Origin of the sequence: Streptomyces sp. NPDC048664, assembly GCF_040650555.1 — a bacterium.
Lineage (GTDB): Bacteria > Actinomycetota > Actinomycetes > Streptomycetales > Streptomycetaceae > Streptomyces.
Window position 1 is genome coordinate 1 of sequence record NZ_JBEZHK010000030.1, and the last position, 95,339, is coordinate 95,339.

General features: G+C 72.1%; 88 protein-coding genes and 4 pseudogenes. 53 read left to right on the plus strand and 39 right to left on the minus strand.

Annotation, left to right across the window (positions count from 1 at the left end):
- Positions 1–145 precede the first annotated feature (145 nt).
- Positions 146–421, minus strand: a complete 276-nt coding sequence (locus AB0C59_RS27330; protein ID WP_363009109.1) for a hypothetical protein — start codon at positions 419–421, stop codon at positions 146–148.
- Between the two features lie 36 nt (positions 422–457).
- On the opposite strand from AB0C59_RS27330, the gene AB0C59_RS27335 reads away from it, so the two are divergent.
- Positions 458–580, plus strand: coding sequence for a hypothetical protein (locus AB0C59_RS27335; protein ID WP_363009111.1), 123 nt, complete (start codon positions 458–460; stop codon positions 578–580).
- Positions 581–607: 27 nt separating this feature from the next.
- A complete protein-coding gene (locus AB0C59_RS27340; protein WP_363009113.1) occupies positions 608–1,069 on the plus strand; it encodes a GNAT family N-acetyltransferase in 462 nt (153 codons plus the stop codon).
- Here AB0C59_RS27340 and AB0C59_RS27345 read toward each other — a convergent pair.
- The 3 genes from AB0C59_RS27345 to AB0C59_RS27355 are packed head-to-tail and all read right to left on the minus strand — an operon-like array spanning position 1,057 to position 4,251.
- A complete protein-coding gene (locus AB0C59_RS27345; RefSeq protein WP_363009115.1) occupies positions 1,057–2,076 on the minus strand; it encodes a TolB-like translocation protein in 1,020 nt (339 codons plus the stop codon). The genes AB0C59_RS27340 and AB0C59_RS27345 overlap by 13 nt on opposite strands.
- On the minus strand, positions 2,073–3,359 hold the full coding sequence (locus AB0C59_RS27350; protein ID WP_363009117.1) for an MFS transporter: 1,287 nt from the start codon (positions 3,357–3,359) through the stop codon (positions 2,073–2,075). The genes AB0C59_RS27345 and AB0C59_RS27350 overlap by 4 nt, the downstream gene beginning before the upstream one ends.
- A gap of 1 nt (position 3,360) precedes the next feature.
- A complete protein-coding gene (locus AB0C59_RS27355) occupies positions 3,361–4,251 on the minus strand; it encodes an alkaline phosphatase family protein (RefSeq protein ID WP_363009119.1) in 891 nt (296 codons plus the stop codon).
- Positions 4,252–4,488: 237 nt separating this feature from the next.
- Between AB0C59_RS27355 and AB0C59_RS27360 the strand changes: the two genes are divergently transcribed.
- On the plus strand, positions 4,489–7,500 hold the full coding sequence (locus AB0C59_RS27360; RefSeq protein WP_363009121.1) for a bifunctional [glutamine synthetase] adenylyltransferase/[glutamine synthetase]-adenylyl-L-tyrosine phosphorylase: 3,012 nt from the start codon (positions 4,489–4,491) through the stop codon (positions 7,498–7,500).
- On the opposite strand, the gene AB0C59_RS27365 is transcribed toward AB0C59_RS27360, so the two are convergent.
- Complete coding sequence (locus AB0C59_RS27365; RefSeq protein ID WP_363009123.1) at positions 7,488–8,342, minus strand: phosphatase PAP2 family protein; 855 nt, start codon at positions 8,340–8,342, stop codon at positions 7,488–7,490. The two genes, AB0C59_RS27360 and AB0C59_RS27365, sit on opposite strands and share 13 nt — an antisense overlap.
- Before the next feature lie 403 nt (positions 8,343–8,745).
- Positions 8,746–9,765, minus strand: a complete 1,020-nt coding sequence (locus tag AB0C59_RS27370) for a LacI family DNA-binding transcriptional regulator (RefSeq protein WP_363009125.1) — start codon at positions 9,763–9,765, stop codon at positions 8,746–8,748.
- 368 nt (positions 9,766–10,133) lie between these two features.
- Between AB0C59_RS27370 and AB0C59_RS27375 the strand changes: the two genes are divergently transcribed.
- The 6 genes from AB0C59_RS27375 (at position 10,134) to pulA (ending at position 22,477) form a co-directional block, all read left to right on the plus strand.
- Positions 10,134–11,408 (plus strand): extracellular solute-binding protein, encoded by a 1,275-nt coding sequence (locus tag AB0C59_RS27375; protein ID WP_363009127.1) that lies wholly within the window; start codon positions 10,134–10,136, stop codon positions 11,406–11,408.
- A 126-nt stretch (positions 11,409–11,534) separates the two neighbouring features.
- Entirely contained in the window at positions 11,535–12,539 is a 1,005-nt protein-coding gene (locus tag AB0C59_RS27380) for a sugar ABC transporter permease (protein ID WP_363009129.1), read from the plus strand.
- 19 nt (positions 12,540–12,558) lie between these two features.
- Entirely contained in the window at positions 12,559–13,482 is a 924-nt protein-coding gene (locus AB0C59_RS27385) for a carbohydrate ABC transporter permease (protein WP_363009131.1), read from the plus strand.
- A gap of 211 nt (positions 13,483–13,693) precedes the next feature.
- Positions 13,694–15,367: a glycoside hydrolase family 13 protein gene (locus AB0C59_RS27390; RefSeq protein WP_363009133.1), complete on the plus strand. Its 1,674-nt coding sequence runs from the start codon at positions 13,694–13,696 to the stop codon at positions 15,365–15,367.
- 174 nt (positions 15,368–15,541) lie between these two features.
- Complete coding sequence (locus AB0C59_RS27395; RefSeq protein ID WP_363009135.1) at positions 15,542–16,927, plus strand: alpha-amylase family protein; 1,386 nt, start codon at positions 15,542–15,544, stop codon at positions 16,925–16,927.
- A 138-nt stretch (positions 16,928–17,065) separates the two neighbouring features.
- Positions 17,066–22,477: a pullulanase-type alpha-1,6-glucosidase gene (gene pulA / locus AB0C59_RS27400; RefSeq protein WP_363009137.1), complete on the plus strand. Its 5,412-nt coding sequence runs from the start codon at positions 17,066–17,068 to the stop codon at positions 22,475–22,477.
- 84 nt (positions 22,478–22,561) lie between these two features.
- Here the strand turns inward: pulA and AB0C59_RS27405 are convergent, their stop codons facing one another.
- Entirely contained in the window at positions 22,562–23,254 is a 693-nt protein-coding gene (locus tag AB0C59_RS27405; RefSeq protein WP_363009139.1) for a TetR/AcrR family transcriptional regulator, read from the minus strand.
- Between the two features lie 88 nt (positions 23,255–23,342).
- On the minus strand, positions 23,343–25,286 hold the full coding sequence (locus AB0C59_RS27410) for a hypothetical protein (protein ID WP_363009141.1): 1,944 nt from the start codon (positions 25,284–25,286) through the stop codon (positions 23,343–23,345).
- A gap of 166 nt (positions 25,287–25,452) precedes the next feature.
- On the opposite strand from AB0C59_RS27410, the gene AB0C59_RS27415 reads away from it, so the two are divergent.
- The gene (locus AB0C59_RS27415) at positions 25,453–25,866 is read left to right on the plus strand and encodes a hypothetical protein (protein ID WP_363009143.1); all 414 of its coding nucleotides are present in this window, start codon (positions 25,453–25,455) and stop codon (positions 25,864–25,866) included.
- 74 nt (positions 25,867–25,940) lie between these two features.
- Here AB0C59_RS27415 and AB0C59_RS27420 read toward each other — a convergent pair whose 3' ends face one another.
- The 5 genes from AB0C59_RS27420 to AB0C59_RS27440 form a co-directional block, all read right to left on the minus strand.
- Entirely contained in the window at positions 25,941–27,461 is a 1,521-nt protein-coding gene (locus AB0C59_RS27420; RefSeq protein ID WP_363009145.1) for a DUF1996 domain-containing protein, read from the minus strand.
- A gap of 194 nt (positions 27,462–27,655) precedes the next feature.
- Positions 27,656–28,675 carry an NAD-dependent epimerase/dehydratase family protein gene (locus AB0C59_RS27425; protein ID WP_363009147.1) on the minus strand — a complete coding sequence of 340 codons (1,020 nt, stop codon included), beginning with the start codon at positions 28,673–28,675 and terminating at the stop codon, positions 27,656–27,658.
- Between the two features lie 72 nt (positions 28,676–28,747).
- Positions 28,748–29,320, minus strand: a complete 573-nt coding sequence (locus tag AB0C59_RS27430) for a winged helix-turn-helix domain-containing protein (protein WP_363009149.1) — start codon at positions 29,318–29,320, stop codon at positions 28,748–28,750.
- A 385-nt stretch (positions 29,321–29,705) separates the two neighbouring features.
- Positions 29,706–30,446: a hypothetical protein gene (locus tag AB0C59_RS27435; protein ID WP_363009151.1), complete on the minus strand. Its 741-nt coding sequence runs from the start codon at positions 30,444–30,446 to the stop codon at positions 29,706–29,708.
- 158 nt (positions 30,447–30,604) lie between these two features.
- Positions 30,605–30,964, minus strand: coding sequence for an ArsC/Spx/MgsR family protein (locus tag AB0C59_RS27440; protein ID WP_363009153.1), 360 nt, complete (start codon positions 30,962–30,964; stop codon positions 30,605–30,607).
- A gap of 192 nt (positions 30,965–31,156) precedes the next feature.
- Here AB0C59_RS27440 and AB0C59_RS27445 point away from each other — a divergent pair, with 192 nt between their 5' ends.
- The 3 genes from AB0C59_RS27445 (at position 31,157) to AB0C59_RS27455 (ending at position 33,152) form a co-directional block, all read left to right on the plus strand.
- Complete coding sequence (locus tag AB0C59_RS27445; RefSeq protein ID WP_363009155.1) at positions 31,157–31,471, plus strand: hypothetical protein; 315 nt, start codon at positions 31,157–31,159, stop codon at positions 31,469–31,471.
- A 166-nt stretch (positions 31,472–31,637) separates the two neighbouring features.
- Positions 31,638–32,561, plus strand: coding sequence for a zinc metalloprotease HtpX (gene htpX / locus AB0C59_RS27450; RefSeq protein ID WP_363009157.1), 924 nt, complete (start codon positions 31,638–31,640; stop codon positions 32,559–32,561).
- A 6-nt stretch (positions 32,562–32,567) separates the two neighbouring features.
- On the plus strand, positions 32,568–33,152 hold the full coding sequence (locus tag AB0C59_RS27455; RefSeq protein WP_363009159.1) for a hypothetical protein: 585 nt from the start codon (positions 32,568–32,570) through the stop codon (positions 33,150–33,152).
- Between the two features lie 16 nt (positions 33,153–33,168).
- On the opposite strand, the gene AB0C59_RS27460 is transcribed toward AB0C59_RS27455, so the two are convergent.
- Both AB0C59_RS27460 and AB0C59_RS27465 read right to left on the minus strand, forming a co-directional pair.
- Positions 33,169–33,441 (minus strand): hypothetical protein, encoded by a 273-nt coding sequence (locus tag AB0C59_RS27460; RefSeq protein ID WP_363009161.1) that lies wholly within the window; start codon positions 33,439–33,441, stop codon positions 33,169–33,171.
- A 269-nt stretch (positions 33,442–33,710) separates the two neighbouring features.
- Positions 33,711–34,202, minus strand: a complete 492-nt coding sequence (locus tag AB0C59_RS27465; protein WP_363009163.1) for a hypothetical protein — start codon at positions 34,200–34,202, stop codon at positions 33,711–33,713.
- Between the two features lie 514 nt (positions 34,203–34,716).
- On the opposite strand from AB0C59_RS27465, the gene AB0C59_RS27470 reads away from it, so the two are divergent.
- Complete coding sequence (locus AB0C59_RS27470; protein ID WP_363009165.1) at positions 34,717–35,952, plus strand: helix-turn-helix domain-containing protein; 1,236 nt, start codon at positions 34,717–34,719, stop codon at positions 35,950–35,952.
- 50 nt (positions 35,953–36,002) lie between these two features.
- A complete protein-coding gene (locus AB0C59_RS27475) occupies positions 36,003–36,512 on the plus strand; it encodes a flavoprotein (RefSeq protein ID WP_363009167.1) in 510 nt (169 codons plus the stop codon).
- Between the two features lie 216 nt (positions 36,513–36,728).
- On the opposite strand, the gene AB0C59_RS27480 is transcribed toward AB0C59_RS27475, so the two are convergent.
- Positions 36,729–37,124, minus strand: coding sequence for a winged helix-turn-helix domain-containing protein (locus AB0C59_RS27480; protein ID WP_270084190.1), 396 nt, complete (start codon positions 37,122–37,124; stop codon positions 36,729–36,731).
- Positions 37,125–37,823: 699 nt separating this feature from the next.
- Between AB0C59_RS27480 and AB0C59_RS27485 the strand changes: the two genes are divergently transcribed.
- The 25 genes and pseudogenes from AB0C59_RS27485 (at position 37,824) to AB0C59_RS27605 (ending at position 52,360) form a co-directional block, all read left to right on the plus strand.
- Entirely contained in the window at positions 37,824–38,273 is a 450-nt protein-coding gene (locus AB0C59_RS27485; RefSeq protein ID WP_363009275.1) for a transcriptional regulator, read from the plus strand.
- A gap of 168 nt (positions 38,274–38,441) precedes the next feature.
- Positions 38,442–38,735 carry a hypothetical protein gene (locus AB0C59_RS27490; protein ID WP_363009169.1) on the plus strand — a complete coding sequence of 98 codons (294 nt, stop codon included), beginning with the start codon at positions 38,442–38,444 and terminating at the stop codon, positions 38,733–38,735.
- Positions 38,732–38,878, plus strand: a complete 147-nt coding sequence (locus AB0C59_RS27495) for a hypothetical protein (RefSeq protein WP_363009171.1) — start codon at positions 38,732–38,734, stop codon at positions 38,876–38,878. Before AB0C59_RS27490 ends, AB0C59_RS27495 begins: the two co-directional genes overlap by 4 nt.
- Entirely contained in the window at positions 38,875–39,888 is a 1,014-nt protein-coding gene (locus AB0C59_RS27500) for a DUF2637 domain-containing protein (protein WP_363009173.1), read from the plus strand. The genes AB0C59_RS27495 and AB0C59_RS27500 overlap by 4 nt, the downstream gene beginning before the upstream one ends.
- Positions 39,885–40,535, plus strand: coding sequence for a GGDEF domain-containing protein (locus AB0C59_RS27505; protein ID WP_363009175.1), 651 nt, complete (start codon positions 39,885–39,887; stop codon positions 40,533–40,535). Before AB0C59_RS27500 ends, AB0C59_RS27505 begins: the two co-directional genes overlap by 4 nt.
- A pseudogene (locus AB0C59_RS27510) lies at positions 40,532–40,999 on the plus strand (DNA cytosine methyltransferase); the annotation flags it as partial. The gene AB0C59_RS27505 and the pseudogene AB0C59_RS27510, both read left to right, overlap by 4 nt.
- A gap of 73 nt (positions 41,000–41,072) precedes the next feature.
- Positions 41,073–41,570, plus strand: coding sequence for a hypothetical protein (locus AB0C59_RS27515; RefSeq protein WP_363009279.1), 498 nt, complete (start codon positions 41,073–41,075; stop codon positions 41,568–41,570).
- A gap of 23 nt (positions 41,571–41,593) precedes the next feature.
- Positions 41,594–41,755 (plus strand): hypothetical protein, encoded by a 162-nt coding sequence (locus AB0C59_RS27520; RefSeq protein WP_363009281.1) that lies wholly within the window; start codon positions 41,594–41,596, stop codon positions 41,753–41,755.
- Positions 41,752–42,081: a hypothetical protein gene (locus tag AB0C59_RS27525; RefSeq protein ID WP_363009177.1), complete on the plus strand. Its 330-nt coding sequence runs from the start codon at positions 41,752–41,754 to the stop codon at positions 42,079–42,081. Before AB0C59_RS27520 ends, AB0C59_RS27525 begins: the two co-directional genes overlap by 4 nt.
- A gap of 65 nt (positions 42,082–42,146) precedes the next feature.
- Entirely contained in the window at positions 42,147–42,464 is a 318-nt protein-coding gene (locus AB0C59_RS27530) for a hypothetical protein (protein ID WP_363009179.1), read from the plus strand.
- Positions 42,455–42,637, plus strand: coding sequence for a pRL2-8 (locus AB0C59_RS27535; protein WP_363009181.1), 183 nt, complete (start codon positions 42,455–42,457; stop codon positions 42,635–42,637). Before AB0C59_RS27530 ends, AB0C59_RS27535 begins: the two co-directional genes overlap by 10 nt.
- Positions 42,634–42,963: a hypothetical protein gene (locus tag AB0C59_RS27540; protein WP_363009183.1), complete on the plus strand. Its 330-nt coding sequence runs from the start codon at positions 42,634–42,636 to the stop codon at positions 42,961–42,963. The genes AB0C59_RS27535 and AB0C59_RS27540 overlap by 4 nt, the downstream gene beginning before the upstream one ends.
- Before the next feature lie 77 nt (positions 42,964–43,040).
- A complete protein-coding gene (locus AB0C59_RS27545; protein ID WP_363009184.1) occupies positions 43,041–43,379 on the plus strand; it encodes a hypothetical protein in 339 nt (112 codons plus the stop codon).
- 73 nt (positions 43,380–43,452) lie between these two features.
- Positions 43,453–43,647, plus strand: a complete 195-nt coding sequence (locus tag AB0C59_RS27550; RefSeq protein WP_363009186.1) for a hypothetical protein — start codon at positions 43,453–43,455, stop codon at positions 43,645–43,647.
- Between the two features lie 213 nt (positions 43,648–43,860).
- Positions 43,861–46,098 (plus strand): cell division protein FtsK, encoded by a 2,238-nt coding sequence (locus tag AB0C59_RS27555; RefSeq protein ID WP_363009188.1) that lies wholly within the window; start codon positions 43,861–43,863, stop codon positions 46,096–46,098.
- A 141-nt stretch (positions 46,099–46,239) separates the two neighbouring features.
- Positions 46,240–46,512, plus strand: coding sequence for a hypothetical protein (locus AB0C59_RS27560; protein ID WP_363009190.1), 273 nt, complete (start codon positions 46,240–46,242; stop codon positions 46,510–46,512).
- Positions 46,509–46,703 (plus strand): hypothetical protein, encoded by a 195-nt coding sequence (locus AB0C59_RS27565; RefSeq protein WP_363009192.1) that lies wholly within the window; start codon positions 46,509–46,511, stop codon positions 46,701–46,703. The genes AB0C59_RS27560 and AB0C59_RS27565 overlap by 4 nt, the downstream gene beginning before the upstream one ends.
- 13 nt (positions 46,704–46,716) lie before the next feature.
- Positions 46,717–47,310 (plus strand): hypothetical protein, encoded by a 594-nt coding sequence (locus tag AB0C59_RS27570; protein WP_363009194.1) that lies wholly within the window; start codon positions 46,717–46,719, stop codon positions 47,308–47,310.
- Between the two features lies 1 nt (position 47,311).
- Entirely contained in the window at positions 47,312–47,473 is a 162-nt protein-coding gene (locus AB0C59_RS27575) for a hypothetical protein (protein ID WP_363009196.1), read from the plus strand.
- On the plus strand, positions 47,470–47,781 hold the full coding sequence (locus tag AB0C59_RS27580; protein ID WP_363009198.1) for a DUF4326 domain-containing protein: 312 nt from the start codon (positions 47,470–47,472) through the stop codon (positions 47,779–47,781). Before AB0C59_RS27575 ends, AB0C59_RS27580 begins: the two co-directional genes overlap by 4 nt.
- A 5-nt stretch (positions 47,782–47,786) precedes the next feature.
- Positions 47,787–48,245, plus strand: a complete 459-nt coding sequence (locus AB0C59_RS27585; protein WP_363009200.1) for a single-stranded DNA-binding protein — start codon at positions 47,787–47,789, stop codon at positions 48,243–48,245.
- 88 nt (positions 48,246–48,333) lie between these two features.
- Complete coding sequence (locus AB0C59_RS27590) at positions 48,334–49,287, plus strand: bifunctional DNA primase/polymerase (RefSeq protein WP_363009202.1); 954 nt, start codon at positions 48,334–48,336, stop codon at positions 49,285–49,287.
- Positions 49,284–50,726: a phage/plasmid primase, P4 family gene (locus AB0C59_RS27595; protein ID WP_363009204.1), complete on the plus strand. Its 1,443-nt coding sequence runs from the start codon at positions 49,284–49,286 to the stop codon at positions 50,724–50,726. The genes AB0C59_RS27590 and AB0C59_RS27595 overlap by 4 nt, the downstream gene beginning before the upstream one ends.
- 26 nt (positions 50,727–50,752) lie before the next feature.
- Positions 50,753–51,025 (plus strand): helix-turn-helix domain-containing protein, encoded by a 273-nt coding sequence (locus AB0C59_RS27600; RefSeq protein WP_363009206.1) that lies wholly within the window; start codon positions 50,753–50,755, stop codon positions 51,023–51,025.
- A gap of 75 nt (positions 51,026–51,100) precedes the next feature.
- On the plus strand, positions 51,101–52,360 hold the full coding sequence (locus AB0C59_RS27605; protein ID WP_363009208.1) for a tyrosine-type recombinase/integrase: 1,260 nt from the start codon (positions 51,101–51,103) through the stop codon (positions 52,358–52,360).
- A gap of 155 nt (positions 52,361–52,515) precedes the next feature.
- Here AB0C59_RS27605 and glnA read toward each other — a convergent pair whose 3' ends face one another.
- Entirely contained in the window at positions 52,516–53,925 is a 1,410-nt protein-coding gene (glnA, locus tag AB0C59_RS27610) for a type I glutamate--ammonia ligase (RefSeq protein ID WP_363009210.1), read from the minus strand.
- Between the two features lie 198 nt (positions 53,926–54,123).
- Here glnA and AB0C59_RS27615 point away from each other — a divergent pair, with 198 nt between their 5' ends.
- Positions 54,124–54,591, plus strand: coding sequence for an RDD family protein (locus AB0C59_RS27615; protein ID WP_363009212.1), 468 nt, complete (start codon positions 54,124–54,126; stop codon positions 54,589–54,591).
- 123 nt (positions 54,592–54,714) lie between these two features.
- Here the strand turns inward: AB0C59_RS27615 and AB0C59_RS27620 are convergent, their stop codons facing one another.
- The 4 genes from AB0C59_RS27620 to lipB all read right to left on the minus strand — a co-directional run bounded on the left by AB0C59_RS27620 (position 54,715) and on the right by lipB (position 57,922).
- Entirely contained in the window at positions 54,715–55,419 is a 705-nt protein-coding gene (locus tag AB0C59_RS27620) for a DUF4191 domain-containing protein (RefSeq protein ID WP_363009214.1), read from the minus strand.
- 119 nt (positions 55,420–55,538) lie between these two features.
- Positions 55,539–55,736, minus strand: a complete 198-nt coding sequence (locus AB0C59_RS27625; protein ID WP_363009216.1) for a hypothetical protein — start codon at positions 55,734–55,736, stop codon at positions 55,539–55,541.
- Between the two features lie 273 nt (positions 55,737–56,009).
- Positions 56,010–56,975: a lipoyl synthase gene (lipA, locus tag AB0C59_RS27630; RefSeq protein WP_363009218.1), complete on the minus strand. Its 966-nt coding sequence runs from the start codon at positions 56,973–56,975 to the stop codon at positions 56,010–56,012.
- Between the two features lie 122 nt (positions 56,976–57,097).
- Positions 57,098–57,922, minus strand: a complete 825-nt coding sequence (gene lipB / locus AB0C59_RS27635) for a lipoyl(octanoyl) transferase LipB (RefSeq protein ID WP_363009220.1) — start codon at positions 57,920–57,922, stop codon at positions 57,098–57,100.
- A gap of 197 nt (positions 57,923–58,119) precedes the next feature.
- On the opposite strand from lipB, the gene AB0C59_RS27640 reads away from it, so the two are divergent.
- Positions 58,120–59,556 (plus strand): regulator, encoded by a 1,437-nt coding sequence (locus tag AB0C59_RS27640; protein ID WP_363009222.1) that lies wholly within the window; start codon positions 58,120–58,122, stop codon positions 59,554–59,556.
- A 12-nt stretch (positions 59,557–59,568) separates the two neighbouring features.
- Here AB0C59_RS27640 and AB0C59_RS27645 read toward each other — a convergent pair whose 3' ends face one another.
- A complete protein-coding gene (locus AB0C59_RS27645; RefSeq protein WP_363009224.1) occupies positions 59,569–60,984 on the minus strand; it encodes an NAD(P)/FAD-dependent oxidoreductase in 1,416 nt (471 codons plus the stop codon).
- A gap of 224 nt (positions 60,985–61,208) precedes the next feature.
- Positions 61,209–62,111, minus strand: coding sequence for a TIGR01777 family oxidoreductase (locus tag AB0C59_RS27650; RefSeq protein ID WP_363009226.1), 903 nt, complete (start codon positions 62,109–62,111; stop codon positions 61,209–61,211).
- A gap of 109 nt (positions 62,112–62,220) precedes the next feature.
- Here AB0C59_RS27650 and AB0C59_RS27655 point away from each other — a divergent pair, with 109 nt between their 5' ends.
- Entirely contained in the window at positions 62,221–62,709 is a 489-nt protein-coding gene (locus AB0C59_RS27655; RefSeq protein ID WP_363009228.1) for a GNAT family N-acetyltransferase, read from the plus strand.
- 16 nt (positions 62,710–62,725) lie between these two features.
- On the opposite strand, the gene AB0C59_RS27660 is transcribed toward AB0C59_RS27655, so the two are convergent.
- On the minus strand, positions 62,726–63,910 hold the full coding sequence (locus AB0C59_RS27660) for a MarP family serine protease (protein WP_363009230.1): 1,185 nt from the start codon (positions 63,908–63,910) through the stop codon (positions 62,726–62,728).
- A 241-nt stretch (positions 63,911–64,151) separates the two neighbouring features.
- On the opposite strand from AB0C59_RS27660, the gene AB0C59_RS27665 reads away from it, so the two are divergent.
- Positions 64,152–64,994, plus strand: a complete 843-nt coding sequence (locus AB0C59_RS27665; RefSeq protein ID WP_363009232.1) for a peptidoglycan recognition protein — start codon at positions 64,152–64,154, stop codon at positions 64,992–64,994.
- Between the two features lie 26 nt (positions 64,995–65,020).
- On the opposite strand, the gene AB0C59_RS27670 is transcribed toward AB0C59_RS27665, so the two are convergent.
- The 7 genes from AB0C59_RS27670 to AB0C59_RS27700 form a co-directional block, all read right to left on the minus strand.
- Positions 65,021–65,539 (minus strand): DUF4240 domain-containing protein, encoded by a 519-nt coding sequence (locus tag AB0C59_RS27670; protein WP_363009277.1) that lies wholly within the window; start codon positions 65,537–65,539, stop codon positions 65,021–65,023.
- Positions 65,540–65,665: 126 nt separating this feature from the next.
- Positions 65,666–68,368 (minus strand): pyruvate dehydrogenase (acetyl-transferring), homodimeric type, encoded by a 2,703-nt coding sequence (aceE, locus tag AB0C59_RS27675; RefSeq protein WP_363009234.1) that lies wholly within the window; start codon positions 68,366–68,368, stop codon positions 65,666–65,668.
- Between the two features lie 425 nt (positions 68,369–68,793).
- Positions 68,794–69,417: a GntR family transcriptional regulator gene (locus AB0C59_RS27680; protein WP_363009236.1), complete on the minus strand. Its 624-nt coding sequence runs from the start codon at positions 69,415–69,417 to the stop codon at positions 68,794–68,796.
- 229 nt (positions 69,418–69,646) lie between these two features.
- Positions 69,647–71,449, minus strand: a complete 1,803-nt coding sequence (sucB, locus tag AB0C59_RS27685) for a 2-oxoglutarate dehydrogenase, E2 component, dihydrolipoamide succinyltransferase (RefSeq protein WP_363009238.1) — start codon at positions 71,447–71,449, stop codon at positions 69,647–69,649.
- 61 nt (positions 71,450–71,510) lie between these two features.
- Positions 71,511–72,899 (minus strand): dihydrolipoyl dehydrogenase, encoded by a 1,389-nt coding sequence (gene lpdA, locus AB0C59_RS27690; protein ID WP_363009240.1) that lies wholly within the window; start codon positions 72,897–72,899, stop codon positions 71,511–71,513.
- Between the two features lie 326 nt (positions 72,900–73,225).
- A complete protein-coding gene (locus AB0C59_RS27695) occupies positions 73,226–74,779 on the minus strand; it encodes a leucyl aminopeptidase (RefSeq protein ID WP_363009242.1) in 1,554 nt (517 codons plus the stop codon).
- A gap of 218 nt (positions 74,780–74,997) precedes the next feature.
- A complete protein-coding gene (locus tag AB0C59_RS27700; protein ID WP_363009244.1) occupies positions 74,998–75,813 on the minus strand; it encodes an adenosylcobinamide-GDP ribazoletransferase in 816 nt (271 codons plus the stop codon).
- Positions 75,814–75,913: 100 nt separating this feature from the next.
- Between AB0C59_RS27700 and AB0C59_RS27705 the strand changes: the two are divergent.
- A pseudogene (locus AB0C59_RS27705) lies at positions 75,914–76,642 on the plus strand (hypothetical protein); the annotation flags it as partial.
- A gap of 686 nt (positions 76,643–77,328) precedes the next feature.
- On the opposite strand, the pseudogene AB0C59_RS27710 reads toward AB0C59_RS27705, so the two are convergent.
- From AB0C59_RS27710 to cobT, 3 genes and pseudogenes are all read right to left on the minus strand, one after another.
- Positions 77,329–77,955: pseudogene (locus AB0C59_RS27710) on the minus strand (hypothetical protein); the annotation flags it as partial.
- A gap of 39 nt (positions 77,956–77,994) precedes the next feature.
- Positions 77,995–79,788 (minus strand): phosphatidylglycerol lysyltransferase domain-containing protein, encoded by a 1,794-nt coding sequence (locus AB0C59_RS27715; RefSeq protein ID WP_363009246.1) that lies wholly within the window; start codon positions 79,786–79,788, stop codon positions 77,995–77,997.
- A gap of 115 nt (positions 79,789–79,903) precedes the next feature.
- Positions 79,904–80,971, minus strand: a complete 1,068-nt coding sequence (cobT, locus tag AB0C59_RS27720) for a nicotinate-nucleotide--dimethylbenzimidazole phosphoribosyltransferase (protein WP_363009249.1) — start codon at positions 80,969–80,971, stop codon at positions 79,904–79,906.
- A 136-nt stretch (positions 80,972–81,107) separates the two neighbouring features.
- Here cobT and AB0C59_RS27725 point away from each other — a divergent pair, with 136 nt between their 5' ends.
- Positions 81,108–81,665 (plus strand): class I SAM-dependent methyltransferase, encoded by a 558-nt coding sequence (locus tag AB0C59_RS27725; RefSeq protein ID WP_363009251.1) that lies wholly within the window; start codon positions 81,108–81,110, stop codon positions 81,663–81,665.
- On the opposite strand, the gene AB0C59_RS27730 is transcribed toward AB0C59_RS27725, so the two are convergent.
- Positions 81,654–82,853 (minus strand): bifunctional adenosylcobinamide kinase/adenosylcobinamide-phosphate guanylyltransferase, encoded by a 1,200-nt coding sequence (locus AB0C59_RS27730; protein ID WP_363009253.1) that lies wholly within the window; start codon positions 82,851–82,853, stop codon positions 81,654–81,656. The two genes, AB0C59_RS27725 and AB0C59_RS27730, sit on opposite strands and share 12 nt — an antisense overlap.
- 543 nt (positions 82,854–83,396) lie before the next feature.
- Here AB0C59_RS27730 and AB0C59_RS27735 point away from each other — a divergent pair.
- Positions 83,397–83,609, plus strand: a complete 213-nt coding sequence (locus AB0C59_RS27735) for a hypothetical protein (protein ID WP_363009255.1) — start codon at positions 83,397–83,399, stop codon at positions 83,607–83,609.
- A gap of 59 nt (positions 83,610–83,668) precedes the next feature.
- Here the strand turns inward: AB0C59_RS27735 and AB0C59_RS27740 are convergent, their stop codons facing one another.
- From AB0C59_RS27740 to AB0C59_RS27750, 3 genes are all read right to left on the minus strand, one after another.
- Positions 83,669–84,748: a trypsin-like peptidase domain-containing protein gene (locus tag AB0C59_RS27740; RefSeq protein WP_363009257.1), complete on the minus strand. Its 1,080-nt coding sequence runs from the start codon at positions 84,746–84,748 to the stop codon at positions 83,669–83,671.
- Between the two features lie 84 nt (positions 84,749–84,832).
- The gene (locus tag AB0C59_RS27745; RefSeq protein ID WP_363009259.1) at positions 84,833–85,534 is read right to left on the minus strand and encodes a methyltransferase domain-containing protein; all 702 of its coding nucleotides are present in this window, start codon (positions 85,532–85,534) and stop codon (positions 84,833–84,835) included.
- A 119-nt stretch (positions 85,535–85,653) separates the two neighbouring features.
- A complete protein-coding gene (locus tag AB0C59_RS27750) occupies positions 85,654–86,253 on the minus strand; it encodes a DUF3043 domain-containing protein (RefSeq protein ID WP_363009261.1) in 600 nt (199 codons plus the stop codon).
- A gap of 295 nt (positions 86,254–86,548) precedes the next feature.
- Here AB0C59_RS27750 and AB0C59_RS27755 point away from each other — a divergent pair, with 295 nt between their 5' ends.
- The 5 genes and pseudogenes from AB0C59_RS27755 (at position 86,549) to AB0C59_RS27775 (ending at position 93,110) form a co-directional block, all read left to right on the plus strand.
- A complete protein-coding gene (locus AB0C59_RS27755) occupies positions 86,549–87,346 on the plus strand; it encodes a PspA/IM30 family protein (protein WP_363009263.1) in 798 nt (265 codons plus the stop codon).
- Between the two features lie 48 nt (positions 87,347–87,394).
- A pseudogene (locus AB0C59_RS27760) lies at positions 87,395–87,672 on the plus strand (hypothetical protein).
- A gap of 64 nt (positions 87,673–87,736) precedes the next feature.
- Entirely contained in the window at positions 87,737–89,002 is a 1,266-nt protein-coding gene (locus tag AB0C59_RS27765; RefSeq protein ID WP_363009265.1) for a histidine kinase, read from the plus strand.
- Between the two features lie 65 nt (positions 89,003–89,067).
- Positions 89,068–89,748, plus strand: coding sequence for a response regulator transcription factor (locus tag AB0C59_RS27770; RefSeq protein ID WP_363009267.1), 681 nt, complete (start codon positions 89,068–89,070; stop codon positions 89,746–89,748).
- 224 nt (positions 89,749–89,972) lie between these two features.
- Positions 89,973–93,110, plus strand: a complete 3,138-nt coding sequence (locus AB0C59_RS27775; RefSeq protein WP_363009269.1) for an efflux RND transporter permease subunit — start codon at positions 89,973–89,975, stop codon at positions 93,108–93,110.
- A 269-nt stretch (positions 93,111–93,379) separates the two neighbouring features.
- Here the strand turns inward: AB0C59_RS27775 and nadA are convergent, their stop codons facing one another.
- Positions 93,380–94,564, minus strand: a complete 1,185-nt coding sequence (nadA, locus tag AB0C59_RS27780) for a quinolinate synthase NadA (protein ID WP_363009271.1) — start codon at positions 94,562–94,564, stop codon at positions 93,380–93,382.
- Between the two features lie 336 nt (positions 94,565–94,900).
- On the opposite strand from nadA, the gene erpA reads away from it, so the two are divergent.
- Positions 94,901–95,257 carry an iron-sulfur cluster insertion protein ErpA gene (erpA, locus tag AB0C59_RS27785; protein WP_363009273.1) on the plus strand — a complete coding sequence of 119 codons (357 nt, stop codon included), beginning with the start codon at positions 94,901–94,903 and terminating at the stop codon, positions 95,255–95,257.
- Positions 95,258–95,339 lie beyond the last annotated feature (82 nt).

Genomic DNA, 95,339 nt, shown 5'->3' on the forward strand with positions numbered 1-95,339 from the left:
CCCCCCAGGTCATGCCATCGACAGGGGGCAAAAGTCATACCGGGCCCGGAGGCCAGCGGTCCTCTTGCAGGACCGCGGAAAACATAACGGGGCAGCCCGTCGACCGTGTCAGGGTCGCGGCCGACGCCTCGACGGCCGCTCGGCGTCACTCGCCCGCGCCCCCGTCGCGCACCGCGGCGAGCCTGGCGGGCATCTCCCGGATGATCTCCGCGATCCGTTCTCGGTGGTCGGCGGTCAGCCGATCTCGCTCAATCAGCACTGGTTCCCGTTCCTCCCGCAGAGCCCGTGCCTCCTGCGGGTTCGGCGCGGTGCCGACTCGGGCGCTGTAGGCGGCGATCACCGCGTTCAACATCGCTCGTGCATGCTCATAGGCGTCCATCTCGGCCGGCGTCCACCGTTGCAGGCGTGCCCTGTCCGACATGCGGACCTCCCTCCTTCGTCACTCGATCGTTGCGGGGTGCGCACCTCGGTCCGTGGCGAGGTGGTCGAAGGCTACGCGCACCTCGCCCAGTCGGGCGTCGGCGGTGGCTGCCCCGGGGTCGGCGGTGTCCGGTCGGTCGTGTGCCGGGAGGGGGAGTGAATGTGACGGTATGTCACACTGTGCGGCATGGCGCATGAGGGCACCGGTGGGACGTTGAGCGTCGGGCACCACGACAAGAAGCTGAACCGGCGGCTGTCCAAGGGGCTGGACGAGTTCAACCAGCGCGCGACCGGCACCACGGACGCCGACCAGGGCGAGCTGTCGGTGAAGGCCGTGGACGACGCCGGAGAGCTGATCGGGGGCCTGTCCGGGTCGACGTGGGGCGGGCTGCTCGACATCGACATGCTCTGGGTCCGCGAGGAGAGCCGAGGGGACGGTTGGGGGAGCCGGCTGCTGCTGGCCGCCGAGGAGGAGGCGCGGCGGCGCGGCTGCGACCGGGCCTGCCTGTCGTCGTTCACTTTCCAGGCCCCGGAGTTCTACCGCCAGCACGGCTATGTCGAGACCGGCAGGACCCCCGGCATCCCCGGGGGCGCGGAGGACGTCCACCTGTACAAGAGCCTCGCCGCCGAGGCCGCTCAGCGGAGGTAGGCCGGGGACACCGCCGCCGTGGTGAGGCGGCGCGGGGTGCCGGTGCCGTCGGCCGGGACCTCGTACAGGTCCGCCCCGTAGTCGCCCGGCAGGGCGTAGACCAGGGTGCGGGTGTCGCGCCACACCGCCTGGTCGTCCACGCTGCGCGGCTCCGCGAGGGGCGTCTCGCGGCCCGTGCGCGGGTTCAGGACGTACAGCCGCCAGGGGGCGTCCGCGGGCAGGCCCGCGACGCGCTTCTTGAACGCGATCCGGGTGCCGTCGGGAGACAGCGAGGGGCACTCGACGTTCGTCCGCAGCGCGGTGACCGTGCGGCTGCCCAGGTCGCCGCGCACAAGGTAGGTCGTGCCGTGCGTCGCGAGGGTCGCGTAGAAGGTGCGGTCGTCCGCCGCGAAGGTCACGCCCCAGAAGTTCATGTCCGGCGCACGGTAGGTCCTGCCGTCCTTGACGACGCGGTAGGACTCCAGCGACGGCGTCAGCTCGCCCGTGCGGACGTCGACGATCGCCGTCCGGGTCGAGAAGTCGGTGCCCGCGTACGAGTCCCCGCCGACGAACGCCGTCCACGCGGCGTAGTGCCCGCTGGGGGAGACCCGGGCGCGGGAGGGGATGCCCGGGACGTCGTAGTGCGCCCGCTCGTGCAGGCGGGCGTCCAGGATCACCGCGCGGTAGGTGTCCGAGACCGGGCCGTGCACGGCCCGCAGGCACACGCCGGTGCCCGAGGCGGCGTAGAAGCGCAGGCAGGTGACGGCGGCGGCGGTGCGCGCGCCCGACGGGTCCTGGGCCGGCACCGAGACCAGCTCGTCGCGGTGCGGCCCCCAGGCCATGTTCCGGAACACCAGCCGGCCCGGCTCCGCCAGTCCCACCCGGCCGGAGGAGATGGGCGGCCCGCCCGCCCGGGGCCGGTCCCTGCGCTCGGCGCGCGCCGAGGCGTGCAGCACCGACGCCGCCGCGGCCCCGGTGAGCAGCAGCAGGGCGAGGAGCAGGACCAGGACGCGGACGCGGAACGTCATACCGTGCCTTTCGGGCGAAGGACCAGACAGAGCATGGCGCACAGCGCGAGCACGGCCGTCGACGCCGTCAGCGCCGCGCGGTCGCCCCACACGGTCCAGGCGGCGCCGAACCCCAGTGAGCAGACGAAGCGGGCGCCCGCCTGGCCCGTCTGCACCAGGGCCAGACCGGAGGAGCGCAGTTCCTCGGGCACGCTGTCCGAGGCCGCCGCCATCAGGACGCCGTCGGTCGCCGCGTAGAAGCAGCCGTGCAGGGCGAGCACGGCGAACGGCAGCGCCGCCGGGTGCCAGGAGCCGAGCAGCAGGCCGTACGCCGACAGCAGGGCCGCGTGGCCCGCCAGGAAGACGCGCCAGCGGCCCACCCGGTCCGCGAGCCGGCCCAGCGGCACGGCCAGCAGCAGGAAGGCGGCCGCGGTGCCCAGCGGCAGCAGCGGGAAACAGCGTTCGGGGACGCCGAGGCCTCGCTGCAGCAGGAGGTACACGAACGAGTCGCTGACCGTCGCGAGGCCCAGGAGCAGCGCGCAGAGCGCGATGCGGCGCAGATCGGGGCGGCGCAGCAGGGCGAGGGCCGCGCGCAGCGTCGGCCGCGCGCTCCCGTCCGAGGGGGCGCCCGCCGCACCCGGCACGAACAGCGCCAGGACCAGTACGCCCGCCACGGCCACGCAGAAGCTGACCGTGAACACCGCGTCGTACCCGTCGACCGTCGCCCGCAGGATCCAGAACGCCACGAGCGGGCCGAGCAGGGCGCCCGCCGTGTCCATCGCGCGATGCACCCCGAAGGCGCGGCCGCGGTTCTCCGGTGTGCTGGAGAGGGAGATCAGCGCGTCGCGGGGCGCCGTGCGCAGGCCCTTGCCGGTGCGGTCGGCGGCCAGGACCAGGCCGATCAGGGGCAGGGAGTGGGCGAGCAGCAGCAGCGGCTTGCACAGCGCCGACAGGCCGTAGCCGATGCCGGCCACCCACTTGTGGCGTCCTTCGCCCCGGTCGGCGAGATGGCCCCCGGCCAGGCGCACCAGCGCCGAGAAGCCGTTGTAGATCCCGTCCAGGAGCCCGAAGCCCAGCGGGGTCAGGCCCAGGCCCGCCACCAGGTACAGCGGGAGCACCGCCGTGACCATCTCGGAGGAGACGTCGGTGACCAGGCTGACCGTGCCGAGGGCGAACACGGTCGGCGCGATCGCGGACAGGCGCCGCCCGGCGGGATGCCGGACGACGCGGTCCGCGGACCGGGATGCCGGTGCCGATGGCGGTGCCGGTGGCTGGGAGGTGGCACGGCTGTCCGCGACGTACATCTCAGGAGGCCCAGATGCCGGTGATGTCCTTGGCCGAGGCGGCGTTGCCCGCGTGCGAGGTCAGGCCCTGGGTGTCCTCCAGGGTGCGCAGCAGGTCGTAGTGGTCGTAGGTGGTGGCGCTGCTCGAACCGGCGGCGACGGGCTGGCCGTAGAGCACCGTCGGGATGCGGTTGCCGCTGAGCCTGTTGTCCTCGTCGAAGGTGACGACCAGCAGGCTGTTGTGGGATTTGGCCCAGGTGGCGTACGCGCCGAGCTTGTTCTTCAGCCAGGTGTCACCGGTCGACACCGAGCAGTCGTGCATGTCGCTGCACAGGTTGGGGGTCACGAACGACAGCTGGGGCAGCGTCGCGTAGTCGCCGGGGAACTGCGTGAACGTCCTGGCGCTCGACGTCGGTACGTTGCTGAAACCGAACCAGGGGTTGTGCTTGCGCGCGTAGTCGCCGGTGCCGCACGTGGTCGAGCCCTGGCTGGGCAGGGTCTCGTTGTAGCTCGCCCAGGTGCGGCCCGCCGCGATCTGCTCGGAGGCCAGGTTCTTCGCCGAGGAGAAGCCGGGCGTGTAGCAGCTGTCGTCCGTGATGCCCTGGGTGGAGCCGGAGAACAGCGCGAAGTAGTTGGGCTGGCTGGGGTGGGTCTGCGCGTACGACTGGGTGAGGACCGCGCCGCCGGACCGCAGCGAGTTGAGGTACGGGGCGCCGGAGGCGCCGATCACCTGGCTGTACGCGTGGTTCTCCATGACCACGACGACCACGTGGTCCGGGGACGGGACGGCGCTCGCGGCGTGCGCGGGCGTCTCGCCGCCGAGGCCGGTCCACAGCCCGACCGCCGTGGCGGCGAGGGCCGCGGCGGCGGTCACGGTGGCACGGGTGCGGCGGACGACGGAACTGCCGGACACTTCTACCTCCGGTTGGGGGAGCGGGGGATGACCGTGCGACATGGAGCATGGACACGCCAATGTTCCGGAGGGTCACGCCACCCGGCCCGGCGGGTGAAGAACGGATGAAATGCTGCGCCGCACGGCCCGTTCCCGTACCCGACGCGCACCGCGCGGGCGCTGTGCGCGGGCACGGAGGCTAATCTCGAAAGCCAGTGCCGCAGCCGGTGCCGTGATCGATGGTCGGGAGGCCGAGGGATGACCGTGCCCCAAGGGCGCAGGAGCAGTACGTTCACGCGGCTGTTGCGGCACGGCTTCACCGACCCCTCCGCCGCCGACCGCCTGCTGCAGAGCCCGGAACTGACGCCCATAAGGTCCGATCCGTTCCTCCTGGAGGCCCTGGGCGCGACCGCCGACCCCGACCAGGCCCTGCACGGGCTCGCCCGGCTGCTGGAGGCGCAGCCCGCGCCCACCGCCCGGCGTGAACTGCTCGACACCCTGATCGCCGCCAAACCGCTGCGGGACCGGCTCCTCGGGGTCCTCGGCGCCTCCACCGCGCTCGCCGACCACCTCGCCCGCCACCCCGGCGACTGGCACGAACTGGTCACCTACGAGGCCCAGGACCTGCACCCCGGCGTCGCGGAGTTCGAACGGCGGCTGACCGAGGCCACCGACCCCGTCTCGCTGCGTGTCGCCTACCGCCGCTGCCTGCTGTCGATCGCCGCCCGCGACGTGTGCGGCACCACCGACCTCGCCCAGACCGCCGCCGAACTCGCCGACCTCGCCACCGCCACCCTGCGCTCCGCCCTCGCCCTCGCCGCCGCCGCGGCACCCGAGGACGCCGCGCGCTGCCGTCTCGCGGTGATCGCGATGGGCAAGTGCGGCGGCCACGAACTCAACTACGTCTCCGACGTGGACGTCATCTTCGTCGGCGAGCCCGCGGCCGGCGCCGAGGAGGCCAAGGCGCTCCAGGCCGCGACCCGGCTCGCCTCGCACATGATGCGGATCTGCTCCGAGACCACCGTCGAGGGCAGCATCTGGCCCGTCGACGCCAACCTGCGCCCCGAGGGCAGGAACGGCCCCCTGGTGCGCACCCTCAGCAGCCATCTCGCCTACTACCAGCGCTGGGCCAAGACCTGGGAGTTCCAGGCACTGCTCAAGGCCCGCCCGGTGGCGGGCGACATGGACCTGGGCGAGGAGTACACGGCCGCTCTCGCCCCGCTGGTCTGGCAGGCCGCCGAGCGCGAGAACTTCGTCGCCGACGTGCAGCGGATGCGCCGCCGGGTCATCGACAACATCCCCGCCGGCGAGGTCGAGCGGGAGCTCAAACTGGGGCCCGGAGGCCTGAGGGACGTCGAATTCGCCGTCCAGCTGCTTCAGTTGGTGCACGGCCGCGCCGACTCCTCGCTGCGCAGCGGCACGACCCTGGACGCGCTCAAGGCCCTCGCGAACGGCGGCTACGTGGGCCGCTCGGACGCCGTCCAGCTCGACGAGGCGTACCGCTTCCTGCGCTCCATGGAGCACCGCATCCAGCTCCACCGGCTGCGCCGCACCCACCTCGTCCCCGAGGACGAGGCCGACCTGCGGCGCCTGGGCCGCTCGCTGGGCCTGCGCACCGACCCCGTCACCTCCCTGCGCCGCGAGTGGAAACGGCACTCCGGCGTCGTACGGCGTCTGCACGAGAAGCTCTTCTACCGGCCGCTGCTCGACGCCGTCGCCCAACTCGCGCCCGGCGAGACCCGGCTGAGCGCCGACGCGGCCCGGGAACGGCTCGTCGCCCTCGGCTACGCCGACCCGGCGGCCGCCCTGCGCCACCTGGAGGCGCTGGCCTCCGGCGTCACCCGCAAGTCCGCCATCCAGCGCACCCTGCTGCCCGTGCTGCTCGGCTGGTTCGCCGACTCCGCCGACCCGGACGCGGGCCTGCTGAACTTCCGCAAGGTCTCCGACGCGCTCGGCAAGACGCCCTGGTACCTCAGGCTGCTGCGCGACGAGGGCGCCGCCGCCGAGAACCTCGCCCGCGTCCTGTCCGCCGGACGCCTCGCCCCCGACCTGCTGATGCGGGCCCCCGAGGCGGTCGCCCTGCTCGGCGACGGCGACGGCGGCGGGTACGGCGGCGGACTCGAACCCCGCTCCCGCGCCCACCTCGACCAGGAGATCCTCGCCGCCGTCGGCCGTGCCTCCAGCGCCGAACAGGCCGTCACCTTCGCGCGCGGAGTACGGCGGCGCGAACTGTTCCGCACGGCCGCCGCCGACATCGTCGGCTCCTACGGCACCGAGGAGACCACCGCCGCCCCGGACCAGGGCGCCCTCATCGACCTGGTCGGCGGCGCCGTCTCCGACCTGACGGCGGCGACCCTCGCGGGCACGCTGCGCGCCGTCGTGCGCGCCGGCTGGGGGGACACCCTGCCCACCCGGTTCGCCGTCATCGGCATGGGCCGCTTCGGCGGACACGAACTCGGCTACGGCTCCGACGCCGACGTCCTGTTCGTGCACGAGCCGCAGGAGGGCGTCGACGAGCGGGAGGCGTCCGAGGCGGCCAACCGCGTGGTCTCCGAGATGCGCCGACTGCTCCAGATCCCCAGCAGCGACCCGCCGCTGCTGGTCGACGCCGACCTGCGGCCCGAGGGCAAGTCGGGGCCGCTGGTGCGCACCCTGCCCTCGTACCGGGCCTACTACCAGCGCTGGTCCCTGGTCTGGGAGTCGCACGCGCTGCTGCGCGCCGAGCCGGTCGCCGGGGACGAGGACCTCGGGCGCCGCTTCATCGAGCTGATCGACCCGCTGCGCTACCCGGCGGAGGGGCTCGGCGACGAGGCGGTGCGCGAGATCCGGCGCCTGAAGGCCCGCATGGAGTCCGAGCGGCTGCCCCGGGGCGCCGACAAGACCCTGCACACCAAGCTCGGGCGCGGCGGCCTCTCGGACGTGGAGTGGACGGTCCAGCTGCTCCAGCTCCGCCACGGCTGGGCCGAGCCCGGGCTGCGCACCACCCGCACCCGTGAGGCCCTCGCCGCCGCGTGCGCCGCGGGGCTGATCCCGGGCGAGGAGGCCGCCATCCTGGACGAGGCCTGGGTGCTCGCCTCCCGGGTGCGCAACGCGGTGATGCTCGTCCGGGGACGGGCCGGCGACACGTTCCCCTCCGAGGCGCGGGAGCTGGCCGCGGTGGGGCGCTACCTGGGGTACGGGCCGGGTCATGTCGGGGACATGCTGGACGAGTACCGGCGCACGACCCGCAGGGCCCGGGCCGTGGTCGAGGAACTCTTCTACGGAGCGTGAGCCCCGGCGCCGCCGCTCTCGGCGCCGGCCACGGCGACCGGCGGTGTGTGCGGCGGCGCGCCGTACCAGAGCCTGGCCACCGCGAACCCGAAGCCCAGGCAGAGGGCGCCGCCCGCCGCGTCCAGCCAGAAGTGGTTCGCCGTGGCGACGATCACCACGAGGGTGGTCGCGGGGTAGAGCAGGCCCAGTACCCGGGCCCAGGGCAGCGACGCCAGCGTGAAGATCGTCAGGCCGCACCACAGGGACCAGCCGATGTGCATCGACGGCATCGCCGCGTACTGGTTCGACATGTGCTTCAGGTCGCCCGACGCCATCGAGCCCCACGTGTGGTGCACCGTCACCGTGTCGACGAAGTGGCCGCCCGTCATCAGGCGCGGCGGCGCCAGCGGGAAGAAGTAGTAGCCGAGCAACGCCGCGCCCGTGGTGGCGAACAGGGTGAGCCGGGTTGCCGCGTACCGGCCCGGATGGCGCCGGTACAACCAGACCAGCACACTCAGCGTGACGATGAAGTGCAGCGTCGCGTAGTAGTAGTTCATCCCCACGATCAGCCATGTCACCGCGTTCACGGCGTGGTTGACGGTGCCCTCCACGGCGATCCCGAGCCGCTGCTCCACCTGCCAGAGCCAGTCGGCGTCGGCGAGCGCCTTGGTCCGCTGCTCCGGGACCGCGTTGCGGATGAGGGAGTAGACCCAGTAACTCATCGCGACGAGGAGGACTTCGAACCAGAGGCGGGGGCGGCGGGGGGTGCGGATCCTGCGCGGCAGGGCCTGCCCTGCGCGGTCCTCGGTCTCGTCCGCGACGGCCTGGCGGCCGGCCAGTGCGGTCACGGTGTCGTTACCCATAGCAACAGAGTCTGCCAGATCCGTGTTCCCCCACGATCATCTCGTGGAACCCCGGGGGTCGCATGTCCGCGGGGCGCCTGGCGGCTGGGCGCCTGGCGGCTGGGCGGGGGTATGGAGCTCGGGCGCGGGCCGGTGGGGGGTTTTGCGCAGTTCCCCGCGCCCCTGAAGGGCTGGGCCTGGGGGCCGGTGGTCGGCTGCGAGCCGGTGGGGGGTTTGCGCAGTTCCCCGCGCCCCTGAAGGGCTGGGGGTGGGAGGCATGGTCTGCGCCAGTTCCCCGCGCGTCTTTCAGGGGGGCGTCCGGGGGCCCGGGGTGCGCGGAGCGTGGCTTTTCAGGGGCGCGGGGAACTGCGCGATCAGCCACGACGGGCCCGCAGGGGACGACGTGCCGCAAGGCCCCGCGGGGCTACGGCCGCAGGGACGCCGTCGAGCCGCGTACGACCAGTTCCGGCATGAACACGAACTCGCTGTGCGGAGCCGGCGTGCCCCCGATCTCCTCCAGCAGCGCCCGCACCGCCGCCTGCCCCATGGCCGGCACCGGCTTCCGTACCGTCGTCAGCGGTGGATCCGTGAACGCGATCAGCGGCGAGTCGTCGAACCCCACCACCGAGACGTCGGTGGGAACCTCCAGCCCCCGCTGCCGTGCGGCGCGTATCGCCCCGAGCGCCATCATGTCGCTCGCGCACACCACCGCCGTGCACCCCCGGTCCATGAGCGCGGACGCCGCCGCCTGCCCGCCCTCCAGCGTGTACAGCGAGTGCTGGATCAGCCGCGTCTCTATGTCGTCGGGGGCCAGCCCGAGCCGCTCGTGCATCGTGCGCACGAACCCCTCGATCTTGCGCTGCACCGGCACGAAGCGCCGGGGCCCGAGGGCCAGGCCGATGCGGGTGTGGCCGAGCGAGACCAGGTGCGTGACCGCCAGGGTCGTCGCGGCCCGGTCGTCGGGGGAGATGAACGGCGCCTGCACCTTCGGCGAGAAGCCGTCCACCAGCACGAACGGCACGCCCTGCGCGCGCAGCCGCTCGTAGCGCTCCATGTCGGCGGTGGTGTCGGCGTGCAGCCCGGAGACGTAGATGATGCCCGCGACCCCGCGGTCCACCAGCATCTCGGTGAGCTCGTCCTCCGTGGACCCGCCCGGCGTCTGCGTGGCCAGCACCGGTGTGTACCCCTGGCGTGTCAGCGCCTGGCCGATGACCTGGGCGAGCGCGGGGAAGATCGGGTTCTCCAGCTCCGGGGTGATCAGCCCGACCAGGCCCTCGCTGCGCTGCCGCAGCCGCACCGGACGCTCGTACCCGAGGACGTCGAGCGCGGCCAGCACCGACTGGCGCGTGGTCGCGGCGACGCCCGGCTTGCCGTTCAGCACCCGGCTGACGGTCGCCTCGCTGACGCCCGCCTGGGCTGCGATGTCGGCAAGGCGTGTGGTCACAGGAGTGGACTGTACCGGTCGTCCCTGTGCTTGCCCACCGATCGGACGCCGGGCCCGATCCGTGGAGCGGCCCCCTGCCGGTCGCTGCGCCATCGCGCCCCCTCGTCGTCGTGTGATCCGTGCGGCACGCGCTTCGTGGGCCCGTGCGGCAAGAGCTTGCAGAGTCTTGCACACCTGTCCACCCTCCAGCTGTGTGGGCGTACAACTGCGGAAACGCAAGACATACGGTCCTCACGGCAGGGTCACGTTCCGGTAACCGAAGGCCGATCTTTCGCTTTTTTGCAGCAAGACCTTTCGTCGCGCTTACATCGCTGTTACGTTCACGTCGCCCGGCGGCGTCCTCGGGCTTTCACCCTCAAGGAGAACTCATGCGGCGTGGCATAGCGGTCACCGCACTGGTGGCGTCCGTCGCCCTGACGGCGGCGGCCTGCGGCAGCAGCGGCAGCGACAGCGGCAAGTCGGACGGGCCGGTCACCATCACCTGGTGGGACACCTCCAACGCCACGAACGAGGCGCCGACGTACCAGGCCCTGGTGGACGGCTTCGAGAAGGCCAACCCGAAGATCAAGGTCAAGTACGTCAACGTGCCCTTCGACCAGGCGCAGAACAAGTTCGACACCGCCGCCGGCTCCCAGGGCGCTCCCGACGTGCTGCGCTCGGAGGTCGGCTGGACGCCCGCCTTCGCCAAGAAGGGCTACTTCCTGCCGCTGGACGGCACCGAGGCCCTCGCCGACCAGGGCAAGTTCCAGCCGAGCCTGATCAAGCAGGCCCAGTACGAGGGCAAGACCTACGGCGTGCCGCTGGTCACCGACACCCTCGCCCTCGTCTACAACAAGGCCCTGTTCAAGAAGGCCGGGATCACCGAGGCGCCGAAGACCTGGGACGAGCTGAAGTCCGACGCCGCCAAGGTCAAGGACAAGACCGGCGTCGACGGCTACTGGGGCTCCACGGCCGGCTACTACGCCCAGACCTTCCTCTACGGCGAGGGCACCGACACCGTCGACGCCAGCGCCAAGAAGGTCACCGTCGCCTCGCCCGCCGCGAAGAAGGCGTACGGCACCTGGCTGGGCATGTTCGACGGCAAGGGCCTGCACAAGGCCGACACGACCGCGGACGCCTACGCCCACATCCAGGACGCGTTCGTGAACGGCAAGGTCGCCGCGATCGTCCAGGGCCCCTGGGAGATCACGAACTTCTACAAGGGGTCGGCCTTCACCGACAAGTCCAACCTGGGCATCGCCACCGTCCCGGCCGGCTCCACCGGCAAGGCGGGCGCCCCCACCGGCGGCCACAACCTCGCCGTGTACGCCGGTTCCGACAAGGCGCACCAGGCGGCGGCCCTGACGTTCCTGAAGTTCATGACCTCGGCGGCGTCCCAGGAGACGATCGCCCGGAAGAACTCCACCCTGCCCACCCGCGAGGACGCCTACACCGCCGCGGTCAAGGCCGACCCCGGGATCGCCGGCTACCAGGGCGTCCTCGCCGCCGCCCAGCCGCGCCCGGCACTGCCCGAGTACAGCTCGCTGTGGGGCCCGCTCGACACCGAGCTGCCCAGGATCGCGGGCGGCAAGGAGTCCCTGGACAAGGGCCTGAGCAACGTGGAGCTCGCGATCGACAAGCTCGTCCCGGACTTCAGCAAGTAGGTGAAGCGCGGGGCCGCCGGATCCTCCGTGCACCGGGGGAGGGATCCGGCGGCCACCGGCCGCACCGGGCCGGGCAAGGCCCAGGCCAGTCGCCCCTGATCCGCAGACCCCGAAGGTTGTCGAACCATGACAGTCGCCATCGACCGCGCGACCGGCAAGCGCCGAGGTGACCGCGCGCCGCGTCCTGGCCTCGGCCGGCGCCTGAGGCACGGCTACGAGAAGCACTGGTACGCGTACGTGATGATCGCGCCCGTGGCCGTCGTGCTCGGCGCCCTCGTGCTCTACCCCCTGGTGTACGGCCTCTACCTCACCCTCACCGACGCCGACAGCCTCAACACGGCCCGCACCATCGGCGTCAACCACATCGACGCCACCTACCGGTTCGTCGGGCTCGACAACTACCGGGACATCCTGTTCGGTCCGACGTCCTACGACCGGTTCTGGTCGCACTTCGTGTGGACCGTCGTCTGGACGGTGCTCTGCGTCGCCCTGCACTACGGCATCGGCCTCGCGCTCGCGCTGCTGCTGAACCAGAAGTTCCGCGGCCGCACCTTCTACCGCATGGTGCTGGTACTGCCCTGGGCCGTCCCCACCTTCGTCACCGTCTTCGGCTGGCGCTTCATGCTCGCCGACGGCGGTGTCGTCAACGCCGCCCTGCACGCCCTGCACCTGCCCGAGCCGCAGTGGCTGGAGGACACCTTCTGGCAGCGGTTCGCCGCGATCATGGTCAACACCTGGTGCGGTGTGCCGTTCATGATGCTCTCCCTGCTCGGCGGGCTCCAGGCCATCGACGGCTCGCTCTACGAGGCCGCCGAGATGGACGGCGCCAACGCCTGGCAGCGCTTTCGCCATGTCACCCTGCCGGGCCTGCGGTCGGTGAGCGCCACCGTCGTGCTCCTCGGCGTCATCTGGACCTTCAACCAGTTCGCGATCGTCTTCCTGCTGTTCGGCAAGACGGCCCCCGACGCCCAGATCCTGGTCACCTGGGCCTACCAACTGGGCTTCGGGCAGCAGCCGCGTGACTTCGCCCAGTCCGCCGCCTACGGCATCCTGCTGCTGGCCGTCCTGATCGTCTTCACGTCCTTCTACCGCCGCTGGCTGAGCCGCAACGACCAGCAGTCCGCGATCTGAGGCAGGAGCAGGAGATCCCATGAGTACGACCACCGCCCAGACCTCCGTCGCGACGCCCGAACCCGCGCCCGGCCCCGCCCCGACGGCCACCGCGCGCCGCCGGGCCCGCGGCCGCGGCAGCCGGGGGCCCCTGGCGAGGGCCGCCTCCCACGCCGCCCTGACCGTGGCGAGCCTGATCGCGTTCTTCCCCGTCGCCTGGCTGATCTTCCTGTCGCTGGGCCCGGACAAGGACGACTACCTGCACCCCGGCCACATCCTGCACACGATGTCGCTGGCCAACTACGCGTTCGTCCTGAACCACACGGGCTTCTTCGACTGGCTGAAGAGCTCGCTCATCGTCACCCTGGGCGCCACGTTCATCGGCGTGCTGCTCGCCGCGACCAGCGGCTACGCCGTCTCCCGCATGCGCTTCCCCGGCTACCGGAAGTTCATGTGGGTGCTGCTGGTCACCCAGATGTTCCCGATCGCCGTCCTGATCGTGCCGATGTACCAGATCCTGTCGGACCTCGGACTCATCGACACCTACCTCGGCCTGATCCTCGTCTACTGCACGACCGTCGTGCCCTACAGCGCCTGGCTGCTCAAGGGCTACTTCGACACGATCCCGTTCGAGATCGACGAGGCGGGACGGGTCGACGGGCTCAGCCCCTTCGGCACCTTCTTCCGGCTGATCCTGCCGCTCGCCAAGCCCGGCCTGGCGGTCGCCGCCTTCTACAACTTCCTCACCGCCTTCGGCGAGGTCGCCTTCGCCTCCACCTTCATGCTGAGCGAGGACAAGTACACCTTCGCCGTGGGCCTGCAGAGCTTCGTCAGCGAACACGACGCGCAGCGCAACCTCATGGCCGCCACCGCGGTGCTGATCGCGATACCCGCGTCGGTGTTCTTCTACCTCGTGCAGAGGAACCTGGTGACCGGCCTCACCGCGGGCGGAACCAAGGGCTGACCGCCGCCCCTTCCAGGGCTCCCGCGCGCCCGGCGCGCGGGTGGCGGCCGCGGTTCCCTCCAGACCCCGCTGGAACCGCGGCCGCCGCACCACTTCGCCCCGTCTCTTCTTCCCCCTCGTTCCTCCCCCAGTCCTCCGACGACCTGACGACCTCGGCTCCGCCCGCCCGGCCCCGCCCGGGCGCCCGGACCCCCACCGCACCAAGGACGCCATGAGCCAGTACTCCGCCGACCCGGCCCCGCACTCCGCCCTCGCCACCGTCGCCGCGGCACACCGCGACTGGTGGCGGCACGCGGTGATCTACCAGGTCTATCCGCGCAGCTTCGCCGACGGCGACGGCGACGGCATGGGCGACCTGCAGGGCGTGCGCTCCCGACTCCCGTATCTGCGCGACCTCGGCGTGGACGCCGTGTGGCTCAGCCCGTTCTACGCCTCTCCGCAGGCCGACGCCGGCTACGACGTCGCCGACTACCGTGCCGTCGACCCCATGTTCGGCACCCTCCTGGACGCCGACGCGCTCGTCCGCGACGCGCACGCGCTCGGGCTCAGGATCATCGTGGACCTCGTCCCCAACCACTCCTCCGACCAGCACGAGTGGTTCAAACGCGCCCTCGCCGAAGGCCCCGGCTCCCCGCTGCGGGACCGCTACCACTTCCGCCCCGGCAAGGGCGAGGACGGCGAACTCCCGCCCAACGACTGGGAGTCCATCTTCGGCGGGCCGGCCTGGACGCGGGTGCCGGACGGCGAGTGGTACCTCCACCTGTTCGCGCCCGAGCAGCCCGACTTCAACTGGGACCACCCGGCCGTCGGCGACGAGTTCCGCTCCATCCTGCGGTTCTGGCTCGACATCGGCGTGGACGGCTTCCGCGTCGACGTCGCCCACGGCCTGGTGAAGGCCGAGGGACTGCCCGACCTCGGCGGCCGGGACCAGCTCAAGCTGCTGGGCAACGACGTCATGCCGTTCTTCGACCAGGACGGCGTCCACGCCATCTACCGCCAGTGGCGCACTATCCTGGACGAGTACTCCGGCGACCGGATCTTCGTCGCCGAGGCCTGGACCCCGACCATCGAGCGCACCGCCCACTACGTGCGCCCCGACGAACTCCACCAGGCCTTCAACTTCCAGTACCTGAGCAGCGCCTGGGACGCGGCCGAACTGCGCGAGGTCATCGCACGCACCCTCGACGCCATGCGCCCGGTCGGCGCCCCCGCCACCTGGGTGCTGTCCAACCACGACGTCACCCGCCACGCCACCCGCTTCGCCAACCCGCCCGGTCTCGGCACCCAGATCCGCACGGCGGGCGACCGCGCCCTCGGGCTGCGCCGGGCTCGGGCCGCCACCCTGCTCATGCTGGCGCTGCCCGGCTCGGCCTACCTCTACCAGGGCGAGGAACTCGGCCTGCCGGACGTGGTCGACCTCCCCGACGAGGTGCGGCAGGACCCCGCCTACTTCCGGGGCGCGGGCCAGGACGGCTTCCGCGACGGCTGCCGGGTCCCGATCCCGTGGACGCGGGACGGGTCCTCGTACGGCTTCGGCGGCGGGGGGAGCTGGCTGCCGCAGCCGCCGGAGTGGGGCGGGTTGAGCGTCCAGGCGCAGACCGGGACGCCCGGCTCGACCCTGGAGCTGTACCGTGCGGCGCTGGCCGTCCGCCGCGCCCAGGCCGACCTGGGCGCGGGCGAGAGCGTCGAGTGGCTGAAGGCGCCGGACGGCGTCCTCGCCTTCCGACGGGGGGAGTTCGTGTGTGTCGCCAACACCACGGGCGAGTCGGTGACGACACCGGCGCACGGGCGGCTGCTGCTCGCCAGCGATGAGATCGCCGAGACCGGCGGCGAGGCCAAGCTCCCGGCGGACACCACCGTGTGGTGGACGACGGCGGGGGCCTGACGGCGGGGGCCTGACGGCGGGGGCCTGACGGCGGGGACCTGACGGCGCGTCCGCAAGTCCTCGCACCACCTTCACACCGGCCCGCTGCCTTTTCGGCAGCGGGCCCTTAACATCTGCGTCACCGCAAGTTTGCTGAAAGATTTCAGCAAGCTCCTTCAAGGACGAAGGACCCCCATGGCACGCAGATCCCTCCGCGCGGTGCCGGCCCTCGCCGCCGCCCTCTCCGCGCTCGCATTTGGCATGTACCCGACTTCCGCGCAGGCCTCCCCGCCCGGCGCCAAGGACGTCACCGCCGTCCTCTTCGAGTGGAAGTACGCCTCGGTGGCCACGGAGTGCACCCGCACCCTCGGTCCCGCCGGCTACGGATACGTCCAGGTCTCCCCGCCCGCCGAGCACATACAGGGCCCGCAGTGGTGGACGTCGTACCAGCCCGTCTCGTACCGGATCGCCGGCCGGCTCGGTGACCGCGCCGCCTTCCAGGCCATGGTGAACACCTGCCACGCGGCGGGGGTGAAGGTCGTGGTCGACTCCGTCGTCAACCACATGTCGGCGGGCAGCGGCACCGGCACCGGCGGCAGCCCCTACACCAAGTACGACTACCCGGGCCTGTACTCCTCCCCCGACTTCGACGACTGCACCGCCCAGGTCACCGACTACCAGGACCGCTGGAACGTCCAGCACTGCGAACTGGTCGGCCTCGCCGACCTGGACACCGGCGAGGAGTACGTCCGCAAGGCCATCGCCGGATACCTGAACGACCTGCTGGGCCTCGGGGTCGACGGCTTCCGCATCGACGCGGCCAAGCACATCCCGGCCGAGGACCTGGCGAACATCAAGTCCCGGCTGACCAGGCCCGACGCCTACTGGAAGCAGGAGGTCGTCTACGGCGCCGGCGAGGCCGCCCAGCCCACCGAGTACACCGGGAACGGGGACGTCCAGGAGTTCCGGTACGCCTACGACCTCAAGCGCGTCCTCACCCGCGAGAAGCTCGCCTACCTCAAGAACTTCGGCGAGGGCTGGGGCTATCTGAACGGCTCGGTGGCGGGCGTGTTCGTGGACAACCACGACACCGAGCGCAACGGCAGCACGCTGAGCTACAAGGACGGCGCCGACTACACGCTCGCCAACGTGTTCATGCTGGCCTACCCCTACGGCGCCCCGGACATCGACTCCGGCTACGAGTGGACCGATCCGGATGCGGGCCCGCCGGACGGCGGTACGGTCGGCGCCTGCTGGCAGGACGGCTGGAAGTGCCAGCACGCCTGGCCGGAGATCGTCCGCATGGTCGCCTTCCGCAACGCCACGCGCGGGCAGGCCGTCACGAACTGGTGGGACGACGGGAACAACGCCATCGCGTTCGGACGGGGCGACAGGGGCTATGTGGCCCTCAACCACGAGACCTCCGCCCTGACCCGCACCTACCAGACCTCGCTGGCCGCCGGCACGTACTGCGACGTGCAGCACGAGACCACGGTGAGCGTCGACTCCGGCGGCCGGTTCAGCGCCACCCTCGGACCGGACACGGCCCTCGCCCTCTACGCGGGCAAGTCGAGCTGCTGAAAAATCTTTCCGCATGTTTCACGCCTCTTGCTGTACGCCTTGCGGCGGCGATACGGTCACGCGGGCGCCCGGCACCGTAGCCGTGCCGTGGGCGTGGGGTCGGTCCAATTGAGCCGTATTCGCTAGGAGTTCACGCCTGTGATACCGAGATGGCCGGCGCCGCGGACGCGCCGCAGCCCGCGTCGGGGCAGGGTCGCGGCGGTCGCCGTCGCCGCCCTCGCCGCAGTCCTCGCCCCGCCCCTCGCCGCGCGGGCGGCCGCACCGCCGCCCGCACCGCCCTCCGACGCCCGCCTCGCCGCCGAACCCGCCCGGCACGACGACACCCGAGAACAGTTCTACTTCGTCATGCCGGACCGGTTCGCCAACGGTGACAGGAGCAACGACCGCGGCGGACTGACCGGTTCACGCCTGGCCACCGGCTACGACCCCACCGACAAGGGCTTCTACCAGGGCGGCGACCTCAAGGGCCTCACCCGGCGCCTCGACTACATCAAGGGGCTCGGCACCACCGCCATCTGGATGGCCCCGATCTTCAAGAACCAGCCCGTGCAGGGAAGCGGGAGCGACGCGAGCGCCGGGTACCACGGCTACTGGATCACCGACTTCACCCGGGTCGACCCGCACTTCGGGACCGCCGCGGACCTCAGGACCCTCATCTCCACGGCCCACGCCAAGGGCATGAAGGTCTTCTTCGACGTCATCACCAACCACACCGCCGACGTCGTCGACTACAAGGGCCAGTCCCACGACTACCTCTCCAAGGGCGCCTTCCCCTATCTGACCAGGGACGGGCGGCCCTTCGACGACGCCGACCACGCGGACGGCGGGAGCGGGTTCCCGCCCGTGGACGCCGCCTCCTTCCCGCGCACCCCGAGCGTCCCGGCGGCGAAGCGGAACACCAAGGTCCCGGCCTGGCTCAACGACCCGACGATGTACCACAACCGCGGCGACTCCACCTACACCGGGGAGAACGCGACCTACGGCGACTTCTCGGGCCTGGACGACCTGTGGACCGAGCGCCCCGAGGTCGTCAGCGGCATGGAGAGGATCTACCAGCGCTGGGTGCGGGACTTCGACATCGACGGCTTCCGCATCGACACCGTCAAGCACGTCGACATGCCGTTCTGGACCCAGTGGGCGACCGCCCTCGACCGCTACGCCGCCGCGCACGGCCGCAAGCACTTCTTCATGTTCGGCGAGGTGTACTCCGCCGACCCGGCCGTCACCTCCCCCTACGTCACCCAGGGCCGCCTGGACGCGACACTCGACTTCCCCTTCCAGGACGCGGCCCGCGCCTACGCCTCCCAGGGCGGCAGCGCCCGCCGGCTGGCGAGCGTGTTCGCCGACGACTACCGGTACACGACGGACAAGGCCAACGCGTACGAGCAGGTCACCTTCCTCGGCAACCACGACATGGGCCGCATCGGCTCCTTCCTGAAGCAGGACAACCCCGCCGCGTCCGACGCGCAGCTGCTGCGCAAGGACGAGTTCGCCAACGAGCTGATGTTCCTCAGCCGGGGCAACCCGGTCGTCTACTACGGCGACGAGCAGGGCTTCACCGGCGCCGGCGGCGACAAGGACGCCCGCCAGACGATGTTCGCCTCAAAGGTGCCCGACTACCTCGACGACGACGAGATCGGCACCGACCGGACGCACGCGAGCGACTCCTACGACACCAGAGCGCCGCTCTACGAGCAGATCAGCGCTCTCGCGAAGCTGCGGCGGGACAACCCCGCCCTGACCGACGGCGTCCAGACCGAGCGCTACGCGGCCGACGGCCCCGGGATCTACGCGTTCTCCCGGACGGACGCGGCCTCCGGCGCCGACTACGTGGTGGCCCTGAACAACGCCGGTGACACCCGGCGGGCGACGTTCGAGACCAGCTCGGCGGGCATGGTGTACCGGGGGATCCACGGCACCGGCGCCACCGTCACCTCCGGCCCCGACACCAAGGTCACCGTCACCGTCCCGGCCTACTCCGCCGTCGTCCTCAAGGCCGCCCGCCCGCCGGCCGCACCGGCCACCAGGCCGGAGATCACCCTGAAGGCCCCAGACGCGGGCGCCACCGGCACCGTGCAGGTCTCCGCCGACGCCGACGGCGGCCGGCTCGACCGCGTGGTCTTCGCCGCCCAGACCGGCGACGGCCCCTGGCGCGTCCTCGGCTCCGCCGACCACGCCCCGTACAAGGTCACCCAGACCATCGCCGCGAACGTCCCGGCCGGCACCGCCCTGCGCTACAAGGCGGTGGTGGTCGACTCGGCGGGCCGCACGGCGAGCGCCCTGGCCCAGAGCACCACCGGCACCCCGCCCGCCCCGCCGATCCCCACGGCCTCCACCCGCGACCACGCGATCGTCCACTACAAGCGCCCCGACGGCGACTACGCCGACTGGAGCCTGTACGCCTGGGGCGACCTCGCGGACGGCGAGGCCACCACCTGGCCCGCCGGCCACCCCTTCATCGGCCGCGACGCGTACGGAGCCTTCGCCTACGTCAAGCTGAAGCCCGGCGCCGCCGGCGTCGGCTTCCTCGTCGTCGACAAGAACGGCGACAAGGACGTCTCGGCCGACCGCAACATCGACGTCACCAGGACCGGTGAGGTGTGGATCGAGCAGGGCAGGCCCGACGTCCTGACCCAGCGGCCCGACCTCCCCGCCCCGGACCCCGCGAAGGCGGTCCTGCACTACCACCGGGCCGACGGCGACTACGACGGCTGGGGCCTGCACGTGTGGACCGGCGCCGCACACCCCACCGACTGGTCCAGCCCGCTGAAGCCGGTACGGACCGACGCGTACGGCGCGGTCTTCGAGGTGCCGCTGGCCGCCGGCGCCACCAGCCTCGACTACATCGTCCACCGCGGGGACACCAAGGACCTCCCCACCGACCAGTCCCTCGACCTGGCCGCGGACGGCCATGAGGTGTGGCTGCTCGACGGCCAGGACGAACACCTGCTGCCGCAGCCGGCGGGCGGCGCCGCGGCCCTGGACCTGAGCACGTCCAAGGCGATCTGGATCGACCGGGACACCGTGGCCTGGAACGGCGTCGACGGTGCCGCCTCCACCCAGCTCCTCGCGTCCCGCGACGGCTCGATCGCCGTCCGGGCCGGGACACTGACGAGCGACGACGAGCGCTGGCTCCGGCTGACCAGGACCACGCTCACCGACGCCCAGAAGGCGAAGTTCCCGCACCTCAAGGACTACACCGCCTGGTCCGTCGACCCGCGCGACCGCACCCGGGTGCGCGAGGCGCTGCGCGGCCAACTCGTCGCGAGCCAGCGGGCCGAGAACGGCGCCGTGCTCGCCGCGACCGGCGTCCAGAGCGCCGGGGTGCTCGACGACCTCTACGCCGGCGCGCGAACGGCCCGGCTGGGCCCGACGTTCGACCACGGCCGCCCCACCCTCGCCGTGTGGGCGCCCACCGCGCGGTCGGTGCGGCTGGAACTCGGCGGCACCACCGCCGCCATGCACCGCGACGCCGCCACCGGCGTCTGGTCCGTGACGGGCCCCGCGTCCTGGAAGAACAAGCCCTACCGCTACGTCGTCCAGGTGTGGGCGCCCACCGTCCACAAGATCGTCACCAACAAGGTCACCGATCCCTACTCCCTGGCGCTGAGCGCCGACTCCACGCGCAGCCTGGCCGTCGACCTGGACGACAGGACCCTGGCCCCCGGCGGCTGGTCCGCCCTGCGCAAGCCCAAGGCGGTGCCGCTCAGGAGCGCCCAGATCCAGGAACTGCACATCCGTGACTTCTCCGTCGCGGACGGCACCGTACCGGCGGGGGAGCGGGGCACCTACCTCGCGTTCACCGCCAAGGACAGCGACGGCTCCCGGCACCTGCGCGAACTGGCCCGCGCGGGAACGTCGTACGTCCATCTGCTGCCCGCGTTCGACTTCTCGACCGTCCCCGAGAGGAGGTCCGCGCAGACCGGTCCCGCCTGCGACCTCGCGGCCTACCCCGCCGACTCCGACCGGCAGCAGGCGTGCGTCACCGCGACCGCCGCGAAGGACGCCTACAACTGGGGCTACGACCCCTACCACTTCACGGTCCCCGAGGGCTCCTACGCCACCGACCCGGACGGCACCGCCCGGACGGTCCAGTTCCGCAGGATGGTCCAGTCGCTCAACCAGGACGGGCTGCGGGTCGTGATGGACGTCGTCTACAACCACACCGCCGCCGCGGGTCAGGCCGACACCTCCGTACTGGACCGGATCGTGCCCGGCTACTACCAGCGGCTGCTCGCCGACGGATCCGTGGCCGACTCCAGCTGCTGCGCCGACACCGCGCCCGAGAACGCCATGATGGGCAAGCTCGTCGTGGACTCGATCGTCACCTGGGCCAAGGAGTACAAGGTCGACGGCTTCCGCTTCGACCTCATGGGCCACCACCCGAAGGCGAACATCCTCGCGGTCAGAAAGGCCCTGGACGGGCTCACCCCGAAGAAGGACGGCGTCGACGGCAAGAAGATCATCCTGTACGGGGAGGGCTGGAACTTCGGGGAGGTCGCCGACGGCGCCCGCTTCACCCAGGCCACCCAGGCGAACATGGCCGGGACGGGCGTCGCGACCTTCTCCGACCGGGCCCGGGACGCCGTACGCGGCGGAAGCCCCTTCGACTCCGACCCCGGCCTTCAGGGCTTCGCGTCCGGGCTGTACACCGACCCCAACTCCGCCACCGGCAACGGGACGACGGCCGAGCAGAAGGCGCGCCTCCTGCACCAGCAGGACCTCATCAAGGTCGGGCTGACCGGCGATCTCGCCGCCTACCGCTTCACCGACAGCGCCGGCAAGCAGGTCACCGGGGCCGGCGTCGACTACAACGGGGCGCCCGCCGGATACGCCGACGCGCCCGGCGACGCCCTCGCCTACGTGGACGCCCACGACAACGAGACGCTGTTCGACGCGCTCACCTACAAGCTGCCCGCCTCCACCAGCGCCCCCGACCGGGCCCGCGCACAGGTGCTGGCCATGGCCACGGCCACCCTCTCCCAGGGCCCGTCGCTCTCCCAGGCGGGCACCGACCTGCTGCGGTCCAAGTCCCTGGACCGCAACTCCTTCGACAGCGGCGACTGGTTCAACGCGATCCACTGGGACTGCCGCGACGGCAACGGCTTCGGGCGCGGGCTGCCTCCCGCCGCCGACAACCGGTCCGCGTGGCCGTACGCCACCCCGTTGCTGCGCTCGGTCAGGGTCGGCTGCGACCAGATCCGCTCGGCCTCGGCCGCCTACCGGGACCTGCTGAGGATCCGTACCACCGAACCCGCCTTCTCCCTCGCCACCGCCGACCAGGTGCAGTCGACGCTGTCCTTCCCGCTGTCCGGCAGGGACGAGACCCCCGGCGTGATCACGATGAAGCTCGGTGATCTGGTCGTGGTCCTCAACGCGAGCCCCCAGCGGCAGACCCAGACGGTCGCTGCCCTCGCCGGTGAACGGTACGCGCTGCACACCGTCCAGGCCCGGGGCGCGGACCCGGTCGTCAAGCGGTCGTCGTACGCGGTGGGATCCGGCACGTTCTCCGTGCCCGGCCGCACGGTGGCGGTCTTCGCCCGGCGGTAGGGAGCCGCACGCGGAGAAGCGGGACCGGTTCGGGGCCACCCCGGGCCGGTCCCCCCCCGGTGCGGCCGGTGCGGTCGGTCGCGGTTACGAGGCCAGTGAGAGCAGCCGGGCCATCAGCTCGGTGAACGGGCCGTCCACCGGCTCGTTCTTGAGCGCGTGGCGCAGCAGCGTCTTCATCTCGTCGTCGTACACCGCGCTCACCGCGGCCAGCGCCGCGAAGTCGTGCACGAGCTGCCGCTCCAGCTCACGGCGCGGGATGCGCCGCCCGTCGAGCCAGAGCAGGGCCGTGGACTCGCAGAGCGAGATCCAGGAGCGGATCACCAGTTCGAGCCGCACGGGTGGCGGGTCCTGGATGTCCAGATGCACCAGCATCTGGACGTACGCGGCCTGCCGGACCGAGCTGATCAGCGCGTTCGTCCGGGACGAGCCCACGGCCGGCCCCCCGCGCATCAACGCCGAGAAACCCGGCCCGTGTTCGTCCACGAAGTCGAAGAACCGGCCCATCACCCGCAGCAGCCGCTGCCCCAGCGGCCCCTGGCACGGCTCCACGAACCGGTCCGCCAGATCCTGCGAGGCACGCTTCAGCGCGGCTTCGTACAGGCTGCGTTTGCCGGGGAAGTAGTGGTAGACCAGCGGGCGCGAGATGCCCGCCGCGGACGCTATCTCATCGATGGAGACCTCGTCGGGGGAGCGCTGGCTGAACAGTTCGAGCGCGACGCCGATCAACTGCTGCCGCCGCTCCTCGACTCCCAGCCTGCGGCGTACCCCGGTAGTCATACGAACACCTTACCGATCGAATCCAGCCTCGGACCGGCCGGATCGCCGGCCGTCGTTCACAGGGCCGCGCGCGACGGTCGCCATCGCGCTACCGCAGCCCGCTGATCGTCCTCCCGTCCACCAGCGTCGCCTTCAGTCCCGCCTTCGCCCCTCGGCTCGTACGCAGCGCGAGCAGGTTGCCCCGCCCCGAGCCGTCGACCGCGCCGCTCGCACGGATCGACGCGGTGTCCTCGCTGCCCGCGGCGAGCAGATACCAGCTGCCCCCCGCCGACTTCCACAGCACGCCCGCCAGCACATGGGGATCCTTCGCGCCGCACGCGGCCACCCCCTCCGCCTTCGCCGCCACCGCGCCGAACCGGCCGCCCGGCGTGTGGAACTCGGCGAGGACCCGGGGCTCGTCCCCCCGCCAGGTCTCCGCCCGCGCGCACATCCAGTCCGCGGCCCCGGACCCGTCCGGCAGGGTCTGGCGCGCGTACCCCCACGCGTTCACGGACCGCACGCCCTGCCCCCGCACCGCCGCGAGCGAGCAGGCGAACGGCGCCCAGGTGCGCAGTGCCTCGTCACCGGTCACCTCCTTGGGCGCGGCGGGCCGCCCCACGGTGAGATGCGCCGGGACCAGTTCCCCGAGGTCGGTCAGCAGCCGGGTGCTTCCGGAGCCGTCCGTGACCTGGAGCGCGTTCCACGCGGTGCAGGGGGCGTCCGGGCGGGAGGGGCCGGCCAGCGGCGCCGTCACCCCGTCCTCGGGGCCCAGGCCCAGGGTGGCCGGCACGGGCCGGAGCAGGTCCCGCGCGGCGGCCTTGGTCACCCAGGGCGCGGTGAGATAGCGGACGCCGCCGTCCGCGCGGTACAGGACCACGGCCTCCGCCTCGGCGCCGGCGGCCGAGTCGACCCGGGCGAAGTCGAGCGCGGCCCCGACGCGTCCGCCCGTCGGCTCGGCGTACCGGGCGATGCGCAGGCCGTCGTAGAAGACGGCCACCCGGGCGGTGTCGACCTGCCCGGCGTACAGCAGATGCGGCGGGCCGGCCGGGGGACCGGAGGGGGTGCCGGGGGTGGCGGAGAACCGGACGGACGGCCCGGGGTCCGCCCACGCGGCCAGCGCCCGGCCGAGGAAGGCCCGGTCCCCGGTCAGCTCGCCGCGCGCGGGCCACACGGAGAAGTCGGTGCGCGCGGACGTCTTCCACGCGCCTGCCGGCACCCTGGTCAGCAGGGCCGGATCCAGGGCGGCCTCGACGGCGGGATTGCCCGCCGAGGAGGAGGCGCCCGCACCCCACCCGCCGTCCGGCCGCACGAGCAGCGCCGCGCACACCACGACGGCCGCCGCGGCTGCCAGGACGGCCTTGGTGTGGTGCCTGCGCCGCATCAGGTCGGTCGGCAGCGCCTGGAGCGCGCAGGGGTCGAACTCGGGGGAGGCGAGCAGGGCGTCCTGCGCCGGGACCCGCGCGGCCTCGCGGATCGCCGCCGCCGGGTCCGGCGCGCCCGCCGACCGCAGCACCTTGCGCACCGCGTCCTCGGGCAGGCGCTCCAGACCCCGCAGCACATACGCCGCGCGCGCCGGGCCGGAGAGCGCCGAAAGGCGCTGCTCCAGGGCGAGTTCACCGGCGCCGCCGGAACGCGGGAACAGCCGCAGACCCCACACCTGGGGCAGCAGCGGCGGCAGCTGCGAGCGCTTCGGCCAGGCCGCGCGCCGCAGCGGGCGGCTCGCCTCCAGCGCCGCGCGCACCACCTTCAGGCGCAGCAGCGCGTACCCGGGGCCGGGATCGCGCCCGGCGCCGCCCGGAGCCTGTGCGCCGCCTCCCCTTCCGCCCTGGGTCGGGATCGCGGGCAGCGCGGCCCGCCCGCGCGGCAGCGCGCGCTGGACGAGGGAGTGCGCGGTCAGGACCCGGCGGCGCCGGCCGAGATCGCCCGGCAGCATCAGATAGGCGAGCCGCACGAGCCGGGGGTAGTGCTCGACGAGCGCGGCCTCGGCCTGCTCGACATCGACGGCGGGTCCGGCGGAGCGGGGTGCGCGGTGGGCGACATGCTGTGGCTGCACGCAGGACAAACGAGCGCGGCCCCGGTTTGGTCACCTGGCGCCCCTCGCCCGGCGCGGCACCTGGGTCTTTCGTTCCGTTGAGCGCGGGGCGCCCCGCAGCCGTAGGGAAGGGCGGAGCCTTCGCGAGGGCTTCCAGCGGCGTGGGCCGAAGCGAGTGGAGGACGACATGACGTGGACGCGCGAGAAGCTGGCGGCCGGTGCGGCCGCCGCCCTGATGGTGCTGACCGGGTGCGCCGGCGCGGACGGTGCGGACAAGGCCCGGCAGAAGGTCCCGCCGGCGGCGACCGGCAGCCTGGAGGACCTGGCGGCGGACGTCAGGTGCAAGCCGCAGATCCAGACGGACGCGGACACGATCCGCCAGGCCATCTGCAGGAACTCCGACGGCAGGTTCGTGCTCGCCACCTTCGCCACCGACCGCGGCCAGCGCGAGTGGATCAACGACGCCAAGGACTACGGCGGTTTCTACCTGGTGGGCCGCAAGTGGGTGGCTGTCGGCGACGACGGGGTGGTCAACGCGCTGCGCGGCACGCTCGGCGGCGACGTCGAGATCGGGACCGACCACCACGCGCACACCGGCTGAACCGCCCCGCCCAGAGGCGAAGGCCGGTGGCGGGAACTCCCGCCACCGGCCTTCGCGGTGGAGCACTCAGCGGGTCACTGGCACTGCCGGCCGGTGTTCACGCAGTTCGCGATCTTGTTCGCGAGGCCGCCCGTCGTGACGCTGATGAAGTCGTCGTGGTCGGTGGCCGGCTTGTGGAGCTGCTCCGGGAAGCCGTCCACGGCGTAGGCGTTCTTCACCTGGCCGTTCTGCAGGGTCGGCGGGTTGATCTTGTAGACCAGGCGCATCGTGAGCTGCGGGATCGCCTTGAAGCCGTTCTGGCAGTTGCCGCCCGCGTCGGCGAACGCCACATGCGTGCGGTGGTTGGCGCTGTCGATGTTCTGGCCGTCCCAGCAGCTCTGGAAGGCGAACGTGCGCACCACGTTGCTGCCCTGCGGGCAGATCGGGTACTTGTCCGTCAGCTGGACCGAGTTCTCGAAGCCGGTGCAGCTCCAGTGCGCGTTGGCGTTCGCCAGGCCGTTGGTGGTGGTCTTGGCGTCACCGGTGATGATGCGCAGGAACTGAGGCATCGCCACGACCTTGCTGCGCGGGTTGCCCACGTACTTGATCTGGGCCTGCACCGGGGTCAGGATCCGGCCGACGTTGCCTTCCTTGCCGCCGCCGTCCGCGTTCTGGTCGAAGTCCTGCGTGCCGTCCTGGACCCGGACCACCGGCCAGTAGTACGACGACAGGTCGTTCCGGTTCCGGCAGCTGGTGCCGCCCTGGAGGAACGTGTCGTTGCTGGCGAACGCGTTGATCTTCTGGTTGCCGACGTAGTCGTGCAGGTGGTGGGCGCCGTTGGTCACGCCGGGTGCCACGATCACGTTGTCGGTGTTGTGGTTCTTGTTGGCGTTCACGCCGCACTGGGTGAGGAAGGTCCCCGTGGAGCCGCCCCGGCCGGCCCGCACCTTCGCGGCGACGTTGCGCTGGACCTTGGTGATGTCCACGAAGTCGGCCGCGGCCGGGCCGTTGCCGGCCTGTCCGCCGTTGTTCTGCTGCTGCCCGGCGTTCTGGCCGCCGTTCTGCTGGCCCGCGCCGTTGTTCTGCTGGCCGCCGCCGTTCTGCTGCTGCCCCCCGCCGTTGTTCTGCTGGCCGGTGTTCGGCTGGTTGGCCGGGATGCCGGTGCAGGACGCCATCGCGTCCAGGTTGCGGGGTGTCTGGCCCCCGACCCGGGTGATCTCCAGCCTGATACGGCCGATGATCACCGTCCGCCGGTCCTTGAGCGGCTGGAGGATCGAGTTCTGCACGTAGTTCGCGTCCTGAGCCTGCGCGGACCGCGTGGTCGCCAGACGCTGGTAGGCGTCCGTGATCTGGCTGTCGAGGTTGCCCAGCTCGCCGTCGACCTCGGTGCGGGCCTGCCCCGGCACGTTGGAGAGCTGCTGGCCCACGTCCGGGCAGGAGATCGTGGCGACCTGGCCCCACGACGCCTTCGTGCTGTTCTGCGCCGAGTTCGTCTCGTGCGCCGACGCGTAGAAGTTGGCCCAGATCAGCCCGCCCCCGCCGAGCGCTAGGGCAGCCGAGGCGGCCATGGCCTTGGTGGCCAGCGGCGTACGGCGTTTGCGTGTATTGCGTCCCATGGAACTCCTCTGACTTCCTTCCGGGGCCAAAGCGCCCGACAGGGGGTGTGCGGCGCCATCCCATACGCGAGGGGCTCGTGGGGCGTTCAGAAGCCGCCGAAAAAACTTCCCCGCGCGCAGGGGCATTTCGGGCGCAAGAGCCACAGAAGGCTTTGTTTCAGGGGTAGTTGAGACGGGTAGCGCGTGTGGCTCGGTTATCGGCCGGATCGCCCGCCGTCGAGCAGCACCCGCGCCTCGGTCGCGGGATCGAGGCCCACCGGCGGCCTGCCCGGCCGCGGGGGTACGGTGCCGCCGACGCTCCGCAGCCACCGCCAGGTGTCGGCGACGGTCTCGTGGACCGGACGGCAGTCCAACCCGGTGGCCACGGCCCGGGACACGTCGGCGCGGTGCAGGGCGTCATGACCCTCGGTGCCCGGCGGCACCCACACCGGCAGCTGCGTCCACGGCTGGACACCGGCGTCGAGGATCACCTCCGGTTCGGTCCACCGCAGGTCGGCCGCGCCCCCCGTGACCGCCGCGCACGCGTCGAGCAGCGTCCCCGTCGTGGCGTGGCCCTGCGGGCTGATCAGGTTGTAGGGGCCGTGCAGTTCCCGCTCCACCGCCCCCAGGGCCCACGCGGCGAGGTCGCGGGCGTCGACGTACTGCAGGGGCAGTTCACGCGGGCCCGGGGCCAGGACGGGGCCGCCCCGGGCCATCCGGTTCAGCCACCACGGCAGCCGTCCGATGTTCTCGTGCGGTCCGAGGATGAGCCCCGCCCGTACGAACACCGAACGGTCCGCGCCGAAGGCCTCCAGGGCCGCCAGCTCACCGCCCCGCTTGTCCCGGACGTAGTCGGTCTCCCCGGCCCCCGCGTCGGCGCCCGTCACGAGCGGCGCGTCCTCGGTGTAGTCGGCGGGCGGGGCCCAGGCGTACACCGAGCAGCTGGACACGTACACATACCGGCCGGCCCGCCCGGCGAGCAGCCGGGCGGCCTCGCGCACCGCGCGGGGTGCCCCCGACCAGGTGTCCACCACGGCGTCCCATTCCGCCCCCGGGCCGCGCTCCAGCTCCGCGAGGCCGCCGGGCGCCGTGCGGTCGCCGTGCAGCGCCTCCACGCCGGGCGGGGGCGGGCGGTGCCCCCGGTTCAGGACGGTCACCCGCCAGCCCCGCCGCAGCGCCGCGTCCACCACGGCCCGCCCCACGAACTCCGTACCGCCCAGCACCAGAAGTCTCATGCCGACCACTGTGCCCGCCCGGGCGGCGCCGTGGCACGCGGCTCTGCCGACAGCAGAGGCGGGGCGCCCGGCTCAGGGCACGTACTTGTAGCCCACGCGCCGCACGGTCTGGATCGTCCCGCGGTGCCCGGCGCCGAGCTTGCGCCGCAGCCGGGCGACATGGACGTCCACCGTGCGGCCGTCGCCGACATGGCCGTAGCCCCAGACCGTGGCCACGAGCTGGTCCCGGCTGTGCACCCGGCCCGGATGCGCCACCAGATGCGCGAGCAGCTCGAACTCCAGGTAGGTCAGGTCGAGTTCGCGGCCGTCCACCTGGGCGGTGCGCTGCACGGTGTCGACGCGGACGGCCCGTTCGCCGCCGCCGGGGCTCGCGCCCTCGACCTCGGTGGGCAGGGCGGTGGGCGCCGGTGCGGGTGCCACCGTCGCGGTGGGCACGGCCTGGTCACCGGCCGGCACCAGCACCAGGTAGCCGATCATGGGCGGGCGGCCCGGCAGGCTGGGCAGGGCGTGCGGGGGTGCCGGCAGCCAGGTGGCGCCGGGCGGCAGGAAGTCCGGTGCCGCGGCGGTCTCGTCCTGGCCCACGGCACGCAGCCGGACGGCGGGGGAGAGGGGGGCGGCGGACGGGAGGGAACGAGTGGTCGCCATGAGAGGTCAGCTCTTTCGCGCGAGGAGGTCGTCAGGAGGGACGTACGTCGTGCGCGCTGGCCGATGGCCGGGTGCTACGGCTCTGGCTGTGCAGAGCCGTACGGCGTCAGAGGGCCGGCGCGTGCGTCGCGCGACAACACACCCGGTCGAAGTCGTGGTGCTGACGGGAGGGCCAGAAGGGCTCGAGGTCATGGCGACCCGTCGCGGTGCACGCGGTGAGCTTCCGGAAGTCGGCCATGCGTCCATTGAAGCAGACGCGGGCCGCCCGCAGGAGTCCTGTCCCAGACCATCGGGCGCCCCGCGCACAAGCCAAGGGTCCTGCTGTTCGTGGCCGCGAACAGCAGGACCCAGGACGCGCTCCCTGCGGCGTCTCGCGCCGCCGGGGTCAGCCCACCTTCTCGATGAGGGCGTGACGGATCAGGAACTTGCCCGGCTCGCGGACCTGTTCGAAGGCCGCGTTGTTGAGCAGGGCGCAGCTCCCGGAGGGGCCGGTGACCGTCACCGTCGTGGACTTGTTGTTGTCCAGGTTGGTGACCTTCAGCTTCGTGCCCGTCGGGAACTGACCGCTGGACGCCGCAGGCGCGCCGGCCTCGCCGGAGAGCGTCACCGTCGAGCCCTTGCAGACCTGCTGGCCCGAGGCGGCGCCGGCGTCACCCGCGGTGCCGGCGTTGCCGTTGTTCCCCTTGTCGCCGTTGCCGCCCGTGTTCGAGCCGGGGGCGTTCATCGTCGGCGCGGCGGAGGCGGAGCCCGAGGCTTGGGGGTCCTGAGCCGACCCCCCGGCCTGCGCGGCACCGCCCGGCAGCGCCGGGTCGTCCGGCTGCGCGGCCTCACCGACCTGGCAGCCCGCGTCCTGCTGCTGCACCTTGATCAGCTTGACGACCGCGTCGCGGTTGGCGATCCGCGCGGCGGACTGCGCGTCCGGATGCGCCTTCTGGGCGGCGATGAACGCCTCGTTGTTGCCGAGCGCGGTGGCGAATCCCTTGCAGGTCGTCGAGGTCGCCGCGGTCTGCACGTTCGCCGCGTTCGAGGTGGCCGCGAGGGCGAACGCCCCGCCTCCGGCCACCGCGAGAGCGGTCACGGCCAGCGCGACCTTCTTCCTGGTACTGACAGTTCTCCTACGCGACATGCGCGCCTCCTGTTCCCGGCCGTCGAGACCGGCCGGTCGCCATGGGGTACGCAGCTAGGTACGAAGAACCGGCCGCCGTTGCTCAGCGGCGCACAGGATTCCCCTGAGTGGCCTGGGTCACACGGCAGTCGGCCTCGTTCGAAGCGCGCCGGAAACCCTCACCGGGACAGGGCGTCGCGCACCGCCTCCTCCGTGCGGCCGACCACCGCCGTACCGTCCTCGGCGGTGATGATCGGCCGCTGGATGAGCCGGGGACGCTCGGCCAGCGCGCGCACCCAGCGGTCCCGGGCGCCGGCGTCCCTCGCCCAGCCCTTCATGCCGAGCTCCTCGGCCTCCGGCTCCTGGGTGCGGGTGATGTCCCAGGGCTCCAGACCGAGCCGGCCCAGGACGTCGCGGATCTCGTCCTCGGTGGGCACGTCCTCCAGATAGCGGCGCACCGTGTACGCGGCGCCCTCGGCGTCGAGCAGGGTGAGCGCGCCGCGGCACTTCGAGCAGGCGGGGTTGATCCAGATCTCCATGGCACCACCGTAGTGGGGCGTCCGGGCCCCGCCCGGCACCTCCTCCCACCCCCTGCCACCGCTGTCACCACCAGGCCCAAAGCCCCTTTGGCCAGCGGCTTTTGTCAGTGGGCGGCAGTAGAATAGAAGCAGTGTTCGAGGGAGGTTCCGGGGCGTCCGGACCGCTTCCCCGACCGCGACAGGAGGATGCTCGTGCCCGCTGCCGCAACCACGACCCAGCCGAAGCCCACCCGGTCCACCGCCCGCCGCCAGGTCCCGCTGGACCTGCCCTACGCCCCGGTGGCCAAACGGCCGCTGCCGCCCGGACGGCCCCGCGAGTGGTACGTCACGCACAACCGGCGTCTGAAGGCGATGCGTCTGGCGATCGCCCTGCTCGACTCCGGGGTGTATCTGCCGACCCAGGCGAAGGACGAGCGGATACGCGGCACGGCCGAGCAGATCGGCGTGCACCCGCCGTCGGCCACGACCTGCCACATGGTGCGCGCCCTGATCCGCTACAGCCGCTGACCCCCGCGTCCCGCGCCGGGTGCCCCTCGTGCGGGGGCACCCGGCGTCGCGTCCCGGCAGTCTTTGCCTTCCGCGGGGATGTTCGGAACCGGTTCATGGGCCGGCTCGGGCGCACAATGGGGGTGGGACGAGTGCCTTACCACCGGGTACCGCGGGGTGATGCGATATGCGGAGCCGTTTCCAGAGCGACCGGCGCCTGACCGTACGGATGTCGGTCACGCTCTTCCTGCTCGGGCTGCTGTACGTGGCCTTCGTCGCCGCGCTGATCGCGCTGCTCAGATCCTGGGTGCTGGTCGTCGTGATCGCGGCGCTGGTGCTCGGCGCCCAGTACTGGTTCTCGGACCGCATCGCGCTGTACGCCATGCACGGGCGCGTCGTGGAGCGCGAGGAGTATCCGCAGCTCCACGGTGTGGTGGACCGGCTGTGCGCGGTCGCCGACATGCCCAGACCGCTCGTCGCCGTGTCCGGTATGGACATGCCGAACGCGTTCGCGACCGGCCGCGACCCCGACCACGCCGTGCTGTGCGTGACCAGCGGACTGCTGCGCCGGCTGGAACCCGAGGAACTCGAGGGCGTGCTGGCGCACGAGCTGTCGCACGTCGCGCACAAGGACGTCGCCGTGATCACGGTGGCGTCGTTCCTCGGGGTGATCGCCGGCCTCGTCGTACGGTTCGCCTTCTACTCGGAGGTCTTCGGCGGACGGGGCCGCAAGGACCAGAACACCGTCGCCGTCCTCGGCGCCGTCATGGTGGTCTCGGCACTCGTCTACGCCCTCAGCTTCCTGCTGATCAGGGCCCTGTCCCGGTACCGGGAGCTGGCCGCCGACCGCGCGGCGGCCCATCTCACCGGGCGCCCCTCGGCCCTGGCGTCCGCGCTGACCAAGGTCAGCGGCGACATCGCCCGCATCCCGACCGAGGACCTGCGCACGGCCCAGGCCTTCAACGCCTTCTACTTCACGCCCGCGTTCGGCGCCCAGCCGGGACTGTCCCGGCTCTTCTCGACCCACCCGACACTGGAGCAGCGGCTGGAGCAGCTCGCCCGGATCTCCGCCGAACTGGGCGAGGCCGCGATGCCGGGAAGGACGGGCTGAGGGCCGATGGGTCTCCTGGACATCCTGCTCGGCCGCACGAAACCGGTCGCACCCGACCTGGACCAGCTCTTCGCCCTGCCCTCGGCGGCGGTCACGCTCGAGGCCGCCGCCGGGTTCACCCCGACCGGGACCGGGGCGGTCTGCTTCGCCTCGGTCGAGGGTGGCGCCTTCGCCCAGACCAACCGCGAGATCCAGGCGCTCCTGGACGCGGACGCGGAGCGCGGCGGACCGCCCGTGGAGCTGCGGCAGGACGCGTACGGCTACTCCTGGCTGGTGTCGTGCCGGACGCCCGCCGAACTGCCCGCCCTGGTCAACGATCTGCACGCGGTCAACAGCGCGATGGAGGTCAACGGCTTCGGACCGCAGCTGCTGTGCTCCGTGGCCGCCTTCCAGGACGCGCGCGGGCGGCGCCTCGGCCTGGTCTACCTGTACAAGCGCGGGACGTTCTACCCGTTCGCGCCGCTCGCCGGGGCGGGCGAGCGGCGCGACACCGCACGGGAACTCCAGGTCAGGGCGATGCTCGCCGACGACCTGCGCGTCGAGCAGGACCTCGGCCGCTGGTTCCCGATCTGGGGCGCGCCCGGTCTGTGACCGGGCGCCCCGACCGCTACCCGCCCTTTTGCTGGCGGCGGTACTCGAAGGGACGCTCGCGGCGGTAGCGGCGCTCCCACCTGGCCTGCTGGTCACGACGTGCGCGGTACTGCTGGTAGGTGGCCGCGGCTCCCGGGGCACCGCCCGCTCCCGGCGAGGACCCGGAGGACGGGCGCCGCACGTACCGGACGTGGACGAGGAGCAGGGCCGCGGCGGCGATCCACCAGGTGTGGTCGCCGAACCCGAGGATGACGAGGACGACTGTTGCGGCGATGAGAATGGTGCCCATGACGGGCCTCCGAGGCGTGGTGAACGGTTGTGCCGACGAGAGCCGGCGGCCTGCCGGGGTGGGCGAGCCGCCGGGGTACGCGTCCTCAGCGTAGAAAAGCGGTCACTCGCCGTGCATCCGATTTTCCGTTCAGGGCACGGGCAGCGGGCGGGCGGGACTCGGCCCCGGGCGCGGCGGGCGGCGGCCCGGAGGGCGCGGACCGGACCGGGGCGCGCGCGGTCCCGGGGGCCGCGCGCCGCATCGCGCCCGCTTGAGGTGCGCCACCGCGATCAGTACCGCACCGCGCGGGCGACGTCGGCCTTGACGTCACCGGAGAGCTTGCGGTTGCTGAGCGCCGTCCCGCTCTTCGACCCGTGCGGGGGGACCGAGCCGATGGTCACGACCACCGCGTCCAGGAGATCGCCGCCCGCGCCCCTGAAGTCGATCTGCACGGCGTAGGTGCGGGCCTTGGAGGTCGGGTTCGAGGCGGTCACCTCGACCGCCTTGCGCCCCTCGGAGGCACCGCCGGTCGCGCCGACCCGGGCCTCGCCCCTGGCCTCGGTGCCGCCTTTGATCCCGTCCAGCGTGCGGCCCGCCGCGGCGGTGGCCGACGCCAGCGCGGACGCGGCCTGCGAGGCGAGCGAGGAGCCGACGGAGGCCGCGGCGGACGCGGCCCGGGACGCCGTGCCGGAGGGCCCGCCGCCGTCGGAGCATCCGCCGAGCACGGCGCCCACCAGGACCGCCGCCGACGCCCACACCCCCCGCATCCGCCGCCGCGCCATCGTCCCGCCACCTCTCCGTCCCGCGTGGACCACGCCTCCCAGTCAAGACCGAGAGGCGCCCGCCCCGCATGCCGGGTACGGCGTCCGGGTGACACGGCGGGCCCGGCCCGCGGGCCGGGGGACACATGACGAGGGCCCCGCCGCTCACCGAGGTGAGAGACGGGGCCGAAGAGGGTCGGGCGGTCGCCGGACCGCCCACCGGTCACACGTCGAAGAAGTGATGTTGTAGCGGCGCTACCTCGGAGCCCTGTTCTCAGGGTCCCTCTGACCAGTCAGAACGTCGTCGTTGTCTGTCGTTGTTGGTCGTCGCCGGTCCCCCTCGGACGGCCCACGGACGGCCCGGCCCCATCCACAAAGCACGAGATCAGAGACTCGGACAGAGTGTCCGGGCCGCGCCGCTCCAGGGCCGTCACGCTCGTACTTGGTCGGGTAGCGGAGAAGGCCCGCTACCCGCCCCACCACTGGCTCTGTACCGTGAAACCGGCCCCTCACAAGCAGCAGGAGGCAGCACGCAATGCGTGGTCTCGGAGATCACCTCAGCATCGGCGAGCGGATCGCGTTTTACCGCAAGCGTCGCGGCTACACGCAAGAGGTCTTGGCCGGCCTGGTCGGCCGGAGCACCGATTGGTTGGCGAAGATCGAAACGGGGCGCCGGAAGCCGCCGCGTATCGACATGCTTGCCGAGCTGTCGCGCATCCTGCGCGTGCCCCTCGGGGACCTGCTCGGTCAGACCGTGCTCATGGAGGACGAGAGGCGCCAGGACGACGTTCCGGCCGTACGCGACGCGCTGATGAGCCCGCGGCGCCTGTCGCGTTTGCTCTTCGGCCCCGAGGCCGATGTACAGCTCCCGACGCCGGCCCCCGTGGCCGTGCGCGTGGAGCAGGCGTGGAACGACTACCAGGGCGGGCGACTCGGCAGCGTCATTGCGGCTCTCCCGACGCTTTTGCAGACCGCTCAGGAGCTGGAGGAGCGAGCGGCACGCCGCGGCGACGACCGAAGCGACTGCTGGGCTGTGTCGGCTCGCACACACCACCTCGCAGCTACGACGCTCGCAAAGATCGGTGAGTCAGACATCTCATGGCTTGCCGCCGAGCGTGCGATGCGGGCCGCTGACGAGTCAGACGATCCCCTGGTACTGGCATCGGCCGCACGTTCCGGCACACACGCCCTACTGGCAAACGGCCGGTATGACGACGCGCTGGAGCTGGGCAACACGGCCGCCGCATGGCTGTCCTCCCGGGTCACCGAGAGCGACCCCGCGGCGCTGAGCCTGCTGGGCATGATCCACCTACGCGCCGCCGTAGCGGCAGCACGTCACCAGGACCGACCCACCGCGACCGGCTTGCTGAACCGGGCCGAAGAACTCGCGGACGATCTCGGGTCGGATGAGAACTACTGGCAGACCGGCTTTGGGCCGACGAACGTATTGCTTCACCGTCTGTCCGTTGAGCTGGACCTCGACAACGTTTCGTACGTGGTGGAGCACGGACGGATCAACGTCGACCACATGCCGCAGGAACGCAGCGTCTCGCACCGGATCGACTACGCGCGCGCCCTTTCGCTCGTCGGACAGGGCGATGAGGCGTTCACGGAGCTTCGGACGGCTGAGCGCACCTCGCCACAGCTCGTGCGCAACAATCCCAGGGTGCGCGAGACGCTGCGGGACCTGATCAAACAGTCTCCGGTCACTGGTGGCTCGCGCTCATCCGAAGTGTTCGTGATGGCTCAGCGGTGCAGGGCGGTGCAGTGAGTTCAGTCAAGCGTGGAGTGCTCGGGGTCGTCGGGTCCGCAGCTGGAGGCGTGGAGGCCCTGCGCACCGGCCTGGTGGAGCCCGCCATGGAACGCGGCTGGCAGGTGGCCATCACGCTCACGCCGACCGCGGCTCAGTGGCTGAGGCTCAGTGGCGAGGCGGAGCGGCTGGAGAAACTGACCGGCCTGCCCGTTCGCGATGAGCCGCGGTTGCCCGGCGAGGCCCGCCCGCACCCGCCGGTTGACTGCTATGTCGTCGCTCCCGCGTCGGCGAACATGGTCGCCAAACTCGCGACCGGCCTGATGGACAACCAGGCCCTTACACAGGTGGGCGAGGCCATCGGCACCCTAGGCCTGCCGGTCGTCGTCTTCCCCCGGGTGAACGCGGCGCACGCTCGCCATCCGGCGTGGCAGCACCACATCGACACCCTCCGGGCTGGGGGCGTGCATGTCGTCTACGGCCCGGATGTATGGCCGCTGTACGAGCCTCGGGAGGCGCCGGCGGGTCGCCCGCTCCCCTGGTCGGCAGTGCTCGACACAGTGGATGCGGCCACCCGATGACGATTCGTCAACACGTCTGACCTGCAAGGAAAGAGGACCCGGACAGTCTGTCCGGGTCCTCTGCCGTTCCGGGCCACATGCTCATTGGCATGTCAGGGATCAATGAGCAAAGCGGCGAGCTGGAAGGCATGACTCCCGCCGAACTCGCTTTGATCAAAGCGAGTTTGAGCGAGGCCCGCGCCAAGGTCGAACGACTGCTGAGGCGCGCGGACGAACTCACGGCGACGGTGGAGTCTCGCTACCGACAAGCCGCTCAAGGCGATCAAGCCGCTCGCCAAGTTGGCGCAGGGCGTCATGAATCGTGCTGAGTTCCGTGGCCAGGGCAGTGAACGCCGGGCTACTGCCCGGCTCGCTACCGAGGGGCACAGAAGGATCGCGGACGAACGTCCCGCGGCCCTGCTGCGTGAGAACCAACCCCTCGTCACGGAGCTGACCGAACGCGCTCTGAACGGTCATGAGCTGCACGCCAAGTTCCTTGGCGAGCTTGCGAGCGGCTGGCAGCTGATCGCCCGGCTCGTACTCGCGGTCGGGGCCCGTGATCTTCTCGCGGAACTGCGCCGCAATCTCCTTGGCCGTGGGCGTCTGCTTGGGCGCTTCGGGGCTCTGGTCCATGGCATCGAGAGTAGCCGGACCTAGGTCAATCTCTGATCCTTCGGTGGACCCGCTTGACAGCCAGATTGACCTAGGTCAATCTGTAATCACGCCGGAACGAGAGGCCCGAAAGGACTTCCTCGCCGTGCCTGCAAGTGCTTGACCTGCAAGAACGCACCACGAAGGACCCCGCCGGACCCGCTTACACGCGGTTCGAGCGGCAGGGGAGACGTAGAAGTCCGTCGTCTTCACGGATTGATCGGTGTCATCGGCTAAGCCGTTGGTCTGACCCTCGGGCGTGGACCCAGGGACCGGATCGGCGGGGATCCCGGTGATTGGGCTGCACCCGGTCCATGACAGGTAGCCATTCCAGGGAGATCGACTCAGCGAGTGACGACTGAGTGACGCGGTGACCGCGCGCCGTCCAAGGGAGGCGGAGCAAGGCGCATACGGGAGCCGCGAAACGACAGTGACGGGCTTTCCCGTCACTCGTCATGCGGGCAGGGCGCCGGCATCACGTCGGTGGCCTGCCCGTTTGATGAGAAACCAGAGCGGTCCCCCGGGTGGCACCCCGGAGGACCGCGTACAGGCACCTACTGAGGAGGCACCTGTGGTCACCAGTCTGACAGAGGCGGAACGGGCGGAACTGGCCCGGAAGGCCGCTGAGGCGAACAAGCGCAGCGAGGACAACGCCCGTGCCCGGGGCGGCCGGTGATGGCCGTGGACGCTGCCAACTTCGCCGCTGTGTTCGTTGCCCTGTACGTCGCTCACAGTGTGGGCGACCACTGGGTGCAGACCTCCCACCAGTCTGCGCACAAGGGCCGTCCCGGATGGGTCGGTCGGCTCGCCGACGCCCGGCACGTCGCCACTCTGACCGCTACCAAGGGCGCGGTTCTGCTGCCGGTCGCCTGGCTGCTGGATCTGCACCTGTCCGCGCTCGGCATCGTGGCCGGGCTCGGCATCGACGCGGTCACGCACTGGTGGGCCGACCGCCGCAGCACGCTGGCGTGGCTGGCCAGGGTGACCGGCAAGGGTGAGTTCTACCGGCTCGGTGCCCCGCGCGCCGGCCGGGACGACAACCCGCACATCGGGACCGGCGCCTACGCCCTTGACCAGTCCTTCCACCACCTGTGGCTGCTGGTCGCCGCACTGATCATCGCCACCGTCTGACCCTGTACCACCGCCCCGGCATCTTGCCGTGAGGGCGCCGGATCGAATCCGGCCCGGGGCACTCTCCCCGCCGCGCTCGCGGCAGGGGACTCCGGAGCGGTCGCCGTCTCACCAACACGCCTGCGGCCCCTCCGGCTCTTCCAGTCCCTCCGAATCAGGAGCGCTGTCATGCGCACGTACATCGGCGGTCATCAGGCCGTCTCCGTGAACGACTTCATCGAACTGGCCCTGGGCACCCCGGCTGAGCTGTGGCTCGGGGTGGAGGGCGAGACCGACGAGGAGCGCGCGGCCCGGCTGGACGCGGCCCGCGACATCCTCGCCGACAACCCGGAGCTCCCGGACGACGTGTCCCACGTCGTCGCCGAGGTGATCGAGGCGCACGCCCCGGAGCTGTTCAACGTCGTCCCGCTGACCCGCCCGGCCCGGCGCCGGCGGCCCTCCCGGAAGGGAGCGGCGGCATGAGCGAGGGCGTGAACTTCGAGGACCGCATGTTCCTGGAGAGCGAGGCGGTCTATCAGCGCATCTGCGACGGAGCGGTCACCGACGTGCAGGCGGAGCTGATGGACGCCCAGCTTCGGGCCTCTGAGGCGGATGACGCGTCATGACCGCCACCGAGACGACCGCCGTGGAACGTCCGGCCGTGCCGCCGCTGACGTTCCCCGAGGTGTGGCTTGCTGCGGTCGGGGCGTTCGCCGCCGCCGCTGTCGGTGCCCTGGGACTGATCTCGTCTTTCGATGCGGTGTCCCTGGCCGCTGCCCGTTGGGGTTTCACTCAGCCTCAGATCCTGCCCGTCGCCGTTGACGTGGCCATTCCGGTGTTCACGCTGGCCAACCTGCTGCTGATCCGGCTGGACATGGCGTTGGCGTGGGTGCGCTTCGTGCCCTGGGTGCTCACCCTGGTCACGTGCGGCCTGAACGTCGCCGCCGGGCACTCGCTGTCGGCGAAGGTGGCGCACGGCACGATGCCGCTGCTGTGGGTGGTCTTTTCCGAGATCGGCGCGCACGTCTACGCCGTCCGCATTGGCGCCGTCACCGGTCGGCGTATGGAGAAGATCCGGTTCTCTCGCTGGCTGCTGGCCCCGGCGTCCACGTTCGCTCTGTGGCGTCGGATGACGCTGTGGGAGGTCACCTCCTACGCCGACGCCCTCGCGCTGGAGAAGGAACGGCTGCTGGCCCGCGCGGATCTGCGGGAGCGCTACGGCCGCACGTGGCGTCGCCAGACCCCGCGCCGCGAACGCGTCCTGCTGCGACTGGGAGAACTCGCCCCGGCCGCCGCCGACATCAAGCCCGCCCCGACGCCGGAGCCGGAACAGGTCCCGGAGGAGCCGGAGCAGGTGGCGCCGAAGCCGCCCCGCAAGCGGCCCGCCAGGGGCAAGGCCAAGACGCCACAGCGCACGGCGGCCGAACTGCTCGCCGAGGCACGCACGATCACGGCCGACTGGACGAACGCCGAGGTCAACGCCGAAGCACTCCGCAAGGCACTGCACTGCGGCGCCCGTCCCGCCCGGCAGGTGCGTGACGACCTGCTCGACGAGCGGGCCGCGAGCTACCCCCTGCACGCCACCCTCGCACCAGCCGACGAGGCTGAGAGCGCCGCTGAGGGGGTGGCCGCGTGAACACCCTGGCCACGGTCCTGCTGTCCGTACTGCCCCTGGCCGCCGGTTGGGCGGTTCACGTGTGGTGGCTGCGAGGCTGCCTGAACACCGCCCGGCGTGACCCGCTCACCGGGTTACGCACCCGCGACGGCTTCACCCGCCGCGCCACAACCCTGCTCAAGGACCCGCGCGCGGTCGTTGTGCTCGCCGACGTCGACAAGTTCAAGCACATCAACGACACCCACGGGCACGCGGCCGGGGACGCCCTGTTGAAGGCGACGGCCGACCGGCTCGCCCACCACGTCGGCCGTACCGGGGTCGCCGGGCGGCTCGGAGGCGATGAGTTCGCCGCCGTCCTCATCGACGACCACGGCACCGCCGCCGACCTGCTCGCCGTGCTGCACGGCGTGCTGGCCCGGCCGGTCGACGGCCAGGACTCCGCCGTGCGCACCACGGTCTCTCTCGGCTGGGTGCGCGCTGCGGACTTCCCCGGCGACGACCTGTCCGGGCTGCTGCGGCGGGCGGATGAGGCGATGTACGCGGCCAAGCAGGCCCGCGCCGGGACCCGGCGTGCCGGGCTCGGCCGGCTGTTCGCCACCGTCACCGGCCGCCGCGCCGGCCGGACCGGCGCCCGCACGGACGCCCCGGTCGTGGGGGTGGCTGCATGAGCGCCCCGCGGATCGGCTCGGTGTGCACCGGATACGGCGGCCTGGACGAAGCCGTACAGCAGGTGTTCGGCGGGGAGCTGGCGTGGGTGGCGGACAACGACCCCGGCGCCGCGCTCATCCTCGCCCACCACCACCCCAAGGTGCCCAACCTCGGGGACATCACCGCCCTGGACTGGCACGGCGTCGAACCGGTCGACATCTACATCGGCGGCTATCCGTGCCAGCCGTTCAGCACCGCGGGCAAACGGAAGGGAACCAAGGATGCCCGGCACCTCTGGCCGCACATCGCCCGCGCCCTTGGGGTTCTACGACCCCGGCTCGCGGTCTTTGAAAACGTCGCAGGCCACCTTTCACTCGGCTTCGACACCGTCCTTGGAGACCTTGCCGCCCTCGGGTTCGATGCGGACTGGTGCTGTGTACGCGCGTCGGACATCGGTGCCGCCCACCGGCGCAACCGCCTGTTCTTCTACGCCTGGCCTGCCGACTCCGGCGGCCCGGGACTGGCGCGGCGGTGGGCAGAGAGGGCAACTGCCCACCGTGGTCGGCTCGCTGCTGCCGACCCCGTCGACCTCGGAGAGCACCGGGGCCGGGCACGCGGCACAGGGCGGGATGAACCTGCGGCACGTCGTCTCCCTGCTGCCGACGCCGTTGGTCGGGGACTCCAAGGGTTCCCGTCAGGCGACGGCCCGGAACCCCCGCAGCAGCTCACCGACGCTGACGGACCTGACGTTCAGTGGGGCACTGCTGCCCACCCCGCGGGCGTCGGCGAACGAGAACCGGCAGACCAAGCGCAGCCCGTCGCAGGAAGCCGGGACGCACGGCAAGAGCCTGGCCGCCGAGGTGGGCTCGCTGCTGCCGACCCCGCGCGCAACGGACGGGGAGAAGGGCGGACCGAACCAGCGCGGCAGCAAGGGGGACCTCACGCTGCCGTCGGCGGCCCACCGGATTGGGGCGAGTACGCCGCCGCGATCGAAAGGTGGGCGCAGGTCATCGGCCGCCCCGCCCCCGGGCCAACTGACGATCTGGGACGGCTGAACCCGTCCTTCGTGGAATGGCTGATGGCCCTGGACGACGGCCACGTCACGGCCGTGCCCGGCCTGTCCCGCACCGCGCAGCTCAAGGCGCTCGGCAACGGCGTGGTGCCTCCCCAGGCCGTTGCCGCCCTGCGCCTGCTGCTCAGCCGGTCCGAACCTCCGGTGTGGGGGAGGGCAGCGGCGTGAAGTCACAGCCCATCGTCGGCGCCGCGCTCTTCCGCACGGTGATGGAAGCGGCCGGCTACCGCTGCCAGTGCGCGGGTGAGTGCGGCAACCCCCACGCCAAGGGCGAGGGCCGGTGCCCGCACGAGCACGACCACTACACCAGCAAGCACGGGCGCCTGGTGCGGCTCATGGCCGCGCCCGCCGACCCGCTCGCCTCCGACGTCGCCGCCGCCCGCGTCCCTGCGGGCGCGCTGCGCGCCTGGTGCCCGGACTGCCACACCGCCGCCGCCCGCCGTGCTCGCACCACGGCCCCGGTAGGCGACGCGCCGGGCCTGTTCGACCTGTGACCCCATCTGCTCACGGCGGGCTGCGAGCCCGCCGGACGACTCATCGCCCCGAGGAGGGGTTGACCATGGCCAAGCCCGACACCCGACGCCTGGACCGCGAGATCCAGAACACCACCCGCAAGCTCAAGGCCGTCCAACAGCGCGAGATGTGGCCGCTGAACGGCCGCGAGCGCCGCGCCGTCCTCGCCGCACTGGCCGGCGGCTCCTACAAGGTCGTACGCGGGAACAGCCCCGCGCGCGCCGAACGGAAGCTGGAGACCGCGTGGGGCTCGGCCGAGACCCGGCTGTCCGCCGAGATCTCCGCGCTTCAGGCCGAGCGGCAGCGGATCGTCACCGAGGCCGCCACCGCCAAGGCCGCGAAGAAGTCTTCGGGATGGTGGTGACCGTGGCCGCACGGGAGACGCCTCCGGGCGAGTGCCCGCAGTGCTGGCAGCACGCCCACGACCGCAGCATTCACCGCAAGCTGCGGCCCCGCGAGGACTGCCCGCAGTGTGTGGACCACATGCGCAACGGCCACCCCTTCATCGTGCCCAAGAGGGAGTCGAGCTGGTGGTGACCGCCCTCAAATGGATCACTGATCTGTTCCGCGGCCCGGGGGGCTCGCGCCGTCAGCCGCTCCCCGCCGACTCGGCGCGGTTCGTCTGTCTGTCGCGCAGCAACTTCGGCATCCACGGGGCGATCCCGGCGTCAAGGGCCCGCTTCACGGTCAGCCGACGCCGGGCGTGGGGACACGACGTCCGCGCTTATCCGACCACCGGCCGCGACGGCACCCCGTTCACGGTCGTCTACACCCGCGTTGCCTACGCCGACGACCCCGGCCTTGAAGTCCTGATCACGGTCTTCGAGTTCCCCGCCGGCAGCGCACTCCCGCCCGGCATGTAACCCAACGGGCCCGGCCGCTCACCTCCTACAGCGTCGGCCGGGCCCCACCCTCCCGCCGATTTCGGAAGGAACATCGCATGACCGTCCAGACCGTCCGGGAGCAAGGCCCCGCCATCCGCGCGCTGTCCCGGCTCCTGTCCGAGCACCCCGACCTGATCAGCCACGACTTCGAGGTAGGCCGCATCATCACCTCCCGCGGCGCGGCCCTGGGCATCGCGGTCTCCCTGCACGAGGCGATGGGCCACACGCGGGCCGACCTCGACGCCTGGCGGGCGGCCCTGGCCATCCCCGCCCACGAGGTGATCTCCCGCCGGGCCGTCACCCCCGGCCTTGAGGTCATCGACGCCTACGGCTCCTACGCCGGTGTCACCGTCCTCATCCGCCTCTTCGACGCCGCGCACGCCAAAGCCGTCTGACACGCCCTGCGGGGCCCGACCGCCCACAGCGTACGGCCGGGCCCCGCGCTCCTGCCCGAGACAAGGAATCCTCATGGGACCCCGCATCTTCTACCTCGAACTGTCGATCGGTGACGAACTCGGGCACGACACCGCGCCCGACTGCTGCGTCAACGAGATGACCGCCAAGGACGCCGACGACGACGGCTACCGCGAGTTCGTGTGCGGCTGCTGCGGCACGGTCGTCGAGATCGACGACTTGGGCCTCGTCTACGACATCCGCGCCTAGAGCGCGGTCGTTCCATCAGCCCCGGCTTCAGCGTGATGCCGCCGGATCGAATCCGGCCCGGGGCACGCACCACCAGCCCGGCCGCACAAGGCGAACACATCGTTCGTCTTCCTGCGCCCCTCCAGGGCTGACCCTTCTGTGCACGGGCCCGGCCGCCCACCTCCTACAGCGTCGGCCGGGCCTTCCCTCCCGCCATTCCGGAAGGAAGTCTCAGTGAACCACCCCGACGACAACGAACTCTTCAACCGGCTCGAAGCCGAAATGGCCGCCGGCCCCCGGCCCGACTCGGGCGGTGAGGTGGTCGACCTCGACAAGGCCCGATCCGCGCGCGCCGAGTCGACCGACCCGAGCACCCGACCGGATGCCGACCGGTCGCCCGACCCGGAGCCCGGTCGGTCGGGTGCCGAGTCGGCCGACCCGACCGTCCGCGTGATGGTCGACCAGCCGACCCCGAGGGCCACCGGTCCGGGCTACCTCGGTCGGCTGGCCGGGGCGCACCGCCGGGCGGTCGTTCCCGAGTGGCTGCGGTCGGTGGCGGAACTGCGGACCGCCGCGGCGTGGGTGGCCCGCCACTACGCACACGCCACCGGCTACCACGCACTGCGCGCCCCGGTCTACGCCGCCCGCCTCACCCTCCAGGCCCCGACCGGCGCCGCCCGGTTCATCGGCGGCACCATGCGGTGGGCGGCCGACCGCGAGGGTGAGCCGGTCCGGCTCTCCGCCGTGCGCCGCGAGGACGCAGCCGAGTACCTGAAGCTGTCGCGGCAGCGTGACGGCCGGGTACGGTTGCGCACCCTCGTGACGGTGCTCGCGATGTTCTTCGGAATCGGTGCCGCGCTCGCCCTGTACGTGCTCGCCCCCGAGTGGCTTCAAGCGGTGTCGGTGAGTGCGGTCGTGATGGCGCTCGGGTTCGCCGGCCGCCGCCCGGACGCCCCGGTTATCCACAGGGCTGTGGAACTGCCCAAGGCGGTCAAGCTCACCAGTGACATCGTGCTGCGGGCGCTCGGGGCCCTGGGCATCCCGGCGATCAACCAGGCGCAGGGCAAGGGACGGGACGGGTTCGAGTTCACGGCGCCGATCACCCGCGACGGGCCCGGCTGGAGGGCGGAGGGCAACCTCCCCTTCGGCGTCACGGTGACCGACGTCATCGAGCGCCGCGACCGGCTCGCCTCCGGCCTGCGCCGCCCGCTGGGCTGCGTGTGGCCCGAAGCGGTCCCGGACGAGCACACCGGGCACTTGGTGCTGTGGGTGGGCGACCAGGACATGAACAAGGCCAAGAAGCCCGCTTGGCCGCTGGCCAAGTCCGGGACGGTGGATCTGTTCAAGCCCGTCGCCTACGGCACCGACCAGCGCGGACGCTGGGTCGAAGTCACGCTCATGTACATCGCGGGGATCATCGGCGCCATCCCGCGCATGGGCAAGACGTTCCTGCTGCGTCTGCTGCTGCTCATCGCGGCCTTGGACCCGCGCGCCGAACTGCACACCTACGACATGAAGGGCACCGGCGACCTGGACCCGGTCGGCAACGCCGTCTCCCACCGGCACGCCGCCGGCGACGACGACGAAGCCATCGGCTACGTGCTCAACGACTTCCGCGCCCTGCGTGAGGAACTGCGGCGCCGCACCAAGGTGATCCGCTCCCTGCCCCGCGACATCTGCCCCGAGTCGAAGGTGACCAGCCAGCTTGCCGACAAGCGCTCACTCGGGCTGCACCCGATCGTGATCGGGGTGGATGAGTGCCAGGTGCTGTTCGAGCACCCCGACCACTCCAAGGAGTTCGAGGAGATCGCCACCGACCTGGTCAAGCGCGGCCCTGCCACCGGCATCGTGCTGCTGCTCGCCACGCAGCGCCCGGACGCCAAGGCACTCCCGACCGGGATCAGCGCGAACGCGTCGGCCCGCTGGTGCCTGAAGGTCATGGGCCAGCTGGAGAACGACATGGTGCTGGGCACGTCCGCGTACAAGCGCGGGGTGCGGGCGACCATGTTCGCCTGGGGCGACAAGGGCATTCACTACTTCGTCGGTGAAGGCTCGGACGCCCGTATCGTCTCCTCCGTCTACGTGGACGCCCCCGGCGCCGACGCCATCGGCGCCCGCGCCCGCAGGGTCCGTGAGAAGGCCGGACTCCTGTCCGGCTACGCGGCCGGGGAGGCACCGGAAGCGGTGACGGGCCCGGCCTACGACTTGCTCGCCGACATCCTCGCCGTCGTGCCCGCCGCGCAGGCCAAGGAATGGTCCGAGACGGTCGTGACCCGGCTCGCCGAACTACGCCCCGAGGTGTACACGGGCTGGGAGCCCGAGACCCTCGCCGCCGCGCTGAAGCCGCTCGGCATCTCCACGATCCAGGTGGGGCGCCGCATCGACGGCAAGGTCGTCAACCGGCGCGGTGTCGACCGCTCCCACATCACCGCTGCGATTGCGGAGCGTGACGGAAAGCGGGACGCGAGCTGAAGCCCGGGGGCTGCTATCGATAGCGGTACGCCCCGCTATCGTTAGCGGCCCCCTTAGCGGCCCAAACCCATTCTGATCAGGCCGCTAGTACATAGCGGCCCACCTGCGGAAACCCCCGGAAACCGCCTGGAAGGGCCCCTCATGACCCTCATCCTCCTTGCTATCGCCTGCCTGTCCATAGTCACGCTGAGTTACGGCGGGCTGTGTGCGGCCTCGCCGTTCGGCAACTGCCGCAAGTGCCGCGGCATGGGCCACCAGCTCAAGACCGACCGCAAGGGACGGCTCAAGCGCGGCAAGGACTGCCGCCGCTGCCACGCGACCGGCAAGCGCATCCGCGTCGGTCGCTGGCTCTACAACCGCTGGGCCCGCATCTACCGCGCAGGCACCGACACCCGCCCGGAGGTGTCGCGGTGACCCTCACCGTCTCGGCCGTGCTGCTGTTCGGCCTCGCCTCGTTCTTCGCCATCAAGACCAGGTCAACCGGTGGAGGCGCCGCGGTGCTGCTGTTCCTGTTCGGGTTCTTCACCGCCGGGACCGGCGCTTACGGCCCGATTCACGACCTGGTGGCGTCCTTCGCCCGGTTCCTGTCCCAGCTCGGCCACTGACCGGAGGCATCCCGTGAACGAACCCATCGTCGTGCGGCACTGGCTGACCACCGCCGCGCCAAAGGCCGCGCCCGCCGTCGCCACCACGACCGTGCTCGCCCTCGCCCGGATCTGGAACGCCAACGGCGCCGAACACTCCGTCGGCAACGCCGCCCTCATGGCGGTCCTCGCGGCCGGAGCGGCGGCCGGCGGCGCCTCCCTGGCCCGAGCCGGAGAGCCCGTGCTCGCCGCCACCGGCTACGCCGTATCCGGCAGCCTCGCCCTCGCGGGCATCGCCGGATACTCCGACGGCCTGTCCCTGCCGGTGCTGCTGTGGGCGCTGGCCACCGTGCTCGCCTACTGCTTCGCCGCCCGCCACTGGCGTCAGGACCGGCGCGACGCCCTGGACCACGAGCGGCACGTGAGCGAGCGGCGCGAGGAACACGCCCACGTCGAGCGTGTGGAGACCATCCGCGCCACTGCTCAGATCGAGGTGGCCCGAGCGGGCACCGCTTACGCCGAACAGCTCGCCCAGGCGCTCATCACCCGCGCCGCACTGCCCGGCTTCGACCCCACCGCCTTGGAGTCCGCCGGGCTGCCCGCCCTCGACATGAGCAAGGAGCACTGACGTGGACATCGACCCGGACGAGATCGTCACCGTCGAACTGCGCTGGGACAACGGCGGATGGCTGCCGGAGACCTACAGCCGCGACATCACCCGGCGCCAACTCGGAGACCTGCTCTTGCAGATCGACGACATGGCGGGCGAGACCGAGGAGAGCGCCGCATGACCGACGCCGACCCGCCCCGCCGGATCCAGCGCCGACGCACCGCCGGATGGCGCGCCCCGCAGAGCGCGGTCTACGTCGGCCGTCCCTCCCGGTGGGGCAACCCGTACGCCGTAAGGGACCACGACGCGGAACAGGCCGTGTGCCTCTTCCGCACCCACATCGAGGCCAGCCCGGACCTGCGTGCAGCCGTCCGCGCACACCTGGCCGGACGCGACCTCATGTGCTGGTGCCCGCCCGGGACACCGTGCCACGCCGACGTCCTACTGACCATCGCCAACGACCCCGAACTGAACACCGAGAGCGAGTGATCCCCATGGCCGTGGGAGAGACCCCCATCACCGTCGTCGGCAACCTCACCGACGACCCCGAACTCCGCTTCACCCCGTCCGGCGCCGCGCTGGCCAAGTTCTCCGTCGCCTCCACCCCGCGCACCTACGACAAGGCCTCGGGCCAGTGGCAGGACGGGACCGCGATGTTCCTGCGCTGCACCGCATGGCGCGACCTCGCCGAGCATGTCGCCGACAGTCTGACCAAGGGAATGCGGGTGGTCGTCGCGGGCCGTCTGCGTCAGCACAACTGGCAGAACGAGCAGGGGGAGAACCGCTCGATGCTCGCCCTGGAAGTGGACGACATCGGCCCCTCGCTTCAGTTCGCCACGGCCAAGGTCGAACGCGTCCAGCGCAAGGGCGCCGCCTCCACCCCGGCCGCCGACCCGTGGAACACCGCCGCCCCCGCCGGCGACCGGCGGCAGGGCGACGAGCCGCCGTTCTAGATACGCCCGGGGCGGGCGCCGTCTCACCACAAGCCTGCGCCCGCCCCGGTTCTCCAGTCCCTCCGCAGAGAATCAGGAGACCCCCAGCATGACCCAACACGCGGCATTCGGCGAGGGCCCATCGGCCCGAACCACCCAGACGAGCCGCGCCCCCCTCCGCGTCCCGCTCGGCGCCCGTGGCCACCTGCGGACCGCCCTGGCCCTGGCAGAAGCGGGCGTTCCGGTGCTGCCCCTGCGGGAGGGCAAGGGACCGTTCGGCAACTGCCGCGCCTGCACCCACGGGGCCTGCGGCGGCCGACCCAACATGAAGAGCGCAGGGACCTGCTGCTGCCCCGCCCCGTGCCACGCCTGGGCCGCCGCGACCACCGACCCCCGCGTGATCACCTCCCCCGCGTGGGCTGCGGCATGGCGTGCGGCCGGGGTGGTCGGCTACCACCCCGGCGGATGCGGGCTCACTGTCGTGGACCTGGACAACGCCCGCGCCGTGGCCTGGGCACGCCAGACGCTCCCGGCCACCCGGACCGTGCCCACCACGCGCGGCGAGCACTGGCTCTACCTGGGGACCATGCAGTCCGCCAACGCCGTCCGGCCAGGTGTGGACATCAAATCGCGCATGGTCTACGCACGCTGGCTGGGTCGCGGCACCGGCACCATGACCGTCCTGCCGTCCGCCGTCCGCGCCCTGGTGGTGAAGGAAGAAGCCACCCCCGCCCGCGCCGGGGTGGCCTCTTCCCTCACCCCGCGCGCCACCTGGGACCGGTCCGTGGCCCACGGATGCCGCCACACCGAGCGCTACATCCGCACCGGCCTGGAACGCGGCCTCGCCATGGTCACCGCCCACACCGAATCCGGCGCCGGATCACAGGCGTTCGGCGTGGCCCGGTTCCTGGCAGCCCAGCACGCGCAGTGTCCCGGACCGTGCGGCCTGGACCTGATCGGGCAGCAGATCGTGGCCGCGGCCGTCGCCGTCGGCGTCCCCGAGCCGTACGCCCGGCGAGCCGTCGCCAACGGCTTCGCCACTGGCAAGGAGCACGCCGCATGACCGCCGAGGAACTGCCCGGACCCTCCAACCCTCTCGCCGTGGCCCGCCGCATCCTGCCGGACTGGCAGACCGAGGACGGACAGCTTGCCTACCGGCGCTGGCGCGGCTCGTGGATGCGCTGGACGGGTACCTGCTGGCGGGAGCTGGACGAAGCCCAGGTACGCAAGAGCATGTACGAGCGCCTCGAACACGCCGTCTACCAGGCACCCGGCAAGGACGGACAGCCCGAGGAACGCGACTGGGCACCGACCAAGCCGAAAATCAGCAACCTCCTCGACGCGCTCGGATCCATCACTCTCCTGCCCACCGACCTGGACGCGCCCACGTGGTTCGACGCCAACGGCAACGCGAGCGACCAGGACCACGGGCCCATCGTGGCGTGTGAGAACGGGCTGCTGAGGATCCGCGACCGGGCGCTACTGCCGCACGGGCCGGGGTTCTTCAACTTCGTCTCCGTCCCCTTCGCCTACGACCCGGGCGCTACCGCACCGACGTGGGAATGGTTCCTGCGGGAGGTCTGGCCCAACGACCCGGACGCCATCCAGGCGGTACAGGACTGGTTCGGCTACATCCTGTCCGGGCGCACCGACCAACAAAAGATCCTGCTCATGGTCGGCCCGTCCCGCTCCGGCAAAGGCACCATCGCCCGCGTGCTGAAAGAGCTGGTCGGCAAGGACAACCTCGCCGGCCCCACCCTCGCCGGACTCGGCACGAACTTCGGGCTGTCCACCCTGATCGGCAAGCCACTGGCGGTCATCGCCGATGCCCGGCTGTCCGGCAATGACAACAGCCAGGTCGTGGAACGGCTCCTGACGATCTCCGGTGAGGACACCATCGACGTCGACCGCAAGTACCGCCAGGTGTGGACCGGCAAGCTCCCCACACGGCTGATGATCCTGTCCAACGAACTGCCACACTTTGGCGACTCCTCCGGGGTCATCGCCCGCCGGTTCGTGCTGCTCAACATGACCGTGTCGTGGCTGGGCAGGGAGGACCCCACCCTGTTCGACCGGCTCAGGGCAGAGATGCCCGGGATCCTGAACTGGGCCCTCGACGGCCTCGCCCGCCTCCAGCGAACCGGCCGGATCACCGAACCGGCATCCAGCCGCGAGGCGATCACCACCATGCAGGACACCGCCTCACCCACGTCCGCATTCATCCGCGAACGCTGCACCACTGGACCCACGTGCAGCGTCCCCGTGGACGCACTGTGGGCGGTCTGGCGGGAGTGGGCCGAGGACAATGGCGTCCGCCCCGGCACGAAGCAAGTCTTCGGCCGCAACCTGCTCTCCGTGGTCCCCCAGCTCAGCCGCTCGCGGCCCCGCGACGCGTACGGCCGGCAGGTGGTCACCTACACCGGGATCACGCTGAACGTGTCCGAACCACATTTGCCTGAGTCGCGACTCATCGCGTCTCAAGAGCCCTCTGAGAGCCGCTGAGTGCCGATGAGTCGCGACTCAGAGCAATGTATTTCCAAATCGTGGAGGAGACCGTGAGCGCGCCCGCCTCCGTCCGAGACGACCCCCGCGCCACCCTTCGCGGCGGACTCCCGGACCGCTACCTCACCCCCGACGACATCGCCGACATGTTCGGCGTGCCGCTCGAAACCGTCTACCAGTGGCGCAGGAAGCGCACCGGACCGCCCGGCTTCCGCATCGGCAAGCACCTCCGTTACGACCCGGCCGACGTGCGCGCCTATGTCATTCAGCGCAAGAACGCCTGCCAGGGCGCCGCGTAGCCAACCACCCCCAGACAGCAGGGAGAGCCGCCATGTGCGGCTCTCCCTGCTGCATGTCGAGAGGACCGCCGCCGTATGGCTGGCCATATCCAAGACCGTTGGTACAAGACCGAGACGGCATCCAACGGCAAGACGAGCAGGGCAAAGACCGACCGATACGGGACTGGCTTGCGCTACCGAGCGCGCTACGTAGCGCCGGATGGGACGGAACGCAGCAAGTCTTTCCCGGACAAGCAGAAGCGACTTGCGGAAGCCTGGCTGACTCAGATCGCGGCTGACATGACCCGTGGCCAGTACGTTGACCCGTCGGCCGGCAAGGAGACGTTCAGGGAGTTCGCCACTCAGTGGCTGGCATCCCAGACCACGGACCCTTCCACCATCGTGAACATGGAGCTGAGGTTCCGGCTGCACGCCTTCCCCTACATCGGTTCTCGCTCCCTGAGCGCGTTCCAACCTGCCCATATCCGCACGTGGGCACGGGCCCTGGCAGACTCCGGGATGGCAGCGTCGTATCAGCGGACGGTCTTCGCGAACGTCTCCGCTGTGTTCGGCGCTGCCGTGGACGACGGCATTCTGACCCGGAACCCCTGCCGTGCAGGGTCAGTGCGGGCACCCAAACTGGATCGGCGGAAGATCAAGCCGTGGACGCGTGACCGGGTGGTCGCCGTCCGGGATGGACTCCCGATCCAGTACGCGACGACCGCCGACATCGGTGCCGGGTGCGGCTTGCGGCAAGGAGAGATCTTCGGGCTTGCCGTGGACGAAGTTGACTTCGTCGGGGGAGTGGTGCACGTCGTGCGACAGGTCAAGCTGGTCGGCCCGCACATGGTGTTCGCCCCACCCAAGGGCGGCAAGCTGCGAGACGTGCCGCTGCCCGACGTGGTGTCGGGTGCGCTCGCCGCGCACATCACCCGACGGCCCCCCATCGACGTCACTCTGCCGTGGAAGACCCCGGACGGACCGCCGGTCACGGCGAAACTGCTTTTCTACTCGCGGGAGCGGAAGGCGCTGAACAGGAACTACTTCAACATGTACCTGTGGAAGCCGGCCCTGATCGCCGCCGGCGTCATTCCGGAACGGGCTCCAGGGGAGCGGTTCAAACAGTCGCGCGAACACGGTATGCACGCGTTGCGGCACTACTACGCGTCGGTCTTGCTGGACTCGGGGGAGAACATCAAGGCCCTGGCCGAGTACCTCGGTCACTCCGACCCGGGATTCACGCTCCGGACGTACACGCACCTCATGCCGAACAGCCAGGACCGTGCCCGCAGGGCCATTGATGCCGCATTCGGCGTGCCGAGTGCGGGCGCGGCCCCGGCCAAGCCGCTGCACTGACCTGAGCGGCAGCGCGGTCGGAAGCTCTCGACACCGGCCCGCGGTGCTGGGCCCGAAACAGGCCGTCGGCCGGGCTCTTCCAGCGGAGGAAGAACACGGCCGACGGCCCAGAGACGGCCCAGGGGAGCGGATACTCGCTCTGACCTGGGGCGATATCACACGTCGAAGTACAGCTCGAACTCGTGCGGGTGCGGGCGGAGCTGGAGCGGGGCGATCTCGTTGGTGCGCTTGAAGTCGATCCACGTCTCGATCAGGTCGGACGTGAAGACGTCGCCCTGGAGGAGGAACTCGTGGTCGCGCTCCAGCGAGTCGAGGACGGCCGGGAGCGAGGTCGGGACCTGCGCGACGTTGGCGTGCTCCTCGGGAGCCAGCTCGTAGAGGTCCTTGTCGATCGGCTCGGCCGGCTCGATCTTGTTCTTGATGCCGTCCAGGCCCGCCATCAGCAGGGCCGAGAAGGCCAGGTACGGGTTGCCGGAGGAGTCGGGCGCGCGGAACTCGACGCGCTTGGCCTTCGGGTTCGAGCCCGTGATCGGGATACGCATGGCCGCGGAGCGGTTGCGCTGCGAGTACACCAGGTTGATCGGCGCCTCGAAGCCCGGGACCAGGCGGTGGTAGGAGTTCACCGTCGGGTTGGTGAAGGCCAGCAGCGACGGGGCGTGCTTGAGGATGCCGCCGATGTAGTAGCGGGCCATGTCCGACAGGCCCGCGTACCCGGCCTCGTCGTAGAACAGCGGGTCGCCGTTGCTCCACAGCGACTGGTGGACGTGCATGCCCGAGCCGTTGTCGCCGAAGATCGGCTTCGGCATGAAGGTCGCGGTCTTGCCGTTGCGCCAGGCGACGTTCTTCACGATGTACTTGAAGAGCTGGAGGTCGTCGGCGGCGGCGAGCAGCGTGTTGAACTTGTAGTTGATCTCGGCCTGGCCGGCGGTGCCCACCTCGTGGTGCTGGCGCTCGACCTTCAGGCCGTTCTTCTCCAGCTCGAGGGAGATCTCGGCGCGCAGGTCGGCGAAGTGGTCGACCGGCGGGACCGGGAAGTAGCCGCCCTTGTAGCGGACCTTGTAACCACGGTTGTCCTCGACGGCGCCGGTGTTCCAGGCACCCGCCTCGGAGTCGATGTGGTAGAACGACTCGTTCGCGGTGGTCGCGAAGCGGACGCTGTCGAAGACGTAGAACTCGGCCTCGGGACCGAAGAACGCGGTGTCGGCGATCCCGGTGGAGGCCAGGTACGCCTCCGCCTTCTTGGCCACGTTGCGCGGGTCGCGGGAGTACTGCTCGCCCGTGATCGGGTCGTGGATGAAGAAGTTGATGTTCAGCGTCTTGTCGCGGCGGAAGGGGTCGACCCGGGCGGTCGACAGGTCCGCGCGCAGCGCCATGTCGGACTCGTGGATGGCCTGGAACCCGCGGATCGAGGATCCGTCGAAGGCCAGCTCCTCGTCCGGGTCGAACGCCTCGACGGGCACCGTGAAGTGCTGCATGACGCCCGGCAGGTCGCAGAACCGGACATCGACGAACTTGACGTCCTCGTCAGCGATGAACTTCTTGGCTTCGTCGGCGTTCTGGAACATCCAGCTCCTCCTACTCCCGACGGGCTTCGCCGGGGTGGTAGTTCGTTCGTGCGGCCAGTGCGGTGGCACACTCTGCGGCTGACCTTAGGGACGGGGGATTTCCCGGGCGTGACCCGATTGTTTCTCCCAGGTTAACCAGCCCGGCTCCCGGCCACCCCACCTCCGGGTGCGGCATATGGGGCGCAGTACCGTGGACGGGTGGACAACAGGCAAGCAATCGGATCGTGGCTCTCCGGTCCCCGCGCGGCGATGGAGGATGCCGGGGCGGACCTCGGATACCGGGGGGAGCAGCTCGGTCTGCCGCAGGAGGGGCCGGGCTCCATCGCCCGCCCGGGCCGGCGCCTCGGCGCCCTGGCCGTCGACTGGGGCCTGTGCGTCCTGATCGCATACGGCCTGCTCACCGACGGCTACGACCAGTCGACGGGGAACTGGGCCCTGCTCATCTTCTTCGTGCTCGGCGTCGTGACGGTCGGCACGCTCGGCTTCACCCCGGGCAAGCGGATCTTCGGCCTGCGCGTGGTCTCGGTGGACACCGGCCGGGTGGCCCCGCTGCGCGCCCTGGTCCGCACGCTCCTGCTGTGCCTGGCGATCCCGGCCCTCATCTGGGACCGCGACGGCAGGGGCCTGCACGACCGCCTGGCGAGGACGGTGGAGGTCCGCGCGTAGCCCCGCCGCGCCGCCCCCCGACGACGCGAAAGACGAACCGCCGCGGGAAACGAACCGGGCCCGGAAGACCGTGAGGTCTTCCGGGCCCGGTGTGCTTCGTGTGGGCGCGGTCCGGCGGAAGCGTCAGCGCGTCCGGCCGCCGCCGCCCTTCGGCATGCGCATGCCCTTGGGCAGGGGGCCCTTCGGGAGGGGCATGTTGCTCATCAGGTCCCCGAGCGCGCGCAGCCGGTCGTTGGTGGCCGTCACCTGGGGGCCGGTCAGGACGCGCGGGAACTTCAGCATCGTGGTGCGGAGCTTCTTCAGCTCCACCTGGTCCTCGCCCGTGCCCACGATCAGGTCGTGCACCGGGACGTCCGCGACGATGCGGGCCATCTTCTTCTTCTCGGCGGCCAGCAGGCTCTTGACCCGGTTCGGGTTGCCCTCGGCGACCAGCACGATCCCGGCCTTGCCGACCGCGCGGTGCACCACGTCCTGGCTGCGGTTCATCGCGACCGCCGGTGTGGTGGTCCAGCCCCGGCCGATGTTGTCGAGCACCGCCGCGGCGGCGCCGGGCTGGCCCTCCATCTGCCCGAAGGCGGCCCGCTCGGCCCGGCGTCCGAAGACGATCGCCATCGCGAGGAAGGCGAGCAGGAAGCCCAGGATCCCCAGATAGACGGGGTGGCCGATCAAGAAGCCGATCGCGAGGAAGACACCCAGGGTGACGATTCCGACTGCCGCGAGTACAAGACCGATCTTGGGGTCGGCCTTGCTGGTCATCTTGTAAGTCAGGGCGATCTGCTTCAGTCGCCCGGCATTCGCAGCGTCCGCTGCGGGTTCCTTCCTCGCCATGCCACGAAGTCTACGTGGCGCGGGAAGCGGCGACGACGCCAGTGGGGTCGGAGCGGTGGGGACGCTCCACGACGGACTCCACGGCGGAGGGGAACGCGCGCGAGGAGTGCGCGCGACGCCTACGGGTGGGGCACGGTCGCGTCCAGGACGCGCTGCGCCTCGACGCGGTCCTTCGCGCGGCGGCGGTCCTCCAGGACGGAGGTCCAGGCGTTCTGGCGGGCCGTCCGCTGACCGCTGCTCATGAGCAGCGATTCGATGGCACGCAGTGCATCGGTGAAGGACGGGATGGCGGTGGCGCGAACGGGCGCGGCCTGCATGGTGGAGGACCCCCCTCGGGTCGTCGGCTCGGGGCCGGGGTGTACGTGGCGTAAGTCCAGGGTCACTGTTTGGTGTTACCAGGGCGTGACGGAGCGGTCAAACGCCGATGAAACCTTGATACGGAGCGCCCAAAGCCTGACGCGGCCCTGACGCGCCCCCCAGCTGCGGGGACGGTCGGGACCGCGCCAATCGGCCATACCGGTCGGTAGTTCCTTGTGTGCGGATTCACACGCGGGAAGTGGCACCCGGTGCCGCCCGCAGGGGGGATCGGGTCAGACGGCCTGCGTGGCGATGTACTCGCCCCGCTTCTCCACCGCCATCCGGTACAGCCGCCCGGCGCGGTACGACGAGCGCACCAGCGGTCCGGACATGACCCCGGAGAAGCCGATCTGCTCGGCCTCCTCCTTCAGCTCCACGAACTCCTGCGGCTTCACCCAGCGCTCGACCGGGTGGTGGCGCACGCTCGGCCGCAGGTACTGCGTGATCGTGATCAGCTCGCAGCCCGCGTCGTGCAGCTGGCGCAGCGCCTCGCCGACCTCCTCGCGGGTCTCGCCCATGCCGAGGATCAGGTTCGACTTCGTCACCAGGCCGACGTCGCGGGCCTCGGTGATGACCTTCAGCGAGCGCTCGTAGCGGAAGCCGGGGCGGATGCGCTTGAAGATCCGCGGGACGGTCTCCACGTTGTGCGCGAACACCTCGGGCCGGGCCGAGAAGACCTCGGCGAGCTGCTCCGGGTCCGCGTTGAAGTCGGGGGCGAGGAGTTCCACCTTGGTCCGGCCGTCCTCGCGGTCGGCGGTCTGCCGGTGGATCTGGCGGACCGTCTCCGCGTACAGCCAGGCGCCGCCGTCCTCCAGGTCGTCGCGTGCGACGCCCGTGATCGTGGCGTAGTTCAGGTCCATCGTGACGACGGACTCACCGACCCGGCGCGGCTCGTCGCGGTCGAGCGCCTCGGGCTTGCCGGTGTCGATCTGGCAGAAGTCGCAGCGGCGGGTGCACTGGTCGCCGCCGATGAGGAAGGTGGCCTCGCGGTCCTCCCAGCACTCGTAGATGTTCGGGCAGCCGGCTTCCTGGCAGACCGTGTGCAGGCCCTCGCTCTTCACGAGGTTCTGCATCTTCGTGTACTCGGGGCCCATTTTCGCCCGGGTCTTGATCCACTCGGGCTTGCGCTCGATGGGGGTCTGACTGTTACGGACCTCCAGGCGCAGCATCTTGCGTCCGTCGGGTGCGACTGCGGACACGGCCGGCTCCCTAGTGTTGATTCTTCGGCGTTCCCCAGGGTACGCCCGTTGATTCTATGGCTGAGGGCTGCCGGGGGCTGTCGCCTCCGGATCCCTGCTGCGGCCCTGGACGGGCCCGGTCCTCACCCGCCGGACGGTGCCGGGGCGAGTGCCGCCGGAGCCTGTTCGACGACGCGCGGCTTCAGCTCCGCGTGCTCCAGGATCTCCCGCAGATGCCGCTCCACCACCGGCAGCACCTGGGCGATGGTCACGTCGCGGCCCAGCTCGTAGGCCAGGGACGTGACGCCCGCGTCGCGGATGCCGCAGGGGATGATGCGGTCGAACCAGGCGTTGTCCGGGTTCACGTTCAGCGCGAAGCCGTGCATGGTGACGCCCTTGGCGACGCGGATGCCGATGGCCGCGATCTTGCGGTCCTCGCGGCGCTGGCCCGCGTTGGAGGGGGCGTACTCCGGGCCGTTGAGCCGGGGGTCGAACTCCTCGTCGGTCAGCCGCGGGTCGAAGTCCAGGGAGAGGCCGCCGAGCGCCGGGCGCTGCTCCACCGGGTCGCCGAGCACCCAGACCCCGCTGCGGCCCTCGACCCGGGTGGTCTCCAGACCGAACTCCGCGCAGGTGCGGATCAGGGCCTCCTCCAGGCGGCGCACATGGGCGACGACGTCGACCGGGCGCGGGAGCTTCTGGATCGGGTAGCCGACGAGCTGGCCCGGGCCGTGCCAGGTGATCTTGCCGCCGCGGTCCACGTCGATCACCGGAGTGCCGTCCAGGGGGCGCTCGTCCTGGGTCGTGCGCCGGCCGGCGGTGTAGACCGGCGGGTGCTCCAGGAGCAGGCAGGTGTCGGGGATCTCGTCGGTGAAGCGGGCGGCGTGCACGCGGCGCTGCTCGTCCCACGCCTCCTGGTACTCGACGGCCTCGGCCCCGAACCCCATCCGGACGAACCGCAGCTCACTCACGGCAACCGCCTCCTAGCAGCTTCGTAAGGCGCGAAAGGCGCCCACGCCACTGTACGTCCACCGCCGCGCGCCCCTTCCGTCAGCCCGATGGTCAATCCTCACACGATCGGATGAACGGTCTCCAATCTCCGCAATCGGGCGCTCACTCTCAGCTACATTCACGCCGTTGACAAGGCCTTAAGGAGACCGCACCGCAGATGACGGAACGACCCGCGCAGCGCACCCCCAACCGACAGCTCGCCGCGCTCATCGCAGAAGCGGGGTTCTCCAACGCCGGTCTGGCCCGTCGCGTCGACCAGCTGGGCCTCGAACACGGGCTTGACCTCAGATACGACAAGACCTCGGTCACCCGGTGGCTGCGCGGCCAGCAGCCGCGCGGCACCACCCCCGCGCTCATCGCCGAGGTGTTCACCCGGCGGCTCGGGCGCCGGCTGACGGCGCAGGACCTCGGGCTCGACGCCTGTGCCCCCGTGTACGCGGGGCTGGAGTTCGCCGCGACCCCCGAGGAGGCCGTCGACATCGTCAGCGGCCTGTGGCGCAAGGACTCGGGCAGCCACGCCGAACTGCGCAAGATCGCGTTCACCCCGGCCGGGCTCGTCGTGCCCAGCCGCGACTGGCTGATCGGCCGCGCGGACGACCGGGTGGGCCACGGTGAGGCGATCCCGCGCATCCCGGCCCAGGGCCGGCCCGCCGTGCCCCGCCAGCGCACCCAGTCCGAGCGCGGCCCCGGCCAGAAGGTCAGCGGGGGCGACATCGCCGCGCTGCGCTCGGTCGGCGAGCTCTTCCGCGCCCTCGACAACGCCTACGGCGGCGGTCACGCCCGCCAGGCGCTCGTGCGGTATCTGGAGCACGAGGCCGAGCCGATGCTGCGCGGCACCTACGGCGAGCAGACGGGACGCCGGCTGTTCGCGGCGGCCGCCGACCTGACCCGGCTCGCGGGCTGGACGTCGTACGACATCGGCGCGCACGGCCTGGCCCAGCGGTACTTCGTCCAGGCGCTGCGCCTCACGCAGGCGGCCGGGGACCGGCTGTACGGGGCGTACGTCCTGCTCACCATGAGCCGCCAGGCCGTCTACCTCGGCCACGGCCGGGAGGCCGTGCAGCTGGCGCGCGTGGCCCAGCAGGGCGTCGGCACCGCGGCGCCGCCCGCCGTCCAGGCGATGCTGCACGCCGTCGAGGCGCGCGGCCACGGCGTCCTCGGGGAGGTGCGCGCGTGCACGGCCTCGCTCGTACGGGCCGAGCGCGCCCTGGAGACCGCCCGGCCCGGCGACGAGGTGCCGCCCTGGGCGCGCTTCTTCGACGAGGCCCAGATCGCCGACGAGTTCGGGCACTGCCACCGCGACCTCCAGCAGTACCGGGCGGCGGCCCAGCACGCCGAGCGCTCGCTCCAGCTGCGGGCGCCCGGCTACGCCCGCAGCCGGCTGTTCTGCCGGGTGGTGCTCGCCACGGCACGCCTCGGCCTCGGCGAGCTGGACCAGGCCTGCCAGCTCGGGGCCGAGGCGGCGGGGCAGGCCGCCGAGATGCGGTCGCTGCGGGCGACGGAGTACGTACGGGACTTCGAGCGCCGCCTGGAGCCGTACAAGGACGCGGCACCGGTGCGCGGCTACCGGGACAAGGTCGCCGCGCTCCAGTGACCGCGCGGGGTGCTACGCCGCTCTGGACAGCCGCTGCGTGCCGTGCACCGGGCCCATGCCGAGGTCGGTGAGCAGAGCGGTGGCGGCCCGGTGGCCCGAGTGCAGGGCCCCCTGCACCGTGCTCGTCTCCCGGTGGTCGCCGCACACGTACAGCCCGGCCAGCAGGCGTACCGGACGGCGCAGGTCGTGCGGCGGCCGCATCGACGGGACGGCGCGCGCCGTGTGCCGGACGGCGAGCGTCTCCCAGCGCCTGGTGGACGTGCCGAACAGGTGCGCGAGGTGGGCGCGTACGGCGTCGTCCACGTCGTCCGGGGGTGTGCCGAGCACCGTGGAGGAGACCAGGGCCCGGCCCGCGGGGGCGCGGGTCGGGTCCACCAGGCTGACGACCGCCGTGTGCGTCACCGGGCCGGCGCGGTCCGCGTCCAGCAGCAGGGAGGCGCCGGTCGAGGGCGGCTCGTCCATCGTGTGGTGCACGACGGTGACCGGATGGAAGTCCGGTACGCGCAGGCCGGGAAGCAGCCGGGCGGCCTGGTGCGCGTCGGTCGCCACGAGGACGGCCCGGCAGCGCAGTTCCCCGTGGTCCGCGGTGGTCACCGAGGTCGTGGAGACCGCGGTGACCTTGACCCCGGTGTGCACGGTGCCCGGCGGCAGCGTCCGCGCCAGCAGTTCGGGCAGCGCGTCGGCGCCGCCTTCGGGCAGGCACAGCCGTCCGCTCGCGTAGGCGCGCAGCGCGAGATCGGCGCATCTGCTGGACGTGGTCAGCTCCGGGTCGCACAGCAGGGCCGCCAGGAGAGGGCGCAGGAACCCCTCGACCGTACGGGCGGGCAGCCCGCGGGCCGACAGGGCGCTCCGCGCGCTCGACTCCGGTCGCGCCAGCAGCCGTTCCACCGGGGTGGTGGCCAGTCGGGTGAGCGCGGCGCCGAGCCGGGCCTGGTCCATGGGGCTGCCGAGCGGGGCGGCGGGCCGCGGCACGGTCCCGCGCGCCCCCGCCGCGCGGCCGGCTCCCTGCAGGGGCAGGGGGCCGGGGCGGACGACACGGGGAGTGCGAGGGGCGCTCGCCAGGGCGCGTACGACATTGAGCGCGCTGCGTGCGCCCCCCGCGCCCCCACCGCCGCCGAGCGGCGGCACGCTCGCGCGATGGTGGTGCCCCTCGCTGTGCACGAGGACGCCCGGGGCGAACGGGCGCAGGGCGAGCCCGTCGAGCCCCGGGGTCAGGCGCAGTTCCGGGTACGCGGTGGACAGCAGCTGTCCGATCCGGTCCAGCCGGAAACCGTCGATCTTCTCCGTCGACATGCGTCCGCCGACGCCATGGGCGGCCTCCAGGACCGCTGTCGTCACTCCTGCGCTGGTCAGCCGGTGGGCCGCCGCCAGCCCGGCGACCCCCGCCCCCACGATGACGACGTCCGCCTGATTCACGGGCTCTGGCACGTGCCCCTCCTAGAGGTTGTGCGGCCGGTGGAGACGTGATGCCCCCAACAGGCGTCCGGGATACCCGGGTTCGGGACGAGCGTAGGACCGCTCCCGATCGGGAGAAGTCGCGCATGGACAGAGCACGGTCGCACAGCGGTCGCATACGGTCGATCTCGGGCAGCATCGGTCTCGGTGGTCGCCCGCTCGTCCCCCTCACCCCTCTCCCCGCGCGCGCCCGCGCCCTACTCCTTCAGCGCCGCCCGCAACGCCTCCTCGATTCCCGGGAAGGCGAAGGAGAAACCGGACTCGAGCAGCCGCTTCGGCAGCACCCGGGCGCTGCCCAGCACCTCGTCCGCCATCTCGCCGAGCGCCAGACGCAGGGCGGGCGCGGGAGCCGGCACGACCGCGGGCCGGTGCAGCACACGCCCCATGGCGGCGGTGATCTCGCCGTTGGTCAGCGGCTGGGGAGCCGTCAGGTTGAACGGCCCCGACAGGCCGTCGGAGTCGATGAGATGCCGGATCGCCGCCACCTCGTCGTGCAGCGAGATGTACGACCAGTACTGGCGCCCGTCGCCCATCCGTCCGCCGAGACCCGCCCTGAACACCGGGAACAGCCGGCCCCAGGCCCCGCCGCCCCGCGCCACCACCAGTCCCGTCCGCGTGAACACCGTGCGCACGCCCGCCTCCCGCGCCGCGGCCGCCGCCTCCTCCCACTCCACGCACAGCGAGGACAGGAACCCGTCGCCGGGCGGGGCCTGTTCGTCCACCGCCCGGTCCCCGGTGTCGCCGTAGTAGCCGATCGCGCTGCCGCAGACGAAGACGCGCGGGGCATCCGGCAGCGAGGCGACGGCCTCCGCGAGCGCCGCCGTGCCCAGCACCCGGCTGTCGCGCAGCGACTTCTTGTACGCGTCCGTCCAGCGGTGGTCGCCGATGCCCGCCCCCGCGAGGTTCACCACGGCGTCGCACCCGACCAGCCCGGCCGCGTCCACGAACCGCCCCTCCGGGTCCCAGCAGACCTCGTCCGCCCCACGGGCCGCACGCCGCACCAGGCGCACCACCTCGTGCCCGTCCGCGGTGAGCGATCGCACCAGTGCGCTGCCGATGAGGCCGGACGCACCGGCCACGGCGATTCGGGAACGTTCCATGATCCCATCCTGCCCGCCCCGCCCGCACCGACGCGTGGCGACGGCGCCGGAACGCCCCGACGGATCGCCGCACCCGACCCGCCCGGACCCGCGCCGTACAGTGACCGGTATGACCTCTGTGCTCATACGCCCGGCCACGCCCGGCGACGAGGAGGCGCTCGGGCGGCTCGACCGCGCGACCTGGTCCGCGCTGCACTCCGTGCAGCCGCGCCCCCGGGAGCCCTACGCGCCCTTCTTCGGCGAGCGGTCCGGTCCGGGCGACCACCTGGTCGCCGAGATCGACGGCGCCGTCGTCGGATACATCAGGCTGGCGTTCGCGACCCCGCTCGCGGCCAACTCCCATGTCCGGCAGATCCAGGGGCTCGCCGTCGCCGGCGAGGCGCGGGGCGCCGGGGTGGCGCGGGCACTGCTGCGGTCCGCCCGGCAGGAGGCGCGGCGACGCGGAGCACGGCGCCTGACCCTGCGGGTGCTCGGGCACAACACCCCCGCACGGACGCTGTACGCGTCCGAGGGGTTCGTGGTGGAGGGGGTTCTGCCGGAGGAGTTCCTGATCGAGGGGGAGTATGTGGACGACGTGCTCATGGGGCGCTCCCTCTGAGGCGCCGCCCCACGGCTCACGACGTGATCAGGTCGCCCGTGTCCACCGCCTGCGTGGCCCCGGCCCCGCGTCGCGCGTCCCCCGCCACCTCGTCCGCCGTCAGGACGTAGCCCGTCTCGTGGTCCGAGGTGGAACGGGCGAACACCACGCCGTACACCCGGCCGTCCGTGGTGAGCAGGGGGCCGCCCGAGTTGCCCGGCAGCACGGTCGAGCGGATCGAGTAGATCTCCCGGGTCACCGTGTCCGAGCTGTAGATGTTCTGCCCCGTGGCGTCGATCCGGTTCGCGACGGTCGCGGCCCGCAGCGTCAGGTCGCCGTCCTGCGGATAGCCCGCGACCACGGCCGCGTTGCCGCGCTTGGCGCCGGTGTCGAAGGGCAGGACCGGCGCGCGCAGCCCCGGCACGTACAGCACCGCCACATCGCGGTCGGGGTCGAACAGCACCACCCGCGCCGGATACACGGTGCCGACACCGCCCACCCGGACCGACGGGTGGGATATGCCCGCCACCACGTGCGCGTTGGTCATCACATGCCGCTCGGCGTACACGAACCCGCTGCCCTCGCGGCCCTCCGTGCCCGAGGCGCCCTCGATCTTCACCGTGCTGAGCTTGGCGGCGCGCGCCGCGCTCGCCGTGACACTGTCCCCCGAGGGTTTGGCGACCCCGGCCGAGGGCTCGTTCTCGAACGGGTTGAAGACCTGCGGGAAGCCCGCCTGGGTGAGCGCGGAGGTCGCGCGCGAGAACCAGGTGGGGGTGGTGTCCGGCATCGCGTTCTGCACGGAGCCCAGCAGCCGGGAGTCCCGGATCGCCTCGGTGACCACCGGGGACGAGGAGGCGCCCAGGACGCTCGCGGCCACCCAGGCCACGATCAGCACGGCCACCGTGTTGGCCGCGGCACCGCCGATCCCGTCGGCCACCCGCAGCGGCCCCCGGTCCAGTTCCCGGCGCAGTTTCAGCGCGAGCCGCCCCGCCATCTCGTGCACCACCACGGCCGGGACGAGCACCGTGCACACCGCGGTCACCGTCGCCGCGGTCGTCCCCGGGGTCACCAGGCGCATCACCCACGGCAGGATCCACACGCCGATCGCCGCGCCGCCCACGAAGCCGGCCAGCGAGACACACCCGGCCACCAGGCCGCGCCGGTAGCCGGAGGCCGCGTAGGCGAGGATCACCACCATGAGCAGGATGTCGAGAACGTCCACGGAGCCGCCTTTCTCTCGGACCCCTTAGTACGCGCGAGGGGAGGCCAGTGATCAGCCACGCGCACCCGGTGTCCTCACACGGGACCGTGCGCGTCGACCTGTAGAAACGTCCCCGACCCTGCCGATGGTTCCACCAGGTGGCACACCACACATCGCGAGGGCCGTGCGGGGGGCGGACAGTGGCTCCATGCGTGTCGTGCGAAGCATGCGGTGTACGAGAAGTGTGCGCAGTATGCGCAGAATGCTGCGTTCGTGGGGCGACCGCGGCGGACGCGCGGCACGGTTGCGCGGCGTGGCCGTGCTGCTGCTCGGCTGTGTGCCCGGAACCGCCGCCGTCCTCGCGCTGGTGCTGTGCGCCGCCGGCGTCGAGCGCCCGGCGGTTGCGCGGCCCGCGGCCCCGCGGCCGATGGTGGCCAGGGCCCCGGTCCGCTACGAGGCGGCCAAGCCGCACATCGTGCCCCGCTCGGTCTGGGCGTCGGACGCCGGCACCCGCGACCAGCCGCCGCCCCGCTACGACGACAAGGTCATCGCCGTCTTCGTCCACCACACCGACTCGCCCAACGCCTATCGGTGCGCCGAGGCCCCGCGGATCATCCGGTACCTGTACACCGGTCAGAGGGGATACCGCCATTGGGATGACATCGGCTACAACTTCCTCGTCGACCGCTGCGGCAACGTCTACGAGGGCCGCGCGGGCGGCGTCGACCGCCCCGTCACCGGCGCGCACACCCAGGGCTTCAACCACCGCACGGCCGGTATCGCCGCCATCGGCACCTTCACCGCGGGCGTGCCCGTGCCGAAGGCGATGACCGAGGCGATCGCCCGGGTCGCCGCCTGGAAGCTGGGCCTGGCCGGCATCGACCCGCGCAGCCGGGTACGGCTCGTCTCCAGCAACAACCTCAGCCGCTACAAGGTCGGTGCCGCCGCCCTGCTGCCCGCCCTCGCGGGCCACGACGACGGCTATATGACGAGCTGCCCCGGAGCGGCCCTCAGCGCCCTCCTCCCGTCGATCCGGCAGGAGGCGGCGCGCCTTCAGGGGCGCCTGCACCGCGGCCTCCAGGGCCCCTTGGAGAGCAGGCGCTGACAGCGGCGCGGAGCGCCCCGGCCCCGTCAGCCCCTGAACCGGGACCACAGCCGGGGATAGCGGGCCGCGAGCGCGGACTCGTCCTCCAGGTCCAGCGCCGTCCCCTCCGGCTCCGAACGCCCGGGCGGGATGCCGAGGTCGGGCGCCACGGTCCCGGTGAGCTGCTCGTACGCCTCGTCGGCCGCGTAACCGAGCTCCTCGCCGTCCCCGTCGACATCCTCGTCGAACTCCTCCAGCAGGTCGGCCAGCGAGTCCGGGTCGGCGAGGGCCCCCTCGAAGACCGACCGGCCCTGGCCGATCAGCCAGCACCGGAAGAAGTCGAACGCGTCGTCGCTTGCCCCGTCGAGCAGAACCCAGCAGGCGCCCCACAGGTCCCAGCGGTAGGCGCGGTTGTAGCGGGCCTCGAAGTGCCGGGCGAAGTCCAGGACGGACTCGGGGTCCAGCCGCAGCAACCGCGCGAGGAGCTGGTCCGCCTGTTCGTCGGGGTCGCCCTCGGCGACCTCACGACTCGCGTCCACCAGCTCCCAGAACCGCGTCTCGTCCATCACCCGACCAGCATCGGCCCTCGGCGAGGGGGACGCACGCGGAGTGCGCGGGGCGCACCGGAACAGCGGAGCAGGGGGCACGGCGAGCGCCGTACCCCCTGCTCCGCGTGCTTCACCGCGTGCGGCTCACAGGCCGTACCGCTCGCGGGCCTCCTTCACCGAGGTCGCCTTGACCTCGCCGCGCCCGGCGAGCTGGGCGAGCGCCGCGACCACGATCGAGTGCGCGTCGACCCCGAAGTGGCGGCGGGCCGCGTCACGGGTGTCCGACAGGCCGAAACCGTCGGCGCCCAGCGAGGACCAGTCCTGCTGGACCCACTGCGCGATCTGGTCCGGGACCTGGCGCATGTAGTCGGAGACCGCGAGCACCGGGCCCTCGGCGCCCTGGAGCGCGCGGCGCACGAACGGGATGCGCTCCTCGCCCCGCAGCAGCGCCGCGTCCGCCTCCATGGCGTCACGCCGCAGCTCGGTCCACGACGTCGCCGACCACACGTCCGCCGCGACACCCCAGTCCTCCGCGAGCAGCTTCTGCGCGTCCAGCGCCCAGTGGATCGCGGTGCCGGAGCCCAGCAGCTGGATGCGGGGGGCGTTGGCGACGGGCGTGAGGCCCGCCGACTCGGCCGTGTTGAAGCGGTACAGGCCCTTGACGATGCCCTCGTCCACGCCGGGCGCCGCGGGCTTCGCGGGCTGCGGCAGCGGCTCGTTGTAGACCGTCAGGTAGTAGAAGACGTTCTGGTCCTCGTCCGGCAGCGCCTGGCCGAACATCCGGCGCAGACCCTCCTTCACGATGACCGCGACCTCGTACGCGAACGCCGGGTCGTACGTCAGCGCCGCCGGGTTGGTCGCGGCGATGACGGGGGAGTGGCCGTCGGCGTGCTGGAGCCCCTCACCGGTCAGCGTGGTGCGGCCGGCGGTGGCGCCCACCAGGAAGCCGCGCCCGAGCTGGTCGGCCAGCTGCCACATCTGGTCGGCCGTGCGCTGCCAGCCGAACATCGAGTAGAAGATGTAGAAGGGGATCATCGCCTCGCCGTGCGTCGAGTACGCGGTCGACGCGGCGATGAAGTCGGCCATCGAACCGGCCTCGGTGATCCCCTCGTTGAGGATCTGGCCGTTCGTGGCCTCCTTGTAGTACATCAGCTGGTCGCGGTCGACCGGCTCGTACGTCTGGCCCTTGGGCGAGTAGATGCCGAGCGAGGGGAAGAGCGACTCCATGCCGAAGGTGCGCGCCTCGTCGGGGACGATCGGCACCCAGCGCGGGCCGGTCTCCTTGTCGCGGACCAGGTCCTTGACCAGGCGCACGAAGGCCATCGTGGTGGCCACGTTCTGCGTGCCCGAGCCCTTGTCGAACGACGTGAACGCCTTGTCGGCCGGCGCGGGCAGCGGGGCGAGCGGGTGGACGCGGCGGGCCGGGGCCGGGCCGCCGAGCGCCGCGCGGCGCTCCTGGAGGTAGCGGACCTCGGGGGAGTCGGCGCCGGGGTGGCCGTAGGGCACCACGCCGTCCTCGAACCGGCTGTCGGGGATGGGCAGGTCGAGCAGGTCGCGCATCGCCTTGAACTCGTCCACCGACAGCTTCTTCATCTGGTGGTTGGCGTTCTTCGAGGCGAAGCCCGTGCCGAGCGTGAAGCCCTTGACCGTCTGGGCCAGGATCACCGTCGGCGCGCCCTTGTGCTCCACGGCCGCCTTGTACGCGGCGTAGACCTTGCGGGACTCGTGGCCGCCGCGCGAGAGGTGGAAGCACTCGAGGATCTTGTCGTCGCTCAGCAGCTTCGCCATCTCGGCGAGCGCCGGGTCCTTGCCGAAGAAGTCCTGGCGGATGTAGGCGGCGTCGCGCGTCTGGTACGTCTGCACCTGCGCGTCCGGTACCTCGCGCAGCCGCCGTACGAGGGCGCCCGTGGTGTCGAGCGCGAACAGCTCGTCCCAGGCGGAGCCCCACAGGGACTTCACCACGTTCCAGCCGGCGCCGCGGAACTGGGCCTCCAGCTCCTGCACGATCTTGAAGTTGGCGCGGACCGGGCCGTCGAGGCGCTGCAGGTTGCAGTTGATCACGAAGGTGAGGTTGTCCAGCTCCTCGCGGGCGGCCAGCGCGAGCGCCGCCGTCGACTCGGGCTCGTCCATCTCGCCGTCGCCGAGGAACGCCCACACGTGCGAGGACGAGACGTCCTTGATGCCGCGGTTGGTGAGGTAGCGGTTGAAGCGCGCCTGGTAGATCGCGGAGAGCGGGCCGAGGCCCATGGAGACGGTGGGGAACTCCCACAGCCAGGGCAGTCGGCGCGGGTGCGGATAGGAGGGCAGGCCGGCCCCGCCGGACTCCTGGCGGAAGTTGTCCAGGTGGGACTCGTCCAGGCGGCCGTCGAGGAACGCGCGGGCGTAGATGCCGGGGGCGGCGTGGCCCTGGATGTAGAGCTGGTCGCCGCTGCCGTCACCCTCCTTGCCCTGGAAGAAGTGGTTGAACCCGGTCTCGTAGAGCCAGGCGGCGGAGGCGAAGGTGGCGATGTGGCCGCCCACGCCGTGCTTGCTGCCCCGGGTCACCATCGCCGCCGCGTTCCAGCGGTTCCAGGCGGTGATCCGGCTCTCCATCTCCTCGTCACCGGGCCGGGACGGCTCGGCGGCGGTGGGGATGGTGTTGACGTAGTCCGTCTCCAGGAGCTTGGGCAGGGCGACGCCGTTGCCCTCGGCGCGCTCCAGCGTGCGCCGCATCAGATACGCGGCCCGGTGCGGACCCGCCGCCTTGGCTACGGCGTCCAGGGAGGCCTGCCATTCGGCGGTCTCCTCGGGGTCACGGTCCGGGAGCTGGTCGAGCTCGCTCGGCTGGATGGCGTTGGGGTCGGTCATGTCGCCGCCTTCCTCAGTCGAAGGGGGTGCCCTCATCGGTAAGGGTCAGGGGGTGCCCTTGGTCTTTGGCAGGACAGGGCGTGAGCCTCTGGTGGAAGCCCGTCCGGACTCTAACCCCCTGATCGATGATCGATCAAAGGTTTCTAGGCCAAAAGCTCTTGATATCGAGAAAGTCGGCACGCGGTGCCTTCGATTGAGACACCGGGTGCCGCTTCCGCCCCCACTTTCCGCAGGTGCCCCCCCGAACGAGCAACCCCCCGCTCGACTGCACGCGCCCCTGGAGGGGGCGCGGGGAACGACGCAAACCCCCACAACCCACCCACAGCCGACAACCGGCCCCGAGCACGAGCGATCAGGGGCGCGGGGAACTGCGCAAAAACCCACGACGCACCCGCAGGGGCAGCGCGCCCCGGCCCCCCGGATGCTCAGGCCTGCGGGGCGCAGCCCAGAACGTGGGCCTTCACCAGGTCCGCGATCCGCGGATCCCGCCGACGGAACGCGGCCACCAGCTCCTCGTGCTCCTCGGCATACGACTGCTGCACCGTCCCGAGCCACCGGATCGACAACGCGGTGAACACCTCGATGCCGAGCCCCTCCCAGGTGTGCAGCAGCACCGAGTTCCCGGCCGCCCGCACCAGCTCCCGGTGGAACCCCACGGTGTGCCGCACCTGACCCGTACCGTCCGCCGCGCGGTCCGCCTCGTACAGCGCCGCGACATGCGGCTCCAGCGCCGAGCAGTCGTCCGCGAGGCGCTCGGCCGCGAGTTCCGCCGCGATGGCCTCCAGGCCCGCCCGCACGGGGTAGGACTCCTCCAGGTCCGCGGCGGTCAGGTTCCTGACCCGCACGCCCTTGTTGGGCGCCGACTCGATCAGCCGCAGCGACTCCAGCTCGCGCAGCGCCTCGCGCACCGGAGTCTGGCTGACCTCCAGCTCGGTGGCGATCCGCCGCTCCACGATCCGCTCGCCCGGCTTCCAGCGCCCGCTGACGATCCCCTCCACGATGTGCTCGCGGATCTGCTCGCGCAGCGAGTGGACGACGGGCGCGGTCATGGACGCTCCTTAGGCGGGGGCCGCCACGGCCCCAGGGCTTCGACGGTTAGACGATACGGCTGAATGCACCTGCCGTAAGGGTGCACGGGGGAGCTTTCGCGCAGGTGAGACGAGGCTTACACGCGTCCCGTAACAGCGGTCACCGCCGCCGCAGCACGACGCCCCCGCCCGGAGGACTCCGGACGGGGGCGTCGTGGCGTTCAGACCGACTGGCGGTCGCGGCACCTGGTCACAGGCCGAGCTCGACCTCGAACTCGCCGGCCTCCAGGATCTCCTTGACCGCGCCCAGGTAGCGGGCGGCGTCGGCGCCGTCCACCAGGCGGTGGTCGTAGGACAGGGTCAGGTAGGTCATGTCGCGGACGGCGATGACCGTGCCCTCCTCCGTCTCGAGGACGGCCGGACGCTTGACCGTGGCGCCGAGACCGAGGATCGCGACCTGACCCGGCGGCACGATGATCGTGTCGAACAGCGCGCCACGCGAACCGGTGTTGGAGATGGTGAAGGTCGCGCCGGACAGCTCGTCGGGCGTGATCTTGTTGGCGCGGACCTTGCCCGCGAGCTCCGCCGTGGCCTTGGCGATACCGGCGATGTTCAGGTCGCCCGCACGCTTGATGACCGGGGTCATCAGGCCCTTCTCGGAGTCCACCGCGATACCGACGTTCTCGGTGTCGAAGTAGGTGATCGTGCCCTCGGCCTCGTTGATCTTGGCGTTGATGACCGGGTGGGCCTTCAGCGCCTGGGCCGCCGCCTTCACGAAGAACGGCATCGGGGAGAGCTTGACGCCCTCGCGGGCCGCGAACGCGTCCTTGGCCTGGGCGCGCAGGCGCATCAGGCGGGTCACGTCGACCTCGACCACGGTGGACAGCTGCGCCTGCTCGTGCAGCGCCTTGACCATGTTGTCGCCGATGACCTTGCGGATGCGCGGCATCTTGACGGTCTGCCCGCGCAGCGGGGAGGCCTCCAGGACCGGGGCCTTGCGGCCGGCCGGAGCGGCTGCCGCGGCCGGAGCCGGGGCGGGAGCCTTCGCGGCCTCGGCGGCGGCGACGACGTCCTGCTTGCGGATCCGGCCACCGACGCCGGTGCCCTTGACGGTGGCGAGGTCGACGCCGTTCTCGGCGGCCAGCTTGCGCACCAGCGGGGTGACGTACGCACCCTCGTCGGTGGCCTGCGCGGCGGGAGCCGGGGCGGCGGCCGGAGCCGGAGCCGGGGCGGCCGGAGCGGGCGCGGGGGCCGCGGGCCGGGCCGGAGCCGGAGTGGCGGCCGGGGCCGGGGCCGGAGCGGCGGCGGGCGCCGGAGCCGGAGCCGCGGGCTCGGCCGGGGCAGCCGGAGCCGGAGCCGGAGCCGGAGCGGCGGGGGCGGGAGCGGCGGCGGGCGCCGGGGCGGCGGGGGCCGGGGCGGCGGCGGGCGCGGCGCCCGGCTGACCGATGACGGCCAGCTTGGCGCCGACCTCGGCCGTCTCGTCCTCGCCGACCACGATCTCCAGCAGCACACCGGCCGTGGGGGCCGGGATCTCGGTGTCGACCTTGTCGGTCGAGACCTCGAGCAGCGGCTCGTCCTCGTCGACGCTGTCGCCCACCGACTTCAGCCAGCGGGTGACGGTGCCCTCGGTGACGGACTCACCGAGCGCGGGCAGGACCACGTCCGTGCCCTCGGCGCCACCGGCCGGAGCGGCGGGGGCGGCCTGCTCGGCCTGAGCCGGGGCGGCCGGGGCCTCGGCGGCGGGCGCCGGAGCCGGCTCGGCGGCCGGGGCGGGCTGCTCGGCCGCGGCGGGGGCCTCGGCGGCGGGCGCACCCGTGCCGTCGTCGATGACGGCGAGCTCGGCGCCGACCTCGACCGTCTCGTCCTCGGCGACCTTGATCGAGGTCAGCACGCCCGCGGCGGGGGCCGGGATCTCGGTGTCGACCTTGTCGGTCGAGACCTCGAGCAGCGGCTCGTCGGCCTCGACGCGCTCGCCCTCGGCCTTCAGCCAGCGGGTGACAGTGCCCTCGGTGACGCTCTCGCCGAGCGCCGGAAGGGTTACGGAAACCGCCATGGTTTCGGTTGCTCCTAACGAATTGCGGAAGTCTGTGTCGTCGTGCCCGAAGCTGAAGGCGTCAGTCGTGGGCGTGCAGCGGCTTGCCGGCCAGGGCCAGGTGGGCCTCGCCGAGAGCCTCGTTCTGCGTCGGGTGGGCGTGGATCAGCTGCGCGACCTCGGCCGGCAGCGCCTCCCAGTTGTAGATCAGCTGGGCCTCGCCGACCTGCTCGCCCATGCGGTCGCCGACCATGTGGACGCCGACGACGGCACCGTCCTTGACCTGGACGAGCTTGATCTCGCCCGCGGTCTTGAGGATCTTGCTCTTGCCGTTGCCCGCCAGGCTGTACTTGAGAGCGACGACCTTGTCCGCGCCGTAGAGCTCCTTGGCCTTGGCCTCGGTGATGCCCACGGAGGCGACCTCGGGGTGGCAGTAGGTGACCCGCGGCACACCGTCGTAGTCGATCGGCACGGTCTTCAGACCGGCCAGGCGCTCCGCCACCAGGATGCCCTCGGCGAAGCCGACGTGCGCGAGCTGGAGGGTGGGGACCAGGTCGCCGACGGCGGAGATGGTCGGGACGTTCGTGCGCATGTACTCGTCGACCAGGACGTAGCCGCGCTCCATGGCGACCCCGGCCTCCTCGTAGCCGAGCCCCTGCGAGACCGGTCCGCGGCCCACGGCCACGAGCAGGACCTCGGCCTCGTACTCCTTGCCGTCGGCGAGGGTGACCTTGACGCCGTTCTGGGTGTACTCCGCCTTCTGGAAGAAGGTGCCCAGGTTGAACTTGATGCCGCGCTTGCGGAAGGCGCGCTCCAGCAGCTTGGAGGAGTTCTCGTCCTCGACCGGGACGAGGTGCTTCAGGCCCTCGATGACCGTGACGTCCGCGCCGAAGGACTTCCACGCGGAGGCGAACTCGACGCCGATGACGCCGCCGCCCAGGATGATCGCGGACTGCGGCACGCGGTCCAGGACCAGGGCGTGGTCGGAGGAGATGATCCGGTCGCCGTCGATCTCCAGGCCCGGCAGCGACTTCGGCACGGAGCCGGTCGCCAGGAGGATGTGGCGGCCCTGGATCCGCGATCCGTTCACGTCCACGGAGGTGGGGGAGGACAGCCGGCCCTCACCCTCGATGTAGGTCACCTTGCGGGAGGCGACCAGACCCTGCAGGCCCTTGTACAGGCCGGAGATGACGTCGTCCTTGTACTTGTGGACGGCCGGTACGTCGATGCCCTCGAACGTGGTCCTGACGCCGAACTGCGCGCTCTCGCGGGCCTGGTCGGCGATCTCGCCCGCGTGCAGCAGGGCCTTGGTGGGGATGCAGCCCCGGTGCAGGCAGGTGCCGCCGACCTTGTCCTTCTCGATCAGGGCGACGTCCAGGCCCAGCTGCGCCCCGCGCAGGGCCGCGGCGTAACCACCGCTACCACCGCCGAGGATCACTAGGTCGAAAACGGTGCTGGCGTCGTTCGCCACGTCACGTCCTCCATGCATGTGCGCCGTGCGCCGGTCAGGAGACGACCGGCAGGCGGCGGGTGTCCGGCCGCTTTGCTTCGGCCCTTCGGTGGGGCCCTGTCCTGCCGTGCCCCATCTTCGCACCTGTCGGAGGCGGAGGAGACGCGGGGCCGCTCGTCCGCGACGTCTGATCCATCACGTCGGGTGGTCGCACCACGCCCGGATCCCGCGGATTTCGTCAAGGGCGTAACCCCGGGGCGCCCCTGAGAGCACGCGCCCCGGGGCGCGCGGCCGCGAGGTGGGCCCGGGCCGGGTCCGGCCCGGGCCCACCCTCACGGCCGGTCCGCTCAGCCCAGGTCGCCCGCCGCGGTGACCTCGGCGAGCCGCACCAGGGTGCGCACCGCCGAACCCGTGCCGCCCTTGGGGGTGTAGCCGAAGGCGCCGCCCTCGTTGAAGGCCGGGCCCGCGATGTCGAGGTGGGCCCAGGTGATGCCCTCGCCGACGAACTCCTTCAGGAACAGGCCGGCGACCAGGCCACCGCCCATCCGCTCACCCATGTTGGCGATGTCGGCCGTGGGGGAGTCCATGCCCTTGCGCAGGTGCTCCGGCATCGGCATCGGCCAGGAGTCCTCGCCGACCTCGTCGGCGACCGCGTGGATCGCGGCGCGGAACGCGTCGTCGTTGGCCATGATCCCGAACGTGCGGCTGCCGAGCGCCAGCACCATCGCACCGGTCAGGGTCGCCACGTCGATGATCGCGTCCGGCTCCTCCAGGGAGGCCGCCCACAGCGCGTCCGCGAGCACCAGGCGGCCCTCGGCGTCGGTGTTGAGGACCTCGACGGTCTTGCCGCTGTACATGTGCAGCACGTCGCCGGGGCGGGTGGCCGAGCCCGAGGGCATGTTCTCGGCGAGCGCGAGCCAGCCGGTGACGTTGACCTCCAGACCCAGGCGGGCGGCGGCCACGACCGCGGCGAAGACGGCGGCCGCGCCGCTCATGTCGCACTTCATGGTCTCGTTGTGGCCCGCGGGCTTGAGCGAGATGCCGCCCGAGTCGTACGTGATGCCCTTGCCCACGAAGGCCAGGTGCTTGTCCGCGTCCGGGTGCGTGTACGACAGCTTCACCAGCCGGGGGCCGGCGGCCGAGCCCGCGCCGACGCCCAGGATGCCGCCGTAGCCGCCCTTGGCGAGCGCCTTCTCGTCGAGCACCTGCACCTTGAGGCCGTGGTCCTTCGCCGCGTTCTGCGCGAGGGCCGCGAAGGACGCCGGGTTGAGGTCGTTCGGCGGGGTGTTGATGAGGTCGCGGGCGCGGTTCATCTCCTCGGCGACGGCGAGGGCGCGCTCGACGGCCGCCTTGTACGCCTTGTCCCGGGGCTTGCCGCCGAGCAGGACGACGTCGGCGAGCGGGGCCTTGCCGGCTCCGGCCTTCTTGCCGTTCCTGCCGTTCTCCTTGTAGGTGTCGAAGGAGTACGCGCCGAGCAGGGCGCCCTCGCCGACGGCGGCGGCGTCCGCGGCGTCCGCGACCGGCAGCGCGAGGACGGCCTTCTTCGAACCGGAGAGCGCGCGGGCCGCGCAACCGGCGGCACGGCGCAGCGCCTCGGCGCCGAACACGCGGGCGCCCTCGTCCTCGGTGTCACCGGCGTCCTCGGACGGGGTGCCGAGGCCCACCGCGACCACGACGGGGGCCTTGAAGCCGGAGGGGGCGGGGAGCTTGGTCACCTCGCCCTCGGCGCCCGTGGCGCCCAGGGTCTCCAGGATGGCGGCGAGCCTGCCGTCGTACGCCTGGTCCACGGCTTCGGCGCCCGGTGCGACGACCGGGCCCTCGGCGCTCTTCGCGACACCGACGACGATCGCGTCGGCCCGGAGGCCGGACACGGCGGCGGTGCTGAGAGTGAGAGCAGTCACGGTAGTGATTTCTCGCTTCCAAATCGATTTTCGGTGGCCGAACGGATGGGTCGGCCGGCCCGGGCGCCGACCTGGATTGTTCCGAACGTTCGGTTCCACCTGGGCCTGGACACACCCGCCACGAGACTACGCCCGGTACGGCACCGGTTCGTGGCCCCGGGTCGTCAACCGGGTGTTCATCCGGCGGTGATGGCTCCTTCCGCCGGGCCCGCCCGGCCTCAGCCCAGGGCCAGGACGACGAGCGCCGCCGTCGCGGCCGTCTCCGCGAGCGCGCCGAACACATCGCCCGTCACCCCGCCGAAGCGGCGGACGCACCGGCGCAGCAGCGACTGCGCGGTGGCCACGGCCACCACCACCGCGGCGGCCGCGCGCACCGCGCCGTACGTCCCCAGCAGCGCGCCCCCGGCGAGCGCCGCCAGGGCGGTGAGCAGGGCGGCGAGCGCCAGCGCCCCGGCGACCGGGACCGTCTGGGCGACCGCCGCTCCCAGCCCCTCCGGCCGCGCGGCCGGTGTCCCGCGGCGCGCGGCCAGCGTCATGGCCAGCCGGGCCGAGGCACCCGAGACGACGGCGGCCAGCACGCCCTGGGCCCACGAACCGTCGTAGGCCTCGGCGAGCGCCGCCACCTGCGCGAGCAGCACCAGGACCAGGGTGAGCACACCGAACGGCCCGATGTCCGACTGCTTCATGATCCGCAGCGCGTCGTCGGCGGGCTTCCCGCTGCCGAGTCCGTCGGCGGTGTCGGCGAGCCCGTCCAGATGAAGTCCCCGGGTCAGCAGGGCCGGTACGGCGGCGGCGCCGACCGCGGCGAGCAGCGGGCCCGCGCCCAGCAGGAGCAGCACCGCGCCGAGCAGACCGGCCGCGCCGCCGGCCACGACTCCGACCAGGGGCGCGCACAGCATCCCGGCACGCGCGGCCGGGCGGTCCCAGCGGGTCACCCGCACGGGCAGGACGGTGAGGGTGCCGAAGGCGAACCGCAGGCCGGGCAGCGAGGACGAAGGCGACGGCGGGGGCAGGGCGGAGGGGGTCTCGGGCACGGCGGCAGGGTAGCCCGGGGCACCCGGACCCGCTCCCGCGGGTCACCCCGTGGCGCCCTGCGGGCGGGCACCCGCGCCGCACCCTGGGCACACTGCACCTATGGGCCACTGGCTGGAGCGGAACATCATCGAGCCGGGCAAGCTGCCGCTGCTGCTCGCGCTCACCGCCTTCGTGCTGACGTTCGCGGTCACCCGGGTCATCACCCGTCTCATCCGCGCGGGCCGGGGGCCCTTCGGGAACGTCAGGGCGGGCGGGCTGCACATCCACCACGTGGTCCCCGGCGTCATCCTCACCATCGTCGGCGGCTTCGGCGCCCTCACGGGCCGCCACGGTGTCGGCGCCGGGATCTTCGCGGTCGTCTTCGGGATGGGCGCGGGGCTCGTGCTGGACGAGTTCGCCCTGATCCTGCACCTGGCGGACGTGTACTGGACCGAGCAGGGGCGGCAGAGCGTCGAGGCCGTCGCCCTGACCGCGGCCCTTGTCGGCCTGGTCCTCGCCGGCTTCTCGCCGTTCGGCGTCAACAACCTGTCCGCGGACGAGCTGAGCGACCGCGGCGCGGTCATCCTGGGCGTCGTCGTGAACTTCCTCTTCTCCCTGCTGGCCCTGAGCAAGGGCAAGGCCCGCACCGCGGTCTTCGGCGTGATCGTCCCGCTGATCGCCCTGGTCGGCGCCGTCCGCCTGGCCCGCCCCGACTCCGTGTGGGCCCGACGCTTCTACCGAAGCCGCCCCCGCGCCCGCGCCCGGGCCGGGCTGCGTGCCTACCACCACGACCGCCGCTGGGCCACTCCGGCCCGCAGACTCCAGGACTGGATCGGCGGCAAACCGGACGCGACGACCGGCGCCCGGGACTCGATCGAGGGGGCGCCGGGTTCGGTGGGCCGGAACAGGGGCTCCGCCGAGGGGACGCCGGGTTCGCAGGGCGGGAGCCGGGGCTCCGCCGGGAGGGCCGTGGGTTCGGCGAGCGGGAACGGAGACTCGACCGGGAGGGCTCCGGATTCGGCGGGCGGGGATCGGGAGTCGACTGGGAGGGCGCCGGACTCGCCGGGCGCGAACCGGGAGTCAACCGAGGGGGCGCCGGGTTCGGAGAGCGAGAATCGGGGCTCCGCCGGGAGGGCCCTGGATGCGGCGGCCGGGGATCGGGGCTCCGCCAGGAGGGCGCCGGACTCGCCGGGCGGGGATCAGGGCTCTGCCGGGAGGGCTCCGGATTCGGCGGGTGGGAACGGGGTTTCGACCGGGAGGGATCGGGACCCGGCCGGTGGGAATCGGGACTCCACCGGGAGGGCCCTGGGCCCGGTGGTCGGGAAGCGGGGTTCGGCCGGGCGGGCGCCGGGTTCGGTGGGTGGCGGACCGGACCTTGCCGGGAGGAGACCGGACTCCGTCGGGAAGGGGCCGGATCCGGCCGGGGGTACGTCGGATCCGTGGACGCTTCCGCCGACCGAGCCCCGCCCCTGAAGGCGGAGACGCCGTACCCGTAGCGCCGACCGCGCCCCGGGCCGCCCTCGGCGCACCTCGGCCGCCGCGCACAGCACCACGACCGCCGCGATCGCGGCGATGTGCTCCTTGCCCGCGAGGTTCTCCTTCACCACCAGTTCCCCGACCATCACCACGCTCAGCACGCCCGCGGTCGCGTACGCGCGGTGGCGCCGGCACAGGAACAGGGCGAGTCCGACCACCGCCGCCGACGGACCGGTGTCCACGACCAGCGCGTCCGCCGGCGGCAGCCCCAGCGGATGGCCGGCGCCCAGGCCGATGGCGAGCCGCGCGTAGAGCGTCCCCGCGAGCGTGGCCGCGTACGCGATCACGAGCGTGCGCCACCAGCCCAGACAGATCTCGGCGACCCCGAAGACGAACAGGATCTGCGCCAGCGCCCCCCACACCGGCAGGTCCAGGGCCGGTACGAACAGCGAGAGCGGGGTACGCAGCAGCGCGAGCCCGAGCGGCTCCTCGGCCCGCACGGACCCGATCCGCTGCACGAGGTCGAAGCCCCACGCCTGGTTCTGGGTGAACTGCAGGACCGAGGTCAGGCACACGGCGGCGAGCGTCATCGGGATCGCCCGCGGCCCGCGCCGGACGAGGGCCGCGCGGACGGTGGCGTACGGGGGTCCCCATTCGGCGCGGGCCAGGCGGGCGAGGGGTCTCATCCGGGGGTCCTCCTGCGGTCCTGGTCCGTCCGATGGGTGTCACCGGTGGGACTGCAGGTGCCTGCGGTGCAGCCACTTCGGCAGTCCCGGTGCCTCGAGGAAGCCCTCGGCGCGTGCCGCGGCGACGCCGATGCGCAGCAGGTCCGCGCTCTTCTCGAAGAGCAGGAACCTGGGCTCCCAGATCGGGCGGTACTTGGCATTGGCCCGGTACAGCGACTCGATCTGCCACCAGCGGGAGAAGAAGCTCAGCAGCGAGCGCCACAGTCGCAGCACCGGTCCCGCGCCAAGGCGCGCCCCACGTTCGAAGACGGAGCGGAACACGGCGAAGTTGAGCGAGACCTGGGTGATCCCGATCTCCCGGGCGCGGCCCAGCAGTTCGATCACCATGAACTCCATGAGCCCGTTCTCGGTGTCGCGGTCCCGGCGCATCAGATCCAGCGAGAGCCCGTGGGGCCCCCAGGGCACGAAGGACAGCAGCGCCCGCAGCGCACCGTCCTCGTCCGTGCACTCGAGCATCACGCACTGGCCGTCGTCGGGATCGCCCAGCCGCCCCAGCGCCATGCTGAAGCCGCGCTCGGTGGCCCCGTCACGCCAGTCGTCGGCCTTCTCCAGCAGGAACCGCATCTCGTCGGCGGGAATCTCGGCGTGGCGCCGCACCCGGACCGTGTACCCGGCGCGCCTGACCCGGTTGCACGCCTGGCGGACCGTGCGCATGGCACGGCCGTCGAGGGTGAACTCGTCGACGTCCACGATCGCCTCGTCACCGAGTTCGAGCGCGTCCAGGCCGTGCCGCGCGTACACGGTGCCGGCCTCCTCGCTCGCGCCCATCACCGCCGGGATCCACCCGTGCTCCCGGGCCTCGGCGAGCCAGGGCTCGATGGCGCCGGGCCATGCCTCCGGATCGCCCAGCGGGTCGCCCGAGGCCAGGGACACCCCGCCGAGCACGCGGTACGCCACCGCCGCCTTCCCGGTGGGCGACCAGATCACGCTCTTCTCCCGGCGCAGCGCGAAGTAGCCGAGCGAGTCCCGCTCGCCGTGCCGCTCCAGCAGCGTCCGCAGCCGTTGCTCGTCCTCCTCGCTGATCGCGTCGACCGCGCGCCGCGACCGGAAGGCGGCGTACAGCACGGCGAGGACGAGCAGGGTGCTGAACACGTTGATGACGACGTTGACCCAGTTGGGGGTCGCGATCCACGGGTGGCGCCTCTCGTCCACGGCGACCGAGACCAGCCGCAGCGTGCCGTAGCGCCAGCGCTCCAGGTAGGTCGAACGGGAGGCGTCCGGGGCCGAGTTGGTGACGGTGACCAGCAGCGCGGCGAGGGTCGAGGTGATCAGCAGGCCCCCGACGGCGACGGCGGCGGCGAGCTTGGGGTTGGCGCGGTCGCCCTTGGCGTAGAACTCCCGCCGCCCGGCGAGCAGCGAGCCGACGAAGGCCGCGGTGAGGATCAGGGACACCCAGTTCTGGGGGTGGCGCCGGATCTCCGGGAAGGTCATGGCGACGCAGAACAGCAGCAGGAACGGCCCGCTGAGCACGAGGTCGAGGATCCACGCCGCCCGTTTGCGCCGCCGCATGGTGATGGCCAGGAACATGGTGAAGACGCCGGAGGCGAAGCCCGCGGTCAGCAGGTAGGGCGTGAAGAGGTCCTGCTGGTTGTGCCGCCGTACGTCCTGCCCGAGGGTGACCCACACGGCGGACAGGAAGTTGATGAACGCGACGGCGCGCAGGTACCAGACGGTGAACGCGGCGGCCCGCCGGGACAGCGGGCCGGACCGCCGCGCCCCGCTCTCCGGCTCGACCGTACGCTCCTGTTCCGCATGAAAACGGGCATCTCCCATGAAGGTTGATGATATGGGTCGATGGAGGGCGTGCGGGGGAGCGGTGCGGAGGGCGGTCGCGGCCCGGCCGCCGGCCGCCGGCCGCACCGCCGGAGCCCGCTGCTCGGGGAGCCCGCTACTCGGGGAGGGCGGGAGCCTGGGGCTTCTCGGGGAGTTCGGCGGACAGGGCCGCCGCCGCCCTGACGAGCGGCAGCGCGAGCAGGGCGCCGGCCCCCTCGCCGACCGTCACGCCCTGGTCGAGCAGCGGCTCCAGCGCCATCCGGTCCAGCGCCTTGGCCTGCGCGGGCTCCCCACTGTTCTGCCCGGCCAGCCACCAGTCCGGGGCGCGGAACGCGACGCGCTGACCGACCAGCGCGCACGCCGCCGTGACGACCCCGTCCAGGATCACCGGCGTCTTGCGCACGGCGCACTGGAGCAGGAAGCCCGTCATCGCGGCCAGATCGGCCCCGCCCACCGCCGCCAGCAGCTGCAGCTGATCGCCGAGCACCGGCCGGGCCCGCCGCAGCGCGTCCCGTACGGCCGCGCACTTGCGCATCCACGCCAGGTCGTCGATCGCGAGGCCCCCGCGCCCGGTCACCACCGACGCGTCCGTCCCGCACAGTGCCGCGATCAGCACCGCAGCCGAGGTCGTGCCGCCGACGCTCACATCGCCGAGGACCACCAGGTCCGTCCCGGCGTCGGCCTCCTCGTCCGCGACGGCGACCCCCGCCAGGAACGCCGCCTCGGCCTCCTGGAGCGTCAGCGCGTCCTCGACGTCGATCCGGCCGCTGCCGCGCCGCACCCGGTGGCGGCCGACCTCCTCCGGGAGGGAGGCGGGATCGCAGTCGAGCGCCATGTCCACCACGCGCACGGGCACGTTCAGCTGCCGCGCCAGGACCGCCACCGGGCTGCCGCCCTCCAGCACCGCCCGCACCAACTCCGCCGCGCCGCCCGCGGGTCGCGCCGACACGCCGAGCCCGGCGATGCCGTGGTCGCCCGCGAACAGCACCGCGCGCGGTCGCTCGATCGGACGCACCGGCACGGAGCCCTGCGCTGCCGCCAGCCACTCGCCCAGGTCGTCCAGGCGGCCGAGCGCGCCGGGCGGCACGATCTGACGCTCCCTGCGGGCCTCCGCGTCGCGGCGCACCCCGCCGTCGGGACGCTCGATCAGATCGGTGAAGTCGTCGAGATTAAGCGAGCTCATTGCCCGAACAGTACCGGCAGTGATCGAACGCCGAGGCGCCACATCGACGGCACGTCATTGCGGCCGCGGGCGCTTTCCCGTACGTACCTTTTGGGCACATATGGACTTGCGTCGTCGCCCGCCCCAGGAGTCGCCCATGCCCATCACCCCGCCTCCCGAGAACTGCCCCTGGTGCGGCTCGGGGCGCCTGCGCACCCGCCGCGCCGCCCGCCGGCACCGGGCCGCGGCCCGCGCGATGCTGCCCTTCCCGGAGCCGGAGAGCTGGCTCGACGTGGGCACCGGGCACGGCCACTTCCCCGAGACGGCCCGGGAGATCCACCCCTACACCGCCTTCGACGGCCTGGACCCCACGCCGCTCGTGCACGAGGCCCGGGCCGCGGGCCGTATCGAGGAGGCCCACCACGGGCACCTCACGGACCCGAGGATCCTCGCCCGGCTGCGCGCCCGCTACGACGTCGTCAGCATGTTCCGCCATCTGGAGCACGTCCCCGACCCGCGCGCCGAACTGCGCGCGGCGCTGATGCTGCTGCGCCCGGAGGGGCATCTGCTGATCGAGGCCCCGGACGGCGCCGCCGTGCCGCCCGCCGGGGACCTGCGGGCGCTCGGCTGCCTGACGGTGGCGGTGCGGCGCTGCGGCCCGCCCGCGGCGCGCCGCGTCCGGATCGTCGCGAGCCTCGCGCCGTCATCCCCGTAGCGCCAGCGCCTGCCCGGCGACCACCAGCAGCACCTGCTCGCACTCCACCGCGAACGCGGCGTTCAGACGGCCGAGTTCGTCGCGGTAGCGGCGGCCGGAGGCGGTCGCCGGGACGATGCCCGAGCCGACCTCGTTCGAGACGGCGACCACCGTGCGACGCGTGTCGCGGACCGCCGTCGTGAGTTCCTCCACCCGCGCCCGCAGCGCCCGTTCCCCGCCACCGGCCCACTCCGCGTCGTCCCACGCGCCCACCGCGTCCATCGCGTCGGTCAGCCACAGCGACAGGCAGTCGATCAGCAGCGGCGGTCCGTCGGCCTTCAGCAGCGGCACCAGGTCGCAGGTCTCGGTGGTGCGCCAGGAGCCGGGGCGCCGATCCTGGTGCGTGGCCACCCGCGCCGCCCACTCCGTGTCCCCGCCGCGCGTACCGCCCGTCGCCACGTACAGCACGTCGGGGAACGCCTCCAGGCGGCGTTCGGCCTCCACCGACTTGCCCGAGCGGGCACCGCCCAGCACCAGGGTGCGCCGCGGCACGTCCGGCACGTCCTCGTACGAGCCCACCTCCAGCGTCGTGCCGTCCGGCACCGCCCGCGCGCCCGCCGCCGCGAGCCTGCGCCGCAGTTCGGCGCCCGGCGGCACGTCGTGGCCGAGGTGGACGGCGACGACGTCGGTCGTGGGTGCCAGGGCGCCGACCGCCCGCAGCCTGGCCAGCGCGTCCGGCCGCCCCACGGCGTCGGCGAGCACCATGTCGTACGGCGCCGTCGGCTCCTCCAGGCCGGCGGGCGCGCCGCCCGGCGGCAGATACAGCAGCCGCAGCCCGTCCGGGCCGGTCACCGCGTAGCCCGTGCCCGGGGCGTCCATCGCCAGGGCGCGCACCTTGTGCCCCGTCAGCAGCGTCAACTCCCGCCCGTCCGGCACCCGTACGGGGGCGGGCAGCCCTGCCGGGACCTCGATGGGGGGACCGTCGTGCGGATGCGTCAGCAGCACCTGGCGCACACCGCTCAGCGACCGCCCGGCCCGCGCCGCGGCGAACGCCGCGCCGGGGGTCAGGTCCAGCAGCAGCGTCCCGTCCACCAGGACGGAGGTCGCGGCGCGCGCGTCCTCCCCCAGCGCTCGGGCGCAGGCGGCACAGGGGCAGTCGGGGCGGGGCAGCCCCTCGGGGGCGCCGGTGCCGAGCAACGTAGTGTCCACGCCATAGATCTTCCCGCCTCCCCCACCCAACCGCGCCCCCGACCACGCAGGAAGCTCCTGAAGGGGCGCGGGGAACTGCGCGATCAACCACGAAGCACCCGTACCAGCTCACACAGGCCCGCCCCCACCCCCCCCAGGGGCGCGGGGAACTGCGCGATCAACCACGACGCACCGGCACCAGCCCACGCACGCCCGGCCCCCACCCCCCTCAGGGGCGCGGGGAACTGCGCGATCAACCACGACGTACCGGCACCAGCCCACGCACGCCCGGCCCCCACCCCCCCAGGGGCGCGGGGAACCGCGCGATCAACCACGACGTACCGGTACTCGCCCACGCAGGCTCAGCCTCCACCCCCCAGGGGCGCGGGGAACTGCGCGATCAACCACGACGTACCGGCACTCGCCCACGCACACGCGGCACCGCCCACCCCCCAGGGGCGCGGGGAACTGCGCGAACAACCACGACGCACCCGCACCCGACCACGTACGCTCGCATCCGCAGCCCCCAACCCCGGCTGCCCCGCTCGTACTTTGGAGGCACACATGACGACCTGGACGTGGCGGTTCGAGAAGTCCGACGGCACCGAGGTCCCCCCCGCGGTCGCACCCGAGGACTTCACCACGCAGGGCGACGCCGAATCCTGGGTCGGAGAGCACTGGCGGGAGCTCCTGGAGGGAGGCGCCGACCAGGTCCGCCTGTTCGAGGACACCACGGAGATCTACGGTCCGATGAACCTGCACGCGGACGAGGCGTAGCGAGAGCGAGCCAGCGCGAGAAGAGCGAGGCGAGGGCCCCGCCCTCGCCCCTTTCGCGGCTACTGCTCGCCCAGCACGACGTCACCCGTCCGCTGCCGCCCGCCCCGCACATACGTGAGCGTGGTCCGCTGCCCCGGCTTGTCCCCGGCCAAGGCCTCCGCCAACGAGGTGATCGTGGTGATGCTCGTGTCACCCAGCCGGGTGATGACATCCCCCGACCGCAGCCCCGCCCTCTCGGCCGCCCCGCCCCGCTGGACCTCGACCACCCCGACCCCCGCGGGCCGGTAGGCGCCGTTCACCACGGTGCGGCCGGTGATGCCGAGCGCCGCCCGCCCGGAGTTGGTCACCCTGCCGCTCTTGATGATCTGGTCGGCGATGGTCCTCACCGTGGACGCCGGAATCGCGAACCCGATGCCGGGCGCCGCGCTCCCTCCGAGGTCCGGATCGACCGCCGCGAGCGTGGGGATGCCGATGACCTGGCCGTTCAGGTCGACCAGTGCCCCGCCGCTGTTCCCCGGGTTGATCGCCGCCGAGGTCTGCACCATGTTCGCGATGGTGGCGCCCGTACCGCCGCTCTGCGATCCGCCCTCGCTGACGGTCCGGCCGGTCGCCGAGACGATGCCCTGGGTCACGCTGGACGACAGTCCGAGCGGCGACCCCATGGCCAGGACGATCTGCCCCACCGCCACCGTCGAGGAGTCCCCGAACGCGGCGGCCCGCAGCCCGCTCGGCACCTTGTCGAGCTTGACGACGGCGAGATCCTGCTCGGGGTAGGAGTGGACGAGGCGCGCGGTCAGCGGGGACACACTGCCCGCGGTGATCACCTGGAAGGTCTTCTCGTCCCCGACCACGTGCGCGTTGGTGACGATGTGCCCCTTGTCGTCGTAGACGACGCCGGATCCCAGGGAGTCACCGGCCTGCACCTGCACCACCGAGGGGAGCACGTTCTTGATGACCCTCTGGTACTCGCTCTGCAGGTCGTTCGCCGTGGAGGGCACGGTGGCCCGCGGGCTCGCGGAGGCGCGCCGGGGAGCGGAGGCCCCGGACCCGGTGCAGCCGGTGCCCGCGAGCAGCATCAGCGACGAGAGCAGCAGCGGCCCCCACAGTCGGCGAAGGACGCGTATTCGGGAAGGGTCCATGCCCCGAGTCTCGGTTCGGACCGTCCGCCCCGCTGCCCCAGTACACCCGAATGATGCCGCGCGGCATCACTCGGCCGGGGGACCTCAGCCCCGCACGCCGCACAGGTGCAGCAGTGCCGCGACCGCCCGATAGGGGTCCGTCCTGCCGGCCCGCTCCTCCGCCGCCAGCAGCGGTCCCAGATCGGTGGGCGGCACGGCGTCGTCCGCCACCGTGTCGGTGAAGACCCGCACCCCGTACCACGTGTGCAGGGGCGCGCCGATGCCCGCGAGCGTGGCGGTCAGCGTCCGCAGCCGGTCCGCGCGCCCGTCGTGCCCGGGCCGGTCGGCGTGGTCCGCGCAGTCGAACGCGCCCAGCGCGCCCGCCCAGTCGCCGTCCAGCCCCGGGCGCATGGCCAGGGCGTCCCCGTTGCGCACGAGCAGCGACAGCAGGCCCCCGGGCGCCAGCATCCGCGCCAGCCCCGCCACCAGCGGATCGGGCTCCTCGACGTACATGAGGACCCCGTGGCACAGCACCACGTCGAAGCTGCCCGGCAGGAAGTGCACGCCGGTGTCCCGACCGTCCCCCTCGATGATCCGCATCCGCTCCCGGATGCCCTCGGGCTCGCGGGACAGGGCGTCGCGGGCCGCGGAGACCGACCCCGCTTCCTGTTCGAGCCCGGTGACCCGGTGCCCGGCCCGCGCCAGGCGCAGTGCCTGGGCGCCGCGGCCCATGCCCACGTCGAGGACGCGCAGCCGCTGTCCGACGGGGAAGCGCCCGGCCATCTGCTCGTCGAGCTGCCGGGCCACCAGCTCCTGCCGTACGACATCACGCAGACCGACGGCTTCGGGCAGTCCGACGGCTTCGGGCGGCCCGTCCGGACCGCTGGGCCCGGTCTCGACCGCGCCCGGTGCGAGGGCCTCCGCGCTCAGAACTTCTCTCCGCGCTTGAGCTGCGGCTTCGGCAGCCGGAGCCGGCGCATCTGCAGGGAGCGCATCAGCGCGTAGGCGACCGCGCCCCGCGTGTTCTGGCCCGCGAAACGCTCGTTCAGCCGCTTGCGCAACCGGAACGCGGACAGGATCGAGTCGAGCACGATCAGCACGATCACGACCAGCCACAGCAGCAGCGCGATGTTCTGCACCTGGGGGATGCGCACCACGGTCAGGATCAGGATGACCACGGCCAGCGGGAGGAAGAACTCCGCGACGTTGAAACGCGAGTCGACGTGGTTGCGCGCGAACTTGCGGACCGGGCCCTTGTCCCGGGCCGGGAGGTACCGCTCGTCACCGTTGGCCAGCGCCTGGCGCTGCCTCTCCAGGTTGACGCGCCGCTCCTCGCGCTGCCGCTTGGCGGCGTCCTTGCGCGTCGTCGGGGTGCTGGCGACGCTGCGGCGCTGGGACTGGGCCTCACTGCGCTTGGGCGTGGGGCGACCCTTCTTGGCCTGCGGGTCACGGGGCTGCTTGGAGTCGGTCACCTGGGCCTTGTCGGCTACCGGGGCCTTCTCTTCCTTGGCACGGCTACGGAACACAACATCCAAGGGTACGGGGTTTATCCGCATGGACCCAGCTCAGCCGGGAACGATCCGGCAACGCCGGACGTCGTTCAGGGGGACAGAGAACCGCAAACCGACCCCACGCCCAGGACCCGCCCCCGCAACCCCGGGGGACACCTCCTCCCTACGCCGGAGCGGCGCGATCCACAGTCGTCCTCGGGGATGACCGCATCCGCTCCCGGACAGTGCGGTAATGGATGTGGGGCCCGTACTGTGGGTTCTGCAGCAGACCTGTGAGCTGGAGTCCGTCAGAAGGGGGCGCGCGAAGCCCATGAGCGGTGTCATGAAGCGTATGGGGATGATCTTCCGCGCGAAGGCGAACAAGGCCCTTGACCGGGCCGAGGACCCGCGCGAGACCCTCGATTACTCGTACCAGAAGCAGCTGGAGCTGCTGCAGAAGGTGCGGCGCGGTGTCGCGGACGTGGCGACCAGCCGCAAGCGCCTGGAGCTGCAGCTCAACCAGCTGCAGAGCCAGTCCGGCAAGCTGGAGGACCAGGGCCGCAAGGCGCTCGCGCTCGGCCGCGAGGACCTGGCCCGCGAGGCGCTGTCCCGGCGCGCCGCGCTGCAGCAGCAGGTGACCGACCTGGAGAGCCAGCACCAGACGCTCCAGGGCGAGGAGGAGAAGCTCACCCTGGCGGCCCAGCGCCTCCAGGCCAAGGTGGACGCCTTCCGCACGAAGAAGGAGACCATCAAGGCCACGTACACCGCGGCGCAGGCGCAGACCCGTATCGGAGAGGCGTTCTCCGGCATCTCGGAGGAGATGGGCGACGTCGGTCTGGCCATCCAGCGTGCCGAGGACAAGACGGCACAGCTCCAGGCCCGCGCCGGCGCGATCGACGAGCTCCTCGCCTCCGGTGCCCTGGACGACCCCTCCGGCATGGCCAAGGACGACATCCAGGCCGAGCTGGACCGGCTCTCCGGCGGCACGGACGTCGAGCTGGAGCTGCAGCGCATGAAGGCGGAGCTGGCCGGCGGCTCCTCCGGCGGGCGCCAGGCCATCGAGGGCGGCGACGGCCAGGGGCAGGCCAAGACCCAGCCGCAGGACACCCCGCGCTTCGACAAGCAGTAGCGACAAGCAGGAGCCCTGTCTGTCCGCACACCGTCCGAGGAGGGCGACATGATCGTACGGATCATGGGGGAGGGTCAGGTGGAGCTGACGACGGCCACCTCACCGAGCTGAACAAGCTGGACGACGAACTGCTGCGGGAGACCCGGAGCGGCGACGAGCAGGGCTTCCGCCGCACCCTGGGCGCCCTGCTGGACGAGGTCCGCCGCCTGGGCACCCCCTTGCCCGACGACTCCCTGGAGCCGTCCGAGCTGATCCTCCCGTCGCCGGACGCGAGCCTGGCCGAGGTCAGGGCCATGCTGGACGACGACGGCCTGATCCCCGGCTGAACGGGGCCCCGCGTCCGGGCGGGGGCCGGGGGCGGCGGCCCCGGTGAGGACGCGACCGAGAGACATGACCACGCTGGAACGCACCCGGGACGGCCTGCGGGCCCACCCCCTGCTCCTGGACGCAGCCCTGGCCTGCGGCGTCCTCGTCTGCATGGTGGCGGGCTCCTTCGTCGACCCCCACGGACACGACGGCCCCACCTGGACCACCCGCGCCCCCGGCGCCCTCAGCCTCACCCTCATGGGGCTCGGCGCCGCCGCGCTGGTGTTCCGGCGCCGCGCCCCGCTGCCCGTCCTCGGGGCCACCGTCGGCCTCTCCCTGGTGGAGATCGTCACCGCCGACCCCCGCGCCCCGGTCGCCATGTCCGCGGTGATCGCGCTGTACACCGTGGCCTCCACCACCGACCGGCCCACCACCTGGCGGGTCGGCCTGGCCACCATGACCGTGCTGACCGGGGCCGCCATGCTGGCCGGCCTGTTCCCCTGGTACGCCCAGGAGAACCTCGGCCTGTTCGCCTGGACCGGCATGGCCGCGGCGGCGGGCGACGCCGTGCGCAGCCGCCGTGCCGTGATCCACGCCATCAGGGAGCGCGCCGAGCGGGCGGAACGCACCCGCGAGGAGGAGGCGCGCCGCCGGGTCGCCGAGGAGCGGCTGCGCATCGCCCGCGATCTGCACGATGTCGTGGCCCATCACATCGCCCTGGTCAATGTGCAGGCCGGGGTCGCCGCGCATGTGATGGACCGGCGCCCCGACCAGGCCAAGGAGGCGCTCGCCCACGTCCGCGAGGCCAGCCGCTCGGCGCTGAACGAACTGCGCGCCACGGTGGGGCTGCTGCGGCAGTCGGGGGACCCGGAGGCGCCCACCGAGCCGGCCCCCGGGCTCGCCCGCCTCGACGAGCTCGCCGACACGTTCCGCAACGCGGGCCTGCCCGTGGAGGTCGCCCGCGCGGACGACGGCACCGTGCTGCCCGCGGCCGTCGACCTGGCCGCCTACCGGGTCATCCAGGAGGCGCTCACCAATGTGCGCAAACACGCGGGGGAGCGGGCCAAGGCGGAGGTGAGCGTCGTCCGCGTGGGCCCGACCCTGGAGATCACCGTCCTGGACGACGGCGCGAGCGCACCCACCGTGCCCGCACCCGCCGCCCCCGAACCCCCCGGGCCGGGCGCCGCCGGCCGCGGCGGCCACGGCCTCCTGGGCATGCGCGAGCGGGTCACCGCACTCGGTGGGACCCTCACCGCCGCCCCCCGCTACGGAGGCGGCTTCCGCGTCCACGCGATCCTTCCGGCCGACAGCCGCAAGACCACCGCGCCGACCGTCGACGAACCGGTGTGACCGTGGACGCGTCCCGGCCGACCGCATCCCGACCGACCGCAGCCCGCACCGCCCGGGAGGGCCCCATGACCATCCGCGTCCTGCTCGCCGACGACCAGGCGCTGCTGCGCAGCGCCTTCCGGGTGCTGGTCGACTCCGAGCCGGACATGGAGGTGGTCGGCGAGGCGGCCGACGGGGCGCAGGCGGTACGGCTGGCGGCGGAGCAGCGACCGGACGTGGTCCTCATGGACATCCGGATGCCCGGCACCGACGGCCTCGCCGCCACCCGCCTGATCTGCGCCGACCCCGCGCTGGCCCAGGTCAGGGTGGTGATCCTGACGACCTTCGAGGTGGACGACTACGTCGTGCAGTCCCTGCGGGCCGGGGCGTCCGGCTTCCTCGGCAAGGGCTCCGAGCCCGAGGAACTGCTGAACGCCATCCGCGTCGCGGCCGGCGGCGAGGCACTGCTGTCGCCCGCCGCCACCAAGGGGCTCATCGCCCGGTTCCTGGCGCAGGGCGCGGCGGACGACGGACGCGATCCGGCCCGCTCCGAGCGGCTGGGCACGCTCACGGGGCGGGAGCGCGAGGTACTGGTGCAGGTCGCGGGCGGCCACTCCAACGACGAGATCGCCGAACGCCTGGAGGTCAGCCCGCTGACGGTGAAGACCCACGTCAACCGGGCCATGGCCAAGCTGGGCGCCCGCGACCGCGCCCAACTCGTGGTCACCGCCTACGAGTCGGGTCTGGTCCGCCCCAGGGTGGGGTGAGCCCGACCGCGCACCGGTACACCCGTGGGTGGAGCGGACTCCGGTGGGCCGTACTGCGCCCGCAGTAGGCGCCGGACGGGGAAATCGCCCTCGGGCCGGCGGAACCACCCTCTCCCATGGCTCAAGGTGTAGGGAGGGCGCCGACGCGCGCCTCGAACTGGTGCAAGGGGGCGCGGTCCCGCGCCCCGAACCGTCCGCTCAGCCACAGAGAGAGACGCCGACCCATGTCCTGGCTGTCACGATTCAGCCTCGCGCAACGGGCCCTGATAGCGCTGATGTCCGTCGTCGCGCTCGTCTTCGGTGCGATCGCGATCCCGCAGCTCAAGCAGCAGCTCCTGCCCACCATCAACCTGCCCGTCGTGTCCGTCCTGGTCCCGTACCAGGGCGCCTCGCCCGACGTGGTCGAAAAGCAGGTCGTCGAACCCCTTGAGGACAACCTGCAGGCGGTGTCCGGCATCAAGGGCGTCACCTCCACGGCGAGCGAGGGCAACGCCGTCATCATGGCGTCCTTCGACTACGGCAACGACTCCAAGCAGCTCGTCGCCGACGTCCAGCAGGCCGTCAACCGGGCCCGCGTCAGGCTCCCCGACTCGGTCGACCCGCAGGTCATCGCCGGTTCGACGGACGACATCCCGACCGTCGTCCTCGCCGTCACCTCGGACAAGGACCAGCAGGCCCTGTCCGACCAGCTCGACGCCGGCCTCGTGCCCGCGCTGAAGGACATCTCCGGCGTGGGCCAGGTCACCGTCAACGGCGTACGGGACCTCCAGGTCACCGTCACCCCCGACGACGCGAAGCTCGCGCGGGCGGGCCTGAGCCCGGCCGCCCTCGGCCAGGCCCTGCAGGCGGGCGGCGCGACCGTGCCCGCGGGCTCCCTGGACGAGAACGGCGGCAACCGGACCGTCCAGGTCGGCGGCGGGTTCACCTCGCTCGACCAGATCCGCGACCTCATGGTCACGGGCCAGGCGGGCGGTGCGGCCGGCGCCGGCGCGGCCGGGAAGCCCGTACGCCTCGGGGACGTCGCCACGGTCCGCCAGGAAGAGGCCAAGGCCGACTCGATCACCCGTACGGACGGCCGTCCGAGCCTCGCCGTGGCCGTCACCATGGACCACGACGGCAGCGCCGTCGCCATCTCCCGGGCCGTCAAGGACAAGCTACCCGGGCTGCGCAAGGACCTGGGCTCCGGGGCCACCATCACCGTGGTCAGCGATCAGGGGCCGGCGGTCTCCAAGTCCATCGACGGTCTGACCACCGAGGGCGCGCTCGGCCTGCTCTTCGCGGTCCTGGTGATCCTGGTCTTCCTGGCGTCCGTGCGCTCGACCCTCGTCACCGCGGTGTCGATCCCGCTGTCGGTGGTCCTCGCCCTGATCGTCCTGTGGACGCGCGACGTGTCGCTGAACGTGCTCACGCTCGGCGCGCTGACCATCGCCATCGGCCGCGTCGTGGACGACTCCATCGTGGTCCTGGAGAACATCAAGCGGCACCTCGGCTACGGCGAGGAGCGGCGCGACGCGATCCTCACCGCGGTCCGCGAGGTGGCCGGGGCGGTGACCTCCTCCACGCTGACGACGGTGGCGGTCTTCCTGCCGATCGGACTGGTCGGCGGCATGGTGGGCGAGCTGTTCAGCTCGTTCTCCCTCACGGTGACGGCGGCCCTGCTGGCCTCGCTGCTGGTGTCGCTGACGGTCGTGCCGGTGCTGTCGTACTGGTTCCTGCGCGCCCCGAAGTCCCTGCCCGAGGACGCGGAGGAGGCCCGGCGGGTCGCCGAGGAGAAGGAGGCCCAAAGCCGCCTCCAGCGCCTCTACGTGCCCGTGCTGCGCTTCGCGACCCGCCGCCGGCTCACCAGCCTGGCCATCGCCGTGGTCGTCCTGATCGGCACCTTCGGCATGGCGCCGCTGCTGAAGACGAACTTCTTCGACCAGGGCGAGCAGCAGGTCCTGACCGTCAAGCAGCAGCTGAAGCCGGGCACCAGCCTGGCGGCGACCGACGAGCAGGCCCGCAAGGTCGAGAAGCTGCTCGGCGGGGTGAAGGGCGTCAAGGACTACCAGGTGACGGTCGGCTCGTCCGGCTTCATGGCCGCCTTCGGCGGCGGCACCGGCAGCAACCAGGCGTCGTACACGGTGATGCTGGACGACTCGGCGAAGTACGAGGACGTGCAGAAGCGCGTCGAGCACGGTCTGGCCGGGCTGTCCGGGATCGGCACCACCACGGTGTCGGGCGGCGACGGCTTCGGCAACCAGGATCTGAGCGTGGTCGTCAAGGCGGGCGACGCGGATGTGCTGCGCAAGGCGTCCGAGCAGGTCCGCTCCGCGGTCGCGGGGATGAAGAACGTCACGGACGTGTCCAGCGACCTGTCGCAGAGCGTCCCGCGCATCTCGGTGAAGGCCGACTCCCGTGCGGCGGCGGCCGGTTTCAACGACCAGACGCTGGGCGCGGCGGTCACCGAGGCCGTGCAGGGCTCCAAGAGCGGCACGGCGGTCCTGGACGACACCGAGCGGGACGTCGTCATCCGGGCGGCCAAGCCCGCGCAGACCCTTCAGGAGCTGAAGCGGTTGCCGCTCGGGCGGGTGAGGCTGGGCGACATCGCCACGGTGAAGCTGGTCGACGGACCGGTGTCGATGACCCGCATCGACGGCAGGCGGGCGGCGACGATCACGGCGCGCCCGACCGGTGACAACACCGGCGCGGTGAGCGCGGACCTCCAGGCGAAGGTCGACGCGCTGAAGCTGCCCGCGGGCGCCAAGGCGCAGATCGGCGGGGTCTCGCAGGACCAGGACAGCGCCTTCAAGAACCTGGGCCTGGCGATGCTGGCGGCGATCGCGATCGTGTTCATGCTGCTGGTTGCCACGTTCCGGAGCCTGGCGCAGCCGCTGATCCTGCTGGTGTCCATCCCGTTCGCGGCGACCGGCGCGATCGGTCTGCTGATCGCCACGGGCACCCCGATGGGGGTTCCGGCGATGATCGGCATGCTGATGCTGATCGGCATCGTGGTCACCAACGCCATCGTGCTGATCGACCTGATCAACCAGTACCGGGCGCAGGGGTACGGCGTGGTGGAGGCCGTGATCGAGGGCGGCCGGCACCGGCTGCGCCCGATCCTGATGACGGCGCTGGCGACGATCTTCGCGCTGCTGCCGATGGCTCTGGGCGTCACGGGCCAGGGCGGGTTCATCGCGCAGCCGCTGGCGGTGGTGGTGATCGGCGGTCTGGTCACGTCGACGCTGCTGACGCTTCTGCTGGTGCCGACGCTCTACGCGATGCTGGAGCTTCGCAAGGAGCGCCGGGCGAAGAAGAGGGCGGCGAAGCGGGACCGCTCCGCGACACCCACCGACTCCGACACCCCGGAGCCGGCCACCGTCTGACCCCACCCCCCCAGGGCCCCCGGAAACGGGGCCCTGGGGCCCGGCAGATTGATCGCCCAGTTCCCCGCACCCCCGAGAACCGCAGGTTCAGGGGCGCGGGGAACTGCGCAAAACTCCACGACGAGCCCGCAGCCGACGACGTACGCGCGGTGCCACTTGCCAGGGGCGCGGGGAACTGCGCAAAACCCCGCCACGGCCCCGCGGCCGACGACGTACGCGCAGTCCCCGCTTCCAGGGGCGCGGGGAACTGCGCGACATGCCCGGCGGCCTTACGGCAGCGCCAGCATCCGCTCAAGCGCCAGCTTCGCGAACGCCTCGGTCTCCTTGTCGACCTCGATCCGGTTGACCGTCTTGCCCTCGGCCAGAGACTCCAGCGCCCACACCAGATGCGGCAGGTCGATCCGGTTCATCGTCGAGCAGAAGCACACCGTCTTGTCGAGGAAGACGATCTCCTTGCCCTCCGGAGCGAAACGGTTCGCCAACCGCCGCACAAGGTTCAGCTCCGTCCCGATGGCCCACTTGGAGCCCGCCGGAGCCGCCTCCAGGGCCTTGATGATGTACTCCGTCGAACCGACGTAGTCCGCCGCGGCCACGACCTCGTGCCGGCACTCGGGGTGGACCAGCACGTTCACCCCGGGGATGCGCGCGCGCACGTCATCGACCGAGTCGAGGCTGAAGCGGCCGTGCACCGAGCAGTGGCCGCGCCACAGGATCATCTTGGCGCCGCGCAACTCCTCCGCCGTGAGACCGCCGTTCGGCTTGTGCGGGTTGTACAGGACGCAGTCGTCCAGCGACATGCCCATGTCCCGCACCGCCGTGTTGCGCCCCAGGTGCTGGTCCGGCAGGAACAGGACCTTCTCGCCCTGCTCGAAGGCCCACTCCAGGGCGCGCTGGGCGTTGGAGGAGGTGCAGATCGTGCCGCCGTGCTTGCCGGTGAACGCCTTGATGTCCGCGGACGAGTTCATGTACGACACCGGCACGACCTGCTCGGCCACGCCCGCCTCGGTCAGCACGTCCCAGCACTCGGCGACCTGCTCGGCCGTCGCCATGTCGGCCATGGAGCAGCCCGCGGCCAGGTCCGGCAGGATCACCTTCTGGTCGTCGGTGGTCAGGATGTCCGCCGACTCGGCCATGAAGTGCACACCGCAGAACACGATGTACTCGGCCTCCGGCCGGGCCGCCGCGTCCCTGGCCAGCTTGAAGGAGTCGCCCGTGACGTCCGCGAACTGGATGACCTCGTCGCGCTGGTAGTGGTGGCCCAGGACGAAGACCTTGTCGCCGAGCTTCTCCTTGGCCGCGCGGGCGCGCTCCACCAGGTCCGGGTCGGACGGCGAGGGCAGGTCGCCGGGGCACTCGACGCCCCGTTCGCTCCTCGGGTCGGCCTCGCGGCCGAGCAGCAGCAGGGCGAGGGGCGTCGGCTGTACGTCGAGCTCCTGGGTCTGGGCGGTGGTCACGACACGCACCCTTTCTGTTCTGCGGCTCGCCGACCCCTCGGACGGGTCGGCGGGATATCCGGACTAGCCTTTTCGTCTAATTGACGTTATCTATCATAACCGCTTCACGTCAGTTTGACGATGCCGATAGCGTCGATGTGACGTGAATCCCGGGCCGTCCGAGCCCCGCCGGGTGGCCGTCCGTGGGGTTGTCCACAGGCCGCTGGGCGTGTTCCGCCAGGTGTGCGAGCATGAGGGAGGGGGCGAGAAGAAACGTGCTCGGCCCGGAATGAATCCGCGGCCACGCCGGTTGCACTCGTCGGCAAGCAGTCTCCGTACAACCCGGGAGAGATGTAGATGTCCGTACAGGACGAGACCAGCACCGTCACCGACGGCATCATCCTGACCGACGCCGCCGCGGCCAAGGTCAAGGCCCTGCTCGACCAGGAAGGCCGCGAGGACCTGGCGCTGCGGGTCGCGGTCCAGCCCGGCGGCTGCTCCGGCCTGCGCTACCAGCTCTTCTTCGACGAGCGTGCCCTCGACGGCGACGTCGAGAAGGACTTCGACGGCGTCAAGGTCATCACGGACCGCATGAGCGCCCCGTACCTGGGCGGCGCCACCATCGACTTCGTCGACACCATCGAGAAGCAGGGCTTCACGATCGACAACCCGAACGCGACGGGCTCCTGCGCCTGCGGCGACTCCTTCAGCTGATCGCCGGTCGATCGGTGCACGTGCGGGCGGCACCCCGGTGAACGCGGTGCGCGGTCTGCTCGAATTCGTCGACCGCCTGGTG

Coding starts and splice junctions, on each gene's coding strand:
- AB0C59_RS27330 (WP_363009109.1), bottom strand. CDS start 421: ATGTCGGACAGGGCACGCCTGCAACGGTGGACGCCGGCCGAGATGGAC.
- AB0C59_RS27340 (WP_363009113.1), top strand. CDS start 608: ATGGCGCATGAGGGCACCGGTGGGACGTTGAGCGTCGGGCACCACGAC.
- AB0C59_RS27345 (WP_363009115.1), bottom strand. CDS start 2,076: ATGACGTTCCGCGTCCGCGTCCTGGTCCTGCTCCTCGCCCTGCTGCTG.
- AB0C59_RS27350 (WP_363009117.1), bottom strand. CDS start 3,359: ATGTACGTCGCGGACAGCCGTGCCACCTCCCAGCCACCGGCACCGCCA.
- AB0C59_RS27360 (WP_363009121.1), top strand. CDS start 4,489: ATGACCGTGCCCCAAGGGCGCAGGAGCAGTACGTTCACGCGGCTGTTG.
- AB0C59_RS27365 (WP_363009123.1), bottom strand. CDS start 8,342: ATGGGTAACGACACCGTGACCGCACTGGCCGGCCGCCAGGCCGTCGCG.
- AB0C59_RS27375 (WP_363009127.1), top strand. CDS start 10,134: ATGCGGCGTGGCATAGCGGTCACCGCACTGGTGGCGTCCGTCGCCCTG.
- AB0C59_RS27380 (WP_363009129.1), top strand. CDS start 11,535: ATGACAGTCGCCATCGACCGCGCGACCGGCAAGCGCCGAGGTGACCGC.
- AB0C59_RS27385 (WP_363009131.1), top strand. CDS start 12,559: ATGAGTACGACCACCGCCCAGACCTCCGTCGCGACGCCCGAACCCGCG.
- AB0C59_RS27390 (WP_363009133.1), top strand. CDS start 13,694: ATGAGCCAGTACTCCGCCGACCCGGCCCCGCACTCCGCCCTCGCCACC.
- AB0C59_RS27395 (WP_363009135.1), top strand. CDS start 15,542: ATGGCACGCAGATCCCTCCGCGCGGTGCCGGCCCTCGCCGCCGCCCTC.
- AB0C59_RS27405 (WP_363009139.1), bottom strand. CDS start 23,254: ATGACTACCGGGGTACGCCGCAGGCTGGGAGTCGAGGAGCGGCGGCAG.
- AB0C59_RS27415 (WP_363009143.1), top strand. CDS start 25,453: ATGACGTGGACGCGCGAGAAGCTGGCGGCCGGTGCGGCCGCCGCCCTG.
- AB0C59_RS27420 (WP_363009145.1), bottom strand. CDS start 27,461: ATGGGACGCAATACACGCAAACGCCGTACGCCGCTGGCCACCAAGGCC.
- AB0C59_RS27425 (WP_363009147.1), bottom strand. CDS start 28,675: ATGAGACTTCTGGTGCTGGGCGGTACGGAGTTCGTGGGGCGGGCCGTG.
- AB0C59_RS27430 (WP_363009149.1), bottom strand. CDS start 29,320: ATGGCGACCACTCGTTCCCTCCCGTCCGCCGCCCCCCTCTCCCCCGCC.
- AB0C59_RS27435 (WP_363009151.1), bottom strand. CDS start 30,446: ATGTCGCGTAGGAGAACTGTCAGTACCAGGAAGAAGGTCGCGCTGGCC.
- AB0C59_RS27440 (WP_363009153.1), bottom strand. CDS start 30,964: ATGGAGATCTGGATCAACCCCGCCTGCTCGAAGTGCCGCGGCGCGCTC.
- htpX (WP_363009157.1), top strand. CDS start 31,638: ATGCGGAGCCGTTTCCAGAGCGACCGGCGCCTGACCGTACGGATGTCG.
- AB0C59_RS27455 (WP_363009159.1), top strand. CDS start 32,568: ATGGGTCTCCTGGACATCCTGCTCGGCCGCACGAAACCGGTCGCACCC.
- AB0C59_RS27460 (WP_363009161.1), bottom strand. CDS start 33,441: ATGGGCACCATTCTCATCGCCGCAACAGTCGTCCTCGTCATCCTCGGG.
- AB0C59_RS27465 (WP_363009163.1), bottom strand. CDS start 34,202: ATGGCGCGGCGGCGGATGCGGGGGGTGTGGGCGTCGGCGGCGGTCCTG.
- AB0C59_RS27470 (WP_363009165.1), top strand. CDS start 34,717: ATGCGTGGTCTCGGAGATCACCTCAGCATCGGCGAGCGGATCGCGTTT.
- AB0C59_RS27480 (WP_270084190.1), bottom strand. CDS start 37,124: ATGGACCAGAGCCCCGAAGCGCCCAAGCAGACGCCCACGGCCAAGGAG.
- AB0C59_RS27490 (WP_363009169.1), top strand. CDS start 38,442: ATGCGCACGTACATCGGCGGTCATCAGGCCGTCTCCGTGAACGACTTC.
- AB0C59_RS27495 (WP_363009171.1), top strand. CDS start 38,732: ATGAGCGAGGGCGTGAACTTCGAGGACCGCATGTTCCTGGAGAGCGAG.
- AB0C59_RS27500 (WP_363009173.1), top strand. CDS start 38,875: ATGACCGCCACCGAGACGACCGCCGTGGAACGTCCGGCCGTGCCGCCG.
- AB0C59_RS27520 (WP_363009281.1), top strand. CDS start 41,594: ATGGCCCTGGACGACGGCCACGTCACGGCCGTGCCCGGCCTGTCCCGC.
- AB0C59_RS27530 (WP_363009179.1), top strand. CDS start 42,147: ATGGCCAAGCCCGACACCCGACGCCTGGACCGCGAGATCCAGAACACC.
- AB0C59_RS27535 (WP_363009181.1), top strand. CDS start 42,455: ATGGTGGTGACCGTGGCCGCACGGGAGACGCCTCCGGGCGAGTGCCCG.
- AB0C59_RS27545 (WP_363009184.1), top strand. CDS start 43,041: ATGACCGTCCAGACCGTCCGGGAGCAAGGCCCCGCCATCCGCGCGCTG.
- AB0C59_RS27550 (WP_363009186.1), top strand. CDS start 43,453: ATGGGACCCCGCATCTTCTACCTCGAACTGTCGATCGGTGACGAACTC.
- AB0C59_RS27560 (WP_363009190.1), top strand. CDS start 46,240: ATGACCCTCATCCTCCTTGCTATCGCCTGCCTGTCCATAGTCACGCTG.
- AB0C59_RS27580 (WP_363009198.1), top strand. CDS start 47,470: ATGACCGACGCCGACCCGCCCCGCCGGATCCAGCGCCGACGCACCGCC.
- AB0C59_RS27585 (WP_363009200.1), top strand. CDS start 47,787: ATGGCCGTGGGAGAGACCCCCATCACCGTCGTCGGCAACCTCACCGAC.
- AB0C59_RS27590 (WP_363009202.1), top strand. CDS start 48,334: ATGACCCAACACGCGGCATTCGGCGAGGGCCCATCGGCCCGAACCACC.
- AB0C59_RS27595 (WP_363009204.1), top strand. CDS start 49,284: ATGACCGCCGAGGAACTGCCCGGACCCTCCAACCCTCTCGCCGTGGCC.
- AB0C59_RS27600 (WP_363009206.1), top strand. CDS start 50,753: ATGTATTTCCAAATCGTGGAGGAGACCGTGAGCGCGCCCGCCTCCGTC.
- AB0C59_RS27605 (WP_363009208.1), top strand. CDS start 51,101: ATGGCTGGCCATATCCAAGACCGTTGGTACAAGACCGAGACGGCATCC.
- glnA (WP_363009210.1), bottom strand. CDS start 53,925: ATGTTCCAGAACGCCGACGAAGCCAAGAAGTTCATCGCTGACGAGGAC.
- AB0C59_RS27620 (WP_363009214.1), bottom strand. CDS start 55,419: ATGGCGAGGAAGGAACCCGCAGCGGACGCTGCGAATGCCGGGCGACTG.
- AB0C59_RS27625 (WP_363009216.1), bottom strand. CDS start 55,736: ATGCAGGCCGCGCCCGTTCGCGCCACCGCCATCCCGTCCTTCACCGAT.
- AB0C59_RS27640 (WP_363009222.1), top strand. CDS start 58,120: ATGACGGAACGACCCGCGCAGCGCACCCCCAACCGACAGCTCGCCGCG.
- AB0C59_RS27650 (WP_363009226.1), bottom strand. CDS start 62,111: ATGGAACGTTCCCGAATCGCCGTGGCCGGTGCGTCCGGCCTCATCGGC.
- AB0C59_RS27655 (WP_363009228.1), top strand. CDS start 62,221: ATGACCTCTGTGCTCATACGCCCGGCCACGCCCGGCGACGAGGAGGCG.
- AB0C59_RS27665 (WP_363009232.1), top strand. CDS start 64,152: ATGCTGCGTTCGTGGGGCGACCGCGGCGGACGCGCGGCACGGTTGCGC.
- AB0C59_RS27670 (WP_363009277.1), bottom strand. CDS start 65,539: ATGGACGAGACGCGGTTCTGGGAGCTGGTGGACGCGAGTCGTGAGGTC.
- aceE (WP_363009234.1), bottom strand. CDS start 68,368: ATGACCGACCCCAACGCCATCCAGCCGAGCGAGCTCGACCAGCTCCCG.
- AB0C59_RS27680 (WP_363009236.1), bottom strand. CDS start 69,417: ATGACCGCGCCCGTCGTCCACTCGCTGCGCGAGCAGATCCGCGAGCAC.
- sucB (WP_363009238.1), bottom strand. CDS start 71,449: ATGGCGGTTTCCGTAACCCTTCCGGCGCTCGGCGAGAGCGTCACCGAG.
- AB0C59_RS27715 (WP_363009246.1), bottom strand. CDS start 79,788: ATGGGAGATGCCCGTTTTCATGCGGAACAGGAGCGTACGGTCGAGCCG.
- cobT (WP_363009249.1), bottom strand. CDS start 80,971: ATGAGCTCGCTTAATCTCGACGACTTCACCGATCTGATCGAGCGTCCC.
- AB0C59_RS27725 (WP_363009251.1), top strand. CDS start 81,108: ATGCCCATCACCCCGCCTCCCGAGAACTGCCCCTGGTGCGGCTCGGGG.
- AB0C59_RS27735 (WP_363009255.1), top strand. CDS start 83,397: ATGACGACCTGGACGTGGCGGTTCGAGAAGTCCGACGGCACCGAGGTC.
- AB0C59_RS27740 (WP_363009257.1), bottom strand. CDS start 84,748: ATGGACCCTTCCCGAATACGCGTCCTTCGCCGACTGTGGGGGCCGCTG.
- AB0C59_RS27755 (WP_363009263.1), top strand. CDS start 86,549: ATGAGCGGTGTCATGAAGCGTATGGGGATGATCTTCCGCGCGAAGGCG.
- AB0C59_RS27765 (WP_363009265.1), top strand. CDS start 87,737: ATGACCACGCTGGAACGCACCCGGGACGGCCTGCGGGCCCACCCCCTG.
- AB0C59_RS27770 (WP_363009267.1), top strand. CDS start 89,068: ATGACCATCCGCGTCCTGCTCGCCGACGACCAGGCGCTGCTGCGCAGC.
- AB0C59_RS27775 (WP_363009269.1), top strand. CDS start 89,973: ATGTCCTGGCTGTCACGATTCAGCCTCGCGCAACGGGCCCTGATAGCG.
- erpA (WP_363009273.1), top strand. CDS start 94,901: ATGTCCGTACAGGACGAGACCAGCACCGTCACCGACGGCATCATCCTG.